This is a genomic window from Bacillus sp. IT-79MI2, from assembly GCF_949768135.1.
Lineage (GTDB): Bacteria > Bacillota > Bacilli > Bacillales > Bacillaceae_G > Bacillus_A > Bacillus_A pseudomycoides.
The window spans coordinates 56,752-172,094 of record NZ_CATKPV010000095.1 but is presented as its reverse complement, the minus strand read 5'-3'; the positions used below and the strand labels follow the sequence as shown (position 1 = coordinate 172,094).

108 protein-coding genes, 2 tRNA genes, 4 pseudogenes and 5 other annotated features (2 of these 119 only partly in view) are annotated in these 115,343 nt (G+C 36.7%); of the genes and pseudogenes, 26 read left to right on the top strand and 88 right to left on the bottom strand.

The genetic code is table 11. The features are described 5' to 3' along the window. On the bottom strand, positions 1-85 hold the beginning of the coding sequence (locus ACM6HU_RS23870; protein WP_016116504.1) for a hypothetical protein. It extends 164 nt beyond the left edge of the window; 85 of the gene's 249 nt are visible here — the first part of the coding sequence; it begins with the start codon at positions 83-85; its stop codon lies off the left edge, out of view. 524 nt (positions 86-609) lie between these two features. On the opposite strand from ACM6HU_RS23870, the gene ACM6HU_RS23865 reads away from it, so the two are divergent. Beyond that, complete coding sequence (locus tag ACM6HU_RS23865) at positions 610-1,224, top strand: PH domain-containing protein (protein ID WP_016132079.1); 615 nt, start codon at positions 610-612, stop codon at positions 1,222-1,224. A gap of 52 nt (positions 1,225-1,276) precedes the next feature. On the opposite strand, the gene ACM6HU_RS23860 is transcribed toward ACM6HU_RS23865, so the two are convergent. The 8 genes from ACM6HU_RS23860 to gerE form a co-directional block, all read right to left on the bottom strand. Then, positions 1,277-1,350: transfer RNA gene (locus ACM6HU_RS23860), tRNA-Arg, on the bottom strand. Position 1,351: 1 nt separating this feature from the next. Beyond that, positions 1,352-1,425 (bottom strand) — tRNA-Gly (locus tag ACM6HU_RS23855). Positions 1,426-1,526: 101 nt separating this feature from the next. Next, on the bottom strand, positions 1,527-2,033 hold the full coding sequence (locus ACM6HU_RS23850) for a metallophosphoesterase (protein WP_016116507.1): 507 nt from the start codon (positions 2,031-2,033) through the stop codon (positions 1,527-1,529). A 13-nt stretch (positions 2,034-2,046) separates the two neighbouring features. Further along, positions 2,047-2,655 (bottom strand): XTP/dITP diphosphatase, encoded by a 609-nt coding sequence (locus ACM6HU_RS23845; protein ID WP_016132081.1) that lies wholly within the window; start codon positions 2,653-2,655, stop codon positions 2,047-2,049. An 11-nt stretch (positions 2,656-2,666) separates the two neighbouring features. After that, positions 2,667-3,404 carry a ribonuclease PH gene (rph, locus tag ACM6HU_RS23840; protein WP_016116509.1) on the bottom strand — a complete coding sequence of 246 codons (738 nt, stop codon included), beginning with the start codon at positions 3,402-3,404 and terminating at the stop codon, positions 2,667-2,669. Positions 3,405-3,540: 136 nt separating this feature from the next. Beyond that, entirely contained in the window at positions 3,541-4,587 is a 1,047-nt protein-coding gene (locus tag ACM6HU_RS23835; protein WP_077294904.1) for a GerMN domain-containing protein, read from the bottom strand. A gap of 151 nt (positions 4,588-4,738) precedes the next feature. Beyond that, on the bottom strand, positions 4,739-5,554 hold the full coding sequence (gene racE / locus ACM6HU_RS23830) for a glutamate racemase (protein ID WP_139350037.1): 816 nt from the start codon (positions 5,552-5,554) through the stop codon (positions 4,739-4,741). Between the two features lie 190 nt (positions 5,555-5,744). Further along, positions 5,745-5,969 carry a spore germination transcription factor GerE gene (gene gerE, locus ACM6HU_RS23825; RefSeq protein ID WP_000659494.1) on the bottom strand — a complete coding sequence of 75 codons (225 nt, stop codon included), beginning with the start codon at positions 5,967-5,969 and terminating at the stop codon, positions 5,745-5,747. 167 nt (positions 5,970-6,136) lie between these two features. Here gerE and ACM6HU_RS23820 point away from each other — a divergent pair, with 167 nt between their 5' ends. The 3 genes from ACM6HU_RS23820 (at position 6,137) to ACM6HU_RS23810 (ending at position 8,957) form a co-directional block, all read left to right on the top strand. Then, positions 6,137-6,286, top strand: a complete 150-nt coding sequence (locus ACM6HU_RS23820; protein WP_154214644.1) for a hypothetical protein — start codon at positions 6,137-6,139, stop codon at positions 6,284-6,286. 458 nt (positions 6,287-6,744) lie between these two features. Beyond that, on the top strand, positions 6,745-8,568 hold the full coding sequence (locus tag ACM6HU_RS23815; RefSeq protein ID WP_016116512.1) for an APC family permease: 1,824 nt from the start codon (positions 6,745-6,747) through the stop codon (positions 8,566-8,568). 203 nt (positions 8,569-8,771) lie between these two features. After that, the gene (locus tag ACM6HU_RS23810; RefSeq protein WP_016116513.1) at positions 8,772-8,957 is read left to right on the top strand and encodes a PspC domain-containing protein; all 186 of its coding nucleotides are present in this window, start codon (positions 8,772-8,774) and stop codon (positions 8,955-8,957) included. Positions 8,958-8,989: 32 nt separating this feature from the next. Here ACM6HU_RS23810 and ACM6HU_RS23805 read toward each other — a convergent pair whose 3' ends face one another. The 8 genes from ACM6HU_RS23805 to ACM6HU_RS23770 form a co-directional block, all read right to left on the bottom strand. Further along, positions 8,990-10,711, bottom strand: coding sequence for an amylo-alpha-1,6-glucosidase (locus ACM6HU_RS23805; RefSeq protein ID WP_016116514.1), 1,722 nt, complete (start codon positions 10,709-10,711; stop codon positions 8,990-8,992). Between the two features lie 50 nt (positions 10,712-10,761). Further along, entirely contained in the window at positions 10,762-13,848 is a 3,087-nt protein-coding gene (locus ACM6HU_RS23800) for a glycoside hydrolase family 2 TIM barrel-domain containing protein (RefSeq protein WP_088093817.1), read from the bottom strand. Positions 13,849-13,897: 49 nt separating this feature from the next. Continuing rightward, the gene (locus ACM6HU_RS23795; protein WP_016116516.1) at positions 13,898-14,725 is read right to left on the bottom strand and encodes a carbohydrate ABC transporter permease; all 828 of its coding nucleotides are present in this window, start codon (positions 14,723-14,725) and stop codon (positions 13,898-13,900) included. A gap of 23 nt (positions 14,726-14,748) precedes the next feature. Next, positions 14,749-15,693, bottom strand: a complete 945-nt coding sequence (locus ACM6HU_RS23790; protein WP_016116517.1) for a carbohydrate ABC transporter permease — start codon at positions 15,691-15,693, stop codon at positions 14,749-14,751. 22 nt (positions 15,694-15,715) lie between these two features. Further along, positions 15,716-16,966 (bottom strand): ABC transporter substrate-binding protein, encoded by a 1,251-nt coding sequence (locus ACM6HU_RS23785; RefSeq protein WP_077294914.1) that lies wholly within the window; start codon positions 16,964-16,966, stop codon positions 15,716-15,718. Between the two features lie 186 nt (positions 16,967-17,152). Then, complete coding sequence (locus ACM6HU_RS23780) at positions 17,153-18,319, bottom strand: response regulator (protein ID WP_016116519.1); 1,167 nt, start codon at positions 18,317-18,319, stop codon at positions 17,153-17,155. After that, the gene (locus ACM6HU_RS23775; RefSeq protein ID WP_016116520.1) at positions 18,316-20,025 is read right to left on the bottom strand and encodes a sensor histidine kinase; all 1,710 of its coding nucleotides are present in this window, start codon (positions 20,023-20,025) and stop codon (positions 18,316-18,318) included. Before ACM6HU_RS23775 ends, ACM6HU_RS23780 begins: the two co-directional genes overlap by 4 nt. Positions 20,026-20,145: 120 nt before the next feature. Beyond that, positions 20,146-20,718 carry a helix-turn-helix domain-containing protein gene (locus ACM6HU_RS23770; protein ID WP_016116521.1) on the bottom strand — a complete coding sequence of 191 codons (573 nt, stop codon included), beginning with the start codon at positions 20,716-20,718 and terminating at the stop codon, positions 20,146-20,148. Between the two features lie 105 nt (positions 20,719-20,823). Here ACM6HU_RS23770 and ACM6HU_RS23765 point away from each other — a divergent pair, with 105 nt between their 5' ends. Further along, a complete protein-coding gene (locus ACM6HU_RS23765) occupies positions 20,824-21,789 on the top strand; it encodes a multidrug resistance efflux transporter family protein (protein WP_077294902.1) in 966 nt (321 codons plus the stop codon). Positions 21,790-21,942: 153 nt separating this feature from the next. Here ACM6HU_RS23765 and ACM6HU_RS23760 read toward each other — a convergent pair whose 3' ends face one another. The 3 genes from ACM6HU_RS23760 to ACM6HU_RS23750 form a co-directional block, all read right to left on the bottom strand. Next, positions 21,943-22,374, bottom strand: a complete 432-nt coding sequence (locus ACM6HU_RS23760; protein ID WP_016116523.1) for an Rrf2 family transcriptional regulator — start codon at positions 22,372-22,374, stop codon at positions 21,943-21,945. A 116-nt stretch (positions 22,375-22,490) separates the two neighbouring features. Then, positions 22,491-23,717, bottom strand: coding sequence for an ABC transporter permease (locus ACM6HU_RS23755; RefSeq protein ID WP_016116524.1), 1,227 nt, complete (start codon positions 23,715-23,717; stop codon positions 22,491-22,493). A 2-nt stretch (positions 23,718-23,719) separates the two neighbouring features. After that, positions 23,720-24,604 (bottom strand): ABC transporter ATP-binding protein, encoded by an 885-nt coding sequence (locus ACM6HU_RS23750; protein WP_016116525.1) that lies wholly within the window; start codon positions 24,602-24,604, stop codon positions 23,720-23,722. A gap of 366 nt (positions 24,605-24,970) precedes the next feature. Here ACM6HU_RS23750 and ACM6HU_RS23745 point away from each other — a divergent pair, with 366 nt between their 5' ends. Together ACM6HU_RS23745 and ACM6HU_RS23740 are read left to right on the top strand one after the other, a co-directional pair. Beyond that, entirely contained in the window at positions 24,971-25,801 is an 831-nt protein-coding gene (locus ACM6HU_RS23745) for a 5'-nucleotidase, lipoprotein e(P4) family (protein ID WP_003200718.1), read from the top strand. 526 nt (positions 25,802-26,327) lie between these two features. After that, positions 26,328-27,107: a D-alanyl-D-alanine carboxypeptidase family protein gene (locus ACM6HU_RS23740; RefSeq protein ID WP_016116526.1), complete on the top strand. Its 780-nt coding sequence runs from the start codon at positions 26,328-26,330 to the stop codon at positions 27,105-27,107. Positions 27,108-27,142: 35 nt separating this feature from the next. Here ACM6HU_RS23740 and ACM6HU_RS23735 read toward each other — a convergent pair whose 3' ends face one another. From ACM6HU_RS23735 to sdhC, 4 genes are all read right to left on the bottom strand, one after another. Further along, entirely contained in the window at positions 27,143-27,589 is a 447-nt protein-coding gene (locus ACM6HU_RS23735; RefSeq protein ID WP_016116527.1) for an acyl-CoA thioesterase, read from the bottom strand. 298 nt (positions 27,590-27,887) lie between these two features. Next, positions 27,888-28,649, bottom strand: coding sequence for a succinate dehydrogenase iron-sulfur subunit (gene sdhB, locus ACM6HU_RS23730; protein ID WP_016116528.1), 762 nt, complete (start codon positions 28,647-28,649; stop codon positions 27,888-27,890). Further along, positions 28,642-30,435, bottom strand: a complete 1,794-nt coding sequence (gene sdhA / locus ACM6HU_RS23725; RefSeq protein WP_016116529.1) for a succinate dehydrogenase flavoprotein subunit — start codon at positions 30,433-30,435, stop codon at positions 28,642-28,644. Before sdhA ends, sdhB begins: the two co-directional genes overlap by 8 nt. Positions 30,436-30,448: 13 nt before the next feature. Further along, complete coding sequence (gene sdhC, locus ACM6HU_RS23720; protein ID WP_016116530.1) at positions 30,449-31,075, bottom strand: succinate dehydrogenase cytochrome B558; 627 nt, start codon at positions 31,073-31,075, stop codon at positions 30,449-30,451. A 312-nt stretch (positions 31,076-31,387) separates the two neighbouring features. On the opposite strand from sdhC, the gene ACM6HU_RS23715 reads away from it, so the two are divergent. Continuing rightward, positions 31,388-31,837 carry a YslB family protein gene (locus tag ACM6HU_RS23715; protein WP_016116531.1) on the top strand — a complete coding sequence of 150 codons (450 nt, stop codon included), beginning with the start codon at positions 31,388-31,390 and terminating at the stop codon, positions 31,835-31,837. Positions 31,838-32,152: 315 nt separating this feature from the next. Here ACM6HU_RS23715 and uvrC read toward each other — a convergent pair whose 3' ends face one another. Further along, the gene (uvrC, locus tag ACM6HU_RS23710) at positions 32,153-33,937 is read right to left on the bottom strand and encodes an excinuclease ABC subunit C (RefSeq protein ID WP_016116532.1); all 1,785 of its coding nucleotides are present in this window, start codon (positions 33,935-33,937) and stop codon (positions 32,153-32,155) included. Positions 33,938-34,221: 284 nt separating this feature from the next. On the opposite strand from uvrC, the pseudogene ACM6HU_RS23705 reads away from it, so the two are divergent. Beyond that, positions 34,222-34,466 (top strand): annotated as a pseudogene (locus ACM6HU_RS23705) (cytoplasmic protein). Between the two features lie 285 nt (positions 34,467-34,751). On the opposite strand, the gene trxA reads toward ACM6HU_RS23705, so the two are convergent. The 6 genes from trxA to ACM6HU_RS23675 all read right to left on the bottom strand — a co-directional run bounded on the left by trxA (position 34,752) and on the right by ACM6HU_RS23675 (position 40,319). Further along, a complete protein-coding gene (gene trxA / locus ACM6HU_RS23700; protein ID WP_016116533.1) occupies positions 34,752-35,066 on the bottom strand; it encodes a thioredoxin in 315 nt (104 codons plus the stop codon). A 209-nt stretch (positions 35,067-35,275) separates the two neighbouring features. Continuing rightward, complete coding sequence (gene etfA / locus ACM6HU_RS23695; protein WP_016116534.1) at positions 35,276-36,253, bottom strand: electron transfer flavoprotein subunit alpha; 978 nt, start codon at positions 36,251-36,253, stop codon at positions 35,276-35,278. A gap of 36 nt (positions 36,254-36,289) precedes the next feature. Beyond that, positions 36,290-37,063, bottom strand: coding sequence for an electron transfer flavoprotein subunit beta (gene etfB, locus ACM6HU_RS23690; protein WP_016116535.1), 774 nt, complete (start codon positions 37,061-37,063; stop codon positions 36,290-36,292). A gap of 79 nt (positions 37,064-37,142) precedes the next feature. Further along, complete coding sequence (locus tag ACM6HU_RS23685) at positions 37,143-37,919, bottom strand: enoyl-CoA hydratase (RefSeq protein WP_016116536.1); 777 nt, start codon at positions 37,917-37,919, stop codon at positions 37,143-37,145. An 11-nt stretch (positions 37,920-37,930) separates the two neighbouring features. Further along, positions 37,931-38,563, bottom strand: a complete 633-nt coding sequence (locus ACM6HU_RS23680) for a TetR/AcrR family transcriptional regulator (RefSeq protein WP_003200685.1) — start codon at positions 38,561-38,563, stop codon at positions 37,931-37,933. 70 nt (positions 38,564-38,633) lie between these two features. Continuing rightward, positions 38,634-40,319: a long-chain-fatty-acid--CoA ligase gene (locus ACM6HU_RS23675; RefSeq protein ID WP_140385986.1), complete on the bottom strand. Its 1,686-nt coding sequence runs from the start codon at positions 40,317-40,319 to the stop codon at positions 38,634-38,636. A 505-nt stretch (positions 40,320-40,824) separates the two neighbouring features. Here ACM6HU_RS23675 and ACM6HU_RS23670 point away from each other — a divergent pair. Both ACM6HU_RS23670 and ACM6HU_RS23665 read left to right on the top strand, forming a co-directional pair. After that, on the top strand, positions 40,825-41,328 hold the full coding sequence (locus ACM6HU_RS23670; protein WP_016116538.1) for a DinB family protein: 504 nt from the start codon (positions 40,825-40,827) through the stop codon (positions 41,326-41,328). A 96-nt stretch (positions 41,329-41,424) separates the two neighbouring features. Continuing rightward, positions 41,425-41,514, top strand: a pseudogene (locus ACM6HU_RS23665) (spore coat protein C); the annotation flags it as partial. 64 nt (positions 41,515-41,578) lie between these two features. Here the strand turns inward: ACM6HU_RS23665 and ACM6HU_RS23660 are convergent. The 8 genes from ACM6HU_RS23660 to ACM6HU_RS23625 all read right to left on the bottom strand — a co-directional run bounded on the left by ACM6HU_RS23660 (position 41,579) and on the right by ACM6HU_RS23625 (position 47,860). Beyond that, on the bottom strand, positions 41,579-42,274 hold the full coding sequence (locus ACM6HU_RS23660; protein WP_016116539.1) for an ABC transporter permease: 696 nt from the start codon (positions 42,272-42,274) through the stop codon (positions 41,579-41,581). 117 nt (positions 42,275-42,391) lie between these two features. Continuing rightward, complete coding sequence (locus tag ACM6HU_RS23655; protein WP_016116540.1) at positions 42,392-42,565, bottom strand: hypothetical protein; 174 nt, start codon at positions 42,563-42,565, stop codon at positions 42,392-42,394. A gap of 132 nt (positions 42,566-42,697) precedes the next feature. Continuing rightward, positions 42,698-43,570, bottom strand: a complete 873-nt coding sequence (locus ACM6HU_RS23650; RefSeq protein WP_016116541.1) for a DUF4097 family beta strand repeat-containing protein — start codon at positions 43,568-43,570, stop codon at positions 42,698-42,700. 55 nt (positions 43,571-43,625) lie between these two features. After that, positions 43,626-44,330 carry an ABC transporter permease gene (locus ACM6HU_RS23645; protein WP_016116542.1) on the bottom strand — a complete coding sequence of 235 codons (705 nt, stop codon included), beginning with the start codon at positions 44,328-44,330 and terminating at the stop codon, positions 43,626-43,628. A 50-nt stretch (positions 44,331-44,380) separates the two neighbouring features. Continuing rightward, positions 44,381-45,061, bottom strand: a complete 681-nt coding sequence (locus ACM6HU_RS23640) for an ABC transporter permease (protein ID WP_016116543.1) — start codon at positions 45,059-45,061, stop codon at positions 44,381-44,383. Next, on the bottom strand, positions 45,054-45,977 hold the full coding sequence (locus tag ACM6HU_RS23635) for an ABC transporter ATP-binding protein (protein ID WP_033671547.1): 924 nt from the start codon (positions 45,975-45,977) through the stop codon (positions 45,054-45,056). The genes ACM6HU_RS23640 and ACM6HU_RS23635 overlap by 8 nt, the downstream gene beginning before the upstream one ends. A 253-nt stretch (positions 45,978-46,230) precedes the next feature. Continuing rightward, a complete protein-coding gene (locus ACM6HU_RS23630) occupies positions 46,231-47,166 on the bottom strand; it encodes a sensor histidine kinase (protein ID WP_016116545.1) in 936 nt (311 codons plus the stop codon). Between the two features lies 1 nt (position 47,167). After that, positions 47,168-47,860, bottom strand: coding sequence for a response regulator transcription factor (locus ACM6HU_RS23625; protein ID WP_016116546.1), 693 nt, complete (start codon positions 47,858-47,860; stop codon positions 47,168-47,170). 170 nt (positions 47,861-48,030) lie between these two features. On the opposite strand from ACM6HU_RS23625, the gene ACM6HU_RS23620 reads away from it, so the two are divergent. Both ACM6HU_RS23620 and ACM6HU_RS23615 read left to right on the top strand, forming a co-directional pair. Next, entirely contained in the window at positions 48,031-48,204 is a 174-nt protein-coding gene (locus tag ACM6HU_RS23620; RefSeq protein WP_016116547.1) for a hypothetical protein, read from the top strand. Next, a complete protein-coding gene (locus tag ACM6HU_RS23615) occupies positions 48,205-48,399 on the top strand; it encodes a YwbE family protein (RefSeq protein ID WP_016116548.1) in 195 nt (64 codons plus the stop codon). A gap of 93 nt (positions 48,400-48,492) precedes the next feature. On the opposite strand, the gene ACM6HU_RS23610 is transcribed toward ACM6HU_RS23615, so the two are convergent. The 7 genes from ACM6HU_RS23610 to zapA form a co-directional block, all read right to left on the bottom strand. After that, positions 48,493-49,692, bottom strand: coding sequence for a class I SAM-dependent rRNA methyltransferase (locus ACM6HU_RS23610; protein ID WP_088093814.1), 1,200 nt, complete (start codon positions 49,690-49,692; stop codon positions 48,493-48,495). Between the two features lie 649 nt (positions 49,693-50,341). Further along, a complete protein-coding gene (gene brnQ6, locus ACM6HU_RS23605; RefSeq protein ID WP_016116551.1) occupies positions 50,342-51,667 on the bottom strand; it encodes a branched-chain amino acid transport system II carrier protein BrnQ6 in 1,326 nt (441 codons plus the stop codon). A gap of 119 nt (positions 51,668-51,786) precedes the next feature. Continuing rightward, positions 51,787-52,038 (bottom strand) — a binding site (T-box leader). A 96-nt stretch (positions 52,039-52,134) separates the two neighbouring features. After that, complete coding sequence (locus tag ACM6HU_RS23600; protein WP_016116552.1) at positions 52,135-52,824, bottom strand: 23S rRNA pseudouridine(2604) synthase RluF; 690 nt, start codon at positions 52,822-52,824, stop codon at positions 52,135-52,137. 209 nt (positions 52,825-53,033) lie between these two features. Further along, positions 53,034-55,394: an endonuclease MutS2 gene (locus ACM6HU_RS23595; RefSeq protein WP_016116553.1), complete on the bottom strand. Its 2,361-nt coding sequence runs from the start codon at positions 55,392-55,394 to the stop codon at positions 53,034-53,036. A gap of 21 nt (positions 55,395-55,415) precedes the next feature. Then, on the bottom strand, positions 55,416-57,134 hold the full coding sequence (gene polX, locus ACM6HU_RS23590) for a DNA polymerase/3'-5' exonuclease PolX (protein ID WP_016132095.1): 1,719 nt from the start codon (positions 57,132-57,134) through the stop codon (positions 55,416-55,418). 55 nt (positions 57,135-57,189) lie between these two features. Then, positions 57,190-57,729 (bottom strand): CvpA family protein, encoded by a 540-nt coding sequence (locus ACM6HU_RS23585; RefSeq protein WP_016116555.1) that lies wholly within the window; start codon positions 57,727-57,729, stop codon positions 57,190-57,192. Between the two features lies 1 nt (position 57,730). Further along, the gene (gene zapA, locus ACM6HU_RS23580; RefSeq protein ID WP_000082702.1) at positions 57,731-58,000 is read right to left on the bottom strand and encodes a cell division protein ZapA; all 270 of its coding nucleotides are present in this window, start codon (positions 57,998-58,000) and stop codon (positions 57,731-57,733) included. 123 nt (positions 58,001-58,123) lie between these two features. On the opposite strand from zapA, the gene rnhC reads away from it, so the two are divergent. After that, a complete protein-coding gene (gene rnhC, locus ACM6HU_RS23575) occupies positions 58,124-59,062 on the top strand; it encodes a ribonuclease HIII (RefSeq protein ID WP_016116556.1) in 939 nt (312 codons plus the stop codon). 92 nt (positions 59,063-59,154) lie between these two features. Here rnhC and ACM6HU_RS23570 read toward each other — a convergent pair whose 3' ends face one another. From ACM6HU_RS23570 to ACM6HU_RS23545, 6 genes are all read right to left on the bottom strand, one after another. After that, a complete protein-coding gene (locus tag ACM6HU_RS23570; RefSeq protein WP_077294892.1) occupies positions 59,155-59,289 on the bottom strand; it encodes a YuzL family protein in 135 nt (44 codons plus the stop codon). A gap of 273 nt (positions 59,290-59,562) precedes the next feature. Further along, a complete protein-coding gene (gene asnS / locus ACM6HU_RS23565; RefSeq protein WP_016116557.1) occupies positions 59,563-60,954 on the bottom strand; it encodes an asparagine--tRNA ligase in 1,392 nt (463 codons plus the stop codon). Between the two features lie 52 nt (positions 60,955-61,006). Next, positions 61,007-61,259, bottom strand: a binding site (T-box leader). A gap of 67 nt (positions 61,260-61,326) precedes the next feature. Further along, a complete protein-coding gene (locus ACM6HU_RS23560) occupies positions 61,327-61,500 on the bottom strand; it encodes a hypothetical protein (RefSeq protein WP_229161890.1) in 174 nt (57 codons plus the stop codon). 244 nt (positions 61,501-61,744) lie between these two features. Beyond that, a complete protein-coding gene (gene pheT / locus ACM6HU_RS23555) occupies positions 61,745-64,165 on the bottom strand; it encodes a phenylalanine--tRNA ligase subunit beta (protein ID WP_016116560.1) in 2,421 nt (806 codons plus the stop codon). An 18-nt stretch (positions 64,166-64,183) separates the two neighbouring features. Then, complete coding sequence (gene pheS, locus ACM6HU_RS23550) at positions 64,184-65,218, bottom strand: phenylalanine--tRNA ligase subunit alpha (RefSeq protein ID WP_016116561.1); 1,035 nt, start codon at positions 65,216-65,218, stop codon at positions 64,184-64,186. Between the two features lie 44 nt (positions 65,219-65,262). Further along, positions 65,263-65,491, bottom strand: a binding site (T-box leader). Between the two features lie 63 nt (positions 65,492-65,554). Beyond that, positions 65,555-66,319 carry a TrmH family RNA methyltransferase gene (locus tag ACM6HU_RS23545; protein ID WP_016116562.1) on the bottom strand — a complete coding sequence of 255 codons (765 nt, stop codon included), beginning with the start codon at positions 66,317-66,319 and terminating at the stop codon, positions 65,555-65,557. Between the two features lie 114 nt (positions 66,320-66,433). Between ACM6HU_RS23545 and sspI the strand changes: the two genes are divergently transcribed. Together sspI and ACM6HU_RS23535 are read left to right on the top strand one after the other, a co-directional pair. After that, positions 66,434-66,643, top strand: coding sequence for a small acid-soluble spore protein SspI (gene sspI / locus ACM6HU_RS23540; protein WP_016116563.1), 210 nt, complete (start codon positions 66,434-66,436; stop codon positions 66,641-66,643). A 175-nt stretch (positions 66,644-66,818) separates the two neighbouring features. Continuing rightward, positions 66,819-67,334 (top strand): annotated as a pseudogene (locus ACM6HU_RS23535) (HD domain-containing protein); the annotation flags it as partial. 187 nt (positions 67,335-67,521) lie between these two features. Here the strand turns inward: ACM6HU_RS23535 and ACM6HU_RS23530 are convergent. Beyond that, a pseudogene (locus ACM6HU_RS23530) lies at positions 67,522-67,626 on the bottom strand (RNA polymerase subunit sigma-70); the annotation flags it as partial. Between the two features lie 287 nt (positions 67,627-67,913). Here ACM6HU_RS23530 and ACM6HU_RS23525 point away from each other — a divergent pair. From ACM6HU_RS23525 to ACM6HU_RS23515, 3 genes are all read left to right on the top strand, one after another. Continuing rightward, entirely contained in the window at positions 67,914-68,627 is a 714-nt protein-coding gene (locus ACM6HU_RS23525; RefSeq protein ID WP_016116565.1) for a CPBP family intramembrane glutamic endopeptidase, read from the top strand. A 146-nt stretch (positions 68,628-68,773) separates the two neighbouring features. After that, the gene (locus ACM6HU_RS23520; protein WP_077294890.1) at positions 68,774-69,481 is read left to right on the top strand and encodes a CPBP family intramembrane glutamic endopeptidase; all 708 of its coding nucleotides are present in this window, start codon (positions 68,774-68,776) and stop codon (positions 69,479-69,481) included. Between the two features lie 51 nt (positions 69,482-69,532). Beyond that, positions 69,533-69,898, top strand: coding sequence for a hypothetical protein (locus ACM6HU_RS23515; RefSeq protein ID WP_016116567.1), 366 nt, complete (start codon positions 69,533-69,535; stop codon positions 69,896-69,898). A 38-nt stretch (positions 69,899-69,936) separates the two neighbouring features. On the opposite strand, the gene ACM6HU_RS23510 is transcribed toward ACM6HU_RS23515, so the two are convergent. Together ACM6HU_RS23510 and ACM6HU_RS23505 are read right to left on the bottom strand one after the other, a co-directional pair. Further along, positions 69,937-71,697, bottom strand: a complete 1,761-nt coding sequence (locus ACM6HU_RS23510) for a DHA2 family efflux MFS transporter permease subunit (protein ID WP_016116568.1) — start codon at positions 71,695-71,697, stop codon at positions 69,937-69,939. 16 nt (positions 71,698-71,713) lie between these two features. After that, positions 71,714-72,367, bottom strand: a complete 654-nt coding sequence (locus ACM6HU_RS23505; protein ID WP_016116569.1) for an HlyD family secretion protein — start codon at positions 72,365-72,367, stop codon at positions 71,714-71,716. A 298-nt stretch (positions 72,368-72,665) separates the two neighbouring features. On the opposite strand from ACM6HU_RS23505, the gene ACM6HU_RS23500 reads away from it, so the two are divergent. Beyond that, positions 72,666-73,283, top strand: a complete 618-nt coding sequence (locus tag ACM6HU_RS23500) for a TetR/AcrR family transcriptional regulator (protein ID WP_414848480.1) — start codon at positions 72,666-72,668, stop codon at positions 73,281-73,283. 16 nt (positions 73,284-73,299) lie between these two features. After that, complete coding sequence (locus ACM6HU_RS23495; protein WP_016116570.1) at positions 73,300-73,593, top strand: DUF2691 family protein; 294 nt, start codon at positions 73,300-73,302, stop codon at positions 73,591-73,593. Between the two features lie 40 nt (positions 73,594-73,633). Here ACM6HU_RS23495 and ACM6HU_RS23490 read toward each other — a convergent pair whose 3' ends face one another. From ACM6HU_RS23490 to ACM6HU_RS23400, 19 genes are all read right to left on the bottom strand, one after another. Next, the gene (locus tag ACM6HU_RS23490; RefSeq protein WP_016116571.1) at positions 73,634-74,719 is read right to left on the bottom strand and encodes a M42 family metallopeptidase; all 1,086 of its coding nucleotides are present in this window, start codon (positions 74,717-74,719) and stop codon (positions 73,634-73,636) included. A 70-nt stretch (positions 74,720-74,789) separates the two neighbouring features. Then, entirely contained in the window at positions 74,790-75,281 is a 492-nt protein-coding gene (locus tag ACM6HU_RS23485; protein WP_003200923.1) for a dUTP diphosphatase, read from the bottom strand. A 301-nt stretch (positions 75,282-75,582) separates the two neighbouring features. Then, complete coding sequence (gene adhP, locus ACM6HU_RS23480; RefSeq protein WP_016116572.1) at positions 75,583-76,599, bottom strand: alcohol dehydrogenase AdhP; 1,017 nt, start codon at positions 76,597-76,599, stop codon at positions 75,583-75,585. Between the two features lie 197 nt (positions 76,600-76,796). Then, positions 76,797-77,153: a 50S ribosomal protein L20 gene (rplT, locus tag ACM6HU_RS23475; protein ID WP_003201011.1), complete on the bottom strand. Its 357-nt coding sequence runs from the start codon at positions 77,151-77,153 to the stop codon at positions 76,797-76,799. A gap of 37 nt (positions 77,154-77,190) precedes the next feature. Further along, a complete protein-coding gene (gene rpmI, locus ACM6HU_RS23470; RefSeq protein WP_001125945.1) occupies positions 77,191-77,391 on the bottom strand; it encodes a 50S ribosomal protein L35 in 201 nt (66 codons plus the stop codon). 21 nt (positions 77,392-77,412) lie between these two features. Continuing rightward, positions 77,413-77,916 (bottom strand): translation initiation factor IF-3, encoded by a 504-nt coding sequence (infC, locus tag ACM6HU_RS23465; protein WP_000973214.1) that lies wholly within the window; start codon positions 77,914-77,916, stop codon positions 77,413-77,415. 61 nt (positions 77,917-77,977) lie between these two features. Next, positions 77,978-78,099, bottom strand: a sequence feature (ribosomal protein L20 leader region). A 206-nt stretch (positions 78,100-78,305) separates the two neighbouring features. Beyond that, positions 78,306-80,237 carry a threonine--tRNA ligase gene (thrS, locus tag ACM6HU_RS23460; RefSeq protein ID WP_016116573.1) on the bottom strand — a complete coding sequence of 644 codons (1,932 nt, stop codon included), beginning with the start codon at positions 80,235-80,237 and terminating at the stop codon, positions 78,306-78,308. A gap of 47 nt (positions 80,238-80,284) precedes the next feature. After that, positions 80,285-80,513, bottom strand: a binding site (T-box leader). Positions 80,514-80,544: 31 nt separating this feature from the next. Continuing rightward, entirely contained in the window at positions 80,545-81,426 is an 882-nt protein-coding gene (gene ytxC, locus ACM6HU_RS23455) for a putative sporulation protein YtxC (protein ID WP_016116574.1), read from the bottom strand. Between the two features lie 230 nt (positions 81,427-81,656). Beyond that, positions 81,657-82,595 carry a primosomal protein DnaI gene (gene dnaI, locus ACM6HU_RS23450; protein ID WP_016116575.1) on the bottom strand — a complete coding sequence of 313 codons (939 nt, stop codon included), beginning with the start codon at positions 82,593-82,595 and terminating at the stop codon, positions 81,657-81,659. A gap of 33 nt (positions 82,596-82,628) precedes the next feature. Continuing rightward, complete coding sequence (locus ACM6HU_RS23445) at positions 82,629-84,035, bottom strand: replication initiation and membrane attachment family protein (protein ID WP_016132096.1); 1,407 nt, start codon at positions 84,033-84,035, stop codon at positions 82,629-82,631. Between the two features lie 115 nt (positions 84,036-84,150). After that, complete coding sequence (nrdR, locus tag ACM6HU_RS23440) at positions 84,151-84,612, bottom strand: transcriptional regulator NrdR (RefSeq protein WP_016116577.1); 462 nt, start codon at positions 84,610-84,612, stop codon at positions 84,151-84,153. A gap of 266 nt (positions 84,613-84,878) precedes the next feature. Beyond that, positions 84,879-85,262 (bottom strand): adenosylmethionine decarboxylase, encoded by a 384-nt coding sequence (gene speD, locus ACM6HU_RS23435; RefSeq protein ID WP_006096185.1) that lies wholly within the window; start codon positions 85,260-85,262, stop codon positions 84,879-84,881. Positions 85,263-85,656: 394 nt separating this feature from the next. Then, a complete protein-coding gene (locus ACM6HU_RS23430; RefSeq protein WP_016116578.1) occupies positions 85,657-86,685 on the bottom strand; it encodes a glyceraldehyde-3-phosphate dehydrogenase in 1,029 nt (342 codons plus the stop codon). 109 nt (positions 86,686-86,794) lie between these two features. Further along, positions 86,795-87,397: a dephospho-CoA kinase gene (gene coaE, locus ACM6HU_RS23425; RefSeq protein ID WP_016116579.1), complete on the bottom strand. Its 603-nt coding sequence runs from the start codon at positions 87,395-87,397 to the stop codon at positions 86,795-86,797. Positions 87,398-87,449: 52 nt separating this feature from the next. Further along, on the bottom strand, positions 87,450-88,082 hold the full coding sequence (ytaF, locus tag ACM6HU_RS23420) for a sporulation membrane protein YtaF (protein WP_016116580.1): 633 nt from the start codon (positions 88,080-88,082) through the stop codon (positions 87,450-87,452). A gap of 83 nt (positions 88,083-88,165) precedes the next feature. Next, entirely contained in the window at positions 88,166-88,996 is an 831-nt protein-coding gene (gene mutM, locus ACM6HU_RS23415; RefSeq protein ID WP_003200990.1) for a DNA-formamidopyrimidine glycosylase, read from the bottom strand. A gap of 12 nt (positions 88,997-89,008) precedes the next feature. Then, complete coding sequence (gene polA / locus ACM6HU_RS23410) at positions 89,009-91,642, bottom strand: DNA polymerase I (protein ID WP_016116581.1); 2,634 nt, start codon at positions 91,640-91,642, stop codon at positions 89,009-89,011. A gap of 954 nt (positions 91,643-92,596) precedes the next feature. Continuing rightward, the gene (gene pnpS, locus ACM6HU_RS23405; RefSeq protein WP_016116582.1) at positions 92,597-94,360 is read right to left on the bottom strand and encodes a two-component system histidine kinase PnpS; all 1,764 of its coding nucleotides are present in this window, start codon (positions 94,358-94,360) and stop codon (positions 92,597-92,599) included. Continuing rightward, positions 94,353-95,069 carry a response regulator transcription factor gene (locus ACM6HU_RS23400; RefSeq protein WP_016116583.1) on the bottom strand — a complete coding sequence of 239 codons (717 nt, stop codon included), beginning with the start codon at positions 95,067-95,069 and terminating at the stop codon, positions 94,353-94,355. Before ACM6HU_RS23400 ends, pnpS begins: the two co-directional genes overlap by 8 nt. Before the next feature lie 171 nt (positions 95,070-95,240). On the opposite strand from ACM6HU_RS23400, the gene ACM6HU_RS23395 reads away from it, so the two are divergent. Further along, entirely contained in the window at positions 95,241-95,564 is a 324-nt protein-coding gene (locus ACM6HU_RS23395; protein WP_003200983.1) for a YnfA family protein, read from the top strand. Between the two features lie 97 nt (positions 95,565-95,661). After that, positions 95,662-95,802 carry a hypothetical protein gene (locus ACM6HU_RS23390; RefSeq protein WP_170927927.1) on the top strand — a complete coding sequence of 47 codons (141 nt, stop codon included), beginning with the start codon at positions 95,662-95,664 and terminating at the stop codon, positions 95,800-95,802. Positions 95,803-96,046: 244 nt separating this feature from the next. Here the strand turns inward: ACM6HU_RS23390 and ACM6HU_RS23385 are convergent, their stop codons facing one another. The 5 genes from ACM6HU_RS23385 to ACM6HU_RS23365 all read right to left on the bottom strand — a co-directional run bounded on the left by ACM6HU_RS23385 (position 96,047) and on the right by ACM6HU_RS23365 (position 101,145). After that, the gene (locus ACM6HU_RS23385) at positions 96,047-96,520 is read right to left on the bottom strand and encodes a MaoC/PaaZ C-terminal domain-containing protein (protein WP_016116585.1); all 474 of its coding nucleotides are present in this window, start codon (positions 96,518-96,520) and stop codon (positions 96,047-96,049) included. A gap of 216 nt (positions 96,521-96,736) precedes the next feature. Next, positions 96,737-97,675: a malate dehydrogenase gene (mdh, locus tag ACM6HU_RS23380; RefSeq protein ID WP_016116586.1), complete on the bottom strand. Its 939-nt coding sequence runs from the start codon at positions 97,673-97,675 to the stop codon at positions 96,737-96,739. A gap of 20 nt (positions 97,676-97,695) precedes the next feature. Further along, positions 97,696-98,988, bottom strand: a complete 1,293-nt coding sequence (gene icd / locus ACM6HU_RS23375; protein ID WP_016116587.1) for an NADP-dependent isocitrate dehydrogenase — start codon at positions 98,986-98,988, stop codon at positions 97,696-97,698. Between the two features lie 161 nt (positions 98,989-99,149). After that, positions 99,150-100,298: a citrate synthase gene (gene citZ / locus ACM6HU_RS23370; protein ID WP_003200970.1), complete on the bottom strand. Its 1,149-nt coding sequence runs from the start codon at positions 100,296-100,298 to the stop codon at positions 99,150-99,152. A 385-nt stretch (positions 100,299-100,683) separates the two neighbouring features. After that, positions 100,684-101,145 (bottom strand): DUF441 domain-containing protein, encoded by a 462-nt coding sequence (locus tag ACM6HU_RS23365; RefSeq protein ID WP_003200968.1) that lies wholly within the window; start codon positions 101,143-101,145, stop codon positions 100,684-100,686. A 407-nt stretch (positions 101,146-101,552) separates the two neighbouring features. Between ACM6HU_RS23365 and ytvI the strand changes: the two genes are divergently transcribed. Next, entirely contained in the window at positions 101,553-102,671 is a 1,119-nt protein-coding gene (gene ytvI / locus ACM6HU_RS23360) for a sporulation integral membrane protein YtvI (protein WP_016116588.1), read from the top strand. Positions 102,672-102,902: 231 nt separating this feature from the next. Here the strand turns inward: ytvI and ACM6HU_RS23355 are convergent, their stop codons facing one another. The 8 genes from ACM6HU_RS23355 to dnaE all read right to left on the bottom strand — a co-directional run bounded on the left by ACM6HU_RS23355 (position 102,903) and on the right by dnaE (position 113,838). After that, positions 102,903-103,292 (bottom strand): FxsA family protein, encoded by a 390-nt coding sequence (locus ACM6HU_RS23355; protein WP_016116589.1) that lies wholly within the window; start codon positions 103,290-103,292, stop codon positions 102,903-102,905. Between the two features lie 230 nt (positions 103,293-103,522). Next, positions 103,523-105,280 (bottom strand): pyruvate kinase, encoded by a 1,758-nt coding sequence (gene pyk, locus ACM6HU_RS23350; RefSeq protein ID WP_016116590.1) that lies wholly within the window; start codon positions 105,278-105,280, stop codon positions 103,523-103,525. A 53-nt stretch (positions 105,281-105,333) separates the two neighbouring features. Next, on the bottom strand, positions 105,334-106,293 hold the full coding sequence (gene pfkA / locus ACM6HU_RS23345) for a 6-phosphofructokinase (RefSeq protein ID WP_016116591.1): 960 nt from the start codon (positions 106,291-106,293) through the stop codon (positions 105,334-105,336). 128 nt (positions 106,294-106,421) lie between these two features. Continuing rightward, the gene (gene accA / locus ACM6HU_RS23340) at positions 106,422-107,396 is read right to left on the bottom strand and encodes an acetyl-CoA carboxylase carboxyl transferase subunit alpha (protein WP_016116592.1); all 975 of its coding nucleotides are present in this window, start codon (positions 107,394-107,396) and stop codon (positions 106,422-106,424) included. Then, positions 107,384-108,253, bottom strand: a complete 870-nt coding sequence (gene accD, locus ACM6HU_RS23335; RefSeq protein ID WP_006096170.1) for an acetyl-CoA carboxylase, carboxyltransferase subunit beta — start codon at positions 108,251-108,253, stop codon at positions 107,384-107,386. Before accD ends, accA begins: the two co-directional genes overlap by 13 nt. A 254-nt stretch (positions 108,254-108,507) precedes the next feature. Next, positions 108,508-109,152 (bottom strand): FadR/GntR family transcriptional regulator, encoded by a 645-nt coding sequence (locus ACM6HU_RS23330; RefSeq protein WP_016116593.1) that lies wholly within the window; start codon positions 109,150-109,152, stop codon positions 108,508-108,510. Positions 109,153-109,166: 14 nt separating this feature from the next. After that, the gene (locus ACM6HU_RS23325; protein WP_170927928.1) at positions 109,167-110,375 is read right to left on the bottom strand and encodes an NADP-dependent malic enzyme; all 1,209 of its coding nucleotides are present in this window, start codon (positions 110,373-110,375) and stop codon (positions 109,167-109,169) included. Between the two features lie 133 nt (positions 110,376-110,508). Then, a complete protein-coding gene (gene dnaE, locus ACM6HU_RS23320; RefSeq protein WP_016116595.1) occupies positions 110,509-113,838 on the bottom strand; it encodes a DNA polymerase III subunit alpha in 3,330 nt (1,109 codons plus the stop codon). Between the two features lie 117 nt (positions 113,839-113,955). On the opposite strand from dnaE, the gene ACM6HU_RS23315 reads away from it, so the two are divergent. Together ACM6HU_RS23315 and ytrI are read left to right on the top strand one after the other, a co-directional pair. Continuing rightward, positions 113,956-114,291 carry a YtrH family sporulation protein gene (locus ACM6HU_RS23315; RefSeq protein WP_033671552.1) on the top strand — a complete coding sequence of 112 codons (336 nt, stop codon included), beginning with the start codon at positions 113,956-113,958 and terminating at the stop codon, positions 114,289-114,291. After that, the gene (gene ytrI, locus ACM6HU_RS23310; protein ID WP_016116597.1) at positions 114,288-114,791 is read left to right on the top strand and encodes a sporulation membrane protein YtrI; all 504 of its coding nucleotides are present in this window, start codon (positions 114,288-114,290) and stop codon (positions 114,789-114,791) included. Before ACM6HU_RS23315 ends, ytrI begins: the two co-directional genes overlap by 4 nt. A 48-nt stretch (positions 114,792-114,839) precedes the next feature. On the opposite strand, the gene ACM6HU_RS23305 is transcribed toward ytrI, so the two are convergent. Beyond that, positions 114,840-115,343: the 3' portion of a DHH family phosphoesterase gene (locus ACM6HU_RS23305; RefSeq protein WP_016116598.1), read on the bottom strand. Its footprint extends 429 nt past the window's final position; only the last 504 of its 933 coding nucleotides appear in the window; its start codon lies beyond the right edge, outside the window; the stop codon is at positions 114,840-114,842.

Here is a 115,343-nt window from a genome sequence, read left to right as displayed (position 1 = left end):
TTGTAGTAGGACTCAGTATTCCGCTAGGGACAAATAACAATAATATAACACTACAAACACCTATAATTCCAAATAACCATTCCATTCATTTACCCATTCCCTTTCCCTCTCATAACAATTCTCTCTATGCTACTAAATGTTTTACAACCTCAATTACATCTGTTAATTTCTCATATGCAACAAACCCGAAAGCTACTGTTAAAGCTGTTACAACTAATCCTTTCATGTTTTCTTCCTCCTCGCGTCATCTTCGTTACCTTAATTATAAAGAACTGGCATTTTGTTACCATCGAACTTCCTTACACTTACCTTACAGAATTGTAAGATTTCAAAAGAAAAGAAAAACCACCTAACATAATTGAAAGTGGTTTTACGGGAGTTCTCTATAATCGTCTGCAAAATTAACATTCTTTTCTTAGCTTTGGTGGATTTATTCTTAAACTAATTGATTTACGAAACACTTTTGTAATTATTTATTACATCACATTCGAGATATTTCTCTCCTTCACCTTCTTATAAATTTTTAAATACAGCCTAATTCCCTTGTTAAAAAATGTTAAAATATTTTTATGCAATTCAAAATCCAGAAATTAAAGGGGAATGATCCATATGTTCAAAAAAGTAGCTGCTGATGTTCTCGGACTAAGCGATGTAGGTTCTGTAATCACACCGAAAGATTATGATAAAGTGGATGCTGATGATTATGTGATGCATGAAGATGGAGAGAAAGTTTATTTTCTAATTAAATCAAAATCAGATGAATATTGTTTTACAAACAAAGGGTTAATTCACTTAGATGGTACGAGTGCAACGAGTAAGAAGCGCACATTACGCCGTTATAGTTATAGTAAATATCAAATTAGAAACGTAGCGCTAGAAACTGCTGGTACAATCGATTTAGATGTGGAGATTAAATTTCATATGGGGGATGAGTATTACTCAATTGACGTTCATAAAAAGCACATTGAAGAGCTCAAAGACTTATATAAAGCCCTTCTCAAAATTGAGGAAATTTCATATGAAAATGATATTACATTACAGTACGCTCACAAAAGTTTAGATATGGCTTCTAACACATTTAGCCGTATTACGAATGCACAAGTTAATTTAGCAGAGCAATTTAAAGAAATGAATCAAATTGCGTTTAATTGGCTTGTGGATACGAAGAAGCAATATAACGTGAAAGATTATGGGTTTGTGTTTGAAAAGTTTATTAATAACTAATGCTAAAATAAATAAAAAACCTTGCTATCAAAAGATAACAAGGTTTTTTTAGCGTCCCAGGAGAGATTCGAACTCCCGACCGACGGCTTAGAAGGCCGTTGCTCTATCCTGCTGAGCTACTGGGACATGGAGCGGGTGAAGAGAATCGAACTCTCGACCAGAGCTTGGAAGGCTCTTGTTTTACCACTAAACTACACCCGCATATTTTGTTTTCATTTCCGCCTGATGTCTTATCGACAAGTTTTATTATATTTGCACACGCAGATAAAGTCAACACCTTTTTTCAAAGAGGATAATTTTTCTTATCCTCTTTGAAAAGTTTTATGTGCGACAACTTTTCCAGCTAATGTTTCAAATCGAATTTCAATGTCCTTTTCATTTACTTCTAACAAAGTAAATGTTTTTTCTTTACGGGAACGTGGCAGTAAAATGCTTCCTGGATTGATGAATAAAATACCATCAATAAATTCCGCTCCCAACATATGAGAATGTCCAAAACATACAATATTCGCCTCCACTTCTTTTGCACGATATAAAAGTGTTTGCAAAGTCATTTTAATATTGTATCGATGACCGTGTGTAGCAAAAAAGCGTATTTCATCTACATCGGTAATGATTTCTTCTTCAAAACTATGATAAAGATCGCAATTTCCTTTTACTACTTGGAACCCTCGTAAATCTGGATGATCTGGTGCTAGTTCTGAATCACCGCAATGAATCATAACATCTACATTTCCCTCATATGTATCTTTTAATTGCTGTAATTCTTTCGTAGAACCGTGACTATCGCTTACAATTAAAGCTCTCATCGGTCTCTCTCCCTTATTCTTCTAAAAACCACGCTGAAATTTTTTCTTCTAACTTACGAAGAGCACGCCCGCGGTGACTGATTTCATTTTTCTCATCTGAAGTTAACTCTGCCATCGCTCGTTTGTATTCTTCTACATAAAAGATTGGATCGTATCCGAAACCATTTTCACCACGACGTTGCTCTAGAATTTTCCCTTCGCACGTTCCATTTACAATAACCGACTCTTTATTTTCTTCTGGAAAAGCAACCGCTAACGCACAATAAAAACGCGCTGTACGCTTTTCCATCGAAATGCCATCTAATTCTGTTAAAACTTTATCGATATTTGCCTGATCATCTTTTTGCTCACCAGCATAGCGAGCAGAGCGCACACCAGGATTTCCATTCAACGCATCAACAATTAACCCTGAATCATCCGCAATAACAATTGAATTTAACTGTTTACATAAACTGTCCGCTTTCAAAAGTGCATTTTCTTCAAATGTTTCACCAGTTTCCTCGACTTCTTCAATATGAGGGAAGTCATGAAGAGATTTTATTTCTAAGTCAAATCTCTCAAATAGCTCGGCAAATTCACGTACTTTCCCTATATTTTTCGTTGCTACAACAACATGTTTCATATTTCCCACCTCTACTCTATATGAGATACGATGTCACCTAATGCTTCTTTTTGTTTTTCAATGAGTTGTAAAATCCCATTTTCAGCTGCATCAAGTAATTCATTTAACTCCGCACGGCTAAATGTTGCTTCTTCTCCAGTTCCTTGCACTTCAACAAAATGGCCTTTCCCCGTCATAATAACGTTCATATCAACATCAGCTTGAGAATCTTCTGCATAGTTTAAATCTAAAACTACACCTTGGTCTTCAACAATTCCAACGGATGTTGCAGCTAAATAATCTTTTACTGGAATTTTAGATATTTTTTCTGCTTGTAATAACTTTTCAAATGCTAACACCATCGCAACATAAGCACCCGTAATAGACGCTGTTCGTGTTCCTCCATCTGCCTGGATTACATCACAATCAATCCAAACCGTTCTTTCCCCAAGTGCTTCCAAATCAACAACCGCACGTAATGCTCGTCCAATTAAACGTTGAATTTCCATTGTGCGACCAGTTACTTTCCCTTTACTGGACTCACGAATTGTACGTTGTTCTGTTGCGCGTGGAATCATGGCGTATTCAGCTGTTACCCACCCTTTTCCTTCGCCTCTCATAAATGGTGGCACACGTTCTTCAATCGTTGCCGAACAAATAACCTTCGTATCTCCAACTTCAATTAGTACAGACCCTTCTGGATGTTTTAAATAATTTGTATGAAGATGTATATCGCGCAGTTCTGCCGCTTGTCTACCATCTACTCGCATAAAATAACCCCCTACCTAGTAACTGCTACTTGTTAGTATAGCCCGTTTTAAATTTATGATTATGTATATCAACAGAAGAAGGGGAACTCAAAAAGAAATTCCCCTTTTCTACATAAGTATATCAAATTATTTACGATTAAAAACTACCTGTATTCACGTTTTGCGGACGATCAACAGGTTTTGTTAATTTCTCACCCTTCTCGTTAACAAGATTTGCTTTTCCATTTACTTCAACAGAAACATTTTTCACACCTTGTTTTTCCGTTAAAGATAGAACGAGTGATTGCAGTACATAATTTGAAATCATACTTTTTCCTTTGTCCACATATATATTTTCATTGAAATTCAATGTAACCTTTCCATCTTGCACTTTCGGTTCACTAACGAGCTTTACATCTGGATTAAAATCATTAAGTAAAGCTGAACCCGACGGTCCTTTAACAAGCTCATTCACAACCGTTGCTACTTCATGTTCCTTTCCTTCTGCCACGCGGCGTGTTACTGGCACATAGTACTGTTTTTTATTATTTCGCGCTAGGAAATAAAGTGTAACCGGCTTCGTATTCGTTACATCCGCCACTTGCTCATCATCAAAGTTAATTCCATCCGCACGGCTAACCCCTTCACCAATCGGTGTACCAGCAACCGGCATCGTTTCTAAATTTTTACCGTTCATCTGGAATTTGACTTGCTTAATTTCTTTAAATTGCGTCAATGTCCATGCTACAGATTCCACGATTTGACGCTCTTCTTCTTTTTTATAATTTTTTATTTCCTTTGAGAAATCAACAACTGCTGTCCCATCTGTTTTCACATCAACTGACAGCGTTGTATTCGCTGGAAGAACCGCTTGAAATCCATTTGGCAACATATTTGTTACAGGACCATCCTTCACAAGATATTCCAATGTTTGCTTCACAACTGCATTCCCTTTGGGCGCAGGTAAATCAAATGTTTGCGGTACAACATAACCATTTTTATCAACGAGGTATAAATCATATTTCTTCGTTTGCCCTTGTTTTTCTTTTGTAGCAGTCTCTTTCTTCTCACCATCTGTATACGTAACTTTTTTCGGTGGATCAATTTGTTCCGTTTCTTTCTCCTGATTTAACAAACCGCATCCTGATAATAAAGCTAAGCTTACTGTAACACAAACAAGCCATTTAAAAGTGGATTTAGGCATACCATTTCCCCCTAAAATCTAAGTTTGTACTATATGTATACGAGCTGTTTATCATTTTAGAACAAGCAATGACAACTTATCTTACAATTTACTAAACAAAAAAACTCCTGATTTCTCAGAAGTTTTTTATACAAATCTATTATTAACTTGTTTACAAATTAATATGTTTTACATTTTCAATGGGCTGTCCAAACCATTTAGAAGCAATTTCTTTGAATAAATCTATTTTTCCTGTGGTTAAGAAGAGATGGTCGCTTTGTTCTTCCCCTTCATTTAACATTTTACTATGATATAGTATCGTACTTACTTCACGAGCTGTTTCATCTCCAGAACTAATTAACTGCACCTTATCTCCCATTACCCGCTTAATAACCGGGCCTAGAATCGGATAATGTGTACATCCTAAAATCAGCGTATCGATTTCAGTATTTTTCAGTGGTTGCAACGTTTCTCTAACAACCTCATACGCCATCTCACTCTCAAAGTTTCCACTTTCAACAAGTTCAACAAATGGCGGACACGCTAAGCTTTCTACCATAACGCGGTTATTAATGGACTTTAACGCATCTTCATACGCACCACTTTTCACCGTTCCAATTGTTCCAATAATACCAACATGGTACATATTCGTTACTTTTAAAGCTGTACGCGAACCAGGATGAATCACACCCACTACTGGAATTTTTAATTGTTTTTGCATCTCTTCAAGTACAACCGCAGTTGCAGTATTACAAGCAATAACTAGCATTTTAATATCAAGTGCTAATAAATACTCTGTCATTTCCCATGTGAATTGACGCACTTCCTCGCGAGAACGCGGGCCATAAGGACAACGTGCTGTATCTCCTAAATATATAATACGCTCTTTTGGCAGCTGACGAATTAACTCTTTCGCTACCGTTAATCCCCCTACTCCCGAATCAATGACACCAATTGCTCTATTCAACATAATCACCCGTTTTCTCATTCATCATCTTATTTTTTTGCATATCATTATATCTTACATACTTTAGATCTTTATAGATCCAAAATATACCTGTTAATAGATTTCCAAATATGTACCTGTATAGACCAGGACTTTTTTATTTTGCTCCTTTTCTTCGTAATTTGCAAGACAGAAAAACAGCCGACCTTCTATAAAAAAGTCGGCTCACCCATTATAATTCGAGTTCCCCCATACGAAGAAGCTCAACAACCGCTTGCGAACGCCCTTTAACCCCTAGCTTTTGCATTGCATTTGATATATGGTTGCGCACGGTCTTTTCACTAATAAAAAGTTCACTTGCAATTTCTTTCGTCGTTTTATCTTGAACCAGTAATTCAAATACTTCTCTCTCTCTCTTTGTGAGTAACGGTTTAGATTGATATGCTTTTTCCTTCAACTGGTATAACCCTCCTTGCTTAAGCCAGAGCTGTACATGTGTAAGTTGGGTGTTTATTTAGTCAAGATATTGTATGAACGAAATGTGCAGGTGGTGAATGAAAATAGGCGAAATTACATACGTTATTTACAGTCGATACACAAACAACTGAAAAACATGGTGATTAAATGAAACTTATATTTATCTCTATTGTCCTGCTATTATTTACAATGGGCATCGTCATTTCAATGGACATATTACAAGGTTTAAGTATTTTCCATACATTAAGTTCATTTACTAAATTAAAATATAAAATGGTGACGGAAGATTATATATGATTCCTCATCTTCTTTTTGCCCCTCTTCATTTCAAAATCACTTCAAACAAAACGAAAATAAACACAATGTAAAAAATACTACATTGTGTTTATTTTTTCTTAATCCATATATTAACTAACAACAAAATAGGGATTACAATTTGTAACGGTAAAGACAAATAATATAGAGAAACCCATCCAATGCACTTGCCCCAAATTTTACATATATAAGTAGTAAGCGGCACAGCCGCGTATACTAAGAATTGTTCCCACAAACATATTGAACAACAAAAGAAAGAGATTGAAGTACAACGGATTGAAATATAGTTCCCGTTCTCTCCCTAAATTATCTTACTCCATTTATTACCTCTTTCTTTTCAGAAAGATTCACCGAAAAGCCGCGAATACTACCAAATAGGAATGTATGGATTCATAGCAATCCGTTTTGAACACAAAATTTTAAGTATTGGTGGTGTCATTATGTTTTCGACCTTCAAGCGATTGTTAATCGGTAGACCACTTAAATCAACAGCACTAGGAGAACAAAAATTAAATAAACTAAAGGCACTCGCAATCCTTTCTTCTGACGCACTTTCTTCTGTCGCTTACGGAACAGAACAAATTTTAATTGTTCTTGCTGCATTTGGAGCGATTGCTTTTTGGTATTCCATCCCGATTGCAATTGGCGTTTTAATCTTATTAACAGCGCTCATTTTATCATACCGGCAAATCATTTTTTCTTATCCGCACGGCGGAGGTGCTTATGTTGTTTCTAAAAAAAATTTAGGTACAAATGCTGGACTTATTGCAGGAGGATCGCTACTTGTTGATTATATCCTTACTGTAGCTGTAAGTGTTTCAGCTGGAACCGATGCTATTACATCGGCTTTTCCAACTCTGCACACATACACCGTTCCCATCGCGATCATACTTGTTTTATTTATTACAATTTTGAACCTACGAGGCGTAACGGAGTCAGCATCAATTTTAGCTTATCCTGTCTATCTCTTCGCTTTTGCGCTTGTCGTTTTAATTATCGCTGGTGTTTTTAAAATCATTTTCGGACAAGCTCCAGCAAATTTACATACACCAATTGGAACTGTCGTGCCTGGCATTACACTCTTCTTCTTGTTGAAGGCATTTTCATCCGGTTGTTCCGCTTTAACAGGGGTAGAAGCAATTTCCAATGCAATTCCAAATTTTAAAGAACCCGCTGCGAAAAATGCTGCAAAAACATTAGTTATCATGGGGACGATTCTTGCTATTTTATTTACGGGTATTACATTTTTAGCCTATTGGTATGGAATCGCACCAAAACATAATGACACTGTTGTGTCTCAAATCGCTTCAAATATATTTGGAAGGAATTTTGTATACTACTTTATTCAAGGAACAACTGCTCTTATTTTAGTACTAGCTGCAAACACAGGTTTTTCAGCATTTCCACTTTTAGCATTTAATTTAGCATCAGATAAATATATGCCGCGTATGTATTTAATGCGTGGAGATCGCTTAGGGTATTCAAATGGGATCATTACGTTAGGTATTGGTTCTATCCTTTTAATCATTGCATTCCAAGGTAAAACCGAGCAATTAATCCCGTTATATGCTGTCGGGGTATTCATTCCTTTTACATTGTCACAAACAGGGATGATTATAAAATGGTTACGAGAAAAACCACAAGGATGGCTGCCAAAGTTACTAACGAACTTATTAGGCGCTCTTATTTCATTAACTGTGCTTCTCATTTTCTTTATTACAAAATTTGCACAAGTATGGTCCATTCTCATCTTTCTACCTATCATTGTTTTCATCTTTCATCGCATCCACAATCACTATGTTGCAGTAGGAGAACAGTTGCGCATCAATTTTAATGAAATTCCTGAAAAAGTAACTGGTAACATCGTAATCGTTCCCATCGCTGGCATTACAAAAGTAGTCGAACAATCCATCAATTACGCAGAAACAATTAGCGATCAAGTTATCGCTGTGTATGTAGCTTTTGATAAAGAAAGTGAACTACGTATGCAGGAAAAATGGAAAGAATGGCAACCGAATATTCGTCTCGTTACCTTTATCTCATCTTACCGAAGCTTAATGCGTCCTATCGCAAAATTAATTACAATTATTCAGCATAAGGCGCAAGAAAAAAATCGTTTCGTTACCGTTTTAATTCCGCAATTTATTACAAAAAAGAACTGGCATAACTTTTTACACAACCAATCGAGTGTATTACTACGTGTCTATCTTCTATATAAGAAAAATGTTATAGTCACAACAGTTCCTTATCGTTTCCGAAAATAAAAGCAATATATACGTAAAAGAAAGGAGGCTATTCTCTCCTTTCTTTTATGTGTACAACTGCCTTACAAAACTGTAATCTTCTTTCAGAAAAATGTAATATAATTCGATAGTTTACATATTCTTTTCCATGTAAGATAAAAGTATAAAGAATCACCAATACATAAAAGAAACAAAATGGTGATTAAAAAGGAGAGGGGTTTATAATGGAAAAAAAGTTACGTAGATCTGAAACTGATAAAGTTTTATTTGGTGTATGCGGTGGTTTAGGAGAATATTTTGATATAAGCGTTAGTATGATTCGCATACTTTGGGTTATTGCGATTCTATGCTTCGGAACAGGCTTTTTAGCCTACCTTGTTTGTTTGTTGCTTATGCCACGTTCTTACTAAAAAGGCACCGGTGCCCAATCGGTGCCTTTCTTTCATCTTGTCACTTTTTGATAGAGCATACTTTCTTTTTGTGTTAACAAATACTTATTTGCTAAAATAAGAAACACACTAGAAGTCCATGTAAACGCTAAATCACGCAATCCTTGCCCGGTTTGTGCATGAAAATTTTCAGCCATCCCACTTTTATTTGCCATCCTACAAAAACGAACAGCAATATCCTTTGCAAATTCATTTTTGCCAACTGCTTGTAAAGCCTCAGTCATAATAAATGTTGTCGGTGCCCAAATTGGTCCGCGCCAATATCCATCATCACGATAATATGGACTCCTTATACTCTCTGTTGCAAAACCATACTTTGTCAAAAAGTGATTTTCTTTTTTCAATTCTGCAAGTAAACTTTCAATGATTTCTTCAGGTAACCTTTTTCCTAAAATGAGAGGAATATATAACACAAGACTATCTGATACTTCATATGAATGATTCCCAGATTGCGGGGCAATAAAACGCTTTTCTCTCCAACAATGTTGAATCATACGATTGAGCGTTGTATTTGCTCGCGCTTCCCATCGCTTTGCTTCTTCTTCAAATCCAAGCTTCTCTGCGACCTCCGCTAATACCTCCATTTGTAAAATAAGAAATGAGCTTAAGTCCGGACTCTCAATAGGGGCACCACGGTGAAAAATCGTACTATTATCCCAACCGCTATCATTCCCATGATTATATTGAGGAACCCCATCCCCATCATCATCTCGATATGTAAACCACCAATCCGTCCATTTGCATAACGGTTCATACACTTCTTGTAAATGCTCTTCTGTTATAAAATCTGTATGTTCCATCATCCATTTCAGCGTCCACCCATGAATAGGTGGTTTACAGCAATTCCATAGCCCACTGTTATCGTTAATATAATCCGGTAATACACCGCACTCATCTTGCTTATCAAAGAAAATCATAAATTGATCCCACGCTACTGTCGGCTGATGCATCGCTAATGCCATCGCATTAAAACAATGATCCCAACTCCATATATTTGTCATCCAGTTTTTTGACATATACATCGCTTTTCTCGGTAAATACCCTTCCGCTTCTACCATACAAGACCATGTAATATAAGCCGCTAACTCTCTTCCTTTTAATAAGTCTTTCGGGACAGCCAATGTATGACGTAACCAATTTACAAAATCCGCTTCAGCAGCATCCACCGTCTCCGCGAATGTCTTTGTCTCCTTCGGCTTCTGCAATACTGTTTTGTATTCCGTTAGTTCCACATCAATCCCTGATTCTTCATCTTGCGCATAAATATCAACAATAATATGTTTACAACGAAGTTCTTCAAACGGGGCATCCATATGCATAACCCCTTCTATAGCAGATAAATGAAATCTCATTTCTTTTGAAAAGCTATTAATTTCCCACCCACCTTGTGCACTTGGAATACAGTAATCATACGAACTTGTAATCCCAATAAAACGTAGCTGCAATCGATCCGAATAAAAACGAATTGTATCAGAATGAGAGAAACAAATCTTCACATCACCTTCTACAGTTTGGAGCGTTAGTAAAGATGGCGACATCTTTGTTTCACATGGTAAAACCTCTCCTTTCCGATTTAATACCTCTATTTTAAACACTTCACCAAAATCGTCGTCACCACCGCGAATGTTTCGAATCAGTAATCCGTTATCATAGTTTAAAGAAATAACTAAAAAAGAACCGTACCGACTAAATGGAACTTGTTGTAAATCAAACATTTATATCCCCCTAGGAAAGAGCCCTAGCAATAGAAGGGCTCTCTTGTAATTTAAGATTCTTTTACGATCTCAAAAGCTCGTTTATGATCCCAATTAAAAGGAACAATGTACACTTCAAACTGGCACGGCTCCGGCTTCAACTGATACTCCGGAAGCTGAGCCGGCCCACAACTCGCGCTTCCTAAACCATTTTGCTTATAATCTAGATGGAATGTAACAAACTCCCTTTCTTGTAGTTCATATAAACGCTCTGCTTTCTCTAAATCTTCTGTCGTGTAAGGCAAGGCGCTAAAATTAAAATCTTGCGTACTATGCGCAACAAATCCAACATGATATTGATCATATAACGAAACCCACTTTACATCTGTTCGATTTCCCGTCTCTTGCGGAAAAACATACGGGAAAAATAAATCTTTTACAGTCATTTCATACAAATCTATTTTGTTCGCTTCTTTACTATCCACATATGATTCTCCTGGTCCACGTCCAAACCAACTTACATTTTGATATTGTTTTGGCAGACGCATTTCGAGCCCAATTCGCGGAAACATCTCTGGTAAAGTACCGCTTGGATTCAACTTTGTCTCTATTTTCATAGCTCCGCTTCTTTCAATTTCATACGTATAAGTAAAAGTAATTTTCCAGTTCACAACAAGCGGGGAAATAAATCCTTTCACAACAACTTCAACATTTCCATTTTCAAGTTGTACAGCTTCTATACTCGCTACGTCATGTTTCACAAGGTGTACATATTGTTCTTTCCATTTTTCAACTACATACATATCATTATCAATTGTTGCCCGCCAAATATTTAATTCAGGCCCTTCTTCCATAAGTGATTGTCCTTTAAAGGTCCAGTCTTTTATACGCCCTGTTACAGGGTGAAAAGAAATAGCAAAACTTTCACCAGCAACACGAATTTCCTCCTTTGTTTCATGTAAAGTTACTGGCTCATATAACTTCGAATCTCTTTTTCTTCTTATCTTTTTTAGAGCTGGAATACAAAATTGTTCCCAAGCTATTTCATGTCCTGCTACTCCCCAATTTGTATCTGCTCCTAATACAATCGATACTGTTACATAGCAATCCTTCTCTGTATGAAGGGCTATTTCATCTTTAAAAAGCAACTGAATCTCACAACTCTCTTTCGGTAACAAAGGCGGGGCATCTATAGAATCACTCGCAATTACTTTTCCTTCTTTTTTGACAGTCCACTGCACACGATAGCCTTTCAATGAGCGAAAATCATATATATTTTGTATCGAAATCCTACCACTTCGTATGTCTATCTCTCCTACTTTAATAGGTTCAATTATTTTCTTATATTGCAACAAAGCTGGCGATGGCGTTCGATCTGGCAAGAGTAGTCCATCAATGCAGAAATTACTATTATGCGGAGTATCTCCAAAGTTACCTCCATATGCAAAGTACTCTTCTCCATTTTCATTCACTTGACGTAATCCATGATCGATCCATTCCCAAACAAAGCCACCTTGTAATCTTTTATGACTATAAATCGCTTCCCAATATTCTTTTAATCCGCCTGGTCCATTTCCCATCGCATGAGCATACTCACATAAAATATGAGGTTTTTCCCACTTTTCTTCTTCTGCATAACCAATAATCTTTTCGACTGAAGAATACATTGTACTAAAAATATCAGCGACTTTCGTTTCTCGATCCCCTTCGTAATGAATGATTCTTGATTGGTCCAATTCCCTACACTTATTCGCCATTGCAATAAAATTACAACCGAACCCAGATTCATTTCCGAGTGACCACATAATAATTGAAGAATGATTACGATCTCGACGTACCATACGTTCCACACGATCTACATAAGCATTTTCCCATTCAGGATCATCACTTAATACGTTTGCATTACCAATTAACTCAAATCCATGGCATTCCAAATCAGCCTCATCAATTACATATAAACCATACTCATCGCATAGATCATAAAAACGTGGATCATTCGGATAATGTGCTGTTCGCACCGCATTAATATTATGCTGTTTCATAAGCATTACATCTTGTTTCATTGTTCCATATGTGACATATCTCCCTGTATCCGGGTGGTGATCGTGACGATTCACCCCTTTAAATATAATGGGAATACCATTGACAAGAAGATTTCTATCCTTCATCTCAATCATACGGAAACCGATCTTCTGTGAAATCACTTCTACAACTTCACCATTTTCGTTTCGAATCGTGAACAATACAATATACAAATACGGGTCTTCTGCGGACCATTTCTGCGGATTTTTGACAAAAAACGAATGTGTATCATCTATAACCCTTTTCCCCTGTAAGTCCAAATACGATGTATGTTGATCTAATACTTCCCCATTCTTATTACAAAACTTATACTCTAGTACATAATTTTTATTCAGTAATTGTTCGTTGCAAATCTTTGTACTTAGTTGTAATACACCATTTTCATAATTTTCATCAAGCGTTGTACATAACGTCATATCATAAATATGTACAGCAGGTTCATGCACAATGTATACATCACGAAAAATACCACTTAACCACCACATATCTTGATCTTCTATATAAGATCCATCACACCATCTATACACACATACTGTCATCGTATTCTTTCCGGCATGAACAAACGATGTAATATCAAACTCTGCCGTCAAACGACTTCCCTGGCTATATCCCACTTCTTCTCCATTTATCCATAAATGAAAGGCACTATCCACACCTTCAAATCGAATACGAATACATCCTCCGTTCCAACTTTCTGGTATATAAAATTCATTTTTATAACAACCCACTTGATTTTCAAATGGAACATGGGGTGGCTGAACCGGAAACGGATAATATAAATCGGTATAATGCGGCTTTCCGTATCCTTGCAATTGCCAATGCCCAGGTACATGAATCGTATCCCATTCACTACAATCAAATTCACTTATGAAAAAATTCTCTGGAAGTTGCTTTGGGGATTCTAAGTACAAAAACTTCCACATTCCATTCAGCAATTTGTAATAAGAAGAGCTTTCACGCGTAAAAGATAGAGCCGCTTGTTCAGTTTGAAAGGGAATAAAATGTGCTCTTCCCTCCATGCGATTCCGCCCTGTTACTTGAACATTTTCTAAGTCCTCTAACATGTTATGTCCCATATCGATCCTCCTTTTTGCATTCACTTTGTCACATCATTTCTACGCTCTATTATTTAAGGCCCGTATGTCCCGATTCTTCCACAATATAGCGTTGTGCGAAAAAGAAGAGTGCAAGAGGTACAGTACTAATTAACAATGTCACCGCCATAATCCCTTCCATATCAACGCCAAACATACCTTTAAACTGTGCTAAGCCTAGCGTTAATGTATATTTGCTTTGGTCATTTAAGAAAATAAGCGGTCCTAGATAATCGTTCCAACATCCTAAAATATTAAAAACAGCAACAAGAATTAAAATCGGTTTCATAATCGGTAAATAAATACGGTAGTAAACTTGAAAAGCGTTCGCACCATCCATCCTTGCAGCCTCATCTAGCTCCTTTGGAACAGACATAATAAATTGTCTCATTAAAAAGATAAAAAACGCACCGCCAAACCAAGATGGAATAATTAAAGATTTTAACGTATTAATCCAGCCGAGAGCATTAAATTCCATATAAAGCGGAATCATCGTTACTTCCCACGGAATCATCATCGTCGCTAGCACAATCATGAACAAAATATCCCGTCCTTTAAATTTAAAACGTGCAAAACCGTATGCTACTAAAGAAGATGATATTAACTGTCCGATTGTTGAAAATACTGTTACCACAATTGAATTCCATAAAAAGGTATTAAATGGTTGACTCGTCCACGCCTTTGCAAAATTACTGAATTTAAACTCAGATGGAATCCACTTTGGCGGATATAAATATAATTCTTCTGGTGATTTCACAGATGTTGTAATCATCCAAAAGAAGGGCAATAAAAATAAAATGGAAAAACCTATTAATAGTGCGTATACTACAATTCGATGTATGCGCTTCTTCGTTCTCACACTGCATCCTCCTTATTCATCTTTTACTTTGACTTCATCTCATTTTCATAATAAACCCACGCTGCTGATGATTTAAAAACAAGTAGTGTTAACCCTAAAATGATTAAAAACATAAACCAAGCATTCGCTGATGAATAGCCCATTTTAAAATACTTAAATGCATTTTCATATACATACATCGCGTAAAAATAGGTGGACTTTAATGGACCTCCGCCGGTTAATACAAGCGCTAATGTTAATTGTTGAAACGCACCGATAATTGTTGTAATTAAATTAAATAAAATCGTCGGCGTTAACATCGGCAATGTAATTTTGAAAAATTGTTGCACTTTTCCAGCTCCATCAATGGAAGCAGCCTCATACAAGTTTTGCGGGATATTTTTTAATCCTGCTAAAAAAATGAGCATAAGCGTACCTTGTCCCCATAAACTAGCAATTACCATCGCAATTAGCGACCAGTTCGGATCACTTAACCAATTTGGTCCTTTTATACCAACAAGCGATAGAAAATAATTCAAAATACCATACTCCCCGTTATACACCCATGCCCAAATCATCGCTAAAGCCACACCAGAAATAACGCTTGGCAAATAGAAAAATGTTCGAAAAAACGCATATCCTTTTACCTTTTGATTTAGCAAAATCGCTAAAAATAGGGCAATAATTAAATTAAATGGAACAAATAATGCTGCAAATTTCACCGTAACCCATAACGAGCCCCAAAACATCGGGTCATTTAGAAACATATCTTGATAGTTTTTTAGTCCAACAAATTGAACTTCTCCAATAAGCGGCCAGTCAAAAAAACTAATAAATAATGAAAATAAAAGAGGACCAAGGGTAAAGGCTACAAAGCCAAATACCCATGGAAATATAAATGCATAAGGAACGAGTTTCTCCCTTTTCATTTTCTTTTTCCTAATGGCTATATTCGTTTCACTCTCTATAGATACTCCATATTTCAACATCCACACCTCTTTGCTTTTACAATTATTTATCCATATATTTCTCTGAATCTTGAACAGCTTTATTTAATAATTGCTCTGGGTCTTGCCCAAGCATAATTGCATTTATTGCCGCTGATAAATTCCGGTTTACTTCATCCCATTTTGGGTTAAGTAAAAATGCTGGTGTATTTGTTGAACGTTCTAGCATTGTGTAGAACGGTTTAATATTCGCATCTTCCTCTTTCTTCAATTCTTTTACAACACTAATTCGAACTGGCAAATCAGAAGTTCGCATTTTAATTGCTTCTGGTGAAGAATAAAACTTAACAAACTCCCAAGCTAACTCTTTATGCTTTGCATCTTTTGCAATTGAAACAGCTGATGTACCAACAAGTCCCTTCACTGGTTTCCCTTTAAATGCGGGAGGTTCTACTGTACCAAAATCAATTTTTGCATCTTTAAATCCTTCTAATGGCCAAATTCCACTCTCCCACATCGCTAACTTCCCAGCTTTAAAAATATCATCACCGCTCTGTTGATTTTTTCCACCTACTAATACAGCCGTTTTATCCTTTAGCATACTTTGGAAAGATTTCATAACTTCAATTGTTTCTGGACTGTTCATATGTCCTTTTATTTGTTTTCCATCTTCACTTACAAAACTACTACCGTTACTCCAAATAAACCCTTGTAAATCATACGTATCTGGCTCAGGTCGTAAAGCAAAGCCATATTGTTTATTGCTTGCATCTGTTAACTTTTTCGCAGTGTCTACAAACTCATCCCAAGTCCATCCATCTTTCGGGTATGGAATATTCGCTTTATCAAATAACTTTTTATTGTAATATATAACCCGCGTTGTAAAACCTGCTGGCATACCATATAATTTCCCGTCAATACTAGAGTAGTTAAATAGCCCTTGATAAAAGTCATCTAATTTCATATCTGGATCTTTCTTTGCCAGTTCATCTAAAGGCTCAAGAGATTTATAGTAAGATGGGAAATTCCACATATACATAACATCCGGTGGGTTTTTCGCCCCGAAAGATGCTGCGAGCTTTTGATCAAAACCATCACCATAAGCCTCCACCTGTACTTTTACTCCCGGATTCTTTTCTTCAAATTTCTTTGCAATTTGCTGCTGAATCTTCAAATTCTTTCCAGCATCCCAAGTTGCAAATCGCAATACTGTTCCATCATTTGATGTTTGTTTCTTTTCATCATCCTTTGATGATTTTTTACTTGTAGTCTCATTTGAGCTACAACCAGCTAAAAAAACAATAAGTACGAGCATAAAACTAAGACATACATGTACCATTTTTCTCACTGCACACACTTCCCTTCTCCAAAAAGCTTTTTTATTTCTGATTTTTCAGAATAAATGATTTAACCGCTTTCATTTTACCTTTTATGAAAGCGGTTAAAAACATCGATTTGTTCGATTTTTGTTATCAAATTGTTCGTTCGACGAAATCAGGTGTCAATTTGTTTTATATAAAGTTCCACATTGTTTTTCTCGATATTCTGATGGCGTTGTTCCTGTACACTTTTTAAACCATTTACTAAAATATTTACTATTTGAAATACCAATATGTTCCGCTACCTCTTGAATCGTAAGTGAGGTTGTTTGAAGCATTTGCATGGCAAGTTCAAGTTTTCTTCGTTCTGTAAAAGAATGAAAACTTTCACCTATTATCTTTTTAAAAAGCATACTAAAATGACTTCTGCTTAGCCCTACCATCTCCGCCACTTCTGAAACAACAATTGGCTCTGATAAATGATTCATTGTATACAAAATAGCCTCTTTAATTGTTTTTGGCCAATTGTTAATCGTTACTTTATACTTAATCTCAAGTTCTGCAAATTGCTTCATCGATTTAACTGAATTCATCCATTGCTCTATACTGAACAGCTCCCCTGACGTAATCCAATATAGCTCTTCGTATTTACTCTTTACATCCATAAACATTTGTTCCATCATTTCCTTATATTTTTCATTAAGAAATAAGAAACATTGATCCTTTCCACATAATATCTTCACATGCGGATTTGATACCTTTTGATCCATCTCTTGTAATATGAGATGCAATCTCGATTCTGACCTTATAAAACAGGCATAATACCCATCGTTCATCCATTTCCATTCATTACGAAATAAATCCACAAGTATCTCTTGGAACTGATTTTGAAAACCACATAACCATTGAAAAAAATCTTCGTAAAAGAGAGATTTTTGCTGTTCAATCGCTTCCGTTTCTTTATGAATGGTTAACTCTGTTTGAAATGCTCGTAAATATTGATCCAACTCCTCATCATGAAACGATGTTTTCAATAAATAACCTGAAACTCCCAGTTTAATTCCTTCTTGTGCATATTCGAAAGCACGATGACAACTTAATAATAATACCTTTGTTTTCGGCGCATGTTGTTTAATCTTTTTCACAAATTCAATTCCATTTACAACAGGCATAACAATATCTGTAATAACCACCTCTGGTTCATGCTGTACAAACTCCTCCCATCCCCTCTCACCATTGGGTACATCCGCTACTACTTCCATATTATACGCCGACCAATCTACCGCCATCTTCAAGCCCCTTCGAACAATCGTCTCGTCATCCGCAATGAGCACTTTAATGCGTTTCATTTCTGTATCCCTCCCTTTGGCCAAAGAATCTGAATTATAGTTCCTTTCTTTTCTTCTGATTGAATCGTTAATCCGTACTCTAGCCCAAAATGCAATTTAAATTTTTGATCAATATTATATAATCCAAGCCCCCCCTTTTGTTCTGCAGATGGCTCTTGTAATAAATCTCGTTTTCGCCTATCAGAAATACCACGGCCATCATCGGTAATATGTATACATAAATCTCCATTATCCTTTTCAAATGCTGATAATGTAATAGCTCCTTCTCCATCATCGAAAGCATGAAAAAATATGTTTTCAAATATAGGCTGAAGCGACATTCTTGGAATCTGCTCCTCTTTCATAGAAGATGGGACGTTTTGCGTATAAGAAAAATAATTTCCAAATCGAATCTCCTGCACCTTTAAATAATGCTCAATAATAGTTAGTTCACTTTGGAGTGTGACAAGATCATTCGCAAAATTTAAATTCCCTTCTAACACAGCAACAAGATGATAAATCATTTCACTTACATCATTTGCCCCCTGAAGCTTTGCTTTCCATTGAATCGAATTTAACGTATTAAATAGCAAGTGCGGATTAATTTGATAATGAATTGCCTTAAGCTCAGCGTCTTTTTTCAACTTTTCTTTCTCATATATTTCTTCTACTAATGATTTAATTTTGACAACCATTTTATTAAAATTCACAGTTAAATTCCCTACTTCATCTTGTGAATTTACTGGTATATTTGTATAAAAATCTCCTTTACTTACTTGAGATATTGCATGATCCAAATTCGTGACATTTTCCGTTAGCTTAGCCGAGATTAAAAATGCCAACATAAAAGCTAGGCATAGCGATACAACAATTCCAATTAATGTAACAAACAAAATAATTGTAGAAGATTGATAAAATTCTTTTTCTGGAATAATAATTTCTAGACTCCATTTATTTGATGGAATTGGCTTTTCCCAAATGATATCACCCTTGTTTTTTTTATAATTTTCATCTGTCGTATAAATCACCTGTTTTTTTTCATCACGAATGGTAATCAGTGCATGCAAATCTGTTTCTAATGAATCAATAAACTTAAATAAATCCGTCGCATCTGTTTCCACTAATATCCGGCTATCTTTCAAGCTACCGAATGATGTTTTGACTGGAACAAGTAATCCAATTACTTTGCTTTTATCAGCTACAGAGTAATGGTTCGGAACATAAATTCCATTCCAATACCCTTGTGATAAATTCCCTTGTTCTTCCCAAAATTTTTCTTTTTTTAGTTTCTGCACATCTAAATACCGATCTCCATAATAATAACCGCTAGGTGTAATTAAAAAGATTCCCTTCGTTTGTGCTGTTTTATGCGCTTCTAAAAACCTTTCAAAATTTTTCTCAATAATAAATTCCGAATACGATTTCGGTGCTTCTTTTTTTAAAACAATTAACGTCGGGTCTGATAAATATTCTTGAATATCACTAGCAATTAAATGCATATGGCTTAATGTTAATTCAATTTGAGTTTGAAGCTGCGATATAGCAAACTTTCCATAATCCCCAAACTGTTCATTTACAAGATTGGATGACTTTTCATATGACATCCAGCTAAACAACATGAGCGGAATAAGTGCGACAACTAAAAAACATGTTAATAACTTTAAACGAAGGCTTGTTCGAATTTGTTGCACCAATCTCCATAATCTAAATTTCGTCATTCGCCTCATCCCTTATCCTACTTAATTTATTTTGTTTTTCAGAATATTCCAACTTAATTGTATTTTATCAAAAATATAGTTAAAATCTATAAAAAAAGAGCGCTTTATTGCAAGCGCTCCTTTTTATAGCTAAGAAGAATACTTCATCGTTAAATGCAAAACAGCTATTTCATCTCCGGCATTTTTATAACTATGCTTCTTATTCGCTTCAAACTGAATCGAATCAAATTCATTTAATTCATACACATCATTTTCAACTTGAATAGCAACTTGCCCTTTCATAACAGTAACGAATTCAATTGCTCCTTCATGGTGAGACTCTGGCTCATAAATACTTTGCGGTCTTAAACAAGCACGATGCATCTCCATGCCCGTTTCTTTCGTATACCGGAACATTGTCTCTAACCGCCATGCCTGTCCTACGTCTACCGCAAATCCTTCCCCACAGCGCGCAACCGCTACTGGTTCTCCAACTACCATTAACCTCGACAATGGAATTGACAGCCCCTTCGTAATTTTCCAAATGACGGCTAATGTTGGATTCGTTTCACCTCTTTCGATTTTTCCTAATGTTAATTTACTAACCCCTGTTTTTTGCGCCAATTCTTCTAAACTCAGTTTTTGTTCATTACGAATTTGTCTTAATAACTGACCAACTTGCTGAATGACTTCTTTTGTTTGTATATCCTCTTTTTCTTTCATAGTAACAAAATCACCTCTAAGTATAAAATAATTTACTTTAATTAACTTTATGTATATTATAATATACATAAATGTTTCAAATCTCGAAAGGAGTGCTTACGCATCATGCGCGCAATATTATTAGGTATTTTATCATCCGCCTTTTTCTCTGCAACATTCATTATTAACAGAGCAATGAATGTATCTGGAACAAGCTGGGCTTGGACTGCTTCTTTCCGCTTTTTATTTGCTCTCCCTATTTTATTCCTTATCGTTTTATTCCGCAAAAACCTTCGGCCCTTATGGTCAGAAATGCGAAAACATCCCTTTGCATGGCTAGGATGGGGATCTTTAGCAGGGATCGGCTTTTATTCTTTATTAAGCTTTGCTGCTGTCTTTTCTCCAGCTTGGCTTGTTGCAGGAACTTGGCAAGTTACAATACTCGCTGGCTTGCTACTATCGCCATTATTTTTTATTACGATTGAAACAAAAACAGGTACAAAACGCGTACGCGGAAAAATCCCACTTCGCAGTTTATACGTATCACTTTTCATTATAATTGGTGTCATTTGTATGCAAGCAACAGAAGCTGGGCATATTACAGCCACTCAATTTATATCTGGTTTTCTTCCTATTGTTCTTGCAGCTTTCTTATATCCATTCGGCAATCGAAAAATGATGGAAGTTGTAGGAGGACGCCTTGATACTTTCCAGCGTGTATTAGGAATGGCAATCGGCAGTCTGCCTATAGCAATTATTCTTGCAATATATGGTTTTAGGGCAACAGGCATTCCAACATCCGGTCAAATGCTTCAAGGATTTTTATTAGCATTATGTTCTGGTGTTATCGCCACAATGACATTTTTCTTTGCAACAGATTTAGCGAAAGATAACCTTTCCTTATTAGGTGCTGTAGAAGCAACGCAAGCCGGAACGATGGTATTTACTGTTCTTGGTGAAATGATTTTCTTAAATGGTTCATTCCCTATCGGACTCTCACTTATTGGGATGATTATCATTATGGCTGGAATGGTAGCAAATAGCATTTTAAATCGTTCTGTTCCAGTTGCTAAACGAAAGAAAACAGCATAACAAATGAAAACACTGCATAAATAAAAAACATGATTATTCTTTGAGAATCATGTTTTTTATTTGATTAAAATTGTATTAAATACTGAAAAATAGAATCTTCGATCTTTCTGAAAGTAAAAGAAGCGAGCCCACTTATACGGAGGCTCGCTTTTTTTACTTTTTAATTTTTGATTGTAAATTTGTAACAAGTTGCTGAACTGTTACATTCGCAAGTACGCTTTCCATCGCTTCTTGCGCTTGCATTAATATAATTTCTAATACCGATTGAATATTCGCACCTACTGGACATTCAATATTTGGATTCTCATGGAAAGAAAATAGATGTCCTTCTTCTACTACTTCCACTGCTTTATATACATCAAGTAATGTAATCTCATCTAAATCACGAGCAAGTGATGTACCACCTTTCCCTGCTTGTACATCCACTAGACCTGCTCTTTTTAACATTCCTGTAATGCGGCGAATCACAACTGGGTTTGTATTCACACTGCCAGCAATCCATTCAGAGGTACAGCGAGAGTTTCGATCTATCGCAAGTAACGTTAACATATGAACACCTACTGTAAAACGGCTACTAATTCCCATCTGCACACCCTCCTTTACGTTCATTCTGTCAAAAGACGATACATACTATTATATACTATTTTTTATTTGTGCATAAAGAAAAAGCATGATTCTCTTAGAAAATCATGCTTTTATGATTATTGACGCTTAATAAATTTAGTTAAATCTTTGAATTTCACCTTATCAGAGTAATTCATAACACCGTTGACGTAAATGCGGCTTGTAACAGCATTCAATATACCAATTGTCACAATTAAAATAGCTAGTGTTATAGTAATTTCTAATGTACCTGCTTCTCCAGCTACAACTCTTGAGAATGTAACCATTGGTGTAAAGAATGGAACGTAGGAACTCAAGACAACGATTGTACTATTTGGATCACTTAATGATTTAATACTAATAAAGAATGCGGCCATTATTAAAATCATTATAGGAAGAGAGACTGCCTGTAAATCCTCCGTCTTGGATACAACCGCCCCAGCAGCTGCATACATCATCGCATATAGTAAATACCCTGTAACAAAGTAGATAAGAAACATACTTACAACTTTTGCATCTAATTTTGTAAAATCAATTGGAACCCCAAATAATGACGCACTTTCTAAATTTACCCATCCTAATACGTATGGAATGAGATAACCACATGCTAATATGATAAGTTGTAATAAAGCCGTTGAAACAACTGCCAAAATTTTTGCATACATCATCGTAAGAGGCTTTACTTTCGGAAGCATCACTTCCATAACACGAGATGCTTTTTCAGAAGCAATATTCATCGCAATTGTATTACCAAAAGCGATAATAAACATATACAATGCAAACGTAAAGAAATATGCAATACCGAAAGAAGACGTACGATCTTTTATCGCTTCTTGTTTCACAGGAATTTCTGTTTGTAATTGTTTGGCTACTTCTGGTGAAACATTATTTTTAGCAATTGTTACCGCTGTATATTGTTGTTTTAAATAACTTGCCATAATTGCAGAAGTTGCTTGACTTGGGAATCCGTTATACATATACGTAACTTCAGGTACTCCATTCTTTTCTGTTACATGGAATAAACCGTCTAAATCCCCTTCTTCTACTTGTTTATGCAGTTTATCAAAATCCTCTTTTGAACCAACAGTTATTTTCGCTGATGGTAGTAACTTGTTTAATTCCTCTTTTTGCACTTTATATGTGGAACTTTCCGTTACAACTGCAATCTTATCTTTCTCCTTACTTTTATCTCCATCAGAAGTGAAATGGTTAAATGCAAAGATTCCAAACACAACTAAAAATAAAATCGCACTCGTAATCAATGATTTTTTAGAAAAAAATGCTTCCCTGAAATAAAATGAAAATACATGAGAAAATTTACGCATTGTTATTTCGCCCTTTCTACAAATATTTCGTTTAGCGTCGGCTCTAGCATTTTAAATTGCCTTAAGCTTACACCTTGCTCTTGTAAATTTTTTAAAATAGTTAAGGCCTCTGCATCATCATGAACTTTCATATAAAGCAGTCCTTGTTGTTTTTCATACGAAATATGTAAGGCTTGCAATGCCTGTTCATTTTCCACCGCATCTTCAATTGTTAAATTACGAAAACCGTATTCTTTCTTAATATCACTTAGCTGTCCTTCTACAACCGCTTCACCTTTCTTTAAAATACAAACGTGCTGACAAAACGCCTCCACTTGTTCCATGCGGTGGCTTGATAAAATAATTGTTTTTCCTTTTTGTACTTCTTCTTCAATAATATTTGCCAGCATTCCAGCATTAACTGGGTCAAGTCCACTAAACGGCTCATCTAAAATAAGAAGCTCTGGATCGTGAATAAGTGCAGCAATTAATTGGATTTTTTGCTGATTTCCTTTTGAAAGTTCTCCAGCCGTTTTATATTTATATTCCGGGATTGCTAGTTTTTCTAACCAACGATCAATCGCACGGTCTACTTCTTTTTTCGTCATTCCTTCTAATCTACCGAAATAGCGAAGTTGATCTATTACTCTACTTTTTGTATATAATCCTCTTTCTTCCGGAAGATAACCAATCGTTACATCACTTTGAGAAATCGCTTTCTCATTCCATGTAATAGAACCTTCATTTGGGGTTAATAAACCAAGGAGCATTTTAATTGTTGTCGTTTTCCCTGCGCCATTCCGGCCAAGTAGTCCTAATACTTCACCTTTTGGTAATGAAATTTCTAATTGATCGACCGCTTTTGATTCTCCGAATATTTTCGTTAAGTTTTGAATTTGTAAACTCAAAGTATAAACCCTCCCCTTTTTCACTATTCTTACAATCTTCTAAATGGTATGTTGCATATAGGAAAAATATTGTAACATATATAAATCCATCAATTTCTATAATAAAATTCTAAAATTAACGTTATATATCCCGCACCTTTCCTATCCACCATTTGTTTTATTTAGTTAAAATTGTAAATAAAAAACTGACTTTTATCAATTATAATTGTCATTACTCATCATATATCCCCTTACTTATTATACTGAAGTAGGACATACTACTGTATATACAAATAATAGTATGTAAAAGTTCATAAAAAAGGTATAAAAAATATTATATTTTAATATATAATATTAAAGGATTTAGTTACATCAAGGAGGATACATATGAAGATGAAAAGAGGCATTACCACATTATTATCTGTAGCAGTTCTTTCTACATCACTTGTAGCATGTTCAGGAACAGCTGAAAAAACTGTAGCAAAAGAAGAAAAAGTAAAATTAACAGATCAACAGCTAATGGCTGATCTATGGTATCAAACAGCCGGTGAAACAAAAGCTTTGTATTATCAAGGTTATAACATCGGGCAATTAAAACTCGATGCAGCTCTTGCAAAAGGGACAAGTAAAAAACCAGCAATTGTACTAGATTTAGATGAAACCGTTTTAGATAACAGCCCCCACCAAGCGATGACTGTGAAAGAAGGAAAGGGCTATCCTTATAAATGGGATGAGTGGATTAATAAAGCAGAAGCGGCAGCTCTTCCTGGTGCAATTGACTTCTTAAAATATACTGAATCTAAAGGTGTCGATATCTACTACATTTCAAACCGTAAAACAAATCAATTAGATGCAACGATTAAAAACCTTGAACGCGTTGGCGCTCCACAAGCAACAAAAGAACATATTTTACTACAAGACCCGAAAGAAAAAGGGAAAGAAAAACGTCGTGAACTTGTTTCACAATCGCACGATATCGTCCTATTCTTCGGTGATAACTTATCTGACTTCACTGGATTTGATGGAAAATCTGTAAAAGATCGCAATCAAACAGTTGAAGAAACAAAAGCACAATTTGGCGAGAAATTCATCATTTTCCCTAACCCAATGTATGGTGATTGGGAAGGCGCTCTATATGATTACAATTTCAAAAAATCTGATGCAGAAAAAGATAAAATTCGTCGTGATAACTTAAAATCATTTGAAGTAAACAAATAACGTGAAACTTCCATCAGTTGGGGTTTTCTTTATCCTTCACCTATCTTCTTTACTTTCGCTGAGTCTTGAGGTGGGGGTCTTACTGTCCGCGAATAACGGGATAAAAGGATGGCTTAAGCCATCCTTTTATCTTATTCCTTCTTTCTTAACTCACAGTTTATTCCAATCCATTCATGTGTATATCCGAACAATATACATATCCATTTTGATTTTTCAACATATAAGTCGCGGCTGTGAAAATAAAAAAGAATCTCCACTCGTTTTCTCCCTTTGTTTTCACTCGGCATGGGGCTAAAAAAAGCCCGGACCGCTTCTATGCATGGCCGAACGCTCTCTCCCACCCAAAAGAGAGGTTTTGTATTGTTTTTTCCATTTGCATGTATATAAACCGACAAAATTACACATTTTTTGACATTTTCTTTGCAATTCTATTACGTTACGACTCTAATATTTCTTTTTATAGAAACTAGACTTATAATTAACATACTAGAAAAATTATAAGAAAGGACTGAGATTACACAGCGTTATGAAAAAGGTAATTATTATTTCTGCCACCACGATTGTAATCGGTATCACATCCTTCGCTTACTTCGGCTCGAAGTCTCCACTACAAAATGAAGCGAAAGCTGTAGAAACAAAGAAACATATTGAACATCCAAAAGAAGAGATTCCTGCATTTCCAAAAGCAAATCATACAGCAAAAAAAATAGATGAGAACTTCTCCCTTGTTACAAATCCGGATTCACCTCTTGTATTAGTAAATAAGCATCGTAAATTACCAGATGGCTATACACCAGATGATCTTATAAGACCAGACGTTCCATTTGCATATCCAAAAGATAAAGAGAAAACATTACTTCGTAAAGATGCTGGTGCAGCTCTCGAAAAAATGTTCCATGCAGCAAAAGAACAAGGACTAGAGCTTACTGCTGTATCAGGATACCGTTCTTATAAACGACAACAATCATTACATAATATGTATATAAAACGACAAGGACAAGCTGAAGCAGATTCGGTAAGCGCAATCCCTGGAACAAGTGAACATCAAACAGGCCTTACAATGGATATTAGTTCTAAATCAGCAAATTATCAATTAGAGCCTATTTTCGGTGAAACAGAGGAAGGTAAATGGGTAGCAGCACATGCCCATGAATTTGGATTCATTATTCGTTATTTAGAGGATAAAACAGATACGACGGAATACGCATACGAACCATGGCATATTCGCTATGTTGGTAATCCATATGCTACATACTTACATAAACATCACTTAACATTAGAAGAAGCAATGGATGCAAAAAAATAAGAGAGCATAGCGCTCTCTTATTTTTTTTGCATTCATTATTGCAGTAGCTTTTGCTTCCATTCTTCAAGCCAAGGTGCCCCTTTTCCCGTTTTCTTTGAGGCTTGCACCATTGCCCCGCGCCCTACTAAGCAAACTTCTCCCGCTTCATTTTTCACCATATAGTGTAAATCCAAAGAAGAATTCCCAATTGTTTCAGCTTTTACATATACCTTTAAATGTTCATCGAAGAAAATTTGTTTAAAAAAATTACATTGTAAATCAGCAACAACAATCATTGTTTCTGATGCTTCATGTGTCCATTCTTGCATAAAACCAAGCTCTTTAAAAAATTCAATACGTGCTTCTTCAAAGTATGTAAAAGCAACACCATTATTCATGTGTCCAAACATATCTGTTTCACAAAAACGAACTTTCACAGGAATGTAAAATGAAAAATCTTTTTCCCAGCTAGCAAAGTTTTCAATATAGGAAATCTTCTTCATGTTTTTCTCTCCTTTTTCTCTCATTCTCATAAGTCACATAATAACTTTCGGAATAAACAAAAAATTAAAACGATAAAAAGCCATATATCCATTCTGATTTTCCAACATATCAGTCGCGGCTATGGAAAACAACAGGTGACCTACACTCATTTTCTCCCTTTGTTTTCACTCGGAATAGGGCTACCGTTTCTATGCATGGTCGGATCCTCTCTCCCACCCAAAAAGAAGAATTTCATGTCGGTTTTTCCATTTGTATTTATATAAATATTGCCTCTTCGATTCGAAGAGGCAATATAAATTAATAGTTATTGTCGCTACCAAAGAAATCTTTAAACGACTGAATTGTTGTATCGCGGTTTAATGCTGCAATTGAAGTTGTTAACGGGATACCTTTTGGGCATGATTGTACGCAGTTTTGCGAGTTACCACAGTTCGCAAGGCCACCATCACCCATAATTGCACGTAAGCGCTCTGCTTTATGCATTTCACCAGTTGGATGTGAGTTAAATAAACGTGCTTGTGAAAGCGGCGCTGGTCCGATAAAGTCAGATTTACTGTTTACGTTCGGACATGATTCTAAGCAAACACCACATGTCATACATTTTGAAAGTTCATATGCCCATTGACGCTTTTTCTCTGGCATTCTTGGTCCTGGTCCTAAATCATACGTACCATCGATTGGAACCCAAGCCTTAACACGTTTCAAAGCATCAAACATACGACTACGATCAACTTGTAAATCACGTACTACCGGGAATGTCTTCATCGGTTTTATACGAACTGGTTGTTCTAATTTATCGATAAGCGCTGTACATGATTGACGTGGTTTACCGTTAATCACCATAGAACAAGCACCACATACTTCTTCTAAACAGTTCATATCCCATGCAACAGGAGTTGTATGGTTTCCTTTTGCATCAACAGGATTACGACGAATTTCCATAAGAGCCGAAATAATATTCATATTTGGGCGATATGGAATTTCAAATTCCTGATCAAACGATTGTGCATCTGGTCCATCTTGTCTCGTAATGATGAGGCGGATTGTTTTCTCAGACATGTTGTTTATCCCCCTTCTCTTCACCCTTAGCAGCTACATCATGTTTTGAAGAATAGTCACGCTTACGTGGTTTGATTAATGAAACATCAACGTCCTCGTAATGGAATGCCGGTGCATTTCCTTCTCCTTCAAACTTCGCCATTGTAGTTTTTAAGAAGTTCGCATCATCACGATTTGGGAATTCTGGTTTATAATGCGCACCGCGGCTTTCATTACGGTTATACGCACCAATTGTAATAACACGAGCTAATTCAAACATATTTGCCAGTTGGCGTGTAAACGAAGCACCTTGGTTACTCCATTTTGCTGTATCGTTAATGTTAATGCGTTTATAACGTTCCATTAACTCTTCGATTTTCGCATCTGTTTCTAATAACTTTTTATTTTCACGAACTACTGTAACGTTATCCGTCATCCATTCTCCAAGCTCTTTATGAAGAACATATGCATTTTCATTACCATCTAACGTTAAAATATTGTTAAATTTCTCTGTTTCGATTAATTCATTTTGCTCGTATAAAGTAGATGAAACAGCATCAGATGATTTTGAAAGACCTTTCATATATTCAATCGCATTTGGTCCCGCTACCATACCGCCATAAATCGCTGAAAGTAACGAGTTAGCACCTAGTCTGTTACCACCGTGCATAGAGTAATCACACTCACCTGCTGCAAATAACCCTGGAATACTTGTCATTTGCTTATAATCAACCCATAGTCCGCCCATTGAATAATGAACAGCAGGGAAGATTTTCATCGGTAGTTTACGAGGATCATCACCTGTGAACTTTTCATAGATTTCAATGATTCCACCAAGTTTAATATCTAGTTCTTTCGGATCTTTATGAGAAAGATCTAGATATACCATGTTTTCACCATTAATACCTAGTTTTTGCTCGACACACACGTCAAAAATTTCACGCGTTGCGATATCACGAGGCACAAGGTTTCCGTATGCAGGATATTTCTCTTCTAAGAAGTACCATGGCTTACCGTCTTTATACGTCCAAACGCGTCCACCTTCACCACGTGCAGATTCACTCATTAGACGTAACTTATCGTCCCCAGGAATTGCTGTTGGGTGAATTTGAATGAACTCACCATTCGCATAATATGCACCTTGTTGATATACAGCAGATGCTGCTGTACCTGTATTAATAATAGAGTTTGTTGATTTTCCGAAGATGATACCAGGGCCCCCTGTTGCCATAATTACAGCATCAGCTTGGAAACTCTTAATCTCCATAGATTGTAAGTCTTGTGCAACGATTCCGCGACATACGCCTTCGTCATCCACAACAGCACGTAAGAAATCCCAACCTTCATATTTCGTTACAAGTCCTGCTACTTCATGACGGCGTACTTGCTCATCTAATGCGTACAATAATTGTTGGCCAGTTGTTGCACCAGCGAATGCTGTACGGTGATGTTGTGTTCCCCCGAAGCGACGAAAATCAAGAAGTCCTTCTTCTGTACGGTTAAACATAACACCCATACGATCCATTAAATGAATGATACCAGGCGCTGCTTCACACATCGCTTTAACTGGTGGCTGGTTCGCTAAGAAGTCACCACCATAAATTGTATCGTCAAAGTGGATCCATGGAGAATCCCCTTCACCTTTCGTATTTACAGCACCGTTCATGCCACCCTGTGCACATACAGAATGCGAACGTTTTACTGGTACTAAAGAGAACAGTTCCACGTTTACTCCTGCTTCTGCTGCCTTAATCGTTGCCATTAAGCCGGCTAAGCCACCACCGACTACTATAAGTTTCCCTTTCATGCTCTCCCACTCCTTACTGATTTGCTAGCTGTGGATCGATGAACGCTAATAATGCACTCACACCTACATAAGATAAACCTAAGAAAATAGCTAATGTTACATAAGTAGAGATACGTTGTGAACGTGGCGATACTGTAATTCCCCAGCTAATGCAGAATGTCCATAGTCCATTCGCAAAGTGGAAAATTGTTGATACAACCCCAACTAAATAGAAGCCAAACATAGCTGGATTGCTTAAAATATCTGCCATCATATCATAATTTACCTGTTTACCTAACAATGCTTGAATACGAGTTTCCCAAACGTGCCAAGATATGAAAATCAGCGTAACGATACCTGAGATTCGTTGGAAGACGAACATCCAGTTACGGAAGTAACTATAAGATGTCGCATTGTTCTTAGCTGTAAATGCAATATATAATCCATATATAGCATGGTACAGTATCGGTAAAAAGATGACGAAAATTTCTAGCGCATACCGGAATGGAAGGAGCTCCATAAAATGAGCAGCTTTGTTAAAAGCCTCTGCCCCTCTTGTTGCAAAATTGTTTACTACTAAATGTTGCGTCAAAAAGACACCAACCGGAATGACCCCCATTAATGAGTGCCACTTGCGAAACGTATACTCGCGGCCTTTCATGTCCCCATTACCCCCCTTGAGTGTTTGACTGCTGCTTTCAGTATTAGTTTATAACAATAATGTTTTTTCACTATTGCTATAAGAAAAACTGAAAAAATTATTCGAAATATTTCAGCATAATTTGATACCAAATTCATTTTACTCCTATTTTTGTCGAAGCGTCAAGAAAACGTATACATAATTTGTACATAATTTGCATATAATTTGCCACTTCCGTTTTTCTTCCTATATATTTAGATTTTCCTAAAGAAAGTACTGTTTTTATAAATGGGAAATGTTATATAATAATCCCTATAGAAAGAGGGGAATATTGTGAGCAAAAATACACTTGATATAGCATCTTTAGAAGATGTTTCATTGAACGCTTTCGCTTATGAGCTGCTGCGTGAAGAAGTACTACCTGACCTAATTGGTAAAGAATTAGATGACATCTTATACTGGGCCGGCAGAAACCTAGCACGAAAATATCCGCTAGAGACGATTGAAGAAGTCATTCATTTTTTTGAAAAAGCTAGCTGGGGCCGCTTGAACATCATCGAGCATAAACGCCGTGAAATGCATTTTCAGCTAACAAGTCCGCTCATTACAGAGCGTCAAAAGCAAAATAGACATTCTTCTTACCAATTAGAAACTGGATTTGTTGCAGAGCAAATTCAAAAACAACGAAATGTTGTTGCAGAGTCATATGAAGAGCAAAAAAAACGTTCGGAATCTATCACATTTCTTGTAAAATGGGACGTAAAAGATCCTATCGAAGTGTAGAATCTACACTAACAGTCAACTAGACATATAGGTTTAGTTGACTTTTCTATATAAATCCAAATTAAAAAAACGACATACACCATTTCTTTTAGGTGGGAGAGAGCATCCGGCCATGTATAGAAGCGGTCAGTGCCTTTTTCCCCCCATGCCGTGTGAAAACAAAAGGAGGAAATGAGTGGAGAACTGTTTTTGTTTTCATAGCCACAGCTTATATGTCGAAAAATCAAAATGGATTTATATATTTTTGCATATTCATTCGTTTTCAATGATTTTTAATCTTCTGAAATTATACCAAAAAATAAAAGACATTGTAAACTACAACGTCTTCTTATCTGTTAAATAGGAATAAATAGTTTCTGCAACATTTTGCGGCATTCCCGCTTCGACAAATTCCATCACAGAAGCTTCTTTCATCTTTTTTAGGGAGCCAAAATGTTTTAACAATACTTTTTTTCGCTTTTCACCAACTCCAGGAATCCCATCTAAAGCAGATTGAATCACTGATTTCCCGTGAAGCTGACGGTGAAATGTAATTGCAAATCGGTGTACCTCGTCTTGAATACGCTGCAATAAATAAAATTCTTGGCTATTTCTTTCAAGCATAACAGGCTCGGGAGGATCACCAATCATTAAATGCGATGTACGGTGCTTATCATCCTTAACAAGTCCAGCCATCGGAATATATAAGCCAAGTTCATTTTCAAGCACATCACTAGCAGCTGCAAGATGTCCTTTCCCGCCATCAATCACAATTAAATCAGGTAGTGGCAAATTCTCTTTTAAAGCACGCGTATACCGCCGGCGCACAACCTCTCGCATCGATTCATAATCATCTGGCCCTCGAACTGTCTTTATCTTATATTTTCGATACTCTTTTTTCGCTGGTTTTCCATCAATAAAGACAATCATTGCTGAAACTGGATTCGTCCCTTGAATATTTGAGTTATCAAATGCTTCAATACGATATGGTGTTTCAATGCCAAGCTGCTTACCTAAATTTTCAACAGCCTTAATTGTCCGCTCTTCATCACGTTCAATTAAATAAAACTTCTCCCCTAAAGCGATCTTCGCATTCTTGTTTGCTAATTCAACGAGGTCTTTTTTCTTTCCTCGTTTTGGCTGCGTTACATCCACTTCTAAAAAACGCTCTACTAATTCAGGATCAATACTGCCTGGCACTACAATTTCCTTTGGTTTAAAATGATTGTTTTGTTCATAAAATTGACCGATAAATGTTAAAAACCCTTCTTCAGGCTCATCATAAATTGGGAACATAGAGACATCGCGCTCGATTAACTTACCTTTTCGGACAAAGAAAACTTGCACGCACATCCAGCCTTTATCCACCGCATAACCAAACACATCGCGGTCAACTAAGTCGCTCATAATCATCTTCTGCTTTTCCATAATCGCATCTATATGAGAAATTTGATCCCGTAATTCTTTTGCACGTTCAAACTCTAATTTTTCCGATGCTTCATACATTTTCGCTTCTAATTCTGAACGAACTTCTTTATGTCCACCATTCAAAAACTTAACAATTCCATCTACAATTTCTTGATTCTGTTCATCCGTTACCTCTTGTACACAAGGTGCTAAGCATTGTCCCATATGATAATATAAACAAACTTTATCTGGTATATTTGTACATTTCCGAAGCGGATACATGCGATCTAACAGTTTTTTTGTTTCATGAGCTGATTGCGCATTTGGATACGGACCAAAATACTTTCCTTTATCCTTTTTTACATTTCTCGTAATGAGCAAACGTGGCTGTTTTTCAGCTGTAATTTTAATAAATGGATATGTTTTATCATCTTTTAATTGGATATTATATTTTGGATCATATTTTTTGATTAAATTTAATTCTAAAATAAGTGCCTCCAGATTCGAGGAGGTAACAATATATTCAAAATCAACAATTTCTCCGACAAGACGGAGTGTCTTCCCATCATGTGAACCAGTAAAATACGAGCGCACACGATTTTTTAACACCTTTGCCTTCCCGACATATATAACCGTTCCTTGCTTATCTTTCATTAAGTAACAGCCTGGTTGATCTGGTAAAATTGATAATTTTTCTTTTAAATGCTCGTGCACTCGCAAACCCCCGTTTCTACATATTTATCATTATTATTCCAAAACACCCAACATACGTTCTTTTATTGTAACGGAAAGAACAAAAAAATGAAAACATTATACATATTTTCTTCTTTTCACATAGAATTGTACTATTAATTTTCATGTTAAACTAACAAAATAGAATTTTTGATTTTGTTTTTTAACCTTTGATCATGATGTATTATATAAACAATTCGTGCATGAAATATCCAAAAGAAGCTTTCAAATAAAACATCAAAGAAAAGCGTAAAAAGGAGGATACAATGGAGAAATATTTTGAAGAAGCACACCGTTTCTGTTCTCAGAATAGAATTTACTAAAAAAAGACACTATGTGTGGTTGTTTTTATTGTTTAGAAATTTTCATCCCAAGTAAAATTAATGAATGGTGGGATGATGATACAGCAGTTTGCCCCTATTGTGGTATTGACTTTATTATAGAAGAGGGTTCTGGATTTAAAATCATTGAAACCTTTTTAAAAGAAATGCGCCAAAGATGCTTTGAATAATTAAATTTATTCTCCTCATTACACAAACCATAACGTGAAATTTTAATCAGTGGTGGACTTTTTCCCTCACTGATTATCAGCTCTCACCAATCAGACTTTTACGGGCAGCTGATCCCCACCTAACTTCTTTTCTTTCACTGAATTTTGAAGTGAAGTCTTAATACCCATTAATAAGGGGTACAGTGAAACTTTAATCGGCGGGGTTCTTCATCCCTTACTAATTGTATTATTATCGTCTAACAGAGACTTAAAACAAAAAAGCTACCTCATGGCAGCTTTTTTGTTTTAGAAGTGTTTAGAAACTAATTCTACTAACGCTTCTTTTGGTTTGTATCCTAACGCTTGGTCAACCACTTTACCATCTTTTAATACGAAAAGAGATGGAATGCTCATTACTTCAAAACTGCGAGCTGTTTCTTGGTTTTCATCAACGTCTACTTTTACTACTTTTACTTTATCGCTTAATTCTGCATCGATCTCCTCTAATACAGGAGCGATCATTTTACAAGGACCACACCATGGTGCCCAGAAATCTAATAATACAATCCCTTCGCTTGTTTCAGCTGCGAAGTTTTGGTCAGTTGCGTTTACAATTGCCATTTTATTTCCTCCTTCAAGTATATTCTACCAAAAGTATATCATTAAGTTATATACGTGGCGAATATTATGTATCGTTATGTATTGTAACAAAAAAATGTTCCTTTATACTATACAAAAATATAAAGTCTATGCTAAAAAACGAGAGGCAGGGGACCTCTCGTTTTTCTATATATAGGGGTATTTCACTTGAAACTCAAGGGTTACTCAAATTAAGAATGTACTTTTAACTTTTTAAACTCTTCTGTTAATAAAGGAACCACTTCGAATAAATCGCCAACAATACCATAGTCAGCTACTTTGAAGATACTTGCTTCTGGATCTTTATTAATTGCAACGATTACTTTTGAGTTAGACATACCAGCTAAATGCTGAATTGCGCCAGAAATACCGCATGCAATATATAAGTCTGGCGTAACAACTTTACCTGTTTGTCCAATTTGTAATGAGTAATCGCAATACTCTGCGTCACAAGCACCACGTGATGCACCAACAGCACCACCTAATACATCTGCTAATTCTTTTAACGGTTTAAAACCGTCTTCACTTTTCACTCCGCGTCCACCAGCAATAATAACTTTCGCTTCTGAAAGGTCTACACCTTCTGCTGTTTTACGCACAACATCTTGAATGATTGTACGTAAATCTTTTACATCAACTGTAATAGAAGATACATCACCTGTACGCGCTTCATCTTTTTCAAGTGGCGTAATGTTATTTGGACGAACTGTCGCAAATAGAATGCCATCTGTTACAACCTTCTTCTCAAACGCTTTACCAGAATAAATTGGGCGTGTGAAGACAACATTTCCACCTGCAACTTCTAATGCAGTTACATCAGAAACAAGGCCAGCTTCAAGCTTAGCAGCTAACTTTGGTGATAAATCTTTACCGAGTGCTGTATGTCCAAAGACAATACCTTTTGGCTTCTCTTCACCATACACAGCTAAAAATGCTTGTGCATAACCATCGGATGTATATGATTTTAATTTATCATTTTCAACTGTCACAACGCGATCTGCACCGTAATGAATCAATTCATTTGCAAAAGATGCAACGCTCTCTCCAACTAGAAGGCCAACCACTTCACCGCCTTCTGCGATTGTTTTCGCTGCTGCTACTGCTTCAAAAGAAACGTTACGTAGTGATCCGTCACGAACTTCACCCATTACTAATACTTTACGAGCCATAGATTTTCCCTCCTGCATATATAATTTCGTATTTTATTAGATTACTTTCGCTTCTGTATGGAGCAACGATACAAGTTCTTTTACTTGATCTTGCAGCTCGCCTTGTAACACTTTTCCTGCATCTTTCTTAGGAGGTAAATAGATTTCGATTGTTTTTGTTTTTGCTTCCACATCATCTTCCTCTAAATCTAAATCATCTAATTCTAGTTCTTCAAGCGGTTTTTTCTTCGCTTTCATAATACCTGGAAGCGATGGATAACGCGGTTCATTTAAACCTTGTTGCGCTGTTACTAAAAGTGGTAGTGATGCTTCAATCACTTCAGTATCACCTTCGACATCGCGCTCAATTTTCACGCTTGTGCCATTAATTTCAAGCTTCGTAATTGTTGTTACATATGGAATATTTAGCGCTTCCGCTACGCGTGGTCCAACTTGTCCAGACGCACCATCAATCGCTACGTTTCCACCTAAAATTAAATCTACTTCTTTATCTTTTAAATATTCAGCAAGCACTTTCGCTGTTGTAAATTGGTCACCATTCTCAACATCATCTTCAATATTGATTAATACCGCTTTATCACAGCCCATCGCTAGCGCAGTGCGAAGTTCTTTTTCACTATCTTCTCCGCCAACTGTTACAACCGTAATTTCACCGCCTTGTGCGTCTCTTACTTGAATTGCTTCTTCAATCGCATATTCATCGTAAGGGTTGATGATGAATTCCGCTTCGCCATCATAAATTGCACCGTTTTTAATTACGATTTTCTCTTCTGTATCAAATGTTCGTTTCATGAGTACGTAGATGTTCATTCCATTTACCCCCTTGTTTTTCAGAAAGATTCTATCAATTTTAATATTCCGTTAATTTATATTAAAAAAATAATTTGAACTACCTGCCACTAAATGAAGGTTTGCGTTTTTCTAAGAATGCCGCTACACCTTCTCTTCCATCTTCACTCGTAAACACTTCACCAAATATTTGTGCCTCACGCTGTACACCTTCATAATAATGAGATGATTTTGTTGTTTGTAATAGCTCTAACACAGCACGAGTTGTCGCTGGGCTTTTGCCAGCAATTTGTTTTGCGATTTTGAGAGTCTCTTCTAAAAGTATTTCTTCTGAGAACACGCCGTTAACAAGTCCCCATTCTAATGCCTGTGCACCTGTAATTGGTGTACTTGTTAGCATCATTTCACAAGCCTTCGCTTTACCAACATAGCGTGGCAAACGCTGTGTACCTGCAAAGCCAGGAATAAGTCCAAGCGTTAGCTCTGGTAAACCAAGCTTTGCACTTTCAGTTGCAAAGCGCATGTGGCAAGACATAGCGAATTCAAGGCCACCGCCAAGTGCCGCTCCATGAATTGCCGCAATGATTGGTTTTGAGCACTTTTCAACACGCTCAAACGTAACTTGTCCAAGCTGTGCTAACTCTGTTGCTTGTTTCGCTTCCTCAACAGAAGTAAACTCTTTAATATCTGCTCCTGCTGAAAAGAAGCGGCCTTCACCATGAAGAACAACAACGCGGATATTTTCATCCTTTTCGACTTGATCAATTAGCTCAGTAACGTCATGCATAACTTGTGAAGACATCGCATTAGCTGGTGGATGATTTAACGTTGCCACCGCAATATGGTCTTCTACTGTTACAGATAGGAATTTCAACATGATCCCTCCCATTATTGACGATAACCACAAGCTGAAATAAGCAGCCCATGTACCGTTTTTGAAAGTGCGACCAAATCATATTTATGATCGCTCATTACCCAATTGGTCACAACTTCATCTACTGTTCCGAAGATCATTTGTCTTGCTACGCGAACATTTAAATCCGCTTGGAATTCTCCTTGTCTTATACCTGTTTCCAAAATCTCATCGATGACTTGTAAGTATCCTTTTAATACTTCATTTATTTTGAGGCGTAACTCTTGGTTGGATTGACGAAGCTCTAGTTGCGTGACAATAGCAAGAGGATCATTTTGTGACAACAGCAAGAAGTGCGTTTCTACCAACATAAATAACTTCGCTACAGCGCTTTCAATTCCTGCTGTTTTTTGGCGAATTTTTTCTATAAATTCTCCCATCTTCTCTTGGAATAAGGATATTAATATATCTTCTTTATTTTTAAAATATAAATAAATAGTTCCATCAGCAACACCAGCTTGCTTTGCAATTTTAGAAACTTGCGCTTGATGGTATCCATTTTCTGCAATCACAATAACCGCAGCATCAATAATTTGGTTATATTTTGGTCGATTTTTTTTCACTTTACTGTCCCCTTCAAGAAGATGACTGAATGAGTGGTCATTCATATTTCATATAATACTGACTATTTAAAAAAATGTCAATCCTATATCCTATATTTTCAAAAAGAAAGGGCCTTTAGCCCGTCTTCTCATCCTCTTTCTTCTTCTGTTCTTCATCTATAAGGACACGGCGTAAAATCTTCCCTACTGTTGTTTTTGGTAACTCGCTCCGAAACTCATATACTTTTGGGACTTTATAAGCAGCCAAATATTTACGAGCAAATTGATCTAACTCTTCTTCAGAACAAACTTCTCCTTCTTTTAGCACAACAAAAGCTTTCACAGTCTCACCGCGATACGGATCTGGAACACCAATCGTAACCACTTCCTGCACTTTTTCATGCTCATATAATACTTCTTCCACTTCGCGCGGATAAACATTGAATCCGCTGGCAACAATCATGTCTTTCTTGCGATCTTTCACATAGAAAAAACCCTCTTCATCCATATACCCAATATCACCTGTGTGTAACCACCCGTCCTGTAATACCGCTGCTGTTTCCTCAGGCTTATTCCAGTATCCTTTCATCACTTGCGGGCCCTTCACTACAATTTCACCAATCTCACCGGGTGGCAAATATTCTCCTGTTTCAAGTGACATAATGCGTGCATCTGTATCTGGCCACGGAACACCAATACTTCCCGGCACACGTTTTTTCCATAAGAAATTGCCGTGTGTAACTGGAGATGATTCTGTGAGTCCATATCCTTCTACCAGCTTACCGCCTGTAATCTTTTCAAATTTCTCTTGTACCTCTACTGGAAGTGGGGCAGAGCCACTAATACAAGCCCGAATCGAAGAAATATCATATTCCCGAAGTAGAGGACTATTTAAAAGGGCAATATAAATTGTTGGAGCTCCCGGAAATAGTGTAACTTTATGTTTTTTAATCGCTTCAAACACCATTTTCATATCAAACTTCGGAACCAGTACCATTTTATACCCTTGCATAATAGCCAAATTCATTACAGCAGTCATTCCATACACATGAAAAAATGGAAGAACACCGAGAATGACTTCCTCTCCCTCTGTACAGTTATATAGCCAATGCACACCCATCAGTGTATTCGATACAAGGTTTTTGTGTGTTAACATAACTCCTTTCGGAAAACCTGTCGTACCTCCAGTATATTGTAAGAGTGCTAAATCATTTTCAGGGTCACACGGCACTTCTACCATTTCATCACTTTCTTTTTCTACCGATTTCCAAACATGAATCGTATCACTTTCCGTTACTGTTACAACCAGGTTGCTTTGCTTCTTTTGTACAACTGGATAGAGTAAATTTTTTGGAAATGGCAAAAAGTCAGCAATGCGGGTTACAATAACGTGCTCCACCTTTGTAGCAGATTGAACATTGGTGACTTTCGGAAAAACTAGGTCAACACAAAGAATAACTTTCGCCCCGGAATCATGGAGCTGATATTCTAACTCCCTCTCTGTATAAAGGGGATTTGTTTGTACCACTATACCACCTACAAGTAACGTACCATAATATCCAATCACAGCTTGCGGACAATTTGGTAACATAATCGCAACTCGGTCACCTTTTTTCACACCAAGCCTTTTAAGGTAATTTGCAAATTGTATCACCTTACGATCTAACACTGCAAATGTAATATCTTTCCCTAAAAAATGAAGCGCTTTCTTTTCTGGGTACCGAGAAGACATCTGCTGTAAATATACATGGAGCGGCCGCATATCATTAGAAATTGTATGTGGAATTTCCTTTGGATAATTTTGTAACCAAGGTTTCTCCATTCCCATTCCTCCTTCCTGTTCTTACACAAATAAAATGAATGTCCATTCATGATGATTATTTTCATTATATTATAGTCATAACAGTGTTACAATCATAATATTCTGACTCTTACACAACTATTCATTTATAATCTCACCCTATATGTACTAGCCCTCCTACAAGATCTTTTGCATCTATTCTAATTGTATAGGGGAGCCAAGATGTACATTCTAATATTTATTACATACAGCTTTTTTCTCTTTCGGCTTATATTTTTTGTCTTGATTGTATAATCTAAATTCAGTTGATCTATCTAATGTATGAAAAAGGAAGGCTTCCTCATCATTTAGAAGCCTTCCCCCTTTTATGCACTATTTTTTATTTTTCTCTTCTCGCACCAAATCAATTACTACCTCTTTACCATCCACATCTTTTAGTAGTACTTTAAACTGTTGGATATTATCAAAGGAAAAACCTCCTCCTTTCACGAATTTACCCTATGAATGTAACCATAGGGGGGATAACATGTATCAAACAATTGAAGGCTTTTTAAAAACGTGGAAATACGAGGCTGATTCTACGCAAAAGGTATTGGATGCATTAACGGATGAATCGCTGACTCAAGAGATTGCACCTGGTCATTGGACTTTAGGTAGAGTTGCTTGGCATATCGTCACCGCGATTCCAGTAATGCTGTCAGGGACAGGTTTACAGTTTGAGGAGGAAACAAAAGATTCTCCTGTACCAACTTCCGCAAAGACGATTGCAGAAAATTACCGTAAAGTAAACACAGCTTTTGTTGAAGCAATTCAAACGCAGTGGACCGATCAAGATTTAACAACAATTAACGATTTCTTTGGACGTCCCATGCCGAATTCTATATTTTTAATGACTCTCATTAACCATCAAAACCATCACCGCGGTCAAATGACTGTTTTAATGCGCCAAGCTGGCTTGAAAGTTCCGGGTATTTATGGACCTACAAAAGAAGAATGGGATGCTACTGGTATGGAAGCTCCGAAAATGTAGCAGTATGTTATAATGCTAAATAAGACAAGGAGACTAAATACCTTGTCTTTTTCTGTAACTTGTTTCATGTGAAACTATTTTCTATACAACGATTACTTTATTATCGAGTATAAAGGACCGAACCGCTTTGACATTTCTCCAGAAGTTCAGGAGTATTTAAGTCAACATTCTAAAATTACAAAGTAATACGGCTAAAACATAGAAGTAAAAAAGAGCTAGCGTCATGCTAACTCTTTTTTACTTCTTTTGGTCACGCTGCTATATCTTCGTTCTCAATATTTTTAATCCCATAATAAGCAATTATAATCCCAATAGCTGCAAGCGCGAATTGAAGCGGGAGAAAGGTCGCTGGTGAAAACTCTGGTTGATTTTGACATGCAATCGCCACAACAACTAAGGAAGAGAGAATTGTTGTTGGTACAGAATATTTACGCATACCAAAGTATAACGGAATTAAACTTGTTCCTGCAGCTGCAATGGCAAAAGGAACCACTTTTATACTTTCTTGAATCAACGCATCTATCGTTATTGTATTCGGAATAACTAACATATAGCTATTTAACATAAAGAAAACACTTACTACAAAAATGTTAGATAATACAACTGTTATAAAGGTTAGCATTGCTGTAATTAATAACTTACTAGCGATGATTTTTTTTCGATTAATCGGATACGAAAACATGAGCAATATTGTTCTGTTTTTATATTCTTCAATTACTAATTTTGCAATTAATACTCCTGCAAAGACAATAAATGTTCCTCTCACCATTGTACTAGCCATTAAAAGCATCATTTGAGAATTTCTTAGTTCTAAACCTCCTTCAATTTGTGACACATAGCCTACAAAAAACAAAAGCGCAACCATCAATATATTTGCGATAATCGTACCCTTCACATACCACCCAAGCTTAAATTTCTTCATTTCTAGCTTCATGAGTTGCAGCATTTCATTCCCTCCCTAGTTCATCTATGTTTATTTAACAAATCGATTCGATCTTTCTTACTGGCATATAAGCAACAAGTAGGTCAATACAAACTAATATAATTGGAATAACGATAAAACTTAGCAATTAATCATGTATTTTAAAAACATTCTAATTCCAGTTATAATGACGCTTACTATCCCTATTGCCATTAAAAGCAAAAAAACCTTCTGCTTTGGATTTCTGTAATATAAGATTCCTCCTATTAAAAGTGCTATAAACCCACCGACTATATTAAGTACCAGTAAATCCATAACCATTCCTCCCTAATTGCATTTATTATTCTGAACACTGTTGCTATTCCTATCAAAACAGCACTTAGTATAGAGTAAATCACTGGCATTCTCATACGTATTGATTCATGAGTAAATCCAAGAAAATCAAAGTTATGAATTTATATTTATAGTTCCTTTTTTGCTTAAGAGCTCTAGTGTATTTAATGCATCACCAATCGTGCCTTCTTTTGATTTTTCCGTATTCGTTTTTTTGTTAAATCCATTTAAATTCACTGCTATATCAGATGAATTACTGTTAGCAGTAAGCTTTAATGAAGTAGGAATTTCTTTATAAGACACCTCAATATCTCCTGACTTTGTTTCTACAAGTAATGTTTTTCCTTCTTTTATATCTTTAATTGATACTTCACCATCTGTTGAAGTGATTTTCATATTATTGCCGTTCACATTTGTCATATAGCTATCACCAGTAGTAGAAGATACGAATAGTTCTTTTAATGAACTATCTTTTAAACTTAGTTCCCCAGTTTTTGATGTAAACATACCTTTTTCTGCTGATAGTCCTACGATCTTTTCAGAACCAGAGACGTTTGAAAATACAATATTTTTAGTCGTTATATCATTCATTTTTATATCACCAGAGCTATTATTCAATTTAATCGTACCTACTCCATTTTTGGGGATGGAAATATAAATAGTACCGTTCTTTCCAAAACTGAATCCTCCCCAAAAACCTTCCTTTTTCTCTTTCTGACTAACTACAATTTTCTCCCCATCATTTTTAATTGTTACAGGATCATTTTTCTTATCTTTTTGTTTTCCTTCAACTGTGATTGTTATTTTTTTTGATTCCGTATTTTTGAATTCAACATCCCAATCTTCGTTATTTATTTCTATTTCTTCCACACTATCTACTGCAAAGGAGATTTCTTTTTCAAAACTCTTTGTCCCTACTTCTTTGAGACTAAAAGCTACTCCAACAATTACAATCATTAAAATAGAAGCTAATATAATTTTCTTCACTCTTTATTCCCCAGTTCATTTTAAATCTACGCATTATTCATGATCTTATCTTTATTTAAGCCACATCCATTTTGTCAACTTTATGATACGAAAGATAGCCAATTGTAAGACCTAATAGACAAAATGCAATTGGTACTACAATGAAGTCAAACAAACTAATCTGTAATTCCCCATTAGAAACAGTTGAATTAATCAATAGTCCAATTAATATAGATGACGTAATCGTTGTAGGAGTTGACTTTTTTCTCATACCAAAATATAAGGGAACTAAGCTGATTCCAGCCATCATAAATGCGCTAAGAAAAGTAGCTGGAATGGTAGCAATGATTTGATCCATAGTAACAGGTGTTTCAAAGAATCCTATCATTGGATTTAAGAAGAAAGTTAACACATTGATCATAAAAGTAGTAACAATTATGCTGCAAAAACAAAATCCAAAAACAATTGCTAACTTTGCTTGCATGATTTTTTTTCGTTGTAATGGATAGGTAAATAATAATTGCATTGTTTTACTCCTGTATTCATCAATGACTAAACGTGATAAAATGACAGCTGAAAAAATGATAAATGTTACTCTAATAAAAATATTCGCTAAAGACATAAATCCCGCATAATCCGTAAACATTAAATCACTATCAACTTTAGAACCCCATGCCATAAGACCAACTGCGGCAAAGATTGCTACAATACAAATTGCGACTCCTCTAAAGTAACCAGATAAGTGATGTTTTCTCCATTCTAGCTTCATTAGTTTAAACATGTTAACTGCCTCCATTAATATGATTTAAGACGTATTTTTCTAGATTCACCTTATTGAAACAAATCTACCTGTTCGATTTTTCTTATTGCCATATAAGCAATCAACAGACCAACACAAGCTAATGTAATGGGAATTACGATAAAATCAAAAACCGAAATTTCCCCATTCAAACTAGCAGTAACTAAACATACGATAATAATTGCGGATACGAATGTTGTCCGAACTGAATACTTTTTCATTCCGAAGTAAAGTGGGATTAAACTAATTCCTGTTGTCGCTAATGCATTTACAAATAATTTGACCGCGTTCTCGGCTAAAATAGATATCATTAATGGTTCAGTAATAACTGGATAATATATATTCACAACATAAACGAAACTAAATATGATAATTTCTGAAATGATAATTGCGCATAAAGTAAACAAAATAACGATAAGCATTTTTGCTGCCATCATTTTTTTACGATTAATCGGGTACATGAACATAACCGTCATCGTCTTATTTTGAAACTCTTGAATAATAAATTTGGCAATTAAACTTGCTCCAAAAATCATAAATGCCGCTCGTGGAAAACGATCAATCAATTGAAATGCACTATCATAACTATTCACTTCTCCATCAAGCATAATTAATGAAATAAGTATAGAAATAATAAAAGTTGCAAGGAATGCCCCTCTAATAACCGGCCACAACTTAAATTTCATAAGCTCAAGTCTCATTAAATTAAGCATGGATCCCCTCTCCATTCACGAGATTCAAGAAATATTCTTCTAATGAACTATGCTTTTTGTTTATACTTTCAATTTCTACGTCATTCATGATGAGCGCTTTAGAAATCGCTTGCTGCGTCGCTGTCACTTCATACACGCGAATCATACTCTCACTCATAATTTTGTAGTTTGTTATACGTAGTTTATTTTCTAAAACATAAGCTGCTCGTTTCACATCTTGAACTTGAATTTCAATATACTCTGTTTGCTTACCATTAATACTTTTCATAGAAACTTCTTTTATTAATTTTCCATTTTGAATGACCCCAATTGTATCTGCCATCTGCTCCATTTCACCTAAAATATGACTAGAAACTAATAGAGTAATTCCATATTCTTTGCAAAGCATTTTAAATAAGTCGCGCAGTTCTCTAATACCGATTGGATCTAAACCGTTGATTGGTTCGTCTAAAATTAATAGCTCCGGTTTTGTCAAAATTGCTCTGGCAATTCCTAACCTTTGCTTCATCCCCAGTGAAAAATCTTTTACTTTTTTATTCTCCACGTTGTGTAAATTGACAAGATCTAATGCATGCTCAATCTCCTTCTTGTCGTAATAACCCATATATTCACAATGTAAATATAAATTTTCTTTAGCTGTTAATTTGTCATAAAAGATTGGATATTCAATAATTGTTCCCATTCGTTTTAACACGTCATAAGATGTATCGGTTAATTTCTCACCGAAAATTTCAATATCCCCACTCGTTGGTTTTATTAAATTGGTAATCATCTTCATAATCGTTGTTTTACCAGCACCATTCGGTCCTAAAAAGCCATAGATTTCTCCTTTTTTCACATGCATATTAACCCCAGAAATCACTTCTTTCCCCTCAAATACTTTTGTTAACTGATTTGTTTTTAATACATAGGACATATCATTTTCCCCTTTCGCTTTCACTTCATACTTCCCCCGCATTAACGGGCAGTAAGATTTCCCTAACTCGAAGGAAGATAAAACTGCCCGTAAATGCCCGATTGGTTCAACTAACCATCAGTGGGGGATAAAGCCTCCCCACTGATGGAAGTTTCACTTTATATCATAGACAATGAAAGTCTCTTTTTTCTTACCCATTCCTTACAAATTCCTTACGTTCAAAAAAAGCTTGTAGAATACTCTTTTCTACAAGCTAAAACTCTATTTTTTTCAGCATAATTGTAAATATTGTTTTCTCATACGGCGTACTGGAAAGATGAATTTCTCCGCCTAAAGCTTCTACCAATCGTTTTGTAATCGTAAGCCCAAGGCCGCTTCCTTGATACAATCGGTTCCTTGAATCCTCTAGCGTATACATGCGTTCAAATACTTTATCAATATGAGATTCATCAATTCCTTTCCCGCGGTCCCATACCTCAACATACACGCACCTATCATCTTCTCTTAATGTAATACCGAGTGTTTTTCCGCCATATCCATACGCAATCGCATTGGATATTAAATTATTTAACACCCTACCTAGTACTTCTGCATTTCCAAGTGCATACACATTCTTCTCAGGTATATCAATATGCACCTCAAACCCTTTCGTCGTCAATAAATCATAAAAGGATAAAATCTTTTCTCGGCACACTTCATTCATGTTTACCTTTGTCATTTCGATTGCTTTATCTCCAGACTCTAACTTTGCCAAATCAAAGAATTTATGAATGAGTTCCATGACTTCGAGTGTTTTCAAATGTACCTTTTCTAGCAATGCTTGTTGTTCCTCTTTATTCATCGTTTTATCTGTATTTAACATTTCTGTATATCCAAGAATAACAGTGAGCGGTGTTTTTAAGTCATGTGAAATGTTAGAAAGCATCTTTCTCATCGAAATTTCAACCTTCGCATGATCAGCATTCGTTTTTTGTTTCGCATCTAATAAATGATTAATTGCTACTAATAATTTTTGCAGTTCTTTATCATCCGTCACAACTAATAATTTCTCACCTGTTTGCTGCTTTACAATATCCTGTAACTTTTCATATGTATAGCGTACATTTGCACTTTTACTTTTCTGTATTCTATATTGAAAATAAATAACACCTAATAATATGAAGATAACGATCGTTAAAAGAGAGATCATACTACATCACTTCCAACTTATAGCCAATGCCCCATAATGTTTTAATATATTCTGGATTAGAAGGATCATCTTCAATCTTCTCACGCAACCGTCTCATGTGAACATTAATCACGTTATCATCACCATAATATTCTTCATTCCAAATCAGGTTATAGATTTGTGCTTTTGTAAATACACGATTTTGATTCTTCACAAATAGTTTTAAAATCTCAAATTCTTTCAAAGTCAGTTTTAGCTGTTTTTCTTTTTTTTGCACAGTGAAATTGATCAGATCAATTTTTAAATCACCAATCTCAATCGTTTCTTCTTTCTGCTCCGTGGCTGAATACTTTGTAGATCTTCGAATGCTTGCCTTTACCCGAGCTGCCAGTTCAATCATAGAAAATGGTTTACAGATGTAGTCATCTGCTCCAAGTCCTAAACCGACCGCCTTATCCACATCCGTATCTTTTGCGGACATCATTAAAATCGGCACAGCACTTTTTTCGCGAATGATTCTCACAACTTCTAATCCGTCTAGCTTTGGCATCATGATATCGAGAATGATTAAATCAAATGAGCCTTTTAGAAATGTGAGAACTCCTTCTTCTCCATCGGATGCAATTGTTATTTGAAAGCCCTCTTTGATTAAATATTTCTCGACCATTTCTTGAATCGCGCTATCATCTTCCACGAGTAAAATATGATGTGACATGCTTCTATCCCCTTTTTTTACAAACATTAACAATTTAATTGTAACTGAAGTCGATAAAGGTGAAAAGAATTATATGAAAATTCAATCCGACTTCATTTCTTTTCATAACAATGTTATGATGGAACTCACAACTATTGTTTACAATTAACCTAATATAAAGGAGTTTTACCATGTCAGAAAATAAAAAAGTAAGCTTAGCTGATTTAATGCGCGAACAACTTGCAAAGAAAAAGCAAGGAAATGGAAACGGATCAAATACTGCAAATCAAAGTCAAGCAACGAAAAAATTACAAAATCAACAAACAAAGAAAACAAACAACCAACGTAGACGTACAGGTGTGTAAATGAACGGGCAAAAACGAGCTAACATTTCACCAGGTCTTGAAGTTGACATTGTCTTAAAGAAAGATCAACGTACTGGCACACTCACTCGAGGGATTGTAAAAGATATTTTGACAAATTCATCGTCTCATCCACACGGCATTAAAGTGCGCTTACAAGACGGACAAGTTGGCAGAGTGCAGCATATTGTTCAATAGGAAAAGGAGCTCATTTTGAAATTGAGCTCCTTTTCTTATATCGTTTTTTATCTGTAAGTCGATATCCTTTGTCAAAATGCTGATATGTTTTAATTATCCTTTAATTTTTTCAATAAAAACAACCTTTAAATAGTCGCCTTCTTTAAATTGGTCAATCGTACGGAAATCTTCTGGCAAAGAATGTTCTTCTAATATTTTATATTTGCCATTCATTTCTTTGAACGCTGTATCAATAAAACCTTTAAATTTTTTCATATCAAATGTACTGCAGTTTGTAGAAGCAACGATAATACCGTTGTTTTCTGTAATGGCGATTGTTTCTTTTAATAGGTTTTTATAGTCTTTTGCTGCACTAAATGTATATTTTTTAGACCGTGCAAAGCTTGGTGGATCTAATACAACCATGCCAAACTTCATCTGTTTCTTCGCTGCGTATTTAAAGTAATGGAAAACGTCTTCTACAATAATATCTTGTGCTTCATAGTCAATGCCGTTCACGCTAAATTGTTCAATTGTTTTACTTAAACTACGATTCGCAAGATCAACACTTGTTGTTTTTGTCGCTCCGCCAAGCGCTGCGAATACAGAGAAAGCACCTGTATAAGAGAACATATTTAACACTGTTTTACTTTTCGCGTATGTGTCACGAATTTGTTTTCGAACGTTACGCTGATCTAAGAATACGCCAACCATCGCACCATCATTTAAATACACGGCAAAGTTTACACCGTTCTCTTTCACGATGATTGGGAACTCGCCGCGCTCTCCAGCAACAAAATCATCGTCTTCAATATACTTTCCTTTTGTATCAAAACGCTTCTTCTGATAGATTCCTTTGAAGTTTGCTACTTTCTGAAGAGCCTCAATGATTTCATTTTTGAATGAATAAATCCCTTCGCTATACCAGCTTATTACATAAAAACCGTCATAATAATCAATGATTAAACCGCCAAGTCCATCACCTTCACCATTTACAACACGAAATGCAGTTGTATCATTCGCTTTGTAAAAACCTTTTCGTTTATGTAGCGCCGATTTGATTTTTCTTTCAAAGAAAGCTTGATCAATATGCTCTTGCTCTTTTCTTGTTAAAACCCAGCCATATCCTTTATTTTGCTTTCCGTAGTAGCCTTTACCAAGAAATTGGTTCTTCTCATCAACAATTTTGATGATTTGCCCCTCTTCACGTATATCATTTAAGTTTTGAATTGCATCTTTTAAAATAAGTGGATAGCCACTTTTAATTTCTTTTATAAATTTCGGTTTTATCTTTACAGTTACTTCTGATCGCATGTAATGTCTTCCTTTCCATTTGAATGCTTTCTATTTAGTAGGAAGCATTTAAAAAACGAGGCTCAAAAAACAGCCTCGTTTCACTATACCATATTATTGCTTTGCGGGTACAACTAGCTCTTCATCTAGCACGACCGTTATATATTTATACAATGTAGAAGATGAGACTCTTATCTAGAGATCAGTCTTAGAGCACTGTCCAATGGAAAAAACCTGTACATAAATAAGGATTTTCATTCCTCTCAAAAATCAAATAATTAATTTTAAATATTGTGGTTTTTCACGAAACCATAATGTAGCAATCCATTTTTCCCCTTCATGTACTGGGCTACAAAAGGATCATCATGGAGAACAATTGGCATTTTATTCATAATGTACAATCCTCCTCAAACTTTATTGAACGACGATATTATAACCGAATAGGTGTTACAAACAAGGATTAATAAAATGACAGTCTTTTTTAGTTCAAAAACTCCTTCATCAATGAATAATAGATTTAGATAACGTGAAACTTTCATCAGTGAGGGTTTTCTTCATCCCCCACCAATCGGGCTTTTACAGGCAGTAATACAGGATAAATCCCCCTATAAATGTGTGTGTAGGCTTTTCTATCAAAAAGAGACTTCCTTTACATGAAAGTCTCTTTTCCTCATTTTTCGACGACAACCTCTCCCTTTTGAAAAGCAGAAACGACATACCCAACAAACATACCGATCATTCCTGGAATTAACCATCCAATCCCTACACTATAAAACGGAACTTTTTCTAAAATCGGCGCTAATGCTGCAATTTGAATGTGTGCATTATTTAATCCATCGAAAAAGCTAATAACAAATGCTCCTATAATACCACCCACATACATTGCCAACGGGATACGAAGGTAATTTTCAATTAGCGATAATATGATTAATACGATTCCAATTGGATAGATTGCTATTAAGATTGGTAATGCTAATGCATTTAATTGTGTTAAACCTAGGTTTGCTACCATAAATGCTAACACGCAGAAGATAAAAACAACCTTTTGATAAGACAGCTTTGGTAGTAGTGCTGAGAAAAAATCTCCACAAGCTGCGACAATCCCAACAGAAGTTGTTAAACATGCAGCCGCAATTGCTACCCCAAGTAGTAGTATGCCGTAATTTCCAAATAAATGATGAACAACGTTTGTTAAAATAACACCGCCGTTTTCTCCCACTCCAAGCGATACACTAGAAGCCCCAAGGTAAGCGAGCGCTAAGTAAACGATAAGTAAGCCAAGTGCTGCAATAATCCCTGCAAAGATTGTTACTTTCGCAATACTTTTCTTATTTGTAATCCCTTTTCCTTTTAAAGCATTGATAACCACATTTCCGAAAACAAGTGCTGCTAATCCGTCTAATGTTAAATATCCATCAATAAATCCTTTAAACAGTGGATCTTTGTATGTTTCTGTCGGTGCACCGAACTCTCCAATTGGTGTAATAAGTGCTTTAATAACAATAATTGCAATGACAGCTAATAAAATTGGTGTTAATACTTTTCCGATGCGCCCTACTAATTTTGAAGGGTTTAATGCTAAATAGAAAGTAACTGCAAAGAAAATGAATGTAAAGATAACAAGTGGATATGCTTGGCCCGCTACTGAACTTGATAAAAATGGAGCGACTCCCATTTCATAAGCAACCGTTCCTGTACGCGGAACGCTGACGAATACACCTAAACATAAATAAATCACAACTGTAAAAACAAGTGCAAATAACGGATGTACGCGACCTGCTAATTCATTGATATCTCCTTTTAAAGCAATGACAATAACCCCTAGTAAAGGAAGTCCTACCCCTGTAATGATAAAACCAAGCAACGCAATCCATACATCTGTTCCAGCACCTTGTCCTAACGCTGGTGGGAAAATCATATTACCTGCGCCGAAGAATAGCGCAAATAACATTAAACTTATTGCAAACATCTCAGATAACTTTAAAGATAATTTCACTTTGATTTACCTCCTAAAAATTAATAAATAGACAAAATATTCAGAAATAAAAACTCGTTACATTTCCTCTTTCAATCCTACTTCCCCTATAAAAGAACGCAAAAAACACCCGTCCCTAACAAAGGGACGAGTGTTGAAATCGTGGTTCCACCCTTATTCTAATAAAATGAATGTATAACGAAATAAACTCATTTTATAGCTCGTGTAAATTGATAACGGTTTTATCCGTCAAGAATTACAATGCATCACGCCGTTCACTCTTGAAGTTTAGAGGTGGTAAGTATATCTTTTCGTATTAGGAAGCTCACAGCCTAAGGCTTCCCTCTCTGAGAATCGTAAAAAATAACTCGTGTCCTCATCATTACTTTTATAAAATATATTGTCGAATATTGTTGTTTTTTATTATATGGGCTATTTTAAAAAAAATCAATAGTTTTATTTTTTTTAAAATAAACACAGAAAAACAACTATAACTGCTTCAATAATTCCTGTAACTCTTGCTCTGTGACATTCCGCCACTCTCCAGCCTCTAATCCATCAAGCTTAATATTCATAATTCGTACACGCTTCAGTTTTGTTACTGTATATCCAAAAGCACGGCTCATTCGACGAATTTGTCTGTTCATTCCTTGCGTTAAAATAATTCGAAATGTAGAACTATTTACTCGTGTCACTTTACACTGCTTCGTTATTCCATCTTTAATCTTCACGCCACGGGACATTCCGTCAATAAACCAATCTGTAAATGGCTTATCGACCGTTACAATATATTCTTTTTCATGCTCATGATCTCCGTGTAAAATTTGATTGGCAATCCTTCCATCATTCATTAACAAAATCAATCCTTCCGACGCTTTATCTAAGCGGCCAACTGGAAAGATTCTTTCGGGATGATTGATATACTCGATGATATTCCCTTCAATATGATCCGCAGCTGTACAAGTAATGCCAACTGGTTTATGGAAGGCAATGTAGATTTTTTCTTTGTCCTCTTTTTCAATCGTTTTGCCATCAATCGTTACAATATCATTCTCCGTAACAATCGCACCGTGCGTACACACTTCACCGTTAATTTCCACGCGGTCCGCTTTAATAAGGCGGTCTGTTTCTCGCCTTGAGCAGGATAATGCTTCGCTTATAAATTGGTTAATTTTCATGTCATATTCCTTTTTTCTTATAGATTATCCGAAAAGAAAAAGCGTCAATCTCAGGCGGTATACTGATGCCGAGATTGACGCTCCTTTACTTCGCAAAAACCACTAAATAAATAACCCCAATCACCAAAAATATTCCGCAACAAGCTAACAATACTTTTGCAAGTTTGTCCATAAACATATAATGGTTTCCCCTTTTGCTTGGTTTTGTGCTATTTTAATTCGACAACTGTTACGCCTAGGCCTCCCTCGCCCATGTCACCGTAACGGTAGTTTTTCACGCCGCGATGCTTCTTCAAGTAATCTTGTACACCTTGGCGAAGTGCTCCTGTTCCTTTACCGTGAATGATTGATACGCGAGGATAGTTCGCAAGCTGTGCATCATCTAAATATTTTTCAACGCGCATCATCGCATTTTCAAAACGCTCGCCACGAAGGTCAAGCTCTAAGGAAACGTGATAGTCTCTTCCCTTAACAGTCGCGACTGCTTTCTTCTCAACCGGTTGTGGCGTATTAATGTACTCCATATCGGATTCTTTCACTTTCATCTTCAGAATACCAATTTGAACGTTCCACTCATTATCGCTTACTTTTTTCAGCAGCTGTCCTTTTTGACCGAACGTTAATACTTTCACTTCATCGCCTGCTCGCAATTGTTGTTTTGGCGCTGTGTTTTTCACTTTTACTTTTTGTTTTTTCACAAGCTCTGGCGCTGCCCCTTCTAGACGACTTTTCGCTTCAATGAGCTCATGATCTTTCACGTTTGCAAGCTGCGCTTTACGCAATTGACGCAGTTCATGAATGATGCCTTCTGCTTCTTTTTTCGCAGCTTCTACTTTTTCTTCGCCCTCTTTTTGTGCTTTTAATAATCTCTCATCACGCTCATCGTTAAATTCAATGATTTGACGCTGTAATTCACGATGAAGTTTTTCAGATTGTTTACGATGCTCTTCTGCTTCGTTCCATTCGCGCTCTGCATTTTTTTGACTTTCTTCTAGCTTCGCAATCATATTTTCGATTTTATTCGTGTCTGTACTAATATGATTACGAGCACGGTCAATCACGCGATCAGATAATCCAAGGCGTTTGGAAATTTCAAAAGCGTTACTGCGTCCTGGTACACCGATTAATAATTTATACGTTGGGCTTAATGTATTTACATCAAACTCAACACTTGCGTTAATAACTTGTTCACGATTGTAACCATATGCTTTTAGCTCTGGATAATGCGTTGTTGCGACAACGCGCGCTCCGCGGTTATATACTTCATCTAAGATTGAAATGGCAAGCGCAGCCCCTTCTTGCGGGTCTGTTCCGGCACCTAATTCATCGAATAATACTAAGCTTTCAAAATCAGCTTTTTCTAAAATATCTACAATGTTCACCATATGTGAGGAGAACGTACTTAAGCTTTGTTCAATCGATTGTTCATCACCGATATCAGCAAAAATGTTTTTAAACACACAAATCTCTGATTCGTCTAACACTGGAATATGAAGGCCAGATTGCGCCATTAATACACAGATACCAACTGTTTTTAATGTAACTGTCTTACCACCTGTATTCGGACCTGTAATAACGATTGTTGTGAAGTCTTTACCAAGCATAATATCGTTTGGCACAATAATTTCCGGGTTGATAAGCGGATGACGCGCTTTTCTTAAATCCATATAGCGTTCATTATTTACAATTGGTTTTGTAGCTTTTATTCGCTTTGCATAAAATGCTTTCGCAAAAATGAAATCAAGATTCGCAATAACCTCTACGTTTGCTAATACAGTATCTGCTTCTAATGCTACTTCTTCTGTTAACATCATTAAGATACGCTCTACTTCTTGTTTTTCTTTCACGCGTGCTTCTTGCAATGCGTTATTTAGTTCTACAATGACTTGTGGCTCAATAAATAACGTTTGTCCAGACGCCGATTGGTCATGAACAATACCACCATATACACCGCGGTATTCCTGTTTTACAGGAATTACATAGCGATCATTACGGATTGTTACGATTGCATCTGATAGCATCTTCTGTGCATTAGAAGATCGCGTCATATTTTCAAGTTTCTCACGAATGCGGCTTTCCGCAGTACGGATTTGGTTACGAATGCCGCGCAGTTTATCACTGGCACTATCAACTACTTCGCCACCATCACCAATGCAGCTTGTAATTTTCTTTTCTAAATCATATAAAGACACAATTTGCGCCACATAAGTTTCTAAGATTGAAAGCTCTACGCCATTATCGACCATATCTTCAATAAATCGCTTCATTTGGCGGCTACCATACATCGTACTTGCAATATCAAGAAGTTCATGTGGGCTTAACATACTTCCAATTTTCGCACGTTTTACATTTGGACGAATATCAAAAATCCCACCGAGCGGCACATGTCCTTTTAAGCGAATGACTTTTGCTGCTTCATCCGTTGTCTCTTGCATTTCTACAATTTCTTCAAAATCTGTACTTGGCACAAGGCTCTTCACTTTATCACGACCAAGTGAAGAAGCAACATGCTCAAGTAATTGTTCTTTTACTTTGTTATATTCTAATACACGCAACGTTCGTTCTAACATAAGTTGCCTGTCCCCCTTGTGTTACTTATTCCGTTTAATAAAATCTAATAAACGGTTCATATCCCATGTGTTAATCACGGTATCTTTTTGAATCCAGCCTTTACGTGCTGCCGCTACACCTGTTTCCATATCTTCTAACATTTCAAGTGTATGAGCATCCGTATTAATTGCTACTTTCACACCAGCATCTTGCGCTTGCTTTAGTAATTTTGCGCTTAAATCTAATCGGTTCGGATTCGCATTTAACTCTAAAACTGTATCTGTTTCTTTCGCAAGTTCAATGAGTAAATCTGTATCTACATCATACCCTTCGCGTCGTCCAAGGAGACGACCTGTTGGGTGGGCAATCATTGTAACATGCTTATTTTCAATTGCTGTGCGCAAACGTTTCATAATCGTTTCACGGTCTTGTGAGAAACTAGAGTGGATTGCACCAATTACATAATCAAGTTCTGCTAATACTTCATCATCAAAATCTAGCGTTGCATCTGGTAAAATGTCCATTTCGATTCCGCGTAAAATTGTGATATCCGGGTATTTTTCGTTAATGCGCTCAATCTCTCTTCCTTGTTCACGAAGACGCTCTTTCGTTAAACCATTTGCTACTTTCAAATATTGCGAGTGATCAGTAATTGCCATAAATTTATACCCACGTCCGCGGCACGCTTGTACCATTTCTTCAATGGAAAAAGCACCGTCGCTCCATGTTGTATGCATATGTAAATCACCTTGTATGTCAGAGAACTGAATTAAATTCGGATATTCTTTAATTAATTCGACCTCTTTTCCATCTTCACGTACTTCTGGTGGAATGAACGGCAATCCAAAATGAGCAAAGAATGCTTCTTCTGTTTCAAACGTCTTCACTTCTCCCGTTTCTAAGTTTTCCACACCGTACTCACTAATCTTTTCACCTTTATCTTTCGCAATTTGGCGCATTCTTACGTTATGATCTTTTGAACCTGTGAAATGATGAAGAGTTGTAATAAATTCTTCAGGTTTTACAAGACGGAAATCAATCGAAATATCATATTCATATTGAAGACGAACGGATACTTTTGTATCACCGCTTGCAATGACTTCAATCATATTATCAAACTGTAATAAATGTTCACGTACCGCTGCTGGCTCTGCCGTTGCGATGATGAAATCTAAATCTTTCACTGTTTCGCGAACGCGTCGTAAACTACCAGCGCGAGAGAATCGAACAATTTCCTGGATATTCGACAATTTCTCTTCTATTTCCCCGGCAATAGGTAGGACCATTGCAATCGGTAAACGCTCTGGACGAGATCCAACTTGAGCAATCGCTTCTAATATTTTCTCTTCCGTTTTCTTACCGAACCCTGCTAATGCCTGTACTTTATTTTCTTCACAAGCCCTTTGCAATGTTTCCATATCAATAATGCCAAGCTCTTTGTACAACTTTGCTACTTTCTTGCCACCAAGCCCCGGTAATTTTAATAATGGTAATAGGCTACTCGGCACTTCTTTTTCAAGTTCCTGCAATACTTCTGAAGTTCCAGCTTCAATATATTCTTGAATAACTGTCGCTGTTCCTTTTCCAATGCCCGGAATCTTTGTGAAATCTTCAATTTCAGAAAGACTACGATCATCGCTTTCTAATGCTGCTGCCGCTTTACGAAATGCGGATATTTTAAATGGATTTGCGCCCTTAAGCTCCATAAAAAGGCCGATTGTCTCTAGTAATTTAATCACTTGTTTTTTATTCACTTTCATTCTTGCCCCACCTTTCTTTCATAGAAAAAAACTTCTCTTTCCGAGAAAAGAGAAGTTATACTTTGCTACCTGTCTGCCATAGTTCCTTCACTTTTTCAGAAAGAATCGGTGTATCGTCTACAATTATTTTGCTGATTGATGATTTTTGCAGTGGCGTTTGTACTTGTTCAATCGGAAGAATTGTTCCAATAATAATTAAGACAAACAAAATAATGTACACTTCTAAAAAGCCAAGAAGTGCCCCAGCAAACGCATTCACCTGTTTTATAACTGGGATTTCTGTAAACATATTCAGCAAATTCCCAAGCAATGAAAGTGCGATTTTTGTAATAATAAATAATACAATGAACGCAATTGCTTGATAGAATACTGCTTCGATATTATTCGCATCAATCCATTCTGGAACAGATACGTTCTTATCAAATGGATATGGAATAAATTTCTCAAATGTTGGTGCTAAATCTTTGCAGTACCAGTACGCAACAAGGTATGCGATAATAAAGCTTGTTAACTTTACAAGTTGCAGGACAAATCCTCTTTTTAAACCGAGGAAAAATCCCATAACAAGCAGTAAAATGATAATAATATCAATCATGTTATTCCATTCCTTTTTTTGTCATACTTTCTTTCAATTTCTCATGTTCATCTTTTAATTTTATGTAATCGTGTATGACGTTTACCGCCGTCAATACCGCTAGTCTACTCGTATCAAGCGAAGGATTCTTGGCATTGAGTTCGCGCATTTTATCATCCACAATCGCTGCTACCATGCGGATATGACTTGTACTTTCATCGCCAACAACTGAATATTGTTGACCATAGATTTCTACATTAATTCGACTTTTATTTCCCTTTTGTTGTGACAACTCACCGGCCTCCAATCACGTACAGAATCCTAAAGTTTATCATACCATGAACCATCATAATATGGAAACAGAAAGAACAATCCGATATGATAAAAATAACAATATAAAAAAGGAGCGACTACTTTGTCAAATTCTATCGTAATCCAAACAAGTTCTAGAACAATTGAAGATATGAAACAGCAATATAAACAAGCAATTGCACCGAAAGTTCCGCAAGGCGGTGTCTTTATGGCAAAAGTCCCATCTTGTACAATTACAGCCTATAAATCAGGCAAAGTAATGTTTCAAGGTACTCGTGCTCTAGAAGAAGCAGCACGTTGGCAAAATGTTTCTCAAGCACCTAAATCTTCTGTTAAAAAAACGGCAAATTCACACTGCTATGCCCCGCCTTCTTCCATTGGAACAATGTCTATAGCAGGATCCGATGAAGTAGGTACTGGAGATTACTTCGGACCGATGACAGTTGTTGCTGTATATGTAGATGCAAAGCAAATTCCATTGTTAAAAGAACTTGGTGTAAAAGACTCTAAAAATTTAAACGATGCGCAAATTGCTGAAATTGCAAAGCAACTACTTAGCGTTGTTCCTTACAGCTCTCTCGTTTTGCATAATGAAAAATATAACGAACTGTTCGAAAAAGGGAACAATCAAGGTAAACTAAAAGCGCTCTTACACAATAAAGCTCTTACAAATTTACTAAAAAAGATCGCGCCGACAAAGCCAGAAGGCATCCTAATTGACCAATTTACACAACCTGATACATATTATAAATACTTAACAAAACAAAAAGAAGTCCAGCGTGAAAACGTGTATTTTGCAACAAAAGGCGAGAGTGTCCATTTAGCAGTTGCAGCAGCCTCCATTTTAGCTCGCTACTCATTCGTAAAACAGTTTGATGAACTAAGCAAAAAAGCGGGTATGCCACTTTCGAAGGGGGCAGGCAAGCAAGTTGATATTGCCGCGGCTAAATTGATTCAAAAACTTGGAAAAGAACGACTTCCTGAGTTTGTGAAACTTCACTTTGCAAATACAGAAAAAGCATTTCGTTTACTGAAAAAATAACTATTTTTCAGTATCGACAATATATAAATGAACTAAACAAAATAAAAACATATAAATAAGAGTAGTCGACATGACTACTCTTATTTATATGTTTAGCTTCGTTTTTGTCTCTTATTTGATGAAGATACTTTAAAAGAACCCGTTTCGTTTGTTGTAGTTCCTTGCCCTTCGACTTGCGAGGAACCAAGACTTGCTCTAGAAGGATCTTTTTTAATCTTTTTGCCCATTTTATTCACCCCTTCGCGTTACTTTTTACTTAGAGGCGAGAAACTATACAGCATAATAATCAAAATATATACTGCCGATCCAATCAGTATAAAGTCACTCTTACACTTTCATTTCTATTAACGCTAGTTCTATTTTCCTGAGAGATGAGTCTGCTCTTCACTAATATCCCATAGACGCTTTGCGGCATCCATATCCAATGCAACCTCAGCTGTGCGAGAGAAAGGCTTCAATATAAAAAAAGCGAGAGCAATTGCTCTCGCTTTTTTACCATCTTAAAACTCCGAAGAACCTGGAGTTCTTGGGAATGGAATTACGTCACGAATGTTAGCCATACCAGTGATGTACATTAGGAAACGTTCGAAACCTAGGCCAAATCCAGCGTGTTTTGTGCCGCCGTATTTTCTAAGTTCTAAGTACCACCAGTAGTCTTCTTCATTCATACCTAATTCTTTAATTCTGTCTACTAAAACATCCATTCTTTCTTCACGTTGACTTCCGCCGATTAATTCACCAATGCCAGGAACGAGAAGGTCAGTAGCAGCTACTGTTTTACCGTCATCATTCATACGCATGTAGAATGCTTTAATGTCTTTCGGATAGTCAGTTACGAATACAGGGCGTTTGAAGATTTCTTCTGATAAGTATCTTTCGTGCTCTGTTTGTAAGTCAATACCCCATTCTACTGGATATTTGAAGTCTGCACCTGACTCTTGAAGCACTTTAATTGCTTCTGTATATGTGATACGGCCGAAGTCAGAGTTAATTACGTTGTTCATGCGCTCTAGAACTGTTTTATCAACAAAGCTGTTGAAGAATTCCATTTCTTCTGGTGCATGCTCTAGTACATATTTCATTGCATATTTCAGCATATCTTCTGTCAGATCCATTACATCTTCAAGTTCAGCGAATGCAATCTCAGGCTCAACCATCCAGAACTCAGCTGCGTGGCGAGTTGTGTTTGAGTTTTCTGCGCGGAATGTAGGTCCGAATGTGTATACATCACGGAACGCTAATGCATAAGCTTCAGCATTAAGTTGTCCACTTACTGTTAAGTTTGTTTCTTTGCCGAAGAAGTCTTTTGATTCATCAACTTTTCCATCTTCACCTTTTGGCACGTTATTCATGTCTTGTGTTGTTACGCGGAACATTTCGCCTGCACCTTCTGTATCACTACCAGTAATAATTGGTGTATGAACATGTACAAAACCGCGCTCTTGGAAGAACTGGTGAATCGCAAATGCCGCGATAGAACGCACTCTAAATGTTGCAGAGAATGCATTTGTTCTTGGACGTAAATGAGCAATTGTACGTAAGTATTCAAACGTATGACGTTTCTTTTGAAGTGGGTAATCAGAATCTGATAAGCCCTCGATATCAATTTTTTCTGCTTTAATTTCAAATGGTTGCTTTGCTCCAGGTGTTGCAATTACTTTACCTTCTACTTTAACTGAAGAGCTAAGTGGAAGTTTCGCAATTTCTTTGAAGTTATCTAATTCTGTATCGAAAACGATTTGAACGCTTTTGAAGAAGCTACCGTCGTTTAATTCGATGAAACCAAATGCTTTTGAATCACGTAAGTTACGAATCCAACCTGATACTTGTACTTTTTGATCTACGTATTTATCTGTATCTCTATACAGACTTTTTACTAATGTGTTTTCCATAGTGAAATTCTCCTTTGCTGATATATTTGAATACAAAAAAACCTTTCATCCATAAAGGGACGAAAGGTTAAACTTCGCGGTACCACCCAATTTGTCATAAAGACCAACTTTAACTCGTATGTATGTACATACTTCCCGGTTTGTAACAGGCCGGATTCCCGTCTAAGTCTACTCTTGAATACAAGCTTCAATTTCGGTTAGCAACTCCAAGGTGTTCTTCACATATACCGCCTCATCAGGCTCTCACCGCCCCTGACTCGCTATGGATTATAGTATATACTACTTTTCCTTATCATCGTCTTTCATTTTGTTAAACTAAAATTAATGTACTACATTCGTAGGAAAGATGCAAGTTGTCTTATATCTTTCACTTTATTTCCTAACTAATTCTATTTCTCCAAACTTCTTCATTTGGAGCTTCAATGTATTCGCTTTGTCATAAGAAGTAATCGAGAAATTAACATAGACAATCGTTTTACCATTCTCAACATCCTGACTATACCCTTTTGATTTATATTCTTTTCCTGTTTCGTCTACCATCTTCATAGCGTTGCACAAGAGAAACAAAAGCTTCCCCATCTCCCTTTTTCGCCTTTTTCACCAAGGCTTCTAACTTTCCCATTCAAGAACCCCCTTGCTAATTAATTTCAATATACGATTGTTTTCATGTTCTTTACACCCTATTAGATACAAAAAACTAGTATTTGGTTGCATTGATTTTTTCTTTTCATAAAAAAAGAGGATCATCACTCTTATCATGAGTGATGATCCTCTCTTTCACATGTAAAAATTATTTACGTAACTCCGCACCAAACTTCTCTTCTACTACCGTTAATACACGGCTATGTGCTTCTGTTACTTCTTCGTCTGTTAATGTACGTTCTGGATCGAAGTAGTTCATAGAGAATGCAAGTGACTTCTTGCCTTCTTCCATTTTCTCACCTTCGTATAAGTCAAATAGTGTTACTTCTTTTAGAAGTTCTCCGCCCGCTTCGCTAATAACTTGCTTCATTTCGCCTGCTTTTACATCTGTCGTTACGACAACAGCCATATCACGTGTCATAGATGGGAAACGCGGGATTGCTGTATAGTAAGTTTCTTCTACGTCTGCACCGAATACTTTTACAAGAGATAGTTCGAATACGAATGTATCTTTCACATCTAATTGTTTTTGCGTTTCTGGGTGCAACTGACCGATGAAACCAATTACTTCTTCGTCTAGTAAGATATCGGCTGTACGTCCTGGGTGCATACCTTCACGTTTTGCAGGAGCATATGTGATATTGCTTGCAACGCCAAGTCCGTCGAATAATCCTTCTAACACACCTTTTGCAACGAAGAAGTCAACGACTTTCTTCTCACCTTGCCATGCATGATGAAGAGCAAGACCTGTCATAACACCAGCAAGATGCTGTTCTTCTTTCGGAAGTTCACCTGCTTCTGTTGGTAAGAAGATAGAACCTACTTCATATAATGCAACACTGTCATTTTTACGAGCGTTGTTATATGAAACTGCTTCTAGCAATTGTGGTACTAAGCTTAAACGAAGTTGACTGCGCTCTTCACTCATTGGAAGTGCAAGGTTAACAGGTGCTTTTTCGTTCGGCTCAACCATAAATTGTTTCGCTTTGTCAGCGCTTGTTAATGAATACGTAATTGCTTCATATAAGCCAGCGCCTTCTAAGTAACGACGTACTTTACGGCGTTTTGTTTGTGCAGCTGTTAATTTACCACGTGTCATTGTACCAGTTGGTAATGTAACTGGAATATGATCGTAACCATACAGACGACCTACTTCTTCTACTAAGTCTTCTGAGATTGTAATATCAGGACGACGTGCTGGTACGTTCACATGGAATGTTCCTTCTACTTCTGTGAATGGGAACTTGAAGTTTGTGAAGATTGTACCCATCTCACTTGCAGAGATTTCTGTACCTAATACACGGTTTACTTTTTCAGCTGTCACAGACACTGTGCGCTCTTGCACTTGTAAGTTATCAACTTCTGCTACACCTTCAAGCGCTTCTCCGCCAGCGTATTTTGCCATTAAAGCAGCTGCATGTTGAATTGCTTCAAATGTACGTGTTGGGTCGATTCCTTTTTCAAAACGTGCACTTGATTCACTGCGAAGACCTAAGTCTTTTGATGTGCGGCGCACTGTTTGCCCTGCAAAGTATGCAGACTCGATCAGAACGTTTACTGTATCGTTGTCAACTTCAGATTCTGCTCCGCCCATTACACCAGCAACCGCTAACGCTTTTGTGCCGTTTGTAATAACAAGGTGATGATCATGTAATTTACGCTCTTGATCATCTAATGTTTGAATTGCTTCGCCTTCTTTTGCAAGACGAACAATGATTTCTTTTGAACCTAATTTATCATAGTCAAATGCATGTAATGGTTGGCCGTATTCAATTAAAATGTAGTTTGTAATATCAACTACGTTGCTAATTGGACGAATGCCCGCTGCCATAAGGCGAGTTTGCATCCACATTGGTGATGGACCAACTTTTACGTTTTTCACCATTTTTGCGATATATAATGGGTTTTGCTCTGTTGCTTCTACACTTACAGAAATATAGTCAGAAGTTTTTTCTGCTATTTCTTGTAAGTCACTAGCTGGAAGCTTCACTTCACGGCCATAAATAGCAGCTACTTCATATGCAACACCTAACATGTTTAAGCAATCTGCACGGTTTGGTGTTAAGCCAAGCTCAAGCACTTCATCGTGTAAGTTTAAGATTTCAAGTGCATCTGCACCAACTTCTGCATCGCTTGGGAAAATGAAGATACCGTCTGCATATTCTTTCGCAACTAGTTTTCCGTCAATGCCAAGCTCTTGCAATGCACAAACCATACCATGAGAAGCTTCACCGCGTAGTTTTGCCTTTTTAATTTTGAAGTTACCAGGAAGAACAGCGCCAACTTTCGCAACTGGTACTTTTAAACCTTTTGCAATGTTAGGAGCACCGCAAATGATTTGTACCGGCTCTTCTTCACCGATGTCGATAAGACATTTACTTAATTTATCAGCTTCTGGGTGTTTTTCACATTCTAATACGTGACCAACGACAACACCTTTTACACCTTTATTTAATACTTCAATACCTTCTACTTCAATACCACTTTTCGTGATTTTATCTGCTAGTTCTTGTGCCGTTACATCTTTAATATCTACATACTCTTGTAACCAACGATATGATACGAACATATTTATCCTCTCCTTCCCTTACGCTCGTTTGAATTGTTGTAAGAAACGTACATCATTTGTATAGAAATGACGAATGTCATCAACGCCGTATTTTAACATTGCGATACGCTCTGCACCCATACCGAATGCGAAACCTTGATATTCTTTTGAATCATAACCAGCCATTTCAAGTACGTTCGGATGAACCATACCTGCACCTAAAATTTCAATCCAGCCTGTTCCTTTACAAGTGCCGCAACCTTTCCCGTGACACATCATACAAGAAATATCCATCTCAACAGATGGTTCAGTGAATGGGAAGAAACTTGGACGAAGACGAATTTCACGATCTTCACCGAACATCTTTTTCACGAATACTTGTAATGTACCTTTTAAATCACTCATGCGAATATTCTTGTCAATTACAAGACCTTCAATTTGCATGAACTGATGTGAATGCGTCGCATCGTCATCATCGCGGCGATACACTTTACCAGGACAAATAATTTTAATTGGGCCTTTTTCTGCATTCTTTTCCATTGTTCTTGCTTGCACAGAAGATGTATGTGTACGTAGTAACGTTTCTTCTGTAATGTAGAATGTATCTTGCATATCACGCGCTGGGTGATCTTTCGGTAAGTTTAACGCTTCGAAGTTGTAGTAATCTTTCTCTACTTCTGTTCCTTCAGCCACTTCATATCCCATACCGATAAATACATCTTCAATTTGTTCAACAACCGCTGTTAATGGATGGTGGCAGCCTGTTTCTACAGGACGACCTGGTAATGTAACATCAATTGTTTCAGATGCTAATTTTTCTTCGATTACTGCTTTTTCTAAGTGGTTAATTTTGTCTTCTAAACGTGTTTGAATTGCTTCACGTACTTCATTTACTAATGCTCCCATACGTGGACGCTCTTCTGCTGATAATTTCCCCATGCCGCGTAACACTTCTGTAATTGGACCTTTTTTTCCTAAATACGCAACGCGTACATCGTTTAAGCCTTTTAGCTCTTTCGCTTCTTCAATCAGCTCTAACGCTTTTTGCTTTAGCTCTTTTAAACGTGCTTCCATTTGGAACCCTCCTAATTTTAAAAATAAAAAAACCTCGCTCCCTAAAAAGGGACGAGGTAAATTCGCGGTACCACCCTAAATTGACAGAACAAGTCTGCCCACTTAATTGTTATAACGGCCAACTTTGGCCGGAACGCCTTTACATATCAATGGTCCTGGCGTCAACTCCAGAGGTGAATTCACTTCCGTCTACCATAAGAATGCTTTCAGTCTACGGCACTCTCTCCCTATATGGCGATTTTGCAAGCTACTCTTCTCTATCAACGTCTTTTCATTATTTCACTTTTATTATATGTTCATCATGAACATGTACTTCAATTTATTATAAGAAGTTTTTTACCTGTTCGCAACTGGGCTTTGTAAATAATACGTTAAAATTCCAGCAGCAACCGCAACATTTAATGATTCTGCCCCGCCATAAATCGGAATATACAAGTTTTGATTACATTTTGTAAGAATTTCTTGGCGTACACCATTTCCTTCGTTTCCTACAATTAATGCAAAACTTCCTGTCGGCGTTACTTCACCATATGGAACTCCGTTTTCAAGCGCTGTTCCGTATACAGGAACGTTCTTTTCTTTTAACTTATCTACCCATTCTTCTAAGCTTCCTTTTACAATCGGTAAATGGAAGATCGAACCTTGTGTAGAGCGGAGCACTTTACTATTATAAGCATCCACGCATCCTTCTCCAAGCACAACGGCCTGGATACCAGCTGCATCTGCTGTACGAATAATTGTTCCTAAATTACCTGGGTCTTGTAGACCATCTAATAATAGAAATTTCCCATCTGTAAGAGCGATTTCTTTCTCACGCTTCTCACAAACAGCAAATACACCTTGCGTCGTTTCTGTTTCACGAAGTACCTTTACAATTGCTTCCGGCACAATATACATTTCAACATCAGTAACCGTCCAATCTTTCGGAAGATCTGTCTGATCTGAGACGATAAGTTCTGTTATAACTCCTGCTTTTAAAGCTTCCTCTACTAAATGAAATCCTTCTACAAAGAATAAACCTTTTTTATCGCGCTCTTTTTTCGTCTGTAGCTTTTTCCACTGCTTTACACGCGGATTTTGTACTGAATCAATGTTTTTCATTCTATGTATTCCCTCTCTTCTTGTCTTCTCATTATAGCCTATTTTTCATACATATTTACATAAAAAAGAACAAAAACTAACGTCAGTTTCAATTCAGAAGAAGAGGTGAAAAGAATGAACTTTAATCTACGCGGTGCTGTATTAGCAAACATTGCAGGAAATACGCAGGGCGAGTTACAAGAGACAATTGTAGAAGCAATTCAAAGTGGTGAAGAAAAAATGCTTCCAGGGCTTGGTGTTTTATTTGAAGTCATTTGGCAAAATGCCAACGAAAATGGAAAACATGAGATGTTAGAAACACTTGAGCAAGGGCTAAAAAAATAAAGAATAGGAAATCACCTTGGCATGAGCGAAGGTGATTTTTATATGCATAAAAAATTCTCTCCTCCTAAACATTTCTACTTTACTAACATAACGTGATGGAGTACAATGTTCAAAATACATTTAAACCTATCGATTTTCTTTATATACATCAATAGATAAAAGGAGTGAATGTTTTATGCACCGTATTACGCTTGAACAAATTTTTCAACATCATATCACACAAAAATATGTCAACCGTTCTGGAATGGTCCATGCGATTGCAGTCGCTTACCATGCGTTTCACTTAGCCAAAAAGCATCACGCCTCAGTCGATGCGGCAACAAAGGCTGGTTTTCTTCATGACATAGGACATCATACATGGTACACAGGTGGAGAATGGGACTATGAATTGTATAAAAAGAATGATATACATGCGATTAAAGGAGCGGAAAGAGCTCATAAATTATTAATCCGATTAGGAGAACACCCGAAGCAAGCAAAGGAAATTTCTGTTGCTATTCTCCTGCATACCGATTCTTTTCTAGTAGAACAAACAATTGAAAGAACACCTCTACAAAATATTATTAAGTGGGCGGACGAAGCAGATGAAGAGCCAGGCGGAGTGCATCACTACCGGACAATTTCTTATGAAAAAGCTCTCAAAGCAATTCAGCAATTAGACAAAATGGTAGCTCGCGAATTACAAACACAAGCCACGTCCTATGCCCATATTTCTGTAAATAAAAAAAAGAACAGAGCGAATTTGTTAACCAGTAATATATTTTTAATATACCGGATTGGCAATCCATACAACACCCATCACACATATAAGTGAATGGAATTAGGATAATCATAAATTGAATTATAAAAAGAGGCACCGCTACATAGCGATACCTCTTTTATGATTTTACAACAACTTCAAACACTTCCTCATTTAACACTTTTCGGTAATCTGTTTTCTTCTCTCCCTCTTCACCTGATGTGACTGTGGGTGTAAAAATAATTTATATCAGACTATATTCTATTTTTCAATGTTCCCCCGAATAACTAACTGTATATCATCCATACATTCTTCATGTGCGTCGTCTAAAGAAATTAAATACTTTTGAATAAATACCTTTGATGAGTCCATCCTATCAATCAATAACGAAATGTAGTACTTTTCCATTTTGTTTCTTAATCATTCATTTCTAACTTTAAATGTCTGATTATTATGTAATATTAGACAATGACATACCGAAACTAAATGTGTATAATTTTTATATATAAATATAAAGAGGAGATTCGATATATGCAAGCGACTACGCAACTTACATACGGTCCAAAACACTCTATGTCCTGGTTACAATTTTTGGGTTCTTCTTTATTTGCCTTTTTTGGAACAGGACTACTAAGCGGCTTATTTATATTACTCCCGCTTACGATTTATAGTGAAGGCATTACAAATAAAAAGACAATTGCTCTATATGAATCACTTGGAAATACTGCGAGCACTTTATTACAACTGCTCGTTTTATTGTTATTCATCTATAAGTATGAACCAGCAAAAAAGTTATTATCATCCGCCTTCAATTTCAAGGCACTAAAAAAAGTGAGTACTTACGTATACTTAGTTCTTTTCTTCATCTTAAATATCGTCTTGAATTCATTAATCTTAACACATCTATTTCCTGATGCGACAACGCAACAAGCATCAGCTTTAAACTTGGATGTTCTAAAGCAATATCGAATTTTATTAATTATTGGATCTGCAATTTTCATTCCTATTTTTGAAGAAATTATTTTCCGGGGTATCATCCTTCGTTTCTTCTCAGAACGTTTTCCATTTTGGATTGCTGCAATTGGGACGAGCTTAATCTTTGGTATTGCTCATACATACTCACTCGGCGTTATGGTTGTAACTTTCCTTATGGGGCTATTGATGGCTATTTTATGTAAACGAACAAACTCCATCCTTCCAGCCATGCTATTTCATATTATGAATAATACGCTAGCGTTTTTGTAAAGCGAAACTTTAATCAGTGGGGGTTTTCTTCATCCCCCACCTATCTCCCTTGTTTCTCTCTGAATCTTGAGGCGTGGAGTCTTACTGCCCACAAATAACGTGATAAATTGAAACTTTAATCTATTAAATGAAAAAGGAGTATAGCTTTGCAAATACGTACACAGTTAGATCATTGGACCAAAACATCATGGCTTCAATTTCTTGGGATTTTGTTAGTTCTCTTTTTCTGTTTTCCACTCATAAATTCTGCTTTTACCATACTTCCAATTTGGTTGTATGAGCAAGCTAACCAAAATACAAATGCACCTTTACTTGAATCGTTAAAAAATATTAGCTATGAATTCGTAGCTCTACTCTTTTTGGTACTATACACGATGAAGTATAAGCCACTTAGACAACTTGTTTTACCAGCTGTTGATTTTCAATGTTTAAAAACTTTTCGCATGTACATCTATGTACTAATTTATTATGTGATTGGTGCTTTTATCGACTTCTTTATATTAGATAAACTATTCCCTGAATCCTTACAAGAACAGCTAGATGTGCTAGATTTCGCTACTTTAGAGCACTATAAATTTCTATTAGTTCTCGCAGTCGGAATCATTGCACCTATTTATGAGGAACTTGTATGCAGGGGATTGCTTTTACGTTTCTTTGAAGAGAAGTTTACATTTTGGCCAGCTGCGCTTTTATCCAGTCTATTATTTGGCATCGCTCATACATATTCAGTTGGTGTGATGGTGAGTGCATTTATTACTGGACTATTTGCCGCATTGTTATATAAACAAACAAAATCTATCATTCCAGCTATGCTACTTCATATCATTATCAATACTTCTTCTTTCTTTTATTAAATAAACCTTTTATTGTAAAATACAACTTACAAATTAGGAGGAATTTATAATATGCAAATATTAAGCTTTCTGTGGGTTTTCTTTATGCCCGTACTTGTATCATGTGGAATAGTTGGTGGAATTTATTTAGTTATAGCAGGAGTCAGGTATCGAAAGCTACTTGTTATTACAATGGGGATTATTTGTTTCTCATTCGTCGCTATGCCTTTTATTTTCTGGGGAATGGGGATTGATGGCAATAAGATCTTACCAATTCCAACTGTCCTGTACTGGATTCTTTTCGCTTTAGCTGGCTTATTGGCAGGTATAAGCGGGATACGTAATCAAATTAAGAGCATTCGCAATATGGGGATTATCATTTGTTCGGCAGGAGTACTGGGAGCTATTTTCTATCAATTGATGTCTCTGCCGATGTAGTTTTTTAGAATATAAGAACACAGAAAAAGCAGAGAAAATTAATTCCCTGCTTTTCGGTTCGGCTTATTGCCTGATGGCAAGAATAATGATAATACCCAGGCAATACCCGCTAATATTGTTGCAATTAAGAAAGCATCATTAATACCATTAATCGCAGACAGCTTCGAAATTTGCCCGAATAATAGTTGTGAGCTCATCGCATCTCCAGCTTGTGCTGATCCAGCTACGGATGCCAAGCTTTGTCCCATTCCGTGCACTTTATCAACTAAAATTGGATTTGTTTTTGTTATCATATTCCCATAATCCGCTACGTGATTGGTTGTTTGCTGCGTCATAATTGTAATTAAGATTGCTGTACCAATTGAACCTGCTACTTGTCTAGATGTATTTTGTGTTGCTGTACCGTGAGAAATTAATTTCATCGGCAGTGCGTTCATACCTGCTGTCATAATTGGCATCATAATGAATGACATACCAAATGAACGTATAATATAATCCGTCATAATGACGCTATATGGTGTATCCATCGTTAGCTGCGTAAATTCATACGTTGCATATGTCGTAATCGCTAATCCAACTATTGCTAGCGGGCGAATACCATACTTATCAAATAACTTACCTGCGATTGGTCCCATAATCCCCATAATTAATGATCCTGGAAGAAGTAGGAGACCTGATTCAATTGGCGTAAAGCCACGAATATTTTGAAGGTATACAGGAAGTAGTAACATACCTCCGAATAATGCCATTGTTACAATGGCGTTAATTAATAATGTAAAAGTAAACGTTGGATATTTAAACACTTGTAAATCCAGCATTTTGTTATCCGTCGTCATCTCTCTCCAAATGAATAATGCTATACCAATTACACCAATGATAAGTGAAATCACAACTTCGGCACTGCTCCAGCTGTTATTTCCAGCTTCACTAAATCCATACAGTAAGCTACCAAGTCCAATACTTGAACTAATAACGCCAAACATATCTAACTTTATTTTATAAACTGGCTGAGCTAGTGTAAAGAATTTTAAAGATAGTACTATGATGATTAAACCGATAGTGAACATCCCGTAGAACATTAAGTTCCAGCTATAATTTTCAATAACCCAACCTGTTACAGTTGGTCCGATAGCTGGCGCTAAAATCATTGCCACTCCAAGTAATCCCATTGCAGCTCCGCGCTTATGCGGCGGGAACAAAGTCATGAAAATATTCATACCAACTGGCATTAAGATACCAGCGCCTACCGCTTGAATTACACGCCCTATCATCATCATTGTGAAGGTTCCAGATAACGCACAAATAATAGAGCCGACTGTAAAGAATAGCATAGCTGCTACAAACAATTTTCGATACGTAAACCGAGAAACTAAGAAGGCGCTAATTGGCACTAAAATCCCGTTCACAAGCATAAATCCTGTAATTAACCATTGCGCTGTTGAAGTTGATACGTTGAATTCATTCATTAATGGCGGCAAAGCAACATTAATGATTGTTTGATTTAAAATCGAAACGAACATACCGAGAATTAATACTGCTACAACTGCTTTTACATTGACATTCTCTACCGGCAATTGCTTTTTCGGTGCTTCTTTTTCAAGTTTTGATGTTTCTTGCTTTGTTGTTTCTAATTCGACTACATTTGAAGGTTCTTGCTCTGATTGCGTTGTTTCTATCTTACTTACGGCTGGGACTTGTTCTTCTCCCGCGTTCGTTTTTTTCTTTCTTAAAAGACGATTTACAAGGAAGAAGACGATGATACAAAATAATGCATATCCTACAATTAAACCTGAGGACATTTTATCTTCCCCCCCCTTACTTATGAATGCGAACTGTCACATTCATTCCAGGAACAATATTTACTGATTTGCTATGATCTAAAGAAACTTTAACTGGTACAACTTGTGTTACTTTCGTATAATTTGCTGTTGCATTGCTTGATGGTAACATAGAGAACGTATTTGCTGTTGTTAATCCAACTCGTTCTACTTTTCCTGTTAATGTTGTATCAGGATATGCATCTACATATACGTCTACTTCTTGACCTTTTTGTACACTATCAATGTCTGTTTCTTCAATATTTGCTGTTACCCATAAATCGTTCATATCGTATGCATATGCAATTGGACTACCTGCTCCGACAAACGCATTTGTTGTTGCGTTGGATTGAACAACTGTTGCATTTTGAGGAATTGTTACGTCGATTGTTTGCTCACCATTTTGTCCTGATACAGTAACAGCACCTAATTTATCGTTTTCATTGTAGCTCTTACCTACTTCGGCTTTCCATTCTGCTAATTTCCCTGCTACTGGTGATGCAATTGGAATCACTTTTCCATCAATTTTTGCATTATCTGTTTTCAAGTAATTTTCAGATTGGTTGTAGTAGTAATAACCGCCGATACCGCCGCCAACTAATACAATTAATGTGATAATATTAATAATCACCATTCTTCGAAATTGATTCATTGCTTTCCTCTCCTTATATCGCATATAATTTTTTTACTAAACTATTTATATTCCTTTTGTTTATACTCTTTAATTGTTAATTATGTTAACCATTAACCAAAAAAAAGCACACCTTTTGCATAACAAAACAGATTCTTGTTTGCATGCGAGCGGTGCAGTTTTCTAAAGGAATATCCTTTATAATTATAAATAATTATTTTGAATCTACAACCAACAATTTAAGTATGTATGTTGTTTATCCAACAATTAACTACATTTGTGTTGATTAAGTAAATAAAATTCAGCAAGGAGAAATAAAATGTCTATTAAAAATACAAACGATCCGCGTGTAAAACGAACGAGACAATTGATACAGGATGCTTTTGTCGCTTTAGTAGGCGAAAAAGGGTTTGAAAATGTCACAGTGCAGCATATCGCTGAGCGTGCTCCTGTCAATCGCGCTACCTTTTATAGCCATTATCATGATAAGTACGATTTATTGGATAAGAGTATAGAGGAGATGTTAGCATCTTTATCAGAAGTGATTAAGCCAAAAAAGCAAACAAAAGAAGATTTTCAGCTTACATTTGATTCACCTAATCCAATTTTTCTAGCCTTATTTGAACACATCGCTGAGAATGCAACCTTTTATAACGTAATGCTCGGAGACAAAGCAGCCGGAAACTATTCTTATAAAATGATGAAGACGATTCAGACACATTTAACGTTAAGTCTGTCTATTTCACAGCCAGACGATGACGAACTTATGGTTCCTCGTGATATTCTCATTAGCTATGTAACAGGTGCGCATATCGGGATGATTATGTCGTGGTTAAAAAGAGGGATGATTTATAAGCCGCACTTTATGGCGATGCAGCTTACACGTTTAATTATTTTAGGGGCTCATACTGCGGCTGGATTAGAGAGACCTTTTTGAAACAGATAATAAAATAATGGAAGGTACTGACCTTGAAAATCTATTGGTAAATAATGTGTATTGTATTATTTTCGCTGATTTACAAGTATATCCGAAAGACAAAGTTTCAGAAATTGAAACTTATGAAGAATTCGTTGAAAGTGAGTGTGAACTCGTTCTTTTCGTAGTGGACAGCTGTTATACCGTTATTTACTGCAAAGATAAAGAAAAACTCGAATTGCTTTACAAAAATGCAGACAGCTTCGGATTTAAAAATATACAATTTATTACTGATGAAAATGACACAAGAACAAGAATAACTGCATGGTAAAACATAAAAAAGCGAAGGGAACCCCCTTCGCTTTTTCTTATTAATTAAATGTGATATTATGTACAGCCTCTTTATCAAGACGTTTGATAACTTCTACAATTAACTTCACTGCATTCTCATAATCATCACGATGTAACATTGCTGCATGAGAGTGAATATAACGAGTTGCAATCGTAATCGCCATAGATGGAATACCATTGACAGAAATATGAATTGCCCCTGCGTCAGTCCCGCCACCAGCTACAGAATCATATTGATAAGGGATATCTAATTCATCCGCCACATCAACTACGAAATTGCGAAGCCCAGTATGTCCAATGACTGATGCATCATATAAAATGATTTGTGGCCCATCGCCCATTTTACTTTGCGCTTCTTTTTCTGTTACTCCTGGTGTGTCGCCGGCAATACCAACATCTACAGCAAACGCGATATCTGGTTTAATATAATGTGCAGATGTTTTCGCACCGCGAAGACCTACTTCTTCTTGAACAGTTCCAACGCCGTATACAACGTTTGGATGCTTTTCATCTTTTAATTGTTTTAACACGTCAATTGCAATAGCACAGCCAATGCGATTATCCCATGCTTTTGCAAGTAGCATCTTTTCATTTTTCATCACTTGGAATTCAAAGTATGGTACAACCTGATCCCCTGGTCGTACGCCCCATTCCATTGCTTCTTCTTTGCTAGAAGCACCGATATCAATGAACATGTCCTTAATTTCAACCGGTTTTTTACGAGCTTCTGCTGGTAAAATGTGTGGTGGTTTTGAACCAATTACACCTGTTACATCACCTTTACGTGTTACAATTGTTACGCGCTGCGCAAGCATAACTTGTGACCACCAGCCACCAACTGTTTGAAAGCGAAGGAAACCTTTGTCATCAATTTGCGTAATCATAAAGCCAACTTCATCTAAGTGGCCAGCTACCATAATTTTCGGACCGTTTTCTTCCCCAACTTTTTTCGCAACTAAACTTCCTAAATTATCTGTAGAAAGTTCATCTGCAAACGGTTCAATATATTTTTTCATAACTTCACGTGGTTCGCGCTCATTACCTGCAATCCCGCGTGCATCTGTTAATTCTTTTAGCATTGTCAATGTCGAATCTAATTTTGTCATTGCCAACACCCTCCTTTTTCTTCATTCACTTCATTATACAAAATTAAATTGAAATATTCAAAAAAGCAAATCAATACCCTTGTGTTTGACGCTGATGATTGACTTCGTTTTTATCTAAATATGCTTTTTCAATTTCTTCTTGACCAAACTCAAGAGCTTGTCCTAAACGAAGGTAGCTTGTAAATAGTTCAATATAATTTGTAATAGACGGTTGGTCCGTAAAACGAATTACTTTCGCATACGTGTCTAAGAAAATTTCAACTTGTGTTTTGTTCGTTTGAGCACATTTATAAAATAGGAAGTTTTTATCAATTCCTAGGTCAATTCCAATCGATAAAATAAAGTGCAGACCATCTACATATTCTTCAAGTATAACTTCACGTTCAGCTGCTGGTTTTTTGCTCCAATATTTAAAACAACGTGTTTCATTTGCAAGTTCCCCAATTTCAACAAGGAGTGCTAGCATTTTTTCTTTTAATAATTTCTTCGGTTGTAAATCATGTTCTTTCACAATACGATCATCTAACTCTTTTTGTAATTTAAATAGCTGTAGTAAATCCATTCTATTCCTCCTCCAACATCGCATAAAAACAATGTTGTTTCATCTCATATTTATTGTAAGCTTTAAAAATCCTACCCTTTATTATCTAATTAGCTTCCTAGCCCCTTATAAAATAGCTTGTCCCTAAATCATCAATACGTTTCAGACATCATCTACATATGATGAAACTTCCATATCATCTTTCCATTATAGCAGTGTCGTTTCTACTAGGAAAGATGCCTTTAAACGACAGTAAAAAAGCCAGAGGAAATCCTCCGACTTTTTTACTGTATATTCTTCTATATTGTTATAGCTTTTATACTTATTTTGTCATATCAAGTACAACACGTCCATTAATCTTTCCTTCTTCCATTTCACTAAAAATCTCATTAATTTCATCAAGATGACGTGTTTCTATAATTGCTTTTACTTTTCCTTCTGCGGCAAATTGCAATGTTTCTTGTAAGTCTTTTCTTGTCCCTACGATAGAGCCAATAATTTTCACGCCATTTAAGACGGTATCGAAGATTGGTACTTCCATCATTTCTGGTGGTAACCCTACTGCTACACACGCGCCACCTCGTCTAATAGAACGGTACGCTTGATCAAATGCCGGTTTTGATACAGCTGTGCAAATAGATGCATGCACACCTTTTACTTTCTCGAATATCCACGCTACCGCATCTTCTTTAAGTGGATTCACGGCTAAATCTGCACCAAGTTCTTTGGCGAGCTCTAATTTATCATCTACAGTATCAACAGCAACAACATGTAATCCCATTGCTTTTGCATATTGAACAGCTAAATGCCCAAGGCCACCGATACCAAAAATCGCAACCCAATCGCCAGGTTTTGCTTCTGATACTTTTAATGCTTTATATGTTGTAACACCGGCACAAAATAGCGGTGCTGCATCAACGAATTCTAAGTTATCCGGTACTTTCACAACATAATCAGCTGCTGCAACGCAATACTCTGCATAACCACCATCAACTGAGTAACCTGCATTATGTTGATCTAAGCAAAGCGTTTCACGGCCAGATAAACAATATTCACAATGACCACACGCTGAATATAGCCATGGTACTCCAACCCGGTCACCAACTTTTACGTGAGTAACACCTTCCCCTACTTCTTCAATAACTCCAACACCTTCATGTCCTGGAATTAGTGGGAGTTTCGGTTTTACCGGCCAATCACCGTGCGCCGCATGTAAATCTGTATGGCAAACGCCGCATGCTTCAATATGTACAAGAACTTCACCAAGTCCAGCTTTTGGTTTTGGAACTTCTTTCACTTCTAACTTCTCTTTGAACTCATTTACAACTGCTGCTTTCATGTAAACGCCTCCTAGTTATAGATACAAAAAGTTCTTACAAGTTCATCTTAATATAATAGAAGAAACGAGAGGCAGTTGAATTATGACAATAATTTGCGAAATATATCACAAATTATTGAACGATTATATTAATTATAAAAGCAGCTCCAAACAATAAAAAAACCTCAGAAGAAAATTCTTCTAAGGTTTTTGAACAATTAGTTTAAGTTGTTTTTTGCAACTGTTGCTAATTCAGCGAAAGCTTTTTCGTCATGAACAGCTAAGTCAGCAAGCATCTTGCGGTTAACTTCGATACCAGCAACTTTTAAACCGTGCATTAAACGGCTGTAAGAAAGACCGTTAATACGAGCAGCTGCGTTGATACGAGTGATCCATAATTTACGGAAGTCACGTTTCTTTTGACGACGGTCACGGAATGCATATAGTAAAGATTTCATAACCTGTTGGTTAGCAACCTTAAATAATGTATTTTTAGAACCGTAGTAACCTTTTGCTAATTTTATAACTTTTTTACGACGTTGACGAGTAACTGTACCACCTTTTACTCTTGGCATAATATTACCTCCTATTTGTTCTATATATCAGCCGAACTTATTTTAAGTTGTCAAGCATTTGACGAATGCGTTTGAAGTCACCAGCGCTTACTACACCAGCTTTACGTAGTTTACGTTTAGCTTTCGTAGATTTGTTAGCGAATAAATGGCTTGTGTAAGCGTGTGAACGCTTAAGTTTACCAGATCCAGTCTTTTTGAAACGCTTTGCAGCGCCGCGATGAGTTTTTTGTTTAGGCATAGGTATTTCCTCCTCTATCTATTACTTATCGTTTTTCGGTGCTAAAACTAAGAACATACTACGTCCTTCCATTTTAGGCTTAGATTCGATTGTACTAACTTCAGCACAAGCTTCTGAGAAGCGATCTAAAACACGTTGACCGATTTCTTTATGAGTAATGGCACGTCCTTTAAAGCGAATTGACGCTTTAACCTTGTCGCCTTTCTCTAAAAACTTGATAGCATTACGAAGTTTTGTGTTAAAGTCGTGTTCATCAATTGTTGGACTTAAACGAACTTCTTTCATGCTAATTACTTTTTGATTTTTGCGCTGTTCTTTTTCTTTCTTTTGTTGCTCAAAGCGGAATTTACCGTAGTCCATAATGCGGCATACTGGCGGTTTCGCATTTGGAGCAACCAATACTAAATCAAGATTAAGATTTGCAGCTAAGTCTAAAGCGTCATTACGAGACTTGATGCCAAGTTGATCACCGTTCGCACCAACTAAACGTACTTCACGTGCACGAATTTGCTCGTTAATCATCATATCCTTGCTAATAGTAAGCCACCTCCAAGGTTTTCTTAGAATACGTTTGTAGTCATAGAACCCAAACAAAAAAGTGTGGGCATACGGACACCCACACTTGTACAATCTTAAGTAAGAAAGACATTTACCTGCTAACTGCGTATGCGTCAATCAGGTGAGAAGCGGGTGCTTCTACTTGTTCTACAAAACAATATTCTATTATCCTTGATGAGTTTACCATAGGATATAACGTCTGTCAAGAAGACGCATTTTACTAACAACAAGAAATATTGTAACAAACAACACGAATACATGCAATACTTTTTTATGATAAGTCTTGTTTGGTTATTATTTCTAATTTTTGTTCCCCTTATCCATAAAACAAAGGCGCGGCATGCCGCGCCTTTTCCTTAGCGTTTTCCTTCAACTTTAATCATATCAACAAACGCATCTAATGCGATTGTTTCTGATTTTTGTTCACCGTATTTACGTACGTTTACGCCGTTTTCAGCAACTTCATTGTCACCTACTACAAGCATATACGGAATTTTTTGCATTTGTGCTTCACGGATTTTATAACCGATTTTCTCTTCACGAGTATCCACTTCCACACGGATACCAGCACGTTGCAAGTCTTCCTGTACTTTCTTCGCGTAGTCTAAATGTACTTGCGGAGAAACTGGGATTACTTGTACTTGAACTGGCGCTAACCATGTTGGGAATGCACCTTTGTACTCTTCGATTAAGAAAGCAACGAAACGTTCCATAGTTGATACAACACCGCGGTGAATAACAACTGGACGATGAGGTTTACCATCTTCCCCAACGTAAGTTAATTCAAAGCGCTCCGGAAGTAAGAAGTCTAATTGTACAGTTGAAAGTGTTTCGTCTTTTCCAAGTGCAGTACGAACTTGAACGTCAAGTTTTGGACCGTAGAATGCAGCTTCACCTTCAGCTTCATAGTACTCAAGACCCATTTCATCCATAGCTTCTTTTAACATAGATTGTGCTTTTTCCCACATTTCATCGTCAGCATAATACTTTTTAGTATCTTCTGGATCACGATAAGATAAGCGGAATGAATAATTTTCTAAACCGAAGTCTTTATATACTTCTAAAGTTAAGTTTACAACGCGTTTTAATTCTTCTTTAATTTGATCTGGACGAACGAAAATGTGCGCATCATTTAAAGTCATTCCACGTACACGTTGTAATCCAGATAGTGCACCCGACATTTCATAGCGGTGCATTGTTCCAAGCTCTGCAATACGAATTGGTAATTCACGATAGCTGTGGATATCGTTTTTATACACCATCATATGGTGAGGGCAGTTCATTGGACGAAGTACTAATTCCTCATTATCCATTTCCATTGATGGGAACATGCCATCTCGGTAGTGATTCCAGTGACCAGAAGTTTCATAAAGCTCTCTGCTTCCTAATACTGGAGTATATACGTGGTCATATCCTAAGCTCGCTTCTTTATCAACAATGTAACGCTCAATAATACGACGGATTGTTGCACCTTTTGGTAACCAAAGCGGTAAACCTTGTCCTACTTTTTGGCTATTTGTAAATAATTTTAACTCTTTACCTAATTTACGGTGGTCACGCTCTTTCGCTTCTTCAAGCATACGTAAATGCTCATCTAATTCTGCTTTCTTCACGAATGCAGTACCATAAATACGCTGTAGCATTTTATTATTGCTATCGCCACGCCAGTAAGCACCTGCAACACTTAACAATTTAAACACTTTAATTTTCCCTGTAGATGGAAGGTGAACCCCACGGCAAAGGTCGTAGAATTCGCCTTGTTCATAAATTGAAATAACCGCATCTTCTGGAAGATCGTTAATCAATTCTAATTTTAGTTCATCGCCAATTTCTTCATAACGGCGAAGTGCTTCCGCACGTGGCACTTCATGACGAACGATTTCTAAATTCTCGTTCACAATCTTTTGCATCTCTTTTTCGATTTTTGGGAAGTCCTCAACTGTAATTGCTTCTTCCATATCGATATCGTAGTAGAAACCATTTTCGATTACTGGACCAATACCAAGTTTTACATCTTTATATAAGCGTTTTAACGCTTGTGCTAAAAGATGGGCTGTTGAGTGGCGTAAAATGTATAAGCCATCTTCAGAATCTAATGTAATGATTGAAACTGCACCATCTTCTTCAATTGGTGTACGAAGATCGATCATCTCATCATTTAATTTTCCAGCCACAGCTTTTTTCTTTAAGCCTGGGCTAATAGAAGCTGCGATTTCTTCAGTTGTTGTTCCTTTTGGAAACTCCTTCACAGCTCCATCAGGGAAAGTAATTTTAACTACATCTGCCATCACTGGTCACTCCTTTTTTTCTCAAAATAAAAAACACTCATCCCGTAAAAAGGGACGAGTGTTGAATTCGTGGTTCCACCCTTGTTCCAATTAACTAAACTGTCAATTGCTCAAGTTCAACATAACGGTGTTGGCCGTTAGCAATTACTAGAAAAAATGTTCACTGCTAAAGTTTAGAGGTGGTAAGTAATAAACCCGTACTAGGAAGCTCGCACCCTAAGGCTTCCCTCTCTGAAAATCGTAGTAAATCACTCATGTCCTCATCGTAACATTTCAATATATTTCATTTATGTAGGTAATTATATGCTCAAAAACTTAGAAAATCAAGGGCGTTCCCTTTATTTTTTAAATTTTTCACGTTGTGTTCAAATTCATGCAGTGCACATAACTGAACTCGTTCTTGAAATACATTTTGAAGGGTAACAATCATATTGTGATCTTGCTCTTTCGTGTACAAATAAATCATTCTCGGCGCAATAGAAAGAAGCGGTGCAATTACCTTCGTGTCAATATATACGCCCTGCTTATTTAGTAAATCCTCTTCTATATATTGAACCAATTTTTCTTGTTTTAAACGTATTCCCTTTTCATCATAAAAAATAAAACTTTCATCAAATACAAGATGTAGACACGGTAAACGTGATTTTCGGCTGCTCACTTGTTGCCTTAGCATTTCTACAAACATTTGATATTCTTGCTCCATTTTATATTCATCGATCGCCACTTCCGCAAGTCGGTGTACCATCTCCCTATATGCGCGGAGGCGAAAACGAATATAAGATGAAAAAGAAAAAGAAAGCGGGTCACAGAGCCATCCTTTTAAAGAAGACATAATACGGACTTCAATTTTATTACGTGTTAGATCACGGGCAATTCCTTTTCGTTTTCCATTTAAGATAGCATGTGCCATATGTAAAATTTGATGGCACTCTTCTTGTTCTTCATAAAAAAATTTCTCTTTTAAAATAGTACGAAGCCATTCGTTTTGTTTTATATTAACAATAAAATAAAGAAGTACTGGTGTTAAAACTTTCTCAATATAATTCGATTCGCATATTGGTATATGAATCGTTACCTTTTGTTCATATAAATAAACACTTGTTTCTTTATATAGCTTTTCCGTTCTCTTTATCAGTTGTTGATATACGTGCGCAGCATCATTTTTTTCTTCGAAGCAGATTTCAATCACTCTTGTCCCCCCTTTTATCCCGCTCTACGGAGTTACTTTCTCTCAAGCCCCCATAAGAGTCCAGTTCCCGAAAGCTAGGCGCTAAGTAGCAATACCTTCTCCCGCTTCACTCTACAATCCTTGCTAATTTTATATATATTAAGGGACTAGAAAAAAAATGATACAAGCTCGTATGAAATTTCAAACATATACTGAAGAAACAAAAAAAGAGCAAGCAGTATGCTCACTCTTTACGTATGACGACGATTTTTCCCACCAATTGGAACTGGCTTTGCCAAATACTTAATACGCTCCATAATACGCGCCGCTTTCATTTCTTCTGCTTCTCCACGCTGTGTGTAGGTTAAATGATGTTCTAGCTGTTTAAAGTCAAAATTAGACGTAAAGAACGTCGGTAAGTTTTCAAGCATACGGAACTGCAGTATAGCACCAAGCACATCATCACGCACAAAGCTTGACATTGCTTCCGCCCCAATATCATCTAACATTAATACTTGTACACGCTTCACCGCATCAATCTTTTCACCTATCGTATTATTTTGCAGTGAGCTTTTAATTTCTCGTAAAAATTCTGGTAAGTATACGATCATTGAACTTATTTTTTTTAAGGCTAATTCATTCGCAATCGCTCCTAAGAGATACGTTTTCCCTACACCAAATTTACCGTAGAAATATAACGCTTGTACTTTTTTTCCAGGTTCGTATGCACTTAAAAATTCATTCGCTGCACGAATCGCCTCAATTCGCGGTTCTAAATCTGATGGATCTAAATTTTCCATAGAAGCCTGTAAAATATCACTTGGCATATAGACACTTTGAACTAACTTTTCATATTTCTTCCGCTCATCATAAGCCACTTTTCTTACGCAGCGATCATATTGAATATCAATCATCTTACCTTGAATAATCAGTTTCGGCTCATACCCTTGAATCATATTTTCACATGATTCTAAGTTTGGACAATCTGCACATCCAACACTTTGTCCAATGTATTCATACAGTTTCACAAGACTTCGCTCTATCATGGAAGTCGTCACTTCACCTTTATGTTCTTCTACAAACTCTTTCACACGCGGATGAGCCATAACTTCCGCTTTTAACACTTCATATCTATTTTTAAAATTCTCATTTTGCATTAACTTTGCAAATGAATTTTGAATATGCTCCATTCTTTCACCTCAAAGAGCGTTCATTCTCCTCTATCAATCACGCTTATATTTTTTTAACTCTGCTTCCAATTTCTTTCGTTCTTCTTCTAACTTGCTCGATTTTCCCGCCACATTCGTAAGTTCCTTAGGCTGTTCTTTTGGTTGTTCCTTGGATTGTTCTTTCAACCAATCGGGCACCATTTCTTTCCGCACTGTTTTCTTCGAAGTATGACCCTTTTTCTTCGTTTCAGCCCATTCTTGATATTGGCGATTCTCTTCTTTCGCCAATGCCATCGCTTCTGATACCGTACCTACTTTTTTTCGTGCCCAGTGCCCCGCAATTTTCTCAACATATGTTTTGGCAAGCTTCATATCCGAACGCAGCATTACATAATAAATAAGTACATTGACCACACCTGGCGTTAGTTTTTGGTTCATCATTACTTCTTCTACAATTTGCAAATCTGCTTTCGTTGCTTCTGCCCCGCCTGAAATTTCTTTTAACAATTGTTTTGGAGAAATTTCTTCTAGCTGTTTAATAAGCATCTCTTCTTGCGTAGACGGCTCTTTCTCTTTCATCGTACGTGCAGCATGAGGCTGTACTCGTTCACTTAACACTGGGAGCGCTTGACCATTTTCAAATTGATACCAATCACGCGCTCCTTTCCGAAGCCTTTCCATATCAATCGTTTGCAATTCTGTCATTGCACCAAGCACAATACTTTGCATCGACAGCACATCCACACCATACACGTAAGAGAGTGTAACAACACATTCACGCACTTGGTCCGTAATCGCTTTTCGCGGCACAAGAGTCGATAACCCTTCTACAAATAAAGAAAAATCAAAGAAATCGTTCCAAAGTTGTGGGGCAGTTCCTTTTTCATTGCCCGGCATAACTGCGCTACTTGGAATTCGAAGTTCCTCTTGCGCATGCTCAAATTGCCCTGGATTAAAAGACCCAAATACATCATTAAAGGAATGTGTAACATTTTCATAAGAAGCAAAGTCAAACTCTTCTTCTAAAAAATATTGTTTAACTTGATTATATTTTGCACGGCTTAATCGATTATACAAAAAGATGCTCAGGACAATATCATCAAAAAATTGTTTTGGTGATAACGGCGGCTGCAATTCGTATATAAACATTCGAATATCTTTTTCTTTTTTAATATATACGTTTAAAAGCCCAATTGCTTCTAATTTCATCCGTTCTTCATATACTTCAGGAAGCTGCATTTGCATTGTCACCATAAGAGAGTGGTGTGTATTCTCTTTTCCAAATACACGATCCTGCTCTAGCTCTCCCCACAGCGTCATGTATAAGCTAAAAGCCTTGCTACCCACTAATGGTTGATATAACATCGTTAATACCTTCCGATCGTAACTATGCAGCAACCCTTTTGCACTTACTTTATAACGATCAATTGGCAATAGCTCCATCCATGACTGTTTTTCCATCCTTGCAATTCCTTTCTTTCTTCCATTCTACGTATATAATTCCTTAGTGAAAAAGAGCTAATAGCTTTCGCTTCTAGCTCTTTTTCACCACTATTTGCGGGCTCAAAGTTTCACTTTATTCTCGTTCTTTTTGCAGTATATCTTTTAATTCTTCAATAAATACATTTAAATCTTTAAATTGACGATATACGGAGGCAAATCGTACATAAGCAACATCATCAATATCTCGAAGTGCTTCCATTACGATTTCACCGATCATATCACTTTTCACTTCTGATATTCCTAAATTACGAAGTTCACGCTCCACATTTTGTGTTACTTCTTCTAATTGTTTTAACGATACAGGTCTTTTTTCACACGCTTTAATTAATCCACGTAAAATCTTTTCTTTATTAAACTCTTCTCGTGTTCCCTCTTTTTTTACAACAATAAGAGGTGGTTCTTCTACTCGTTCAAATGTCGTAAATCGATTTAAACAACTTTCACACTCTCTTCTTCTTCGAATAGAGCGTCCCTCATCTACCGGACGTGAATCCAATACTCTTGTACCATTATGAAAACAGGCTGGACAACGCAACTCATTCACTCCCTTGCAATTTAATCTTCAGTCTTTTTTACTTCATCTACATGTGAAAATATATATACAATATTATATAACCTATTTGTATTTGCTCACTACCTTATCCTACTATTTCACGTTCAATAATACGTTACTTTTAAAAAATTTACTTTATAGCAAGCATTCGTCAAAAACAGTCTACCATTTTACAATTTCAAATTTATATAAACTAAAAAGAGGTGCATTATACACCTCTTTACATTTTAAATCAATTATGTTCTTTTTTAAAGAGCTTTTGTTTCTCTATGCTTAATTTCGAAGCTACCTGTGCCTCGAGGAAGCTCGATGCTCTCTCGCGTTTTCGCATTTAAACCTTCTGCAATATACTCTGCAGCAACATTTGGATCAATACGATCCCCACAAGTATAAACATCAATACTTGCATAACCGTGCTCTGGAAAGCTATGAATTGTTAAATGTGATTCCGAAATGATTACAACTCCACTTACACCCTGCGGCGCAAACTTATGGAAAGCAACCTCACGTACTTCAGCACCTGCTCTTAGTGCTGCATCCACAAATAATTGTTCAATAAACGGCATATCATTCAGTTTGTCGAAATCGCAATCCCAAAGTTCAGCGATTACGTGACGACCCATCGTGTCCATAGTATCCATTCTACAGTTCCCCCTTGTAAATTTAATCTAACTGTTCGAATTGAAAACTAATTTGCAATTTGGCTTGCTCCACTACCACGGGGGAAAGTTAGTCCAGAGAGGTCCTAACCCTTTAAGTAGTGACTACGTACCTCAGCTCTTAAGTTTACGAGTGTTAGTATACTTTGTTTATTTTCATTTTGCAACAACAGTTTTTTCGATTTTTTGTCATATTCTCTTCTTTACTTTTCCCCAAAAAAATAATTGATTCACAAATGCAGTAATCACAATGGTTTTTTATATGTACCATTTATAAAAATATACTCATATAATTTTTTCCTTTTCAGAAAAAACATAAAAAAGAAGACACGCAATCGCTTGCCTCCTTTTTTATCATTTTTTATCATTAAATGTGTTGTACACTTTCTTGTTTTGCTAATTCGTTAACAACTAACTTCACAAGATCTACAACGCGACGAGAGTAACCCCACTCGTTATCATACCAAGCAAGTACTTTCACTTTACGTTCACCCATTACCATTGTAGATAAGCCATCAATGATAGCAGAATGTGTATTTGTATTAAAGTCGATAGAAACTAAAGGTTCTTCACTGAACTCAATAATCCCTTTCATTGCACCGTTTGCAACTGTTTTAAACGCTTCATTAATGTCTTCAACTGTTACATCACGTTTTACATCTACTACTAAGTCAACAAGAGACACGTTTGGTGTTGGAACGCGAAGTGCCATTCCGTGAAGTTTTCCATTTAAATGTGGAAGAACTTTCGCTAATGCTTTCGCAGCCCCTGTTGTTGTAGGAATAATAGACTGTCCACAAGCACGTGCTCTTCGTAAATCTTTATGTGGGTTATCAATATTTTTTTGGTCATTTGTATAAGCATGAACAGTTGTCATTAAACCGTTTTCAATTCCGAACTGCTCATCTAACACCTTAACAACAGGCGCTAAACAGTTTGTTGTACAAGATGCATTTGAAATAACAGTATGTTTTGTAATGTCTAATTGTTCTTCGTTCACACCAACTACAACTGTTACATCTTCATTTTTACCAGGTGCTGTTAAAATAACTTTTTTCGCTCCAGCTTCTACGTGAAGTATCGCTTTTTCTTTTTCATTAAATTTACCAGTTGCTTCGATTACAACTTCAACACCTAATTCTTTCCAAGGCAACTCTTTTGGATCGCGGTTGTTTAGAAGGCGAATCATTTTCCCATCCACTAATAAATGATCTTCAAATGCTTCCACTGTTCCGTCAAACTTGCCATGAACTGTATCATACTTGATTAAATGTGCTAATGTTTCTGATGGATAGCTTGCGTTGATTGCTACAATTTCGAATGCGCTTTCTTTTATTGCTTGACGAAATACCATTCTCCCAATACGTCCAAATCCATTAATTGCCACACGAATCATAATATGTTATCCCCCTTGAATGCGTTATACTATTTATCTCTAATCCCAATAATAGTATAACACAAAAAGAGGATATGTCACTAAACATTTTCACTAATTTCACAATTTTTTAGTTAATGATGTTCCACTCTTTTAAAATGCGATGTAATTGGGCTTTTGTCTCAGCAATTGTGCCATCATTATAAATAACTTTATCAGCTAATGTTATTTTCTCCGCTAAAGACATTTGGGAATCAATACGCGCTTTTGCTTCCTCTTCTATAAAGCCATTCCGCTTCATTAAACGTTCTAACTGCGTACTAGGTGCTACAGCTACAACTAAAATTTGATCAACAAGTGAAGTTAGCTTACTTTCAAATAAAAGCGGAATATCTAGTACAACCGCTTGCATGCCTTCCTTTATGTACATGTCCTTCTGCACATTCATTTCTTTGCGGACAGCTGGATGAACAATTTTATTTAAGCGCAATCGTTTTTCTTCATTATGAAATACAATACTCCCAAGCTTCGGACGATCAAGTTCGCCATCTGCTTGTAATATTTCTTCACCGAATACGTCTACAATTTCTTTATATGCTTCTTTACCTTGTTCTACAACTTCTCTTGCAATAATATCCGCGTCAATTACAGGTATGTGCAGCTCACAAAACATTTGTGAAACAGTACTTTTTCCGCTTGCAATACCTCCTGTTAAACCTATAACAATTGTCATTCTATTTCCTCCTCACAAATAGAAGCGTGAAACTTATGTTTCACGCTCCCACTTACATTTTCCAAATTCCAATAATAATAAGTAAAATCCCAGGTAAGAACGTAAATTTTTGTAACCATCGCATATTCGATAAAACCGTTCCTATCCTCATTCCGATAAATAAAAACAGAGAACTCATAACGGCAACTAACACTGCCATCATGGCGGGTGTATATCCTAGTAAGGATGCACCAATCCCTGCTCCAAACGAGTCTACTGAAAGAGCGATACCTAAAAGCAAGGCTTCTCCACCAGAAATCGTGCCTGATTTATCAAAATCGGCAACAGTCGGTTTCCGTAAAATTTGAATGACTAACCCAAGCGAAGCAATTTCTAACTTCCAAACTTTCTCTTCTTGCTGCGGTTCGTCTTTTTTATCACTCCGAAAAAACTGATACAACACCCACGCTCCAATAGCCACTAAAACGATTCCGCCAATGCGCGTTGCAATCACTGGAGAAAACACCTTAGCAATCATATGTCCAATTCCCATCGACACAAGCATAACAGCCGCTGAACACATTCCAATGATGAGTATCGATTTTAACGGAATCCGTACGCTCCGCAAACCATAAGTAAGCCCTACACTACAGCTATCCAAACTTAATGTAAAAGCTAATAAAATAAGAGAGAAATAATGATACATCGGTAAGCTCCTTCCCTATACATAGCTTTGCTGTATGTATATGACAAATGCCTATCCGATGTTATTAGAAAACAATATCTTTCTTAGCTTTTTGGCTGGCACATAGGACAATAATGCGTTCCTCGTCCACCAACAACTGTCTTTTCAATCACATTTCCACAAGTTACGCATGGTTCACCTTTTCTTCCATACACATTTAGAAGCTCTTGGAACGAGCCAATTTGTCCTTGCGAATTGATATACGTTCTGATTGTACTTCCACCGCGCTCAACAGCCTCCGCTAATGTTGCAACGGTCGCCGCATGAATCTTTTCTATTTCAGCTTTCGTTAAAGATGAAGCTTCTCGTTCCGGGTGAATCCCGGAACGGAATAAAACTTCATCTACATATATATTACCAAGCCCGACTAAAAGACGTTGATCGAGCAATACAACTTTTATTTTACGGTTTGTCTTTTGCAATCTTTCTTGCAAATACCCTACTGTCAGTTCAGCGTCAAATGGCTCCGGCCCTAAATCAGCAAGTGGCATTTGGTCAAATTCTTCACCTTTTTTAAAGAGATGCATCGTGCCGAACTTTCTTACATCTTTATAGTGTAACTCTGTACCATCTGTAAACTGGAAACGCACATGCGTATGTTTATCTACCGGCTCATCATCTTTATGAAGCAAATATTTCCCTTCCATACGCAAATGTGAAACAATAACATACTTTGTTACATATAGAAGTAGAAACTTACCTCTTCGCTCAATCCGTTCAATCTTTTCACCTCGTAACATTTCTTTAAAGAGCTCTGCGTCATCTGGTCGCTTTACTAATTTTGGATATGTTACGATCACATCTTGAATTGTTTTTCCCGTTACAAGGTTTTCAAGTGTCCTTCTAACATTTTCAACCTCTGGTAGTTCAGGCATTCAATCACTTCCTTATTTTGCGTCATACCAAGTTGGACCAGAAGAATAATCAACTTTTAGAGGAACAGCAAGTTCAATCGCATGCTCCATCACTTCAGGTACAAGCTTTTCTAATTTTTCTACTTCTTCTTTTGGCACTTCAAAGATCAATTCATCGTGCACTTGCAGAAGAAGACGCGCTTGTAAGCCTTCTTCTTCTAAGCGATCCGCCATAATAATCATCGCTTTTTTAATAATATCTGCCGCACTACCTTGAATTGGTGTATTCATCGCAGTACGCTCCGCAAAGCTGCGCAAATTAAAATTACGACTCGTAATTTCCGGAATATAACGGCGACGATTTAATAATGTAGAAACGTATCCTTTTTGCTTCGCTTCTTGTACAATCTCATCCATATATTCTTTTACACCAGGGAAGCTCGCGAAATACTTTTCAATAAATTCCCCTGCTGCTTTTCGTGTGATTCCTAAGTTTTGTGAAAGCCCATAGTCACTAATACCATAAACAATTCCGAAGTTAACCGCTTTTGCTTGACGTCTCATATTCGATGTTACTTCATCTTTTCCAACCCCAAACACGTCCATTGCAGTTTTCGTATGAATATCCATATCATGCTGGAACGCTTCTACTAACCCTTTGTCTTTTGCAATATGCGCCAAGACACGCAGTTCAATTTGTGAATAATCGGCTGCATACATAATCCAACCTTCTTTTGAAGGAATGAACGCCTGACGAATCTTTCTTCCTTCTTCTAAACGGATCGGGATATTTTGCAAGTTTGGTTCTGTAGAACTTAATCGGCCCGTTTGCGTTAACACTTGATTAAAACGAGTATGAATTTTAGATGAATCTTCATGAACAACTTTTAATAATCCTTCAATATATGTCGAATTTAATTTTCCTAATTGACGATAGTGTAAAATTTTAGGAATAATTTCATGATGCTCCATTAACTTGTCCAGCACATCAGCTGACGTAGAATATCCTGTTTTCGTCTTTTTAATAACCGGTAGATTTAAATTCTCAAATAGAACCACGCCGAGCTGCTTTGGAGAATTAATATTAAATTCCGTTCCTGCAAGCTCATAAATTTCTTGTTCCATTTCCTTAAGCCTTCCAGCAAGCTCATCTCCCATACTACGTAAGCGCTCTGTATCAACCGTAACACCTTTCACTTCCATTTCAGCTAACACACGAGCAAGCGGCATTTCAAGCTCAGTAAATAGTTCATATTGTTCATTTTTTTGTAGTTCTTCTACAAATGTTTTTTGCACATCGTATAATACATGTACTTTTCGAGCTACGTGCTCCGCAACTATATCTTGCGCAGGAACCGCACGTTTTGCACCTTTTCCATACACTTCTTCATCAGATTTAACAGCATGCGTTTCTTTCATTTTCGCTACAGCACGGAAATCTTTGTCTGTATCTGCTGGATCAAGTAAATAAGCGGCAATTAGTAAATCAAAGTCAATCCCTTGAATCTCTATACCTTTCCACTTAAGTGCAACAATGGCACGTTTCGCATCAAACGTATACTTTCTCATTTCATCATCTGCAAGCCACTTCTTAAAAGCTTCAGATTTTAGCGCAACATCGCTCGGAATGAAATAACAGCCATTTTCATTTTGAATACCGAACCCTTGAATGTCAGCTTTATGATAATTGTCTTCTTGTACTTCCACAATAATTGCACTATCTTGCTGCAGCATTTCCTCTGTCACTTCTTCTACAATATCAAATGAAATATCATCTAATTCAGCTGGAGCTGTTTCTTCAGGAGTCGCACCGAGCTTATTTAATAGCGAAGTAAATCCTAAATTCTCGAACATTGGAATGACGTCACTTGCTTCATATCCTTTATATTCGATATCATCTACATGCACTGTAATTGGTGCATCGGTAATAATTGTGGCAAGCTCTTTACTCATAAACGCTTGCTCTTTATTCATCTCTAGCTTTTCTTTTAATTTTTTTCCGCTCACCTTGTCTAAGTTCTCATATACTGCTTCTACTGTTTCAAATTGCGTTAACAATTTGATTGCTGTCTTCTCACCAACTCCCGGTACACCTGGGATGTTATCAGATTGATCTCCCATTAAACCTTTCATATCAATAATTTGCTTTGGTGATAAATTATATTTTTCGAATAACGCTTCTTTCGTATATTCATCTACTTCTGTAATCCCTTTACGCGGAATACATACAAGCGTGGTATCAGAAACAAGCTGCAGTAAATCTTTATCTCCAGAAATAACTTTTACGTGAGCACCTTGTTCGTTCGCTTCTTTCGCTAGTGTGCCCATAATGTCATCTGCTTCATAGTTCTCTAACTCATAGCGTGGTACGTGAAACGCATCTAACAGTTCACGAATAAATGGGAATTGCTCTGATAGCTCAGGTGGCGTTTTTTGACGACCTCCTTTATATTCGCTAAATGTTTTGTGACGAAATGTTGTTTTACCCGCATCAAACGCAACCAGCATATGCGTTGGTTTTTCTTCTTCTAATATTCTCATTAACATCATCGTAAAACCATAAATTGCGTTCGTATGTATACCTTTGTCGTTATTTAAAAGCGGCAGTGCAAAGAAAGCACGATACGCGATATTATTTCCATCGACTAATACGACCTTTTTTTCCAAATTAGAAACCTCCCCATACAAATTTAAAACGATTTATATATAAATCCAAATTGAAAAACCGACATAAACCCTTTCTTTTTAGGAGGTGGAGAACACCCAGCCATGCATAGAAGCGGTCACCCCATGCCAAGTTAAAACAAAAAGAGAAAACGAGCGCAGGTCACCTTTTGTTCTTCATAGCAGTGACTTATATATTGAAAAATCAAAATGGATTTATATAGAAAGAAAAAACCGTCTTTTCCTTCTCTCTATATTAACACGACTAAGAGAGAGAAGAAAAATAACGGTTTTTCCTACTACATATATTTAATGTAAAATGGAGATGCTGTCACAATATCTCATGAATTAAAATAACCTTATCGTATTGATATAACACTTTGATATAAGTTACATAGAGATATTTCAAAAACAAAGATATTATAGTTTCACAAAAAGGGAAGTGACGAGAATAGAGCACCTATTCTCGTCCAAAATTACTCCTTGGATGAAGGGGTTTTCATGTATTATATTAACAGGACTTTATTAATATTTAATGAAGCTATTGTTAATATAATGTAAATATATCCCGTTCAAACGTTTACTATATAAATCCAAATTAAGAAACCGACATAAACCCTTTCTTTTTAGGCGAGAGAGAGCATCCGGCCATGCATAGAAACGGTCAGACCCTCTTCCTGCTCCATGCCAAGTTAAAGCAGAGAGAAAAAACGAGTGTAGGTCACCTTTTTCATATCAACGACTTATATATCGAAAAATCAAAATGGATTTATATAGCTCTCATCCAATAAAGTGAAACTTTAATCAGTGGTTTTTTCCATACCCACTGATTATTAGCCCTCACCAATCGGACTTTTACGGACAGCCCGACCCCCACCTAACTTCTTTTCCTTTGCTGAATTTTCAGGTGGGGGTCTTACTGCCCGCGAATAGTGGGATAAAGGTTTCACATTACCATTACTTCTCCAAATCCGATTTCGGTAAAGCAACTGTAAATGTTGTTCCTTCTCCTACTTCACTCTCTACAGTAACTGTCCCATGATGCGCTTCTACTAAATGTTTTACAATCGATAACCCAAGGCCTGTACCGCCTGTATTTCGACTTCTCGCTTTATCTACGCGATAAAAACGTTCAAAAATACGTGGGATTTCTTCTTTACTAATTCCGATCCCTGTATCAGATACTTTTATATAGGCGTTATGTTCATCTTCTAACAACTTTACAGAAACTGTACCGCCAGCTGGTGTGTATACAATTGCATTATTAACTAAATTGATAAAGATTTGTTTTAATCGACTTGGATCCCCTATCACTGAAGCACGTCTCAATACATCAACTTGTAAGGAAATTTCTTTATCTTGTGATTTATTCTCTAGCACCATTTTGATTTCTTCAAGCAATTCCTTCATCTCAACAGTACCCATATTTAACTTAAATCCTTGTTGTTCAATCTTTGATAGATCCAATAAGTCTTCGATTAAGCCTTGCATACGCTCGCTTTCCTTTAAAATAATGTTCAGGAAATGCTCGCAAAACTGCTGATTTTCCATCGCACCATCAAGCAACGTTTCAGAAAACCCTTTAATAGAAGTAATTGGCGTCTTTAGTTCATGTGAAACGTTCGCTAAAAAGTCTTTTCGCATTTGCTCTAGTTTCTTTAGCTCTGTTATATCGTGGAATACGAGAACAATCCCTTTCCATTCATGATTTGTCCCAATAATTGGTGCGCCATATACTTCAAAGTGCTTTCTTTCAATACCAAGTGGCAGCAACATTTGCTTTCGCACTTTCACTTCTGTCATAAAAATTTCTTCCACAAGTTCAATGATTTCTGCATGAAAAAACGCTTCATAATACAAACGATCTAAATACTCTTCATCCGTTACATGAAATATTTCTTTATACGAACGGTTTACAAGACTTATATAACCGCGGCTATCAATTAAGATCATACCGCTTCCCATATTTTCAATCAGTGTATGTAAACGATCTTGTTGCATTTCTTGCTCTAGCGTCATTTCTTGTAAATTACGCGCTAAAATATTGATCGCCTTACTTAACATCCCCGTTTCATCTGAATGACTTTCATAAGCACGTGCCTTATAATTCCCCTTCGCTAATTCAATCGCTACTTTCGTAACAGACTCTATTGGACGAATATATTGACCTGTAATTTTCACACCAAGAAAAACAACAACAAGACAAGCAATCACAAACCCTACAATGAGTAATCCCCACGTTTTTTGATGAACATCTTTCAAAGGAGCAATTGTACTTTTTATAATGATGTACCCTTGCTTCCCCTCTGCATCTTGAACAAACACCGCATGATGGAATACATTTTTATCATCTGTTTCCTTCGTAATCACTCTATTTTTTTGTTTTGCTGTTTCAGAGGAAAGTTCCTCAATTGTCGCTTGGTCGAATATAGGTTGCTTACCTTTACTATATTTGACTTTCTTCTCTTCATCAGTAAATATAACCGAAACCGGCACTTGTTCTTCTAATTTTTCAAATACGTTTGGCGCTTTTAGAACATGATCAATACCTTCTGCCTCTACTAATGAAGCAACATATCTTGCCTCTTTTACCGTTCTGTCTTTCGCATGATCGATGTAGTAATTCTCAAACACCGTTTCCAAAAGTACTCCTAGTCCAACTAAAATAAGAATAATAAGAGAAACAAATGTAAAGAGAAGCCTCGAGCGAAATTTATTCATCCCCCTTTGGCTCCTCTAATTTATAACCTAATCCACGAATTGTTTTAATGTACGCTGGTTTTTTCGTATTCTTTTCAATTTTATCCCGCAAATGACTAATATGAACATCGACGATTCTTGTATCGCCGGCAAAATCATAATTCCATACAGCACTTAGTAACTGATCACGTGTTAATACACGACCCTTATTCCTTGCTAAATATACAAGTAACTCAAATTCTTTTGGCGTTAGTTCTAGCTTTTCTCCTTGGAAATACGCCTCATAAAATTCAGGTAAAATTCTTAAATCAAAGATATTGATACTATTTTCATCCTGTACTTCTGAAACTGGTTCATCTTGCAATTTCGTACGACGTAAAATCGCCTTCACACGTGCAACAACTTCCCTTGGGCTAAATGGCTTTGTCATATAATCATCTGCCCCAAGCTCAAGACCTAACACTTTATCAAACTCATCATCTTTCGCTGTTAGCATTAAAATAGGTGTCATAATACGCTGCAAACGCAATTCTTTACACACTTCCATACCATCCATTTTTGGAAGCATTAAATCTAATATAATCAGATCTGGACGTTCCGTTGTTGCTTTATGAAGCGCAACTTCACCATCCATCGCTGTTATCACTTCAAATCCTGCTTGCTGCAAATTGAATTCAATTAAAGTTAAAATAAACTCCTCATCATCAACAACTAAAATTCGATTGCTCATTCTCTTCCTCCAAGTTATAGACTTGAAACCTTCTTCATCCTAGTATTTCCCCACTATTCCCATCATACTAGAAAACAATTCTCCTCTCAATAGAATTGTCCATTCACTAAGTTTGATTGTGCTATAGTTATATAGGAAAATATATCTAATAGAAAGCGATGGTACATATTCATGTTTAAAGCAGCTGTTATTTTCATTCTTGCCGGACTAGCTGAAATTGGTGGTGGATATCTCATCTGGAAATGGATACGGGAAGGTGGTTCCATCTGGTTCGGTCTAATGGGAGGAATCATTTTATGTTTATATGGTGTAATTGCCACATTCCAAGTATTTTCTAGCTTCGGACGTGTATACGCAGCTTATGGCGGTGTATTTATTCTCATGAGTTTATTATGGGGATGGATGGTTGATAAGAAAACACCTGATTTGTTCGATTGGGCTGGTGCAGCTGTTTGCCTTGTCGGTGTGTTTATTATTCTTTGGCCACGTGGCTAAAAACAGGTACCCATTTAACTTATATCTCCTTAAAATGTAATAATCAATATAATTAAATTTTAATATAAAGATTAAACTGTTAAGGAGCGGATTCAAAATGAATCGTAAAAATTGGGTATTATCTGGCTTCGCTTTATTATTTATAGTTGGTTTTACTGCCGGCTTTTCAAACTGGGAAACATTACAAACTGACATCTCTGATTTCTCAGAAGGGTTTGCAGAAGGTTTTTTCAGTTAAGTTATACTTACATTCGATCCTATAAAGTGAAACTTTAATCAGTGGGGTTTTTTTCATCCCCCACTGATTATTAGTTGAACGAATCGGGCTTTTACGGACAGTTCATCTCCCACCTAACTTCTTTGCTTTCGCTGAATTTTGAGGTGGGAGTGTTACTGTCCGTTAATGCGGGATAAAAAAATAGTGCTAACCTAGCATATAATAGGTTAGCACTATTTTTCATTACACTCTTACTAACTCATTATTAAAAATTATCCAACGCTTTTTCTAAAATAGAAGCTGATTTGTAAGGCGGCGCTACTGTTAGTACACCTTTCACAACCACTTCTTCTTTTTCATCATAAGCGAATACACGCATATCAATCGTATGCTCTTCCCCCACAACTGCTACAACTTCAAAATGAATTTGCAAAGTTTCATAATGATGTACAGGCTTCACAAAAGTCAGGTCCTTCCTAACAACATGACTGCCTGGACCTGGTAAATATTTCGTAACTGCCGTTGTAATCATACCCGTTAACATAATGCTTGGTACAATTGGTTTTTCATACGGAGTTTGGGATGCGTAATCATGCTGAATATATAATGGATTTGAATCATTTGTTAATCCTAAATACAATAACAGATCTTTATCCTCAATTTTTTCAGTGATAGATAACTTTTCTCCTACTGTAATCTCATCCATTCGACGACCAATTTGAATTTTTTTCTTTAACATGTTACAATCCCCCTCCAATTTTTATTTTATTATCCTACCAAAAGCAATATATTATCCGAAGCGCTACTATAATGAGGGCAATGTATATTATAAGTCTATGTTCCCATTGTAGGACACAATTAATGATAGCGTTTTCATATTATTTTAAAAAAATAATCCTCTAAATAGTAGAAAAAGATTCGGGGCCCCGAATCTTTTTCTAACATATATTTTGTATTAAACAAGAACTTTCATAACGTTACGTACAGATTCTACTGAACGATCTAACGCTTCTTTTTCTTCTTCACGAAGTTCTAATTCAATAATTTTTTCAATTCCGTTACCACCTAGAATTACTGGTACACCTAGGTAAAGGTCGCTATAGCCATATTCACCTTCAAGGTATGCGATAGCTGGTAATACACGGCGTTGATCTTTTAAAATCGCTTCAGTCATTTCAACTAAAGAAGCAGCTGGCGCGTAGTATGCACTACCGTTTCCTAGTAAACTTACAATTTCGCCGCCGCCTTTACGCGTACGTTCTATGATTGCTTCTAAGCGTTCTGCAGGAATTAATGTTTCTAATGGAATACCGCCTGCGTAAGAATAACGTACAAGAGGCACCATGTCATCACCGTGGCCACCAAGAACGAATCCTGTAATGTCTTTAACAGAAAGATTTAATTCTTGTGCGATGAATGTACGGAAACGAGCTGTATCTAATACACCAGATTGACCGATAACACGCTCTTTCGGGAATCCAGCTTCTTTAAATACAGAATATGTCATTGCATCAACTGGATTTGTTAACACAACAATAATTGCGTTTGGTGAATGTTTTGCGATATCTTTCGTAATACTTTTCATAATTTTAGAGTTTGTTGCTACTAAATCATCACGGCTCATACCTGGTTTACGTGCAATTCCTGCTGTAATAACAACAACGTCAGAATCAGCAGTATCTACGTAATCAGATGTGCCGATAATGTTAGCATCAAAACCTTGTACAGGGCTTGCTTCTAACATATCTAACGCTTTCCCTTTTGTTGGATTCTCCAGTTGTGGAATGTCCACTAATACAACATCTGCAAGCTCTTTTTGAGCTAATAAAAACGCTGTTGTTGCTCCGGTAAATCCTGCACCGATGACTGATACTTTTTTGCGTTTGATTGTCATACTTTCTCCCCCACTCTGAATTATGCGTTTTTGATTACTGCTAAGTCCATATTGTTAATAAGGGCATCAGCAAATTCGGAACATTTCACTTCAGTTGCGCCATCCATAAGACGTGCGAAGTCATATGTTACCACTTTTGAAGCAATTGTTTTTTCTACTGAAGCAGTTACTAATTTCGCAGCTTCATTCCATCCTAAATGCTCTAATAATAATACTCCTGAAAGAAGAACAGAAGATGGATTCACTTTATCTAAACCTGCATATTTTGGAGCTGTACCATGTGTCGCTTCAAAAATAGCATGTCCAGTAACATAGTTAATGTTTGCACCAGGTGCAATACCAATGCCACCTACTTGTGCTGCAAGTGCATCAGAAATATAATCGCCATTTAAGTTCATTGTTGCAACAACATCAAACTCACGCGGACGTGTTAAAATTTGTTGTAAGAAGATATCCGCAATAGAATCTTTAACAATGATTTTACCAGCTGCTTCAGCCTCTGTCATCGCTTTATTCGCTGCATCTTTACCATCTTTTTCAACAATACGGTCATATTCAGCCCAAGTGAATACTTTATCGCCGAATTCTTGTTCCGCAACTTCATAACCCCAGTTTTTGAAAGCACCTTCTGTAAATTTCATAATGTTTCCTTTATGAACTAATGTAACAGAAGAGCGTTTTTCGTTAATTGCATATTGAATTGCAGCACGAACAAGACGCTTTGTTCCTTCTTCTGAAATTGGTTTAATACCAATTCCTGATGTTTCTGGGAAGCGAATTTTGTTTACACCCATTGTTTCTTTTAAGAACTCAAGCACTTTTTGTGCTTCTGGAGATCCTTGTGCATATTCAATACCAGCATAAATGTCTTCTGTATTTTCACGGAAAATCACCATATCAGTATCTTCCGGACGTTTTACAGGTGAAGGAACACCTTCAAAATAACGAACTGGACGTAAACATACATATAAGTCTAACTCTTGACGAAGCGCTACGTTTAGAGAACGAATGCCGCCACCAACAGGCGTTGTAAGTGGGCCTTTAATCGCGATTAAATATTCGCGAATTTCATTTAACGTCTCTTCTGGTAACCATTCGCCTGTTTGGTTGAATGCTTTTTCCCCTGCAAGCACTTCTTTCCAAACGATTTTCTTCTCACCATCATAAGCTTTTTCAACAGCTGCTTCTAATACACGAGATGCTGCCGCCCAAATATCTGGTCCAATTCCATCACCTTCAATAAAAGGAATAATTGGATTGTTTGGTACATTCATAACACCATTCGTTACAGTAATTTTTTCTCCTGTCGTCACTGTGATAACCCCCATGTTTGAAATTTCATATGTGTGAAACTGAGGGAATAAACCCCTCAGTTCAAACCGTTAGTCAAATTAAAATATTCCAATCATTACATCTTTGCAAAAAAATCAGATTTTTGAAAGCGTATTTTCACTATCTAAATAGTGTTTTTAACTTATCGTTGTGCTAATGGAACATAGCGTTGATGCGTTGGTCCATTATAATCAGCACGCGGACGAATTAAGCGGTTATTTTCATATTGTTCTAGAATATGAGCTAACCAACCTGACATACGACTGATCGCAAAGATTGGTGTAAATAAATCATGATCAATTCCTAAACAATGGTAAACAGAAGCAGAATAGAAATCGACATTTGGTGGAAGACCTTTTTCTTTTGTAACAATGTCTTCGATTTTGATAGACATATTATACCATTTTTCTTCCCCTAAAAGCACGCATAATTTCTTAGACATTTCACGTAAATGTTTCGCGCGAGGATCACCGTGCTCATATACGCGATGGCCAAATCCCATAATTTTCACCTTATTTTGAAGTGCGTTATGAATATAGGATTCTACATTTTCTTCTTCGCCAATTTCTTTTAACATCTTCATTACATTTTCATTCGCTCCGCCGTGAAGAGGTCCTTTTAAAGCACCAATCGCTGCTGTAATACCAGAATATACGTCTGAAAGTGTAGCAACGCAAACGCGAGCTGTAAATGTAGAAGCATTTAATTCATGATCCGCATGAAGTACAAGAGCTTTATCAAAAGCTTCAATTTCCACTTCATTTGGTTCGCGGTTATTTAACATATAAATAAAGTTTGCAGCTAATGATAAATCTTTTCGTGGCTCAACCACTTCTAAACCTTTACGAATTCTTGCATACGCTGCAACAAGAGTCCCTACTTGAGCCTGTAATTTAACCGCTTTCAAATAATTAGACTTCTCATCCATTAATTCAGCGCTCTCATCGTATAATGATAACATGGAAATCGCAGTTCGTAAAACAGACATCGGATGTGCAATCTTTAAATCTACTTGTTTTAAATATGATAAAATCTCACTTGGAACTTTAGAATATTCAGATAGAGTTTCTTTTAACTCATTTAATTCCTCTTCATTAGGAAGTTTACGGTGCCATAATAAATATACCACTTCTTCAAACGTAGCATTTTCCGCTAAATCATCAATATTATACCCAACATACGTTAATGTATCATCAATAATAGAACTTACGGATGATGTTGTTGCTACTACCCCTTCTAATCCTCGAATAACAGTCATGACATTCTCTCCTTTTCCTGAAAATTCTCCCAACCTTGCTCCCTTATATCTGTTTGCTTCCCTTCTAAATTATGAACGCCCGTTCACTCTTTAGGCAAGCAAAATGCACGATCATGCAAATTTGTTGTGATGTTCCCATCTCGTTGTTCCATTGCTTTATCAAAGCATGAGCGTGAGTTTCTCTCCGAATCCTCACGCTTAGAACAATAGATGGTGAGGAAAACTAGTTTCGAAGAGTTTATGATAAAAACAACATAAAACAATGTCAGCAGAAAATTATTTTATGTTGTTTTTATTTTATCTGGTGTAAGTCTTCGTTGCTATGTAGCCTTTACATGTTTTCTAATTCTATTATAAACAATTATCTGACTTTTGTGAATGGAAAGAATTCAAAAATTTTATATTACTATAAAATTCTTCACTTAAACATCTGTATAATGTTCATCACAGCATAGGCAATTCCAGCTCCAATTAATGGTCCTACAGCAACTCCATTAAATAATGCAACTGCAATAATTGTTCCAAATACAAGCGCAGTTGTAATATGAGGATCGTTCGTTAATAACTGCACACCACCCTTTGCTAACAAAGCAACCGCTATCCCTGAAGCGAGCGCAATCCATGCATAATATGATTTAGCTGCTTCACCAAGCTGCTTAAATCCAATTTCACCCGTAGCGATCGGAACAAGAACCGCAATTGTAATAACCGTTACACCAAGATTAATTCCTTTTGTTTGTAAATATGGAAGGATTTTTTCTCCTAGAAACGTCCACTTTAATAAAAATAAAACGCCAACTGCTACAGTGAGCGATTGATTTTTAGCAATAAGTCCAATAATAAGTAGTATGAATAAAAATAACGTTGATTGACTAATCATGATTACACTTCCTTTCTGAAAATAATGAACCTGTTTACAAAGTAAATCGCTGTTAAACATATCGTTATACACGATATAGGCAAGAGTATTCATCAATCAATATAGATGATACAGCAGACCTTAAACGCTCTAAACAAGACCAAAATAAGTTGTTTTTATATTTACCGAGAAAGAAAAGCACACTTCTTTCTTTTCTTATAAGAAACCAGTAAAATAAAAAGTAGGTAAAGTGAGGCTCTCGTCAATCAGTACAGAGAAAACATTTACTATTGATTAGCCTTCACCGTCAAGCTTTTACGCGCCGATCACTTCACACCTTGAAGTAATTCATACTGCCCGCGAATAGCAGGATAAATCCATCATTCCACTATAACATAAATACAATTTGGAATGGGAGGTAAGCACCTTTGAATCGAAACTCACTGTATATCGTATTGCGACTTATATTTGTCATTTTAGCAATAACAATTGGGTTTTATGCGATTTTGTATGTTTCAGGTCTTATATACCCTTTTATCATCGCATTAGCTTTTGCTTATTTGATTAATCCAGTCGTAAATTTTCTCAATCAAAAACTACAGTTCCCTCGTGCCTTAGCGGTACTCGTCAGCTTAATTCTCGTGTTCGGTGCCATCGTCGGACTTGTTACATATCTTGTGACAGAAGCGATTTCCGCCACAACTTACTTACTACAAATCGTCACAGAGAAGTTTCCAGCAATTGTACAGTATGCACAGCAATTTGCACTCAATAATATTATGCCTTTATATGATGATTTAATTTCTAAATTTAATCACCTTGGTGAATCACAACAATATACAATTACACAAAACATTCAAAATCTAGGAACGGAAGCAACAAAACAAATGAAAGAGCTGTTAACCGCCATTATAAGTGGATTAACAAATTTCATCAGTGCACTCCCAACAACTTTAACAGTCCTCGTCTTCGTCTTATTAGCGACTTTCTTTATTAGTTTTGATTGGCATACACTCGCTCACAAAGTAAAGCGATTACTTCCAAATCGCATACACGGATACGGAAAGACTATTTTTGTTGATTTACGAAAAGCATTATTTGGATTTATAAAAGCACAACTCACACTTGTATCTATGACTACCGTCATCGTACTAATTGGACTATTAATTTTGCGCGTACCATACGCCATCACAATCGCAATCATTACAGGAATTGTAGACTTACTTCCTTATTTAGGAACGGGAGCAGTCTTTGTTCCTTGGGTTATATATGTATTTTTCACAGGGGACACAGCTTTCGCAATTGGTCTACTTATTTTATATATTGTTGTCATTGTTCAAAGACAAATCATGGAACCGAAAGTGTTATCATCCAACATCGGACTCGATCCATTACCAACACTTATTGCGTTATTCGTTGGGTTTAAGCTATACGGTTTCTTAGGATTAATCATTGGCCCAGTCACATTAGTATTATTAAACACATTGCACAAAGCTCATGTATTTCATGATTTATGGAAGTTTATTAAAGGCACACCATTAAAATAAATTTTCCACAATAGTCGTTGTTCGCAATAAAATAAACAAGGGAATTTCCTATAATAAATGGGGGATTCCCTTGTTTTTTGCATAAAATAATACGACCGAGAATACATTTGTATTTTTATTCTATTTTAAACATAAATATCAATCCCTTTTCTTCCTTTTTCTACAAATGAATAAATATACATTTTATATTTCGACAAAAAAATAACACTTACAACATTTCTGTTTCAAGTGTTATTTTTGTACAATAATTGTCGTGTTTCTTCTTATTTTCCGCTCTAACCATTTAATCATCATGAACTTAAACGGCTGTCGTGTTACCGAAAATATAAAAATAAACCCGATTACATCCGTCACATACCCTGGTGTCAAAAGAAGAAGTCCACCTATAAAAACAAAAATACCATCTAATACAGCATCTCCTGGCATTTCACCTCTATTTAACCGAAATTGAATCTCCTTTAATACTATAAGCCCTTGTCGTTTTGCTAAATAAGCGCCAAGTACACCTGTAAACACGATCATAGCAAACGTCGACCACATACCAATTAAATGACTAGATCCAATTAATACTGTTATTTCAACAGCAGGAATTAAAATTAAAAGAAAAAGAAGCCACTTCATTCCCTCATCCTCCTTCATCACACTATTTACAGGAAGCAAGATACTCACGCTACCCTAACAACAGCCTAATTAGACTCTCTCGATCTCCTCATGCCCTCAAAACAACCCACAAAACATCAAACAAAAAATGAAATCCCTTTCCCACTACCGAAGATTTCTTTTTTCAGAATGGTTTTTGTATTTAAATTAAAAAAAGAGAAGGACTCCGATCCTTCTCTCCATATTACTTCTTATAGCACTTCCGCATGTCCATTATAAACAATTCCGCGCGCCGCATCAACTGTTACTTCTTGGCCATTTTTTAAAGTCGTTGTCACACCGTTTACCCCAACGATAACCGGGATACCGATTGATACACCTACAACAGCCGCATGGCTTGTTAAGCCACCTTCTTCTACAACTAGAGCTGCAGCTTTTTCAATTGCAGGAATCATATCTTTATCAGTGCTTGTTGTAACAAGGATGTCACCTTTCGTTACGTTCGCTACAGCTTCTGCAGCTGTTTTCGCTACAACTACTTTACCTTTTGCAGCTTTGCGACCAATCCCTTGTCCTTTAGCGATTTCTTCACCAACAACATGGATTTTCATTAAGTTTGTTGTACCAGTTTCAGCAACTGGTACACCAGCAGTAATTACAACTGTATCTCCAAGTCCGATTAGACCTGCATCCATAACTGTTTGAATTGCAGTATCTAACATTTCATCAGTAGATGCTGCACGTTTTCCAGCCATAAACGCTTCTACACCCCAAACAAGCGCAAGACGACGGCCCACTTGCTCGTCAGATGTTACAGCTACGATTGGAGATTTTGGACGATATTTAGAGATCATTTTTGCAGTATATCCACTTTCTGTTGGAGCTACGATTGCAGCTACATCAAGAGCAAGCGCTGTGTGTGCAACAGATTGACTAATTGCATCTGTAATTGTTGGAGTGAACTCTTTAATACGCTTTTTGAACATATCTTCGTATTGCAATGATTTTTCAACACGTACTGCGATGTTCGCCATCATTGTTACTGCTTCTACTGGGTATTGTCCCGCTGCAGTTTCACCAGAAAGCATGATTGCATCTGTACCATCAAAGATTGCGTTCGCTACGTCACTTGCTTCCGCACGAGTTGGACGTGGGTTACGTTGCATAGAATCTAACATTTGTGTTGCAGTAATAACCGGTTTACCTAATACGTTACATTTTTTGATTAGACGTTTTTGTACTAGCGGCACTTCTTCTGGTGGAATTTCTACACCCATGTCACCACGAGCTACCATTAAACCGTCAGAAACTTCTAAGATAGAATCGATGTTATCGATACCTTCTTGGTTTTCAATTTTTGGTACGATTTGAATGAATTGTGCATTATGCGCTTCTAACAATTCACGGATTTCTAACACGTCAGCTGCTTTACGAACGAAAGATGCCGCGATGAAATCAACTTTTTGCTCGATACCAAAGACGATATCTTGTACGTCTTTTTCAGTGATACCAGGAAGCTTAATGCTTACGTTTGGTACGTTAACACCTTTTTTATTTTTCACAGTTCCGCTGTTCAATACTTTTGTACGGATGTTTCCGTCAGCTTTCTCGATTACTTCTAGTTCGATAAGGCCGTCATCGATTAGAATACGAGAACCTGAGTCTACATCCTCATAAAGACCAGCATAAGATACAGAGAACTTCTCTGCAGTTCCTAATACTTGCTCAGTAGAGATAACTACTTCTGCACCTGTTACAAGCTCAGCTTGTCCGTCTACGAAGTCATGTGTACGGATTTCTGGACCTTTTGTATCAAGTAAGATCGCAACTGTTTTACCAGTTTTCTTTGAAGCTTCACGAATGTTTTTGATACGTGCTCCGTGCTCTTCATGGCTACCATGAGAGAAGTTTAAACGAGCAACGTTCATACCCGCTTCGATTAATTGCTCTAATTTCTCAATACTTTCACTAGCAGGACCTATAGTACATACAATTTTAGTTTTACGCATATTGCACCTCCGAAAATTATGAAACCGTTCCCAAATATTCGATATTACGCCAATTAGATGGATAATTCTTTAGATAATTGATACATATCTTTATCAATCGTATGCTTTTGAGCTAACGCTTCGATAATGTCATGATCAACAAGTTTGTTATTTTGGATACCAACGCAGCGTCCACCTCTACCCTCAATCAACAGTTCAACTGCTCTTGCGCCAAGACGGCTTGCTAATACACGATCTTGTGCACTTGGTGATCCACCACGTTGTACGTGACCTAATACAGTTACACGAGTATCAAAGTTTGTTGCTTCTTCAATGTGTTTACCAATCTCAATCGCGCTTCCAACACCTTCTGCTACAACGATAATACTATGTTTCTTTCCACGCTCACTACCACGTTTTAAACGAGCAATAACATCTTCCATGTCATACTCTTCTTCTGGAATCAAGATTGTTTCTGCGCCATCTGCTAAACCAGCCCATAATGCGATATCACCAGCGTGACGCCCCATTACTTCAATAACATATGTACGTTCATGAGATGTAGCTGTATCACGAATTTTATCAATTGCATCAATAACAGTGTTTAATGCTGTATCGAAACCAATTGTGAAGTCTGTCCCAGGAATATCATTATCAATTGTACCTGGTACACCGACACACGGGAATCCTTGCTCTGTTAATTTTTTAGCACCTTGGTAAGAACCGTCTCCACCAATAACAACAATTCCTTCAATGCCAAATTTCTTTAATTGCTCGATACCTTTTAGTCGTACTTCTGGGTCTTTAAACTCAGGACATCTTGCTGTATATAATTTTGTACCACCGCGGTGGATAATATCGCCAACAGAACCAAGTTCTAATTTTTCAATGTGACCAGAAATTAATCCAGCGTATCCATGGTAGATACCATATACTTCTACATCATGGAAAATCGCTTTACGAACAACTGCACGAATGGCAGCATTCATACCAGGTGAATCTCCACCACTTGTTAATACACCAATACGTTTCATTTGTACTCACCTCATAAAGATTATTTACCTTATAATAAAATAACATGAAGAAATATAAAAATACAATGGAGAAGATGTGTCTTTTCACAATAAAAACGTGCATTCGCGAAATGGAACGCACGCTTTTCTTATTTTATCCAAATGGAAGCGTTTGAAAACGAAACTTGCCCAATTTTCATATATTTTTCATAACGTTTTTCGATTAATTCATCTTTCGAAATACCGTTTAATTGCCCGAATGTTTTTTTCAACATTAAGTCAATATTTTCTGATTGCTTTAGAATATTACGATGCGCACCGCCGCGTGCTTCTGGAATAATTTCGTCAATTACACCTAATTCTTTCAAATCCGCCGCCGTGATTTTCATCGCTTCTGCAGCTTCTTTCGCTTTTCCTGCATCTTTCCAAAGAATCGCTGCCGCTCCCTCTGGTGTAATAACAGAATAAGTGGAATTTTCTAGCATATGAATGTAATCTCCTACTCCAAGACCTAACGCACCACCACTGCCACCTTCACCGATAACAATGCAAATCACAGGTACAGTAAGCCCTGCCATTTCGAATAAATTACGTGCAATCGCTTCACTTTGCCCACGTTCTTCAGCAGCCTTACCAGGATAAGCACCTTTCGTATCAATGAAGCAGATGATTGGACGATTAAATTTCTCCGCTTGCTTCATTAAACGTAGTGCCTTTCGATATCCTTCTGGATGAGGCATTCCAAAATTACGACGAATATTTTCTTTCGTATCTTTCCCGCGCTGGTGCCCAATTACTGTTACAGACATGCCATCATATTTCGCTATGCCGCCGACAATCGCTGCATCATCGCCATATAGACGATCTCCATGACATTCAAAAAAATCAGTAAATAAGCGCTCAATATAATCGAGCGTTGTCGGTCGTTCTGCATGACGAGCAATTTGAACGCGGTCCCATACTTTCATATTGCCGTATATTTCTTCCTCTAAATTTTCTAGCTTGTCTTCCAAAATACGAATCTCCTCGCTGAAGTCCATCTGGGTGTTTTTCGTATAGTCTTTCAGTTCACGAATCTTATTTCTTAGCTCAACAACTGGTTTTTCAAATTCTAGCTCTGCCATATAGCCGTTTCCCCTCCTTGATGAACTTCTAAAATCTTACGGAGCGACTCTCTCATATCATCGCGATGCACAACCGCATCCAATTGACCGTGCTCTAGTAAAAACTCTGCCGTTTGAAAGTCTTCTGGCAGCTTCTCACGCACTGTTTGTTCAATTACACGTCTACCAGCAAAGCCGATAAGTGCACCTGGCTCTGCAAGATTATAGTCACCAAGTGAAGCGAAACTCGCTGAAACACCGCCTGTCGTCGGATGAGTCATAACAGAAATAAATAATCCTCCAGCATTGCTATGCTTTTTCAAAGCTACGCTCGTTTTTGCCATTTGCATTAAGCTTAAAATACCTTCTTGCATACGCGCACCGCCCGATGCAGTAAAGATAATAAATGGAACTTGTAATTCGTATGCTTTTTCAACTGCACGTGCAATTTTTTCTCCTACAACAGAGCCCATGCTGCCCATTCGAAAGCGAGAATCCATTACTGCAATCACAACAAGCATTTCATCAATTGTTCCTTCACCTGTCACAACTGCTTCATTTAATTCTGTTTTCTTGCGATCACTCTCTAATTTTTCTTCATAATTTGGGAACCCAAGTGGATTTAACGAAACCATCTCTTTGTCATACTCACGAAATGAACCTTCGTCCAATACACTATCAAGGCGTTCCCATGCATTCATAGGATGATGATAGCCACAGTTTACACATACTTTTAAATTTTTAAGAAGCTCTTTTGTATACATGATTTTCTTACATTTCGGACATTTTGTCATAACACCGTCCGGTACATCTCTTCGTACTTGTTCTGAAGGAATTGCAGCGTACTTTTTCTTTTTTACGAATAAATCTCTTAGCACAATTTGACCCCCTTTGTTGAGAGCTAAGGTTAGGAAGAAAATGTGGCTAACACCAAAAATCGATGTTAGCCTTGTCTTCTCAATCTGTCTAATAGAGGATGTTCAAACAGTCCGGTCAAGATAGCTACTCAGTTCTCTTTATCCTCTTTTTTTGAACACGCACTCATAACCTCTCTCTTTACGTTTAACTTTAACCGCTATGCGATAGATTGTTTGTCATAACGTGTCATGGTTATTTCGACAAATTTTATACATTACGAGTGAAACTGTATGTTTTCCATTAATTCATCATAAATTTTTAGCGCCTCTTCTTCTTTTTTCACGTATAACACTTCGTAAAGATTTCTATAGATTTCTATAGATTCTAGTGAAATTTCATAAGAAAGAGTCGCAACGTAATCATTTACAATTCTCCAAATTCGATATAGTAAATAATTGTCCACTTGTTCAATAAGTGTTTTGAAAAACATTTGATGAAACTCCTGAATTGAACTTCCGTCCTTTTTAAGAACTTGTTTCAACATACCTAATACACTAGAAAACGTTTCTTTCGGTAAATCACATACGATTCGAATAACATCTTTTTCAAGCAATTGTTTCGTCTGTAACAAATCACGAATTGTTTTCTGATCTTGTAATAAAAATGGTGCGATTAATTGAACAAGACCATTGTCATAGAAGTTTCGAATAAACGTTCCTTCACCGCGTCTTGTTTCAATTAATCCTACGAGTTCTAAAGCTCGCAATGCTTCCCGTACAGATGAACGCCCAACGTTTAAACGCGCACTTAACTCGCGCTCAGATGGTAAACGATCACCTGCGACTAAACCATCCTCTTCCATAATGGAACGGATTTTCTTTACAATTTCGAGATATACTTTTGTATTTGATGATGTCAATAGAAATTCCTCGCTTACTCTTTACCAATCAACGCTAAATTTTTTGTTTTCTCAGCGACTTCATTTGGATCTACTTGACGGCGAGCTACTCCTGTCTCCATCGCAGCTTTTGCAACATAAGCCGCCACCTGAGGCGCTACACGCGCGTCAAACGGAGCTGGAATGATATAGTCTACATTCAGCTCATCTGCCGCTACAAGCTCTGCAATGGCTTGTACAGCTGCCATCTTCATTTCTTCATTGATTTGCGTAGCATGTACATCCAGTGCACCACGGAAAATACCAGGGAACGCTAGTACATTATTTACTTGGTTCGGGAAGTCAGAACGACCCGTTCCAACAACAGCTGCTCCTGCTGCTTTTGCCAGTTCCGGCATAATTTCTGGAACTGGGTTTGCCATTGCAAAAATAATTGCATCGTCATTCATTGTACGAACCATTTCCTCAGTCAATGCACCCGCTACAGATACACCGATAAATACATCCGCGCCTTGCAGAACATCCGCTAATGAACCTTCTACACGATTTTTATTCGTATATTTTGCAACTTCATCTTTCACCGGGTTCATACCAACAGGGCGACCTTCATAAATCGCACCTTTTCGGTCACACATAATAATGTCGCGTACACCATAGCGATATAAAAGTTTAATGATTGCAATACCTGCTGCACCTGCACCATTTGCTACAACTTTAATGTCAGACATTTTCTTTCCAACTAACTTAAGTGCGTTTACAAGACCTGCTACTGTTACGATAGCTGTTCCGTGTTGATCATCATGGAATACAGGAATATTTGTTTCTTTTTTCAAACGTTCTTCAATGATAAAGCAGTTGGGTGCTGCAATATCCTCTAAGTTTACACCGCCAAATGTCGGCTCCATTAATTTTACAGTTTCAACAATTTTATCTACATCGTTTGTATTTAAAGCAATAGGGAATGCATCTACGCCAGCAAAGCTTTTGAATAATACAGCTTTACCTTCCATTACTGGAAGAGATGCTTCTGGTCCGATATTACCAAGACCAAGTACAGCTGTTCCGTCCGTCACAACTGCTACCATGTTTCCCTTCATTGTATATTCATATACCTTACTTTTATCGTCATAAATTTCTTTACAAGGTTCTGCAACCCCTGGAGAATACGCAAGACTTAAGTCTTTAGCATTTTCTACTTTTACTTTTGATACAGTTTCTAATTTTCCTTGATGCACTTTATGCATGTGAAGTGCTTCTTCACGAAGTGTTGACAAACTATCCACTCTCCTCAAATTATTCTTGCTGATATCATTCTCTCCAAGTGGTCTGACCACGAATGCTATTACTATAATAATCGAACTATAGGGAAATTGTCCATTATATTTTCACTACGACATTTTCCTCACCGACTATTTCGCGAAGTGCTCCTAAACATTCTTCACTTGGATGAATTGACAAACTACGAGATAATTGTACCATTTTATGTTCCTTTTCATAATAAATTAGTACTTTCGCAAAACCTGAATAGTGAAACAATACTTTTGTAACTTGATTTAACAACTTCTTTTCATACTGCGATGGTAGTTTTACATAAATCGATGCTTCTCTCATTTCATTGTAAACATCCATTTGTTCTAATGGATAAAGACCGTTTACAATCCATTGTAATTTATGATTTCGTTGTTCAATCGTCCCTTCCACTAAAACAATTTCACCTTCTTTTAACCTCTCCGAAAAATGAATATACGTCTCCGGAAAGACAACCGCTTCCATTTCATCATTTTGATCACAAAAAGTGACGAACGCCATTTTTTGCAATTTTTTCGTCCGAATGACTTTTACACCTGTTACATAAACAATCGCACGCTGTACGTTTCGCTTTTGGCTCATCGCTTGCGCAAGAGACGGAATTTCTAGTTCTTTTACAAGCTTTGCATACTGCGCCGTTGGATAACTGGATAAATAAAAGCCAAGCGCTTCTTTCTCATTATTTAATTGTTCAATAAAAGATAGCTCTTCTCCTTGTACGTATACTGATTTTGGGACACTTTCTTCCCCCAATTCACGCGCAAGGCTTGCATACTCTAAAGCACCCTTAATACTGTTAAACAAAGTTGTTCTCGAAACTTGAAAATCATCGAAACAGCCAGCCCAAACAAATGCCTCTAAATTACGCTCCGTAACAAACTTTGCTGGCATACGAAGACAAAACTCAAATAAATCTTGAAATGGATTTCTTTCTCTTTCCTCGATCACCGCATTCACTGTAGCCATCCCGATATTTCGAATCGAAAGCAAACTATAGCGAATTGCATTCCCTTCTATTTGGAAATTATAACTACTTCTATGAAGAGACGGCGGTAAAACATAAAAACCTTTGCGCTTCGTTTCACGTATATATTGCACAATCTTATCTTCGTTACCTATCGCACTGGATAAGAGTGCCGTCATAAACTCTAAAGGATAATTCGCTTTTAAATAAGCGAGCTGATATCCAATCATACTGTACGCTACAGCATGGCTTCGGTTAAAACCGTAATTTGCAAATCTAACAATTAAATCATAAATTTGTTCTGCAGATGTTTCATCGTATCCATTTCGTAAACACCCTTGTACAAAATGCTTTCGTTCTTGATCTAAAATCTCACGGTTTTTCTTACTCACTGCACGGCGGAGCAAATCGGCTTCTCCGAGTGAAAATCCCGCTAACTGCGAAGCAATTTGCATAATCTGTTCTTGGTATACAATAACGCCATATGTGCTTTTTAAAATTGGCTTTAAATCTGAATGTAAATAATGAATTTGACGCTTCCCGTGCTTTGACTCAATAAAGGTTGGGATTTGTTCCATTGGCCCTGGACGATATAAAGCGTTGACGGCAACAATATCTTCAAACTCATTTGGTTTTAAACCGCGGAGTACATTCCGCATTCCCCCAGATTCGAGCTGGAATACACCTGTTGTATCTCCTCTTCCTAGTAATTGGAATGTCTTTTCATCTTGAAGAGGTAAATTCCGTATATCAATTTGTTTACCCGTTTTGTTCACAATAAATGTAAGAATATTTTCAAGTAACGTTAAATTACGTAAGCCTAAGAAGTCCATTTTTAACAGACCAAGTTCTTCTAACACTTCTGCTGGATATTGCGTTACATATACATCGTTATGTCCTTCTTGAATCGCAACACTTCCCGTTAATGGCTCCTGACTCATAATGACCCCTGCTGCATGAATAGACGTATGACGTGGTAAACCTTCTACACGCTTCGCAATTTCAAAAACACGCTCATGCAAGAGATTTCCTTGTACAAATTCACGAAGGGACCCGGATTCTTCATGTGCTTCTTTTAATGTAATCCCAATCCTTGATGGAATCAGTTTCGAAAATATGTCAATATCTCTCGGCGGAAGCCCCATTACGCGGGCGATATCCCGAATCGCTGCTTTTGCAGCAAGCGTTCCGAACGTAACAATTTGGGCAACGCGAAGTTGACCATATTTATCTTTTACATAACGAATCATCTCATCACGTCTAATGTCCGGAAAATCAATATCAATATCTGGAAGCGTAACACGTTCAGGATTTAGAAATCGTTCAAACAGCAAGTTGTACTCAATTGGATCGATATCTGTAATTTCTAACACATAAGAAACAAGAGAACCTGCTGCTGAGCCACGGCCCGGTCCTGTTAAAATACCATGTTCATGTCCGTATTTCATAAAGTCCCAAACAATGAGAAAATAATCACTAAATCCCATGCGAGAGATAACTTCAAGTTCATGATTCAAACGTTTCCTATGTACATCTTGAACCGCCCCATATCGCTTATTTAGCCCCTCTTCACAAATGCGGCGCAAATAAGCATCCGATGTTTCGTTAGATGGAACAGGAAACTTTGGCAATTGATTGACGTGGAAAGGAATTTCTACGTGGCAACGTTCAGCTATACGAACTGTATTTTGAAGAGCTTCTTCTGCATGAGAAAATAAAGCTTCCATTTCAGCCGATGATTTTAAATAATACTGGTCTGTTTTGAGCCTTGGTCTGTCTGGATCAGTCATCTTTGTTCCGCTCTGAACAGATAGCAAGCATTCCTGCACAAGCGCATCGCTTTGGTTCACATAACGAACATCATTTGTCGCAACGACTGGAATGTTTATTTCGTTTGCAAATTGTGGTAATTTTTCTTGCAAGAATAGTTCATCCTGAATTGCGTGATGCTGCAAACTCATATAAAAACTTCCAAACATATTTTGATACGCACGAGCTACTTCTTCAGCAATCTCGTCTCTTCCTTGTAGCAATAACTGTTCAATTTCCCCATCTTTTCCTGGAGAAATCGCAATCAACCCTTTTGCATAATGAGAAAGCCACTTTTTCGGAATCCCGCCTTTAGACTTAGTCATGATGGTGCTAGAAATTTTCAATAAGTTTTGGTATCCCATCTCATTTTCTGCTAACAGTACAAGCGGATAGGATCGCTCTTCTTCCTCACTAAAAACAGAGGCTGTTAATCCGATAATTGGCCGTATGCCATTCTTCTTACATGCTTTATAAAATGGAATCACTCCGTACATCACATTTTCATCTGTAATTGCAAGCGATGAAAATCCAAGCTCTTTCGCACGGCTTACAAGTTCATCAATTTTACAAGCACTTTTTAACAAACTATAAACGGTTTGACATTGTAAATGCACAAACTTCACTGTTGTACCCTCTCTTTATCTATTTGACTACTTTCATTATAGGTGATGAAGAAAGCGGAAATCAAAACATACTTCTTATACTTTGTCCATATATATGGAGGAGAAAGGGGAATGACGATGGATGTAAGACAAACTTTTTTCTCTCTTCTCATTACAACTTACTTTATTGCCTTTGGAGTAATGCTTGGTGGTTCTTTAATCGGAGGAATTGGAGCATTTCTTGTTGGAAAACCAGCTCTTACTGCCATAAATCAATTCGCAGAAAATTTACGTATTTGGGCACTCGTTGCAGCAATTGGCGGAACTTTTGATACATTTTATAGCTTTGAACGAACCTTTTTCGAAGGTGCCACAAAAGATATTGTGAAACAAATTTTACTTATTTTTTTCGCAACAGGCGGCATGCAAACGGGCCTTATTATTATTAAATGGATTACGCAGGATCATGTATGAGGGTTCCAAGCGCTACAATAGCAAAAAAGTGGTATTTATTTTTAGGTGGCGCTGCCGTTGGAGGAATTTTGAGTTGGTTTATTTTTTTGTACATATACGGCGTTTTTCAAGAAGATTATGCAAAAAAAATTGTGTTTCAAGAAACGGAAATTACAAGGCTAAAAAAGAATCTTCATGTTCTTACGGAAGATCGTACTAAATTAAATGAGGAAAATAAAAGCCTTTTAACGATCCAAGAAATTAAAATTGAGATTCCGAATCATGATAAATACGATTTAGACCGTGTTACTCTTGAAAATATGATTACTTCTCTTCAAGAAGACCTTCAGCACCTCGTAACAAAAAACGTTCAAAGCGTAGCAAAAAACAAAGAATTGTTAATAAAAGCAATTGAAAATAAAGTATACAAACATTATGACCGAAGCTACCGCTTTAAAATCGAAACAATTTCCTTTGATACTGTGCTCGAAATTAGCATCAACATAAAACAAGAAAAGTAGAGCTTCTGAGCCCTGCCTTTCTTGTTTTTAACACATGAAGTACTTGTTTTATTTACAGATCTCACACAAGTCCGTGAAAAGACGATCTGCTTCTTCCCAAGAAGATGCTTTCGCACCAGAAGCCATCGGATGACCTCCGCCGTTATACTGCATCGCTAATTTATTAATTACCGGTCCCTTTGAACGAAGACGAACGCGAATCACATCTTCCTCCTCTAGAAATAGAACCCAAGCTTTTAATCCATCAATATTGCCAAGCGCTCCAACAACACCAGATGCCTCTGAAGGAAGTACATCAAATTCTTCTAGTACTTCTTTTGTCAGCTTAATATAAGCTGCACCTTCCTCTGTCATCGTAAAGTTTTGTAAAATGAATCCATTTAAACGAGCGATTTTCTCTTTCGTTTTATACATTTCATTATATAACTCTGGAAAGTCCACTCCCATTTCTACAAGTTCGCCTGCATAGCGAAGTGTTCTTGCTGATGTATTTGGGAATAAGAAGCGACCTGTATCTCCAACAATCCCAGCTAAAATAAGACGAGCCGCTTC

What these genes read in the sequence shown, in the direction of transcription:
- etfB (WP_016116535.1), bottom strand. Translation starts at nt 37,063, where the DNA reads ATGAACATCTACGTACTCATGAAACGAACATTTGATACAGAAGAGAAA.
- ACM6HU_RS23660 (WP_016116539.1), bottom strand. Translation starts at nt 42,274, where the DNA reads ATGCTGCAACTCATGAAGCTAGAAATGAAGAAATTTAAGCTTGGGTGG.
- speD (WP_006096185.1), bottom strand. Translation starts at nt 85,262, where the DNA reads ATGGACACGATGGGTCGTCACGTAATCGCTGAACTTTGGGATTGCGAT.
- polX (WP_016132095.1), bottom strand. Translation starts at nt 57,134, where the DNA reads ATGAAAGTGAATAAAAAACAAGTGATTAAATTACTAGAGACAATCGGC.
- racE (WP_139350037.1), bottom strand. Translation starts at nt 5,554, where the DNA reads ATGAGAAAACGGGTGATTATGTTGAATAGAGCAATTGGTGTCATTGAT.
- ACM6HU_RS23630 (WP_016116545.1), bottom strand. Translation starts at nt 47,166, where the DNA reads ATGATCTCTCTTTTAACGATCGTTATCTTCATATTATTAGGTGTTATT.
- ACM6HU_RS23395 (WP_003200983.1), top strand. Translation starts at nt 95,241, where the DNA reads ATGTTTAAAGCAGCTGTTATTTTCATTCTTGCCGGACTAGCTGAAATT.
- ACM6HU_RS23625 (WP_016116546.1), bottom strand. Translation starts at nt 47,860, where the DNA reads ATGTCACATCATATTTTACTCGTGGAAGATGATAGCGCGATTCAAGAA.
- ACM6HU_RS23685 (WP_016116536.1), bottom strand. Translation starts at nt 37,919, where the DNA reads ATGTTGAAATTCCTATCTGTAACAGTAGAAGACCATATTGCGGTGGCA.
- pfkA (WP_016116591.1), bottom strand. Translation starts at nt 106,293, where the DNA reads ATGAAACGTATTGGTGTATTAACAAGTGGTGGAGATTCACCTGGTATG.
- ytaF (WP_016116580.1), bottom strand. Translation starts at nt 88,082, where the DNA reads ATGTATCATTATTTCTCTCTTATTTTATTAGCTTTTACATTAAGTTTG.
- infC (WP_000973214.1), bottom strand. Translation starts at nt 77,916, where the DNA reads ATGATGATTAACGAGCAAATTCGTGCACGTGAAGTACGTTTAGTTGGT.
- ACM6HU_RS23680 (WP_003200685.1), bottom strand. Translation starts at nt 38,563, where the DNA reads ATGAATGACCACTCATTCAGTCATCTTCTTGAAGGGGACAGTAAAGTG.
- pheS (WP_016116561.1), bottom strand. Translation starts at nt 65,218, where the DNA reads ATGGAAGCACGTTTAAAAGAGCTAAAGCAAAAAGCGTTAGAGCTGATT.
- ACM6HU_RS23560 (WP_229161890.1), bottom strand. Translation starts at nt 61,500, where the DNA reads ATGAAGATGGTAGACGAAACAGGAAAAGAATATAAATCAAAAGGGTAT.
- ACM6HU_RS23745 (WP_003200718.1), top strand. Translation starts at nt 24,971, where the DNA reads ATGAAGATGAAAAGAGGCATTACCACATTATTATCTGTAGCAGTTCTT.
- ACM6HU_RS23615 (WP_016116548.1), top strand. Translation starts at nt 48,205, where the DNA reads ATGAACGGGCAAAAACGAGCTAACATTTCACCAGGTCTTGAAGTTGAC.
- ytrI (WP_016116597.1), top strand. Translation starts at nt 114,288, where the DNA reads ATGAGGGTTCCAAGCGCTACAATAGCAAAAAAGTGGTATTTATTTTTA.
- pyk (WP_016116590.1), bottom strand. Translation starts at nt 105,280, where the DNA reads ATGCGTAAAACTAAAATTGTATGTACTATAGGTCCTGCTAGTGAAAGT.
- ACM6HU_RS23780 (WP_016116519.1), bottom strand. Translation starts at nt 18,319, where the DNA reads ATGAAACGCATTAAAGTGCTCATTGCGGATGACGAGACGATTGTTCGA.
- ACM6HU_RS23510 (WP_016116568.1), bottom strand. Translation starts at nt 71,697, where the DNA reads ATGTCCTCAGGTTTAATTGTAGGATATGCATTATTTTGTATCATCGTC.
- rpmI (WP_001125945.1), bottom strand. Translation starts at nt 77,391, where the DNA reads ATGCCTAAACAAAAAACTCATCGCGGCGCTGCAAAGCGTTTCAAAAAG.
- coaE (WP_016116579.1), bottom strand. Translation starts at nt 87,397, where the DNA reads ATGACAATTGTTATAGGTTTAACAGGAGGTATTGCAAGCGGAAAAAGT.
- ACM6HU_RS23545 (WP_016116562.1), bottom strand. Translation starts at nt 66,319, where the DNA reads ATGAAAAACATTGATTCAGTACAAAATCCGCGTGTAAAGCAGTGGAAA.
- ACM6HU_RS23495 (WP_016116570.1), top strand. Translation starts at nt 73,300, where the DNA reads ATGGAAGGTACTGACCTTGAAAATCTATTGGTAAATAATGTGTATTGT.
- ACM6HU_RS23595 (WP_016116553.1), bottom strand. Translation starts at nt 55,394, where the DNA reads ATGTTAGAACGAACGTTGCGTGTATTAGAATATAACAAAGTAAAAGAA.
- ACM6HU_RS23365 (WP_003200968.1), bottom strand. Translation starts at nt 101,145, where the DNA reads ATGATTAGTCAATCAACGTTATTTTTATTCATACTACTTATTATTGGA.
- ACM6HU_RS23515 (WP_016116567.1), top strand. Translation starts at nt 69,533, where the DNA reads ATGCAAATATTAAGCTTTCTGTGGGTTTTCTTTATGCCCGTACTTGTA.
- ACM6HU_RS23385 (WP_016116585.1), bottom strand. Translation starts at nt 96,520, where the DNA reads ATGTTAAAGAAAAAAATTCAAATTGGTCGTCGAATGGATGAGATTACA.
- ACM6HU_RS23525 (WP_016116565.1), top strand. Translation starts at nt 67,914, where the DNA reads ATGCAAGCGACTACGCAACTTACATACGGTCCAAAACACTCTATGTCC.
- ACM6HU_RS23810 (WP_016116513.1), top strand. Translation starts at nt 8,772, where the DNA reads ATGGAAAAAAAGTTACGTAGATCTGAAACTGATAAAGTTTTATTTGGT.
- ACM6HU_RS23315 (WP_033671552.1), top strand. Translation starts at nt 113,956, where the DNA reads ATGGATGTAAGACAAACTTTTTTCTCTCTTCTCATTACAACTTACTTT.
- ACM6HU_RS23505 (WP_016116569.1), bottom strand. Translation starts at nt 72,367, where the DNA reads ATGAATCAATTTCGAAGAATGGTGATTATTAATATTATCACATTAATT.
- thrS (WP_016116573.1), bottom strand. Translation starts at nt 80,237, where the DNA reads ATGGCAGATGTAGTTAAAATTACTTTCCCTGATGGAGCTGTGAAGGAG.
- rplT (WP_003201011.1), bottom strand. Translation starts at nt 77,153, where the DNA reads ATGCCAAGAGTAAAAGGTGGTACAGTTACTCGTCAACGTCGTAAAAAA.
- ACM6HU_RS23675 (WP_140385986.1), bottom strand. Translation starts at nt 40,319, where the DNA reads ATGGAGAAACCTTGGTTACAAAATTATCCAAAGGAAATTCCACATACA.
- ACM6HU_RS23620 (WP_016116547.1), top strand. Translation starts at nt 48,031, where the DNA reads ATGTCAGAAAATAAAAAAGTAAGCTTAGCTGATTTAATGCGCGAACAA.
- ACM6HU_RS23355 (WP_016116589.1), bottom strand. Translation starts at nt 103,292, where the DNA reads ATGAAGTGGCTTCTTTTTCTTTTAATTTTAATTCCTGCTGTTGAAATA.
- etfA (WP_016116534.1), bottom strand. Translation starts at nt 36,253, where the DNA reads ATGGCTCGTAAAGTATTAGTAATGGGTGAAGTTCGTGACGGATCACTA.
- ACM6HU_RS23770 (WP_016116521.1), bottom strand. Translation starts at nt 20,718, where the DNA reads ATGAAAGAAAAAGAGGATATACAAACAAAAGAAGTCATTCAGCAAGTT.
- sdhB (WP_016116528.1), bottom strand. Translation starts at nt 28,649, where the DNA reads ATGTCTGAGAAAACAATCCGCCTCATCATTACGAGACAAGATGGACCA.
- mutM (WP_003200990.1), bottom strand. Translation starts at nt 88,996, where the DNA reads ATGCCTGAACTACCAGAGGTTGAAAATGTTAGAAGGACACTTGAAAAC.
- ACM6HU_RS23585 (WP_016116555.1), bottom strand. Translation starts at nt 57,729, where the DNA reads ATGATTGATATTATTATCATTTTACTGCTTGTTATGGGATTTTTCCTC.
- pnpS (WP_016116582.1), bottom strand. Translation starts at nt 94,360, where the DNA reads ATGAATAAATTTCGCTCGAGGCTTCTCTTTACATTTGTTTCTCTTATT.
- ACM6HU_RS23670 (WP_016116538.1), top strand. Translation starts at nt 40,825, where the DNA reads ATGTATCAAACAATTGAAGGCTTTTTAAAAACGTGGAAATACGAGGCT.
- ACM6HU_RS23790 (WP_016116517.1), bottom strand. Translation starts at nt 15,693, where the DNA reads ATGTTGAAATATGGAGTATCTATAGAGAGTGAAACGAATATAGCCATT.
- ACM6HU_RS23500 (WP_414848480.1), top strand. Translation starts at nt 72,666, where the DNA reads ATGTCTATTAAAAATACAAACGATCCGCGTGTAAAACGAACGAGACAA.
- sdhC (WP_016116530.1), bottom strand. Translation starts at nt 31,075, where the DNA reads ATGAAAGGCCGCGAGTATACGTTTCGCAAGTGGCACTCATTAATGGGG.
- sdhA (WP_016116529.1), bottom strand. Translation starts at nt 30,435, where the DNA reads ATGAAAGGGAAACTTATAGTAGTCGGTGGTGGCTTAGCCGGCTTAATG.
- ACM6HU_RS23400 (WP_016116583.1), bottom strand. Translation starts at nt 95,069, where the DNA reads ATGAGCAATCGAATTTTAGTTGTTGATGATGAGGAGTTTATTTTAACT.
- ACM6HU_RS23815 (WP_016116512.1), top strand. Translation starts at nt 6,745, where the DNA reads ATGTTTTCGACCTTCAAGCGATTGTTAATCGGTAGACCACTTAAATCA.
- ACM6HU_RS23610 (WP_088093814.1), bottom strand. Translation starts at nt 49,692, where the DNA reads ATGCGATCAGAAGTAACTGTAAAGATAAAACCGAAATTTATAAAAGAA.
- adhP (WP_016116572.1), bottom strand. Translation starts at nt 76,599, where the DNA reads ATGAAAGCAGCAGTTGTAAATGAGTTCAAAGAGAAGTTAGAAGTGAAA.
- ACM6HU_RS23865 (WP_016132079.1), top strand. Translation starts at nt 610, where the DNA reads ATGTTCAAAAAAGTAGCTGCTGATGTTCTCGGACTAAGCGATGTAGGT.
- pheT (WP_016116560.1), bottom strand. Translation starts at nt 64,165, where the DNA reads ATGTTCGTATCATATCGTTGGTTACAAGAGTATGTAGATATTAAAGAT.
- ACM6HU_RS23325 (WP_170927928.1), bottom strand. Translation starts at nt 110,375, where the DNA reads ATGCATAAAGTGCATCAAGGAAAATTAGAAACTGTATCAAAAGTAAAA.
- ACM6HU_RS23760 (WP_016116523.1), bottom strand. Translation starts at nt 22,374, where the DNA reads ATGGGAATTAGTAGCCGTTTTACAGTAGGTGTTCATATGTTAACGTTA.
- ACM6HU_RS23800 (WP_088093817.1), bottom strand. Translation starts at nt 13,848, where the DNA reads ATGGGACATAACATGTTAGAGGACTTAGAAAATGTTCAAGTAACAGGG.
- ACM6HU_RS23635 (WP_033671547.1), bottom strand. Translation starts at nt 45,977, where the DNA reads ATGTCCTATGTATTAAAAACAAATCAGTTAACAAAAGTATTTGAGGGG.
- ACM6HU_RS23835 (WP_077294904.1), bottom strand. Translation starts at nt 4,587, where the DNA reads ATGCCTAAATCCACTTTTAAATGGCTTGTTTGTGTTACAGTAAGCTTA.
- ACM6HU_RS23765 (WP_077294902.1), top strand. Translation starts at nt 20,824, where the DNA reads ATGCGCGCAATATTATTAGGTATTTTATCATCCGCCTTTTTCTCTGCA.
- ACM6HU_RS23640 (WP_016116543.1), bottom strand. Translation starts at nt 45,061, where the DNA reads ATGCTTAATTTAATGAGACTTGAGCTTATGAAATTTAAGTTGTGGCCG.
- ACM6HU_RS23755 (WP_016116524.1), bottom strand. Translation starts at nt 23,717, where the DNA reads ATGCGTAAATTTTCTCATGTATTTTCATTTTATTTCAGGGAAGCATTT.
- ACM6HU_RS23490 (WP_016116571.1), bottom strand. Translation starts at nt 74,719, where the DNA reads ATGACAAAATTAGATTCGACATTGACAATGCTAAAAGAATTAACAGAT.
- sspI (WP_016116563.1), top strand. Translation starts at nt 66,434, where the DNA reads ATGAACTTTAATCTACGCGGTGCTGTATTAGCAAACATTGCAGGAAAT.
- ACM6HU_RS23775 (WP_016116520.1), bottom strand. Translation starts at nt 20,025, where the DNA reads ATGAGGCGAATGACGAAATTTAGATTATGGAGATTGGTGCAACAAATT.
- trxA (WP_016116533.1), bottom strand. Translation starts at nt 35,066, where the DNA reads ATGGCAATTGTAAACGCAACTGACCAAAACTTCGCAGCTGAAACAAGC.
- ACM6HU_RS23600 (WP_016116552.1), bottom strand. Translation starts at nt 52,824, where the DNA reads ATGAAAATTAACCAATTTATAAGCGAAGCATTATCCTGCTCAAGGCGA.
- ACM6HU_RS23430 (WP_016116578.1), bottom strand. Translation starts at nt 86,685, where the DNA reads ATGATTCGTGTGGCAATTAATGGATTTGGACGTATTGGGAGAATGGTA.
- ACM6HU_RS23485 (WP_003200923.1), bottom strand. Translation starts at nt 75,281, where the DNA reads ATGGATTTACTACAGCTATTTAAATTACAAAAAGAGTTAGATGATCGT.
- ACM6HU_RS23655 (WP_016116540.1), bottom strand. Translation starts at nt 42,565, where the DNA reads ATGGATTTACTGGTACTTAATATAGTCGGTGGGTTTATAGCACTTTTA.
- ACM6HU_RS23820 (WP_154214644.1), top strand. Translation starts at nt 6,137, where the DNA reads ATGAAACTTATATTTATCTCTATTGTCCTGCTATTATTTACAATGGGC.
- ACM6HU_RS23735 (WP_016116527.1), bottom strand. Translation starts at nt 27,589, where the DNA reads ATGAAGAAGATTTCCTATATTGAAAACTTTGCTAGCTGGGAAAAAGAT.
- mdh (WP_016116586.1), bottom strand. Translation starts at nt 97,675, where the DNA reads ATGACAATCAAACGCAAAAAAGTATCAGTCATCGGTGCAGGATTTACC.
- ACM6HU_RS23845 (WP_016132081.1), bottom strand. Translation starts at nt 2,655, where the DNA reads ATGAAACATGTTGTTGTAGCAACGAAAAATATAGGGAAAGTACGTGAA.
- ACM6HU_RS23445 (WP_016132096.1), bottom strand. Translation starts at nt 84,035, where the DNA reads ATGGAAAAACAGTCATGGATGGAGCTATTGCCAATTGATCGTTATAAA.
- ACM6HU_RS23645 (WP_016116542.1), bottom strand. Translation starts at nt 44,330, where the DNA reads ATGTTTAAACTAATGAAGCTAGAATGGAGAAAACATCACTTATCTGGT.
- ACM6HU_RS23740 (WP_016116526.1), top strand. Translation starts at nt 26,328, where the DNA reads ATGAAAAAGGTAATTATTATTTCTGCCACCACGATTGTAATCGGTATC.
- accA (WP_016116592.1), bottom strand. Translation starts at nt 107,396, where the DNA reads ATGGCAGAGCTAGAATTTGAAAAACCAGTTGTTGAGCTAAGAAATAAG.
- ACM6HU_RS23850 (WP_016116507.1), bottom strand. Translation starts at nt 2,033, where the DNA reads ATGAGAGCTTTAATTGTAAGCGATAGTCACGGTTCTACGAAAGAATTA.
- ACM6HU_RS23570 (WP_077294892.1), bottom strand. Translation starts at nt 59,289, where the DNA reads ATGGGCAAAAAGATTAAAAAAGATCCTTCTAGAGCAAGTCTTGGTTCC.
- ACM6HU_RS23785 (WP_077294914.1), bottom strand. Translation starts at nt 16,966, where the DNA reads ATGCTCGTACTTATTGTTTTTTTAGCTGGTTGTAGCTCAAATGAGACT.
- rph (WP_016116509.1), bottom strand. Translation starts at nt 3,404, where the DNA reads ATGCGAGTAGATGGTAGACAAGCGGCAGAACTGCGCGATATACATCTT.
- dnaI (WP_016116575.1), bottom strand. Translation starts at nt 82,595, where the DNA reads ATGGAGCATATTCAAAATTCATTTGCAAAGTTAATGCAAAATGAGAAT.
- ACM6HU_RS23390 (WP_170927927.1), top strand. Translation starts at nt 95,662, where the DNA reads ATGAATCGTAAAAATTGGGTATTATCTGGCTTCGCTTTATTATTTATA.
- ACM6HU_RS23805 (WP_016116514.1), bottom strand. Translation starts at nt 10,711, where the DNA reads ATGTTTGATTTACAACAAGTTCCATTTAGTCGGTACGGTTCTTTTTTA.
- asnS (WP_016116557.1), bottom strand. Translation starts at nt 60,954, where the DNA reads ATGGAAAACACATTAGTAAAAAGTCTGTATAGAGATACAGATAAATAC.